Below are 115,343 nucleotides of genomic sequence, written 5' to 3' on the forward strand. Positions count from 1 at the left end.
TCCGGAGTTTTTATTTAAAAACTCAAAATCAAAGGACGGCTTTACCTATTTCGATGAAAAAACATCCCATTCATATCCAAGTTTGTTGGTGGGGTATAAGACTGAAAAATACGGATCTAAATTTGACCTATTGGACATTAACACTGGCAAGGTGCTTAAAAATTGGTCGCCTGATAATGAAACCCTGTTTCAACAGGCGTTTAATGATGATAACCCGAGAAAACCTCCTTCCGAGCAGAGTGATCTCTATTATTTGCATCCCTTGATGTTAAAAGACAGTTCGCTCCTCATTACTGCCCAATTGACCAGTTTACTAGCTAAAATCGATGTGAATAATAAGGTGTTATGGTTAAAAAATGATAGAACCTATCATCATTCCCTCGAATTAGATGAGGATGGTAATGTATTTTCGTGTACAAGGCCCTTTGAATCAGCCCAATATGACTTCTTGCCAACTGATTATGATTTATACAAAAACACTCTTGTAGATGATCATATAACTCAATTGAACCCTGATACAGGAGATATTCTTTTTGATAAATCGGTTATCGCCGTGCTACTAGAGAATGGATATGAAAAAGTATTATTAGGCAAAGGGCAGATTACAAGTGATCTCACCCATTTAAACGATATTCAACCCGCCTTATCATCTTCAGAGTATTGGCAAAAAGGTGATCTTTTAATCTCCTGTAGAAATTTGAGCACCGTATTCCTATATAGGCCTAGCACAAATAAAATTCTTTGGTTAAAAACGTCGCCATGGTATAATCAACATGACGTTGACTTCTATGAGCAAGATAAAATCGTTGTTTTTGGAAATGATGATATCAGGGAAGAGAGCAAAGAAATTGCAAGTGTCGGGAATCAAAATTTGTTCTTTAGCAATAAAAGGAGTCATAACGAAGTTTATGTATATAATTTTGTAACGGATTCTATATCCACTCCTTTTACCCAATTATTAAAGGAGGAAGAAATATCCACATTAACTTCTGGGAGATGTGATATTTTATCCAACGGGGATATTTTTGTAGAAGATACAAATCATGGCAGAATTATTATCGGGGATTCAATCGCAAAAAAAATTGAGTATGTAAAACGGCATGATAAAGACAATATTTCCAGTCTTTATTGGAGTCGAATAGTTAATTAAAATCAAAATAGTATGTTTTTATATTTAGGGCCTGGGCTCGGAGGCGGTATAGTAGCCGTAATCACTGGAATATTTTTAACGTTTTTTGGATTTTTGGTAGCTGTATTTTGGCTACCCTTAAAGCGGTTTATCAATTTTCTCAAAAATAAATTTAATAAAGGATAGTTTGATTTATCTACTGCTAATTATTTTAACGGTTTTATCCTGTATTCTTTTTGAATATTCGAAAGTGCCAAATACCTTAAAAGCATTAAAGGCAGCATATGCACTTCAATTTAAGGTAATGTCTGACAAATCGATATTCGACGAGGTAAAACAAAAAATGTTGCTAAGTCAAATCTCCAAACAGTTAGTACTGTTGGCAAAGCTTATTTTTGGAATTTTCTTGTTTGTGGCTCCTTTTTTATGCCTTTTTATCTTACAGCGATTTTGGCCGTCATTAAACACCGATATTTTAACGACCTGGTATGGTATTTTAATTCCTGTAGTTACGGCAGCACTCTATATCCTCCTTAAACGCAATTATGGCAAGCTATTCGACAAGCGATAAATTTTTACATAAATTTTATCTGTCAAACTATGGTATTTCCAAGGCAACCCTGGAAATGGAGGAAATTTTACATGGAGCCAAGGCAAAACAACTACAAATTAGACAGTATGTGTTTGTGTCAGGCCTGGCGCGATCGGGAACTACAGCGGTTATGAACAAAATATTCGGTACAAGCGAATATGCTTCCCTTCAATATTCCAACATGCCCTTTCTACTTAGCCCTAACCTCTGGAAGCGGAAATCGAAAATAGAATCCCATGAAAGGGCCCATAACGATGGAATTATCATTGATGGGAATTCCCCGGAAGAATTTGATGAATATTTCTGGAAGGCATTTCTAAAGGATTCCTACATTAAAAAAGAGGGGTTAGAACCGCATGAAGTAGAGGATGACGTATTAGATAAATATTTGACCTATGTCTCTTTAATCTGTTTAGCCAAAGGAAAGGAAAAGTACATCTCTAAAAACAATAATAATGTTTTACGATTATCTGCATTAAAAAAGATTGAGCACCATAAGACTATCATCTTGTTCCGTGATCCTTTAACTCATGCGGCTTCATTGATGAAATTGGATAAAAGTTTTTCGAAAAATCAAGAGGAAGACCCCTTTGCCCTGGACTACTTTAATTATTTGGGACATCATGAATTTGGTCTTAACCATAAACCCTTTTTGTTGACACGTGAGTTTGCTAAGTACAGGCAACAATTTGCGAAGGATAGCATCAACTATTGGTTGGCCATCTGGTTGAACTATTATAGCTATATTCTTGCTCAGCCAAATGCAGCTTTACTTTTAGTAAGTTTTGAAGACCTCATTCAATCTCCAGATGTGGTCTATAATTATATTTTTGATGCCCTTGATATTAAAAATGAATTAGTTCAGAGTAAGAAGCACCGGCCCTCTACCTATCCCACTTTAGATTGTGATAAAGGCTTGCTTATCAAATGCCAAGACGTTTATAAACAACTTTCAACTTTGAGAAAATATCAGGTTTAAACCTTCTTAAAATGTCCTAAAGGTTCACCTGGTTTTTTAATGGTATACGATAAACCGATTGGTTTTACTTTGATAAAAGTCGGTGCATATATATAATTACATATACCCTGAACATTAAAATATTGGGGTCGACGGCCAATTTTCTATTGGAAGCGATTCTATTCTTAATCCATTGCGGGGCAAATTTTATAAAAAGTAGTTTCAATTTATCTCTTAAAGACGGTTTGTGGGTATCCCCTTGTGAAATTAAGGCATTCTTTGCCACCATTTCCAGAAACTCGGCCGAAAACAAGGAAATGGCATGCGGTGATTTCATTTCCTTTCTAAGCAAATCGACCATATCATTTGAATTCAAAATGTTCTTTGGCGCAGAGGTCGCACTGCTGGTAGCATATTCGAGCCTTGGTCTAAAATCGTGCACTATTTTTTTGAACAGCAGCTTTTCGGTACGCATCCAATCAGGTAAGGTTCGGACCGCACGTATGATGTTATCGGACAATAGCGGGGTCGATTGTTCCACATAGCCCAATTTCAAATCGGATAGCGCGCTTAGCACGGTCGGTATGCGATACTGATGATAAAGCCGGTCTCGCCATGTGTTCATACTTTCAGAATCCTGCTGCAACATATATTTGGGATATTCTTGTTCCGGAATACCATACTTCCTATAATCCATAAGGTTCGAATAGTCCGTACACAGCGCGCAACCCAAATGGTACCTTACCCGTAATGAGGAGGCCGCTGTTACCCAGCCAAATCCTTCATCCCCCCGAATGATGCCCTCGACCCCATCTTCGAACAGGGTTTTCCAAATGGTAAAACCATCGGCATATCCTGAAATATGATCGATTCTACCTTCACCGTTTTCAATGAATCTTTTAAGAATTACTTCGGGCGTTTCGTTCGAGATATCGGTAGGGTAATATTTATGTTGGATACCAGTTGCTTGGGCCACTCTATATGCCACATATGCGTCGTTTCCTTTTTCATGTAGAGAATCTGCCAGTCCCCAGGTTATCGAACGAATATTGCCGGGATTTTGTACTGTATTTTTGATAAGGTATAAAATGGCCCTACAATCATGCCCGCCCGAAAGGGGTAGAATCCATTTGTGAAAATCAAACGAAACGTTCTTAAATGTCGAGTTTATGGCATTGAGCAACACTTCTTTGTGTTCTTTAAAACTTCTTTTACTTTTTGGAAAAGATATTTCATTTGCCTTTTCCTCTAGCTCCCAAGAATTTTTATCTAATAGCAGAGATGAGCTGGCTTTCAATTTACGTAATCTTTTATCCCAAGAAAAATCAGGCCCTAGCGAGCCTGTCGAGAGCATCCATGGAATTACTTTATCGTTAAATTCAAAAGTGTCTAAAAATAGTACAATGGCTCGCTGCGAGGTGGAAACTATGAAAATATCTTTATTACTATAATACCAAAGCGTCCTAGAACCCACACTATCGGAAACAATTTCCGTCATTTCATTATTGCTGCGGATAAGGGCGTAACTGCCATCTTCGATATTGTTGAGCGGGGTGCTCCATTCATTGCGACATACACATTGCCCCAATAAGATACTTTCATTTTTTGTGATTACGGTCTCTACCGGATTTACGATAGCATACAGAGTTCGGTTTCGTTGATATATTTTAGGATGGTTGGCAACAATGTTATCAGGCTCCAACATTTTGCTAATTTGATAGAGCTTGTCATAAGCCTTTTTTTCTATTTTTGTTCGAAAATTTATGTAAATTATTTTTGACACGATTCAATTATTGTTTTCTTTCAATCGAAACATCATAATCCAAAATAGTTAATAGACGTTTTCAATAGGTAAATGTATAAAAAAAGGGTCAGACCCTTTATAAGGTCTGACCCAATATTAATTATCGACATAGGTGTTTCTTATATTAAGATTATCATTGTCGTCAAATTAGATATGTTTATAATTGATGGAGACATTGACATTTTTACTGGTTTGGTAGCCACCTTTGTAATATAGCGGGTTGTCGCCTGGTTCCTTGACGGTAAAGCTGCCCTTAACATTCTTTACATCGAAGTTGCCACTTTTACTGGGTGCCTGTATCTTCATAAAGGGAATGTCCCTATTGTACTGGATATAAAAATTATCGAATTCAATACCGCCTAAGGTGTTGCGACTGGAATTGGCCTCCATTCTAATTGGGGATATTGAATTGCTAGTAACTACGTTTCTTGCCTCACAATCCTTGAACACAGCTTTGAAACCGTTTGCCGATTTGCGCGTGAAAACGATCCCCCCGCGGCTGCCATTGAATTTGACGCGTTCAAAGCGGATTTCGCCACCTACCACGCTGGTACCGTTTCCACCGCCTACCTCGACTTCCGTAGGGAAGAATCCGCTGGGCGGCGATATCGCGTTGTTGCTGAACTCGGAGTCGACGACCTTGATCGACACGGACCGTGAGCCACCGTTCATTTTGTTAGTTGAAAAATGGATTCCCGCACTTTCGTTGTCGGCGAACTTGCAGTTGGTGAAATTAATGTTGACCAACCTTTCGTTGGCGGTGTCCGACTCCAGCACTACACCCGCTTCCGGTCTTGTACCGCTAGATCCCGAGAATTCCGAATTCCGGACCCAGACATCCTGTGCGCTGGTTATGGTGATTCCGTCCCTACGATTGTTCAGGCTCCTGATGTTTTCCAAGATGATGTTTTGGCAGTAGCCGGAATTGGTGTCTCCCATTAGCTTAATACCGGCACCGCCACTGTCCCTTATGGTCAGCCCACGGACGGTGATACCGTTGCACATATCCATTTCGAAGGCATGGCGTTGTTCGCCACTGGTATACTCGTTCTTGTTCATCTTGAAGGTGGCCCCGGTACCCTCGATGGTGACGTTCCTTGCACCGGACAACTTGAACAGTCTCGCGCCTTCTTTAAACGCCCCCGACTTGGCCCGCAGGGTCACCCCGGGTTCGAAGACGATAGTCATGTTGCTAAGGTTGAAGAACCTTGTCGGCCGAATTACCCAATCGCTACTCTGCTTGTCGATCACCACGTAAGATTTTCCAGAGTTGATGGCGGCCTCGAAAGCGGCCGTGGCATCTCCGGACTTGAAACCAAAAGAGGAGGCCATAACGGCGTTCGATGGGTAATTGCCAGAAGTACGTGCAGTGCTGCTAGTACTCCCACTACTGCCACTTCCGCTGCTACTGGCACTTGTACTGCCCCCGCTACTGCTTCCTGTATTGGTAGTAGAAGTTCCTGTTATTTTTATGTTGCGCGTAGTTGAATGGGTCTCTCCCGCTGCATTTTTTACCGAAAGCTCCACGACAAAATCGCCAGTCTTAGTGAACGTATGGGTCGGATTTTTCTTAGTTGTAGTCGAACCATCATTAAAGTTCCAAAAATAACCCTTTATATCTTTCTGGTTTACGGAATTCCAAGCTTTAAAATCTATCGTTGCTGGCGCTTTTGCGCTGGTAGGAATCGATCCTGAGATGACAGCTGCAACATTGATCTTGGATGAGCCAGATGACGATGACGAACCAGTAATGGTAATCTTGCGTGTGGTGGAGTGGGTCTGGCCCGCTGCATTTTTGACCGTGAGTTGCACGGCATATTCACCGGCCTTTTTAAAGGTATGGGATGCATTTATCGTATTTGCTGTAGAACCGTCCTTAAAGTCCCAAAAATAGCTTTTGATCTGTCCCTGGTTTATGCTTCCATAACCTTTAAACGCTATAGTGGCGGGCGCCTTGGCGCTGGTAGGAATCGATCCTTCGATAACCGCTGCCACATTGATTTTGGATGTGGTTCCAGCAACCGCATTAGTTTTTTTGAGCATAGCGCTCGTTTCAATGGCATCATATGATTCCTCGTCGTCTTTACTACAGCCAAGAATAACTGTAAGGCCGAATAAAATAAAACAAAAGATTCTTAAGACAATTTTAGTAGGTAAAAAGTTCATAGTTATAATAATTAGGGTTTAAAAATTAGGTTCACTTTAATTTAGGGGCATTAATTATGATTGTAATCGATAGTAACATTCTGGTTCTGTGAAGGACTGTAGCCTCCTTTATAAGCTAGGGGGTTGTCGTTAGGTTCCTTGATATTGAAGCTTCCCTTTACATCCTTTACATTGAAGCTGCCTCCTTTGCTTGGGGCCTGTATCTGCATAAAGGGCACGTCCCTGTTGTACTGGATATAAAAATTATCGAATTCGATACCGCCCAGGGTGTTGCGATCGATATGGGCCTCCATCCTTATCGGCGACACCGCATTGGAAGTCACGACATTCCTTGCCTCACAATCCTTGAATACCGCTTTGAAACCGTTTGCCGATTTGCGCGTGAAAACAATCCCCCCGCGGCTGCCATTGAATTTGACGCGTTCGAAGCGAATTTCGCCGCCCACCACGTTGGTACCGCTACCACCGCCGACCTCGACCTCCGTAGGCAGGAACCCACTCGGCGGAGATATCGCGTTGTTGCTGAACTCTGAGTCGACGACCTTAATGGACACGGACCGTGAGCCACCATTCATTTTGTTAGTTGAAAAATGGATTCCCGCACTTTCGTTGTCGGCGAACTTGCAGTTGGTGAAATTAATGTTGACCAACTTTTCGTTGGCGGTGTCCGACTCCAGCACTACACCCGCTTCCGGTCTTGTACCGCTAGATCCCGAGAATTCCGAATTCCGGACCCAGACATCCTGTGCGCTGGTTATGGTGATTCCGTCCCTACGATTGTTCAGGCTCCTGATGTTTTCCAAGATGATGTTTTGGCAGTAGCCGGAATTGGTGTCTCCCATTAGCTTAATACCGGCACCGCCACTGTCCCTTATGGTCAGCCCACGGACGGTGATACCGTTGCACATATCCATTTCGAAGGCATGGCGTTGTTCGCCACTGGTATACTCGTTCTTGTTCATCTTGAAGGTGGCCCCGGTACCCTCGATGGTGACGTTCCTTGCACCGGACAACTTGAACAGTCTCGCGCCTTCTTTAAACGCCCCGGATTTGGCCCGAAGGGTTACCCCGGGTTCGAAGACGATAGTCATGTTCTGCAGGTCGAAGAACCGCGTTGGCCGAATTATCCAGTCGCTGCTCTGCTTGTCGATCACGACATAGGAACTGCCAGAATTGATGGCGGCCTCAAAGGCGGCCGTAGCATCGCCGGACTTGAAACCGAAGGAGGAGGCGAGCACGGCGCCTGAGGGATAGTTACCGGCGCTTTCGCTGGTGCTTCCACCGCTAGTGCTTCCACTTCCGCTGCTGCTTCCTCCGCCACCACTACCACTGGTATCATTTCCACCGTCGTTGGTGTCACCGCCACCAGTATCCACCGGTCGCTGATTGACCGTTACTTTAACAGTTGTGGCATCCGTTAGCCCTTCGGCATCTTTTACCGAGAGTTCTACGTCATATTCACCAGGTTCGGAGAAAGTGTGTGATGGATTTTTATTTGTAGTGGTCGAACCATCCTTAAAATCCCAAAAATAGCTCGTAATTTCAGTATCGTCATTTGAGTCACTAGATTTGAACTGAACCTCTAGGGGTGCGTCACCAGTCAGCGGAGAACCAGAGGCAACGGCTTTTGGCGCCTTATTTTCTTTTTCACTGACTTTAATGGTCACAGTTTCTGTATCCGTAAGTCCCTCATCGTCGGTTACCGATAGTTCGACCTCATAGGTACCGGCCTTCGAAAAGCTATGTGATGGGTTTGCATTTGTAGTTGTTGAACCATCTTTAAAATCCCAAAAGTACTTTTCTATTTTAGTATCGTCGTTGGAATTGCTGCCCTTAAACTGCACCGCTAAAGTAGCTTCGCCTGCTGTAGGGTTTGCCGAGACAAGGGCGTTAGGTTCCTTGTTTTCCTCTTTTTCGTTTATGGTAATGGTAACCGTATCGGTATGGGATGCGCCTTGATTATCGGTAATGGTAAGTCGTACTTGCAAGGTGCCGGTCTTTTCAAAGGTATGGGTAGGGTTCGCTTCGGTAGAGGTCGATCCGTCACGGAAATCCCAAACGTAGTTTTTGATACCAAGATCGTCGCTTGAATTATTGCCTTTAAAGCTTACTTTTAAGGGCGCATCGCCGTTAGTGGGGCTGGCTTCGGCTACTGCAATGGGCGATTCGTTTATTGGAGCATCCGGTTCACTGTTGATTTCTTCATTAGTAGATTCTTCTACGGTAATTCCCTGATCTTTTGTTTCCTCGTCGACCTTGATATCTTCTTCAGTTGTTTTCTCCTTGGTAATTGTTTGATCGGTTATTTCCTCTTTCGTTGCTTCTTCTACTTTGGATTCCTCTTCTTGGGCTTTCTCTTCTGTCTCCTCTGTAGTGTCTTGTTCTGTGGGTGCTTCTTCGAATGCGGTCTCCTCGGTAGCTACCACTTCACTGTTTGCCTCCGCTAAATTCGTAGATTCCTCTTTTTCTGCGCTTTCTTCCGCAATATCTTCTGAGGGCGTTTTGATATCCTCGGTAGCTATATCGGCTTGAAGTTCCTTTTCTACTTCTTCGTCAATAATAATAGCTTCGGCATCTTGAGGTGCGCTATAAGTTACCATTAGAGCTGGTCCTTTTCCGTTGGGATTTTCTTTAGAGGCAAACGCAAGGTCGTTGCCTTGCTCATGGGTCAGTATCAAGGTTAGGATTTCATTGCGAACAAAAGCGGTATCAATAGCGACCTCTTGGGTTTGACCAACTTCGTATTGGGCGGCCAGTTTGCCGACTAAAACTTCGGTCTCAGGGGCTGTCTTGGCGGTTAGTTTATCTTCGGACCAATCGTTCGAAATAGCTTTGTAGACCGAAACGGTCCCATTACCTTCGTCACTATCTACTGTAAATTCAAGGTTGGTAGTGTTCACCGTACCACCGATGGAATCTATGGGACTGAGATCGAACATAAGGTAGCTAGTTCTCCGACCTTCTTCAAGACGTACTGTGTTTTCGTTGAACCCGACGTCCCCTTGTAGGTGGGCATCATTGATTGCCGGAAAAACGGTAGTACGGGTCTCGTAAACTTTCTCGACCAAAACGTCCAAGGCCTCTTCATCTTTAACGATTTCCTCCGTTGTCACATCCGGTTTCTCTTCTTCTTTAACAAGTTCTTTGACTGTAGTCTCCGATTCGTCCAACACCGTCTTTTCGAACTCATCATTATCCTTGCTACAGGATAGAATGATTATAAAAGCGAAAAAAGTAAAGCATAGAAATCGGGGAGCAATAGGGGTGGGGTAAAATTTCATAAGTGGGTCAATATATTATACTGGACAAAAACTTTAAACGTTTCGGGGACTTTTTTAATCGGTCAAATGCAATTTTAATCGGTGAACTACCGCCTTTGGAAGTGCAAAAGTAAAAAGATGATTTACTTTAACAACACCTTTAACGTTTTCTTTTTCAAAAAGTTGTACGATGAAATGCAAATAAAATCGTTGAACTACCTAATCTGTTACGAGAAGAGTGCTTCTAAAAGATTAGGTGCAATGGTTATTTAACTAAAAATTAACAAAAAAGTCGATAAACTACCTAATTTGTTGGGAAGAATAGCAAAACGTATGTTCTTTTAGTAGTGAGGGTGTAAACAAAAAAAGCCGGACTATAAAAGTCCGGCTACGGGAATTATCAAAAAATAGTGCCAAAGGCACTATTAAATGCGCTATAGTTTTCCTTCTACTTTACACTTCAGAACACCTTTTACATCATAAAGCACGCCTTCTTCTTTTAGCAAACTTCTCAAATCTATTTTCAAGAATTGGTTATGTGAAACGGCAAGCACGATTGCGGCGTATTTTTTATTAGGCAGGGTTTTTACAATCTCCAGACCGAACTCTTTTTTCACTTCCTCTTGAGAAGCCCAGGGGTCGAATACAGTTAATTGAGCTCCGTAGGCCTTTAAGTTATTTATAACATCGATAGCTTTTGTATTTCGGACGTCTGGACAATTCTCTTTAAACGTTATGCCCAAAACAAGTATATCTGCCGCCTTGATTTTCATATCACGCTGGACCATCAATTTAATAATTTCTGACGCCACATATTTGCCCATACCGTCGTTCATACGGCGGCCTGCCAGTATAATTTCGGGATGATACCCATAGGCTTGCGCCTTCTGAGCCAAATAGTAGGGGTCTACACCGATACAATGGCCACCGACCAAGCCTGGCTTGAACGGAAGGAAATTCCATTTCGTTCCCGCAGCCTCCAATACTGCACTGGTGTCGATGGACATCAGATTAAAAATTTTGGCCAATTCGTTAACAAAGGCAATATTAATGTCTCGTTGGGAATTTTCTATGACTTTGGCCGCCTCGGCCACCTTGATTGAGGGTGCCAAATGTGTGCCTGCGGTGATGACCGAAGCGTACAGCTGGTCGACCTTTTGGCCGATTTCAGGCGTTGAGCCTGAAGTGACCTTAAGAATTTTTTCTACCGTATGCTCCTTGTCACCCGGATTGATTCGCTCCGGAGAGTATCCTACAAAAAAGTCGGTGTTGAACTCTAGGCCGCTTACCTTTTCAAGAACGGGCACACATTCTTCTTCGGTAACCCCAGGGTACACCGTGGATTCATAAATTACAACGTCTCCTTTTTTCAAGACTTTACCCACCGTTTCACTCGACTTGTAAAGGGGGGTCAATATGGGCCTGTTTGTACTATCAACCGGTGTCGGTACGGTTACGATAAAATAGGTGCAATCGGAAATATCTTCCAATTGATCAGAGCAATATAGGCCCGTTTCCATTTTTGGGGTTTCCGAAAGTACTTTTTTCAATATATCTTCTTCTACTTCTAAAGTGCTATCCGTACCGGATTTCAATTCTGTGATGCGCCGCTCATTAATATCGAAGCCTACTACGGGATATTTTGTGGCGAACAAACGTGCCAATGGTAGACCTACATATCCAAGGCCAATTACAGCTATTTTAATTGTGTTCATAATTCTTGCTTAACTATAAATTTCAATGGTACCCTATTACTTCTTAATCTAGTTTTTAATCTCAAAGCTATCCTCGCTCCAAATTCTCCCAATACCAAGCAACTGCTTCTTTTAATCCGCTATTAATATCATATTCGGGAGAATAACCTAAGAGATTTCTCGCTTTGTCAATAGACGCCAACGAGTGTGGGACATCTCCAACGCGTTCAGGACCATAGATGGCTTTTAAACCTTTAATATCAGCATCGAATTCCGATAAATATTTGGTTAACAATGTTATCAGTTCGTTCAAGGTAGTACGTTCTCCATAAGCTACGTTATAAACGGTATTCACCGACTCAGGGCTTGAAGCCATTAGAGACTTGATATTGGCTTCGATGACGTTATCGATGTATGTAAAATCGCGGGAAAAACTTCCATCCCCATTAATAGTAGGGGATTCATGGTTTACCAATTGAATTACGAATTTGGGAATAACGGCCGCGTAGGCACCATTGGGATCTTGATGCCTTCCAAAGACGTTAAAGTACCTCAATCCGATGGTTTCCAGCCCGTATGTTTTGGCAAATACATCTGCATACAATTCATTGACATATTTGGTGATTGCGTAAGGAGAGAGTGGTTTGCCGATAATACCTTCCACCTTTGGCATAGATATGGAATCACCGTATGTGGATGAGCTTGCCGCGTAAACAAAGCGCTTGACCTCGGCATCGCGAGCCGAAACCAACATATTCAAAAATCCTGTAACATTGACGTCGTTACTGGTAATCGGGTCTTTGATTGAACGGGGCACGGATCCTAAGGCTGCTTGGTGCAGAACATAATCAGCACCTTCGCAGGCTTCTTTACAGATAGAGATGTCTCTAATGTCACCTTCGATAAATGTAAAATTCCCATAGTCAAGTAATGGCTCTATATTGCTTTTTTTTCCTGTGGCGAAATTATCGAGACAACGTACTTTATTCCCATTATCCAATAACCATTGGCAAAGGTTCGAGCCTATAAAGCCGGCACCGCCAGTTACAAGAACTTCTTCTTCAGAGGAAAAATTTAAGTTTTTAAGGGGCATAATTATTATTTTCTATAGTTTGACTACTTTTAGTTGATCTTAAAATACGCCTTATACCACTCCACAAAATTCTTGATTCCCTCGCTGACCTTGGTATCAGGCCGGTAATCATAATCCGCAATCAGATCATCGACATTCGCCCAGGTACGTTCAACATCACCAGGCTGCATGGGTAACATTTCTTTTTCCGCTTTTTTTCCAATATGATGTTCTATGGCCTCTATAAATTCGGAAAGGGGAACAGCATTATTGTTACCAATATTATAAATCCGGTAGCGCTTTCGATTTGTAACAGGCTTTTCCAAAATACGGGCGACGCCTTCTACGATGTCATCCACATATGTGAAGTCCCGTTCCATGTTGCCGTGGTTAAATACTTTAATAGGACGGTCATTTACAATCGCGTCGGTAAATAGAAAAACGGCCATATCGGGTCGGCCCCAAGGGCCATAGACGGTAAAAAACCGAAGCCCGGTTGTAGGGATATCAAAAAGATGGCTATAGGTGTGCGCCATCAGTTCGTTACTTTTCTTACTGGCGGCATACAAACTAATAGGATGATCTACATTGTCTTCGGTCGAAAACGGAATTTTCTCGTTTAGCCCGTAGACACTCGAACTGCTAGCGTAAACCAAGTGTTTGATCTTAAAATTACGGCAACATTCCAAGAGGTTCAGGAAACCGACAATATTACTGTCGATGTAGGTTTCGGGATTTTCAATGCTGTATCGAACCCCGGCTTGCGCCGCTAAATTGCATACCACCTCAATATTTTGTTGTTCGAATAAACGCGGCAACGCCTGACGGTCTTGAAGATTCATCCGTACGAAGGAAAAAGTATCGCCATGCTTGGCACCCGAACAGGTTTCGTCAAAAATTTCGGCGTCCTTTCGGGCAATCCCCAACTGCTTTAAACGGTCGAATTTAAGGTCAACGCTGTAATAGTCGTTTAAATTATCTAGCCCTAAGACCTCGAACCCTCTTTTTATAAGGGCTTCACATAAATGATATCCTATAAATCCGGCTGCCCCGGTTACCAATATTTTCACGATTGTCCGATTTTATAATATTGAAATCCTTTCTTTTCCATAGCTTCCTTGGATAGCATACGTCTACCATCGAACAAAAAGGCCGGTTTTAGCATTTTTTCGTAAACGGTATCCCAATTGTAGGTCTTGAATTCGTCCCATTCGGTCAAGAGGGCTATGGCGTGGGCTTCTTCTGCAGCTTGCATAGGTTCTTTGACTACTTTCAACAGCCGTCGGTTCTCTTCAGGTGACCTTGTTTCAAGATAATCCAGGTCGGCATAGATACGTTCTTCCGAAACTTTTGGATCATAAACGGTAATTTCGGCCCGTTCTTCCAACAAGGCATCGGCTACATAAATAGCGGCCGATTCTCGGGTATCGTTGGTATCCTTTTTAAAGGCCCATCCGTAGAAAGCGATTTTCTTGCCCGATACTGTATTGTACAAGGTTGAGATAATATGATCGGCAAAGCGCTTTTTTTGATAGTCGTTCATGATGATGACCTGCTCCCAATAATCCGCCACTTCGGGAAGGCCAAAACTTCGGGCGATATAGACGAGGTTGAGGATATCCTTTTGGAAACACGAACCCCCAAAACCTACCGAGGCGTTCAGGAATTTCGACCCTATCCGGCTATCGGTACCGATGGCGCGGGAAACTTCCGCAATATTGGCATCCGTTCGTTCACAGAGGGCGGAAATGGCGTTAATGGAAGATACACGCTGTGCTAAAAAGGCATTGGCGACCAATTTTGAAAGCTCCGAAGACCATACGTTGGTCTGTAGAATACGTTCTTTCGGGAGCCAGTGGGCGTAAATGGAACTTAAGGTATCTTTGGCCGCTTTTCCCGATGGGGTATCATCACCACCGATAAGCACCCGGTCAGCGTTTAAAAGGTCATCGACGGCGGTACCTTCGGCCAAAAATTCGGGATTGGACAAAATTTCAAAATTCACCTGGTTCCCCGTATTCTCGAGTATACTTTTTATCGCACTGGCGGTTCGAACGGGGAGCGTTGATTTTTCTACTACAATTTTATCGGTTGTAGCTACTTTAGCAATGTTTCGTGCGCAAAGCTCTACAAATTTAAGATCGGCCGCTTGGCCCTTGCCCTTTCCATAGGTTTTGGTCGGGGTGTTGACGGATATAAATATGATTTCCGCTTCATCGATGGCTTTGTCCACTTCCGTCGAGAAAAATAGGTTTTTACCGCGGTTGGCCCCCACGATTTCTTTTAGGCCGGGCTCATAGATGGGCAGTTTGTCCAGGTCCTCGTCGTTCCAACGGTCGATACGTTCTTGATTGATGTCGACAACGGTAACTTGTATCTCGGGACATTGGTTCGCGATTACCGACATAGTGGGGCCACCGACGTAACCGGCACCGATACAACAGATTTTACTGACTTTTTTCACGGAAATAAGTGTTAGTTATCAAATTTTTTTAAAAATGCAAAGATTGCTAAATAACTTAGTATAATGGCAGGTTTGTCGTTAAAAAGATGGATTTAGGGTTGATAGGTATCAAATATTGCCTTACATGCACTTTATCTTGGTTCTTACACCTTATATAGAATTTTGAAGGTTGCCGCAGTACATTTCCGATGTTTGTTTCTATCTTCGCTGAAACAATCAAACCAAAACCTGGATACTTTGAAAAGAATTCTCATTACAGGAGCGGCCGGATTCTTGGGATCCCACCTCTGTGACCGTTTTATTAAGGAAGACTATCACGTTATCGCTATGGACAACCTGATTACTGGCGATTTGCGAAATCTAGAACATCTTTTTAAACTCGAAAATTTCGAATTTTACCACCATGATGTGACTAACTTTGTACATATACCCGGTAAACTGGATTATATTCTGCACTTTGCCTCCCCCGCCAGCCCCATAGATTATTTAAAAATACCCATTCAGACCTTAAAGGTGGGCGCTTTAGGCACCCACAATCTACTGGGTCTTGCCAAAGAAAAAAAAGCGCGGATATTAATAGCATCTACATCTGAAATTTATGGCGATCCCTTAGTGCATCCGCAGACCGAAGCCTATTATGGGAATGTGAATACCATCGGACCACGGGGTGTTTATGATGAGGCCAAACGCTTTATGGAGTCCATAACCATGGCCTACCATCGTTTTCATGGGGTTGAAACCCGTATTGTCCGTATTTTTAACACGTATGGCCCTAGAATGCGCCTAAACGATGGGCGGGTGATTCCCGCATTTATCGGGCAGGCCCTTAGGGGCGAGGACCTCACGGTTTTTGGTGACGGTAGCCAGACGCGATCTTTCTGTTATGTCGATGACGAGATCGAAGGAATCTACCGCTTGTTGCTCAGCGACTACTCCCTTCCGGTCAATATTGGTAATCCCCATGAGATTACAATAAAAGATTTTGCGGAGGAAATCGTCAAGCTTACCGGTACCGATCAAAAAATTATTTATAAACCCTTGCCCAAAGACGATCCGATGCAACGCCAGCCCGACATCTCAAAGGCCAAAGCGCTTTTGGGTTGGGAACCCAAGGTTTCCCGTGCCGACGGAATGAAAATGACGTACGATTATTTTAAATCCCTTCCTGATGAAGAACTGTATAAAAAGGATCATAAGGACTTTAAATCTTATAACCGAAAATAATCGGGCTTGGATTTCCTTAATCCATTGGAGTTGAGTGATCAGCAAAAAATTTTTATGATTTTTTTAGGATGATTTCCGTATCTTGCCTATGTAAACTGCCGATTGAAGAAAGTCTATGAGCACGATTTAAACGTATCTAAGGGCGAATACAAAAAAGCGTTACGTACAGCTAACCGATTTTTTTGGGCATTTGACCATTTTTGTACGCTTCCGCGACAATTAGCAGTATTTTTATTGTCCCAAATAGCTTAGAACCATAAATAGGTTCGCCGTGATGTACAAATGAACAATCAAAACCAATATGCTTTGAAAACAATGGTGCACGATAAAATCTGGTTATCCTCCCCACATATGGGCGGTTCGGAAGAGACCTATGTTCAAGAGGCCTTCGACACTAACTGGGTCGCTCCCTTGGGCCCGAATGTCGATAATTTTGAAAAAACCATTGCTGAGTATGTAAACGAAAGTGTTTATGTAGCCGCTTTGAGCTCCGGTACCGCCGCCATCCATTTGGCACTTCAATTACTGGGGGTAGGCCCAGGGGATGAGGTCATCTGCCAGAGCTTTACCTTTTCGGCATCGGCAAATCCTATCCTATACTTAGGGGCAACCCCTGTTTTTGTGGATAGTGAAAAGGATACGTGGAACCTTTCCCCTGATCTATTGGAAAAAGCGATCTTAGACCGAATGGCCAACGGAAAAAAACCGAAAGCCATAGTAGCGGTACATTTATATGGTATGCCCTATAAAATCGATTATATCTCAAGAATTGCAGAAAATTACGGTATTCCTATTGTAGAGGATAGTGCCGAGGCCTTGGGAAGTGCTTTTAAAAATCGCAAGTGTGGAAGTTTTGGCGACATCGGAATCTTCTCCTTTAACGGCAACAAAATCATCACCACTTCGGGTGGTGGAGCCCTTCTGGCCAAAAACGAGGAAATAAAAAAGAAGGCGGTCTTTTTGGCCACACAGGCCAGGGACGATGCCCCGCATTACCAGCATTCATCGGTAGGCTATAACTACCGGATGAGCAATATTCTCGCCGGTATCGGGCGTGGTCAAATGGAAGTACTTGACGATCGGGTAGCTGCCCGTAGAGCCAATTTTGAATTCTACAAAGAACACTTGGGGCATCTCGTTACTATTGCATTTTTGGAGGAACCGGAAGGTTTCTTTTGTAACCGCTGGTTGACCTGTGTGCTTACACCCTCGTTCACCTACCGGGAAAAACTACGCTTGGCCTTATTGGATGAAAATATTGAATCAAGGCCCTTGTGGAAACCAATGCATTTACAACCTATTTTTACGCAGTATCCAAATTACAGCGATGGAACATCTGAAAATCTATTCGAACGCGGTCTTTGTTTGCCGAGTGGCTCGAATCTTTCAAAAGATGATTTAAAGAGAACCGTTGCAATTATCCTAAAAAACCGATAAAATGATTAAAGAGTATTTAGTAAGCAATGCCCATAGGTACGCGTCTAAGTGGCTCGTACTTTTAATAGATATATGTGTGATTTCCGTTTCGTTCGTGTTTTCATACCTTATTCGTTTCAGCCTAACCTTAGATTTCGATACCAACAAGTTGTTTATTCAACTCCCTATCGTTGGCTTGATCGCTGCGGCAGCTTTCTTGTTTACGGGTGCACATAAGGGCATCGTTCGGCATACGGGGGTTAGGGACGTATACAACATATTCAATGCCATCTGTCTGTCGAGCATCTTGTTGATAAGCATCGTGCTATTAAATCGGGAGTTGGGTATTCTAAACGATTTTACGGTGCCATTGGGCATCATAATCACGCACAGTCTATTGTCATTTATTGTATTGACGGCTTCGCGATATGTGTTCAAGTCGCTCTACAACAATCTGATGACCCAAGGTTTTAAGACCAATAAAAACGTATTGATTTACGGGGCCGGTGAATCGGGCATCTTGACTCAAAATGCCTTGGCCAATCACAGTAAAAGTAAGGTAAGGGTGCTGGGGTACGTCGATGAAGACGATAAAAAGATGGGAAAGAGTATCAATGGGGTAAAAGTATTCCCTAAAGCAGTGCTTAATCGCGACTTTTTGTTCAAGAATAATATATCGGAGGTCATTTTTTCCATGCAAAACATTGACCCAAAACGTTTAAAGGATTTGGTCGAAGGCTTGGTCGATTTTCCGGTACAGGTCAAAATTGTACCCCCGGTCGAGCAATGGATCAACGGCGAGTTAAAAGTCTCTCAGATCAAACAGATCCAAATCGAAGATCTTTTGGATAGGGCACCCATCAGTATACGGAATTCTAAAATCTCGCAAGAGGTCAAAAACAAGGTTGTTCTGGTTACCGGGGGTGCTGGGTCTATCGGTAGCGAAATCGTACGCCAATTATGTACGTATGATTATAAATCGCTTATCGTCATCGATCAATCCGAATCTGCATTGTATGATCTGCAACAGGAACTGAAACAGAACGGGTACCATAACTTTTTGCCCATCGTCGGTGATGTGCGCGATAAAAATCGTTTAAACCATATTTTTCAGGAACATCGACCGAACATCATATTCCACGCCGCTGCTTACAAACACGTGCCGTTAATGGAATACAATTCGTATGAGGCCATCAAAATAAATATCGCGGGCACCAAGGTGGTCGCCGATCTCGCCATCAGTCACAATACGGATAAGTTTATATTTATTTCTACCGACAAAGCGGTCAACCCGACCAATGTCATGGGAGCGACCAAACGCATTGCCGAAATGTACGTGAGTTGTATGCAACAATTAGGGAAGACCAAGTTTATTACCACCCGTTTCGGCAATGTTTTGGGATCGAATGGCTCGGTAATCCCGTTATTCAAAAAGCAGATCGACAAAGGGGGCCCATTGACGGTTACCCATGAAGAGGTTACCCGATATTTTATGACCATTCCCGAAGCTTCACAGTTGGTGCTGGAAGCCGGAGCCATGGGCGATGGAGGTGAAATCTTTATTTTCGACATGGGCGAATCCGTGAAGATTTACGATTTGGCCAAGAACATGATCAAACTTTCCGGATTGCGTTTTCCGGAAGATATCAATATTACAATTACCGGACTGCGCCCAGGTGAGAAATTATACGAAGAACTATTGGCCAATGGTGAAAACACCATGCCTACCTATCACAAGAAGATAATGATAGGAAAAACCCGCGCATTGGATTATATCGCGGTTCGTTCTAAAATAGATGAACTATGTGTTTCAAATATGTTTTTTAACGGAAGTACGGTCAGTCTAATGAAAGAAATCGTACCCGAATACATTTCCAGTAATTCTGATCTTTGCTCGTTTGACAAAAAGAAGGATAAAAATAAAAGTGATCTTTCTTTAAAGAAAGTACTGTAGGGCACACTAGATTAATGGAGTAATTTTTTAGTAATATTGCACTAAATTTTAAAATATGAACACTAGAAATAATCTTAATTTCAGCCGCGGTATGCGCTCCAAGGCTTGGGCGTTTCCTTTAATTGCGCTAGCCGCACTTATAATGACCTCCTGCGCGTCTCGAAAAGATGTGGTCTATTTTCAAAATACCGGTGATTTTGAGACTTTGGTCGATAAGAATAGCATTACCCCAAAATTCAAGGTCGATGACGTTTTGAGTATTTACGTCTCTACGCTGGACAATGAGGCCAGTGCGCCCTTTAATTTATTTCGTGGTGGATCTGAAGGGGGATTACGTCCAGAACAAGTCGATTATCTTATCGATAAAGATGGGGAAATCGATTTCCCCGTTGTCGGAAAAATCAAGGTGGCGGGGCTTTCTTCGGAAGAGTTGCGGGTGTTGCTTCGGGAGCAACTTTCGGAATACTTAAAAGATCCTATTATAAACATCCGGTTGCGTAATTTTACGATTACCGTCTTGGGGGAAGTGAATCGTCCGGGAACCTACCCTGTTGAAGGCGAGCGTATCACGATTTTAGAAGCATTGGGCCTGGCGAATGATTTGACCATCAAGGGCAAAAGGGAAAACGTGATGGTTATACGTGACTTTGACGGTACCAAAGTGTACCATCGTATCAATCTCAAGCGAAAAGAGGCGATGAGTTCCCCGGTGTATTATTTGACCCAAAATGATGTAGTATATGTCGAGCCGAATCAATCAGCAATTACCTCTTCTTCTCTGGATAATCGGGCTACGATTGCTATATCGATTGCATCCATCTTAATTACTTCTACGGTTATTTTTATTACTAGAAGATAATGACTGGAATTTATTAAACCAAACGAAAGGATGAGTACTACTTCTCAAAATAAACCCGAACATACTTCGGTTGATTTAAAGGAAATAATTTCGAAATATACCTCTCACTGGAAGTGGTTCGTACTCTGTGCGATACTTGCTTTGGCAATGGCCTATATTTACATCAGGTATACTATTCCGGAATATGCGGTTCAAACCCAAATTCAAATCTTGGAGGAAAAATCTTCGGGATCTGAACTCGATGTATTTCAAGATCTCAGTTTTCTTGGCGGTGGCAAAAATAAGGTCGAAGATGAATTGCAGATTATAAATTCCCGCTCGAATTATATTGAGGTCGTTAAGCAACAAAAACTGAATACCAAGATAATGGTACAGGGCAATATTATTGAGACCGAACTTTATAAAAATCCTCCAGTAAATGTGAATTTTATTGCGGCGGATTCAATCGTCAATAAAGCTAAATTTCAATTTTTTATTACGATATCTTCCTCCACCACTTTTGGGTATACCGAAGAGGAGGATCAACCGGTCAAAATCTTTGCTTTCGGTAAAAATATTCCCACCCCTATCGGTGATATTATTATAACCCCCAATGTTCAGGTTTTTGAGAATTATAAGGATAAAAAATTACGGATTGCGGTAAGTCCGATCGAAGATGTGGCCCAAAGTTATAGAACGAAGGTTCAGGTCACGAATCCGGGCGAATTTTCAAACATCGTAAACCTCACGCTCGAAGACCCGATTCAGGAGAAGGCAAGAAACATTTTGAACTCTGTCATCAGTATCTATAACAAAAATGCCGTTCAGGATAAACAGGAAATTGCCGACCGTACCTCCAACTTTATCAATGAACGGATTGCCGATATTTCGACAGATCTTTCAAGTGTCGATCAATCGGCTCAAGATTTTAAGACCGAGGCGGGCGTCTCCGATATTGCAGCAGAGGCCAATGTAAACCTGAACGTCGGCGTGGCCAACCAACAGGAACTGGCCAACGCCAGAAACCAGCTCAATATGGCCTCATCGATGCAAGATCTGGTTGCGAACCAAGATACCTACGAGGTGTTGCCCACCAACATAGGTTTGTCAGATCCTACAATCGCCGGCACGACAGATCGGTACAACCAATTGGTGCAGGAACGACAACGGCTATTGAAAAGTTCAAACGAAAAGAACCCGGTCATCGTGAATTTGGATCAACAGATCGCGGGGCTTAAGCGAAGTATGCAACAGAGTTTGAACAATAGCGTCAATACGTTGGGAATGACGGTAAACTCCCTAAGTGGTCAACAGGCGCGTTTCAATTCAAAGATTTATTCTTCCCCAGCTAAAGAACGGGCATTGAGGGATATCACACGACAGCAACAGACCACGGAATCTTTATACCTATATCTTTTGCAAAAGCGGGAAGAGGCCCAGATATCGGCCGCATCCAGCTCGGCAAAATCAAAAGTTATTGATCCGGCATTCAATGTAAGCAAATACCCGGTCGCCCCAAAAAAATCATTGATATATTTGGCTTCGTTAATTCTTGGTTTATTAGTGCCCTTTTCGATTATCTACGCCAATGACCTGCTAGATAATAAGATACACAACATGCATTCCTTGGAAAAACTGGTGAGCGATATACCGGTGTTGGGCGAACTGCCTAAATTGGGAAAAAAAGACAATAAATTTATTGTTAAGGAAGATCGTTCGATACTGGCAGAATCCCTCCGAATCATACGAACCAACCTCGACTATATCATTAAGACCAAACAGCTGCAAAAAGGCAAGAGCAATATTGTTTACGTGACCTCCAGCGTTCCAGGGGAAGGTAAAACATTTTTGTCGACCAACCTGTCAATGATATTGGCGAGTACGAATAAAAAAGTGTTATTGATAGGCGCCGATATTCGAAACCCGAAGTTATATACTTTTTTTACGGCAAGCGATGTCGATAGGTTGGCCAAACCCAGCCGGAACAAAGATGCCGGCCTTACCGAATATTTATACGATAATACCCTAGAGGTTCGCGATATTGTAAACCCCATGCTGATTCATCACAATACGATCGATGTCATCTACTCGGGTCGAATACCCCCGAACCCCGCCGAACTTCTAATGAGCGGGCGTATGAAGGATCTCTTTGAAAATGTGACCCAAATCTATGACTATGTGATTGTTGACACCGCACCCTTGATGGTGGTAACCGATACCCTGCTTATCAGCGATTATGCGGATCAATTGATCTATGTCACCCGGGCAGGTGTCACCGAGGCCAGAGCGGTAAATTTTCCCATTAAATTACAGGAAGAGGGCAAAATCAAAGGCCTTTCTTTTGTAGTCAACGATGTAGAAGCTTCGAATCTGGGCTACGGGGGAAAATATGGCTATGGATATGGCAAGACCCAGAAAAAATGGTGGAAGTTTTAGCGCGGTCATCTATCGGCCAAGACAATGAATGATATTAAAAACCTTGGGTTACCTCAAGGTTTTTTTGTGATAGGTCCGTTTCATTTCTAATAAAAAGTAGCGATCGTATTATTGATCAAGGGCAGCAGCTGTTCCAGCGTTTTTTTGGATAAGGTCACTTTTTTAAGGGAATCCAGTTGATTGAGGTTATGTACGTCGGAGGCCAAAAAGTCTATAAGGCCTTCCTGTAGCAGTTCGTTGGCCACTTTCGGCACTTCCTTCCCGTAATAGTCACTAAGTGACAATAGGTTCATTTGAAATAGGATGCCATGTGCCTTGTACTCGGAATACTTTTTCATGCGGTGGTGCAAAAATCCGTAGCGTTCGGGATGGGCGAGAATAGGATAAAATCCTTTGGAGGCGGTTTTGATAATGGCTTCCTCAAAATTGATCGGAGGTTGTAGGTATGACATTTCGACCAAAAGATAGGCTTTGCGCATCGCCATTGCAGTTCCCGTTTCCAGAAGATGCTCAAAATTGTCATCGATCATGTGTTCGGCGGCGGCTTCAACGGAGATATGCTTCAAATCATGGCTAATCAAGGCTTGTTGTACCTGTGAAAGCGCTTTAGATATGGTTTCTTTATCATTGGGATAGTAATTGTGCATAATATGCGGCGTAGCAATAAAATGGGTCACCCCAAATTCTTCAAAAGCCTTTATCAGTGCAATGGATTCCTCCGCGGTCTTCGCACCGTCATCGATTCCGGGCAATATATGGTTGTGGATATCAATAAAACCATCGAGGTAATCGATCAAGAATTTTTTTCTACTGAAAAATTGCATCATCTGTTTTGGTTCTGGTCAAGGGTATAACGGACAATTCAGATTTTTATGATTTAAAAACGCGGTAGACTTAGGGCAAAGATACTGCAGAAGCAATAGATTTCAATACGAAGCGAACCTCCGAAGCCTAAACTTGTCGAACAGTGTCTCTGGGTTTTAAAACAACGACAAACAGGTCGGACGTAAAGATCACTTATTGTTATATTTTTATTGAAATTTGGAATTTGGAATTTGGAATTTGGGATTTCACTTTCAAAAGCCCTTGGCTGCTGCTTCCGCGCACCTTTCCCCATCCATGGCCGCCGAAACGATACCCCCGGCATAGCCACCACCCTCCCCACAAGGAAAAAGGCCTTTGATTTCAGGATGCTCCAAATTTTTGTTCCTGGGGATGTTCACCGGGGAGGAGGTGCGGGATTCTACCCCGACGATATTCGCCTCGGCCGTATAATAGCCTTTCATCTTCTTTCCGAATTCCTCAAACCCCTTTCGCAAACGGCTGCCGATCAATCTAGGTAAAAGGGAATGTAACGGGGCACTTTGAAGTCCCGGTTGGTAGGAGGTGGGGTTCAAATCCGTAGAAATCCGTCCTTCGACAAAATCCGTCACCCGTTGTGAGGGGGCTACTTGGGTGCGCCCACCAGAGGTAAAGGCCAAGCGTTCCAGATCTTTCTGATATTCAAGTCCCTTTAAAGCCCCAAAACGTTCGTAGTTGCGGATATCCTCATCCACATTGATTTCCACTACGATTCCCGAATTGGCAAATGGATTATTACGCCGCGAGGGAGACATCCCGTTGACCACCACTTCACCGGGAGCCGTGGCAGCGGGAACGATAAACCCACCGGGACACATACAGAACGAATATACGCCCCTGCCTTTTACCTGTTCTACCAGGCTGTAGGCCGCCGCCGGAAGTAGTTCATGGCGTTGCCCCCCACAATTGTATTGAATGGAATCGATAATGTGCTGCGGATGTTCGATACGGACCCCCATAGCAAAGGACTTCGCGGTTAGGGCAATTTTCTTCCGGTCAAGCAAATAAAAAATATCCCGCGCGGAATGGCCGGTCGCCAATATCACCCTTTCGACCTCCATTTCGTTTTTGTTATTTAATACGATGGATTTTAGTTGATTGTCCCTCACTACAAAATCCGTTATTTTGGTATTGAAATGCACCTCGCCACCGTGCGCTATAATCGTTTCGCGTATATTTTGGACGATTTTTGGCAGTTTGTTGGTGCCAATATGCGGGTGGGCGTCAACCAAGATCTGTTCCGTGGCGCCGTGGTGTACCAAACTCTCGAAGATACGCCGTACATCTCCGCGCTTTAGGCTTCGGGTATACAATTTTCCGTCGGAGTAGGTGCCTGCGCCCCCTTCGCCGAAACAGTAGTTGCTATCTTCGTTGACGCAGTGGTCTTGGTTGATGGCCTTAAGGTCACGGCGGCGGTCTTGAACGTTCTTGCCGCGTTCGAGCACGATGGGTTTGAAGCCGAGTTCGAGACACCGGAGTGCGGCCCACATACCTGCGGGCCCGAAACCGATGATATGAACGGGCCGGGACTTCGAAACATTTTTATAGTCAAAAATGTGGGTATTTGAAGGTACATCTTCACCGATAAAGACTGCCAGTTTGTAATTGAAGATGACGTCCGGTTTTCGCGCGTCGATGGATTTTCGGAGGATTTTCAGCACAAACTCCGCCTCGGAAAGTCCCAAATATTTGGCGGCTCTTTGTTTCAAGCTTCCTTTTTGGGCCTCTTCGACAAGGCTTAGGCGAATTTGTAGGTTTTTGACCATACCGCGAAATTAAGGGAAATTGCACAATCAAATCCACAAAGCGTACAGTTCATATTTTTTAGGTTAATTTTAAATGTCAAAATCAACCCTTAAACTAATAAACTAATAAACACATAAACCTATAAACTTCAAAATTGACATCAACTGCGACGTAGGCGAGGGCGCGGGAAACGAGGCGGAATTATTTCCCTTGATTTCCTCGTGCAATATTGCCTGTGGCGGCCACGCGGGAGACGCTGCTTCAATGCAAAGGATCATCCGTTTGGCGAAGAAATTTAAGGTCAAGGTCGGGGCACATCCATCCTATCCCGATAAAGAAAATTTTGGAAGGTCGCCTATGGATATTCCTTCCGAAGTACTTGTCCAAAGCATTCAAGGACAGATAGCTGACCTTGTTTCCATCCTCCAAAAAGAAAACATCCGATTGCATCATATTAAGGCCCATGGCGCATTGTACAATACAATCGCCAAGGACGCCGAATTGGCCGAACTTTTTTTACGCGCCGTTGCCGAGTATAAAAAGGATAGCCTTATCTATGTTCCCTATGCTTCCGAAATAGCAAAAAAAGCGGTGGAACACGATTTTTTGATAGCCTATGAAGCCTTTGCCGACCGCAATTACCATACGGACCTCAGTCTAGTTTCCCGAAGCCATCCGCAGGCATTGATCACGTCTCCAGAAGCGGTTTTGAAGCATATCGTCCAGATCGTAACCCATCAAAAAGTACGGACCCTTAGTGACTGTACCGTAAAGATTTTGGCCGAAACCTTCTGCATTCATAGCGATACCCCTTCATCATTTGAAATAGTATTGTATCTTTCGGCAGCATTACCGAAACATTCTATACGGATTAAAAAGTGACTACCTACGATATTTCCATACGGCCCTTCGGTATCCATTCTATTTTGGTGGAATGGCCCAACCGCGTCGAAGAGGCCATTCTGGAAAATATACTGCAGTTTATACAGCACCTAAAAAACCATTGTTTTGAGGATGAAAAGTGGGAATTGGTGCCCGCGTACAATTCCCTAACACTTATTCATCGCGAAAAACCGATCGATTTTGAAAATTTCAAGGGACAGCTTTTGGAGTGGTATGCAGCCGATAAAAAGGAGGTTTACCGTGAAAAATTGTTGTGGCGGCTTCCCGTATGTTATGATCTCGAATTCGGGATAGATCTCAAGGAAATTTCAGGGCTTTTGGGACTATCGATGGAAGAAATTATCAAATTGCACACCGAGCATCGCTATACGGTCTACGGTATCGGCTTCTTGCCCGGTTTTATGTATCTCGGGGGTATACCGGAGGTATTGGAGGTGCCGCGAAAACCGACGCCCAGACCCAAAGTGCGCAAAGGGGCCGTGGGCCTGGCCGGCAAGCAAACGGGGATTTATCCGCAAGATTCCCCGGGCGGATGGAACATTATTGGCAACTGCTCGGTACCGATGTTCGATCCCAAAAAGTCAGTTCCCTGTTTTGTAAATGTTGGGGACAAGGTGCAGTTCTATCCCATCGAAAGGGCGGAATACGACCTGCACAAGATCGAGGGCGAAGTGGGTATCTATACCGTTGAAAAAATTATATTGGATGCTTAAGGTATTAAAATCGGGATTGTTCACGACCGTGCAGGATGCCGGTAGGTATGGCTATTTGAACATGGGAGTTCCCGTAGCCGGATATATGGATTCGTTTTCGGCGCAAAAGGTCAACATGCTCTTGGAAAACGATGACGATGCCGCGGTCATCGAAATCACGATGACAGGCCCAACCTTAGAATTTGGGGAAGCGAGTTATATCTGCTTGGGAGGTGCCTTAATATCGGCAACGCTCAACAACGAGCCTATCCAGCCATTTCACGTAATAAAGGTAGAAAAAGGGGATATTCTGTCGTACGGCAAGCTGAAAAAAGGCTTTCGAAGCTATTTGGCGATCAAGGGCGGGTTTAATGTGCCGCTGATTTTGGGAAGCCGTTCTTTTTTCTCTTCCATAACCGATAAAGATCATGTGGTCGACAGGGCCGAAATACCCTATAAAGTTCTAAAGCATTTCACTCCGAAAATATCGGAGATCAAGGTGGACTCCTTTTTGGATGAAAAGGTCTTGGAGGTTTCTAAAGGTCCTGAATATGAAATGCTTACGGATAAACAACTAGAGTCCCTTTTTTATAGGGAATTCCATATTTCCAACGAAAACAACCGGATGGCCTATCAATTGGAAGAGCAGATTACGGGTCATGAGGTGTCGATGCTCACTTCGGCCACCCTGCCCGGCACGGTACAGTTTACCCCTTCGGGAAAATTGATCATTCTCATGAAGGACGGCCAGACTACCGGCGGATATCCCCGCATTCTCCAATTATCCGACAAGGCCATATCGATTTTGGCCCAAAAGAAGTTCCACGATTTGGTTTCCTTTAAATTGGTTTGAATTTTGGAAAAACTTCTCCTATTAGGAAAACTCGTCCTTTTCAATTGAACAAGCTCTTTTCGTATAATCTTGAATAAACGACGTATTTTTTAATTTTCATCCAAAGACATCAATATTTCTTCGTTCCATCTGTTTTCCATTGGTCAGATCATAGAATTGAATATGATAAAAAAAACAATCTATACTATTGGTTATCAATATCTTATAATAATTAAATGAATATTGGCATTCGATAGGTGCCAGCGGTTAAGCGCTAACGAATTCAGAAACCTTTATCTTTGATTTAATACTTAGAAAAGCTACCAAAAGAACGAATTGAATGGAATTGAACAAATACAGTAAAAACGTTACCCAAGACCCAACGCAACCTGCTGCCCAAGCCATGCTACACGCTATCGGGCTTACCGACGACGACCTGAAAAAACCGCTGATCGGTATCGGAAGCACGGGCTATGAGGGCAATCCCTGTAATATGCACCTGAACGATCTCGCGCAAGAGGTCAAGAAAGGCATTAATGAAAGCGGCTCGATAGGCCTTGTTTTCAATACCATCGGGGTCAGTGACGGTATTTCGATGGGCACCTACGGCATGCGGTATTCGTTGCCTTCCCGCGATTTGATTGCCGATTCTATGGAGACTGTGGTACAGGCCATGAATTATGACGGTCTGGTAACGGTGGTAGGCTGCGATAAAAACATGCCCGGCGCGCTGATGGCCATGATTCGACTGGATCGGCCTTCGGTTCTCGTTTATGGCGGAACAATCGCTTCCGGCTGTTTCAAGGATAAAAAATTGGATATCGTTTCTGCATTCGAAGCCTGGGGCGAAAAAGTCGCCGGCACCATGAGCGAAGAGGATTATAAAGGGGTGATACACAATGCCTGTCCCGGTGCCGGTGCCTGCGGTGGTATGTATACCGCCAACACCATGGCCTCGGCCATTGAGGCCTTGGGAATGGCCTTGCCGTACAATTCCTCCAATCCCGCCATCGGAAAGGAAAAGCAGCACGATGCGATAAACTCGGGCAAGGCCCTACGCCATTTGCTCGAAAAGGATATCAAGCCAAGCGATATCATTACCCGAAAATCCTTTGAAAATGCCGTTCGTCTGTTGACGCTTTTAGGCGGTTCTACCAATGCGGTACTCCATTTTATGGCCATCGCAAAGGCTGCGGATGTGGATTTTACTTTGGACGATTTTCAAAAAATAAGCGATACTACGCCCTTTTTGGCGGATTTAAAACCCAGTGGAAAATATTTGATGGAAGATCTTCACCGTGTCGGCGGAACGCCCGCGGTCATGAAGTTCATGCTCGAAAACGGGATGCTACACGGCGATTGCCTTACCATCACCGGCAAGACCATTGCCGAAAATTTGGCGGAACTCCCCGGTTTACACGAAGGTCAGGAAGTTATTAAACCCTTGAACGCCCCGATCAAGCCAACGGGACATTTACGTATTCTCTATGGCAACCTGGCCGAAGCCGGTTCCGTAGCCAAGATAACAGGAAAAGAAGGGCTCCATTTTTCAGGTCCCGCTAAAGTATACGACGACGAATTCAAGGCCAATGCCGGTATCGGTAGGGGCGAGGTCAAAAAAGGCAATGTAGTGGTCATCCGTTACGAAGGACCTAAAGGCGGCCCGGGAATGCCAGAAATGCTAAAGCCTACCGCTGCCATTATGGGCGCGGGACTCGGCAAAGAGGTTGCACTCATCACCGATGGCCGTTTTTCGGGCGGTACGCACGGTTTTGTAGTCGGTCATGTATGCCCCGAAGCCCAAGAAGGCGGCGCAATTGCCCTGCTGAAGGATGGTGATATCATCACCATCGACGCCGAAAAGAACAGCATCTCCGTAGACTTGTCAAACGAAGAGCTGGCCGAACGTCGGAAAAATTGGATACAACCCGCATTAAAAGTAAAACGCGGCAGCCTGTACAAATATGCAAAAACGGTTTCATCAGCCTCACAGGGTTGTGTCACCGATGAATTTTGATTAGATACTTTCAACATGGAAACATTAAAAATAAAAACGGAAGCTCCCAAAAAAAAGCAGTCCAAAATTAGGATCAGCGGTGCCGAAGCCATTATCCACTGTCTTTTGGCAGAGGGGGTCGATTTGCTTTATGGCTATCCCGGCGGTGCGATAATGCCCGTTTACGACGAGCTTTATAAATTTCAGGATAAACTGACCCATATCCTTACCCGTCATGAGCAAGGGGCGACCCATGCCGCACAAGGTTACGCCCGGGTTACGGGAAAAGTAGGGGTTGCCATGGCCACCTCAGGTCCAGGCGCCACCAATTTGGTCACCGGACTAGCGGACGCCCAGATCGACTCGACGCCCTTGGTATGTATCACAGGGCAGGTGCCCCGACATTTACTGGGTTCGGATGCCTTTCAGGAAACCGATATCATCGGTATTTCGACTCCCGTTACCAAATGGAACGTTCAAATCACCAAGGCTTCCGAGATTCCCGAGGCCATCGCCAAGGCGTTTTATATCGCCAGGTCCGGTCGACCCGGTCCCGTTCTAGTGGATATTACCAAGAACGCCCAGTTCGACGAGTTCGACTTCAGTTATGAAAAATGTACGGGGGTCCGGAGCTATAATCCCTATCCCAAGCCGGATATTGGGGCTATAGAAGCGGCCGCTGACCTTATCAACCATGCGAAAAAACCATATATCGTTTGGGGTCAAGGTGTTATATTAGGGCAAGCGGAAGAGCAGTTGAAGGCTTTGGTCGAGAAAGCGGGGATTCCCGCGGCATGGACAATCATGGGAGCTTCCGCCTTAGCTACGAGTCATCCGCTAAATGTCGGCATGGTCGGTATGCACGGTAATTACGGTCCGAATCTATTGACCAACGAATGCGATCTGCTGATTGCCATCGGTATGCGATTCGATGATCGGGTAACCGGAAGCTTGGACACCTATGCCAAGCAGGCCAAGGTCATCCATTTTGAGATCGATCCCGCCGAAATCCATAAAAACGTGCATGCTGATGTCGCCGTTTTGGGAAATTCCAAAGATACCCTTGATCTGCTTCTCCCGCTGATCAATGAGAACCAGCACAAGGCTTGGCACCAAGTTTTTCAGGAAAAATACCAAATCGAATTCGACACGGTTATCAAAAATGATATCCATCCCACCAAAGACGGCTTGACCATGGGCGAAGTCATCGAAGAAATCAATTTGGCTTCCGAAAACAAAGCGGTCATCGTTTCAGATGTGGGGCAACATCAAATGATTGCCTGTCGTTATGCCAAGTTCAACCAGTCGAAAAGTAATATTACCTCTGGCGGCCTCGGCACAATGGGCTTCGCCTTACCTGCGGCCATTGGGGCGAAAATGGGGGCGATGGACCGTGAAGTGGTCGCTATCATCGGCGATGGGGGCTATCAGATGACCATTCAGGAACTGGGCATTATTTTCCAACATCAAGTGCCCGTTAAAATCGTGGTTCTGAACAACGACCATTTGGGCATGGTACGCCAATGGCAAGAGCTGTTTTTCGAAAAGCGGTACGCGTCAACGGTCATGGTCAATCCCGATTTCGTAAAGATTGCGGAAGGCTACCATATTCAGGCCAAAAGAGTAAGCGAACGCAAAGACCTGAAAGCGACAATACAAGAGATGATGGCGTCCGATAAACCGTATTTCTTGGAGGTCAAGGTCGAAAAAGAGGATAACGTATTCCCGATGATTCCCTCGGGGGCTTCGGTTTCCGATATTCGGTTGAAGTAAGTTAATAAGCATCAGACCTTTCCCGTATGGCAGTCGGACTTAAATTTATGGTTTTTTCCTTCCATCGGCGAATACACAAGTGCTTTGGAATCCCAAGGTTTTACAGTTATATTCGCACAAAGGTATGCGGATTATAAAGGACGGATCGTTGTAATTAAGTTTGAGGTGAAACCTAACAGGTTTTCAAAACCCGTGAGGTCTAGCAGGCTTTAACTAATATGAAACTTATAGGAATCCATCCTTCGGCTATAGTTTACGCTCAACGCAGTCAAAGAAGTACTCGTAACAAGTAATTAATAATCAATAGATACCAATGAAAAAAGCTTGGTTCACCATTTCGGTCTATTCCGAAAACAACGTCGGATTGCTGAATAGAATATCAGGGATATTCTTAAAGCGGCACATAAATATAGAGAGCTTAAACGTATCAAAGTCAGAAATCGATGGGGTTTCCAAGTTTACTATCGTGACTTATACTACGGAAGATTGGTCCCGAAAAATCGTTCGCCAGATCGAAAAACAGATCGAGGTGATCAAGGCCTTCTACCATACCGACGAGGAGACCATATTTCAAGAATCGGCGCTGTTCAAGATTGCCTCCAACTTGTTGTTCGACGAACGGCAGATACAGAATATCATCAAAGAAAACCATTCGGAAATCGTTACGGTAGCGCGGGACTTTTTCGTGATTTCAAAAACCGGTAGACGAAGTGAGGTCGATAAAATGTACGATGAGCTAAAACCCTTTGGTATCATGCAGTTCGTACGTTCGGGAAGAATATCGGTCACAAAAGATGTTATGGAGATTACCGCGCTGCTCAATGGGTTTCATGAAGAGGCTTAATCGGTTGCGGTAGGCAGTCAAAGTGGGCAGATGAATACGAGACTAAATAATCACTATTTTATAATCAAAACTATTTTTGCCGGAGGTATGCTGAGCATTTCGATTACGCTCAATATAATCTTCGCCGAAGTGTAGGAATAACAAAAAAAGAGAACATTCATGGTAAATTATTTTAATACATTATCGTTACGAGATCAATTGACCCAACTGGGAAAATGCCGGTTTATGGAAGCCAGCGAATTCGCCGATGGTGTATCCGCTTTAAAAGGAAAGAAAATCGTTATCGTAGGCTGTGGCGCCCAAGGTTTGAACCAAGGCCTAAATATGAGGGATTCGGGATTAGATATCTCCTATACCCTGAGGGAAGGCGCAATTAAGGAAAAAAGACAATCCTATCAAAACGCTACCGAAAACGGATTTAAGGTCGGTACCTATGAAGAATTGGTGCCCTCGGCCGATTTGGTCATCAACCTGACCCCTGATAAACAACACACCAACGTAGTGAGCACCATAATGCCGCTAATGAAAAAGGGAGCGACATTATCCTATTCCCATGGATTCAACATTGTTGAAGAAGGCATGCAGATCCGCGAAGATTTGACCGTTATCATGGTGGCGCCCAAATGTCCCGGTTCGGAAGTACGGGAAGAGTACAAACGTGGATTTGGAGTGCCTACATTGATTGCCGTACATCCGCAGAACGACCCGGAAGGTAAAGGCTTGGAACAGGCAAAAGCCTATGCTGTGGGAACGGGCGGACATAGAGCAGGTGTGTTGGAATCGTCTTTTGTAGCGGAAGTGAAATCCGACCTTATGGGCGAACAGACTATTCTTTGTGGCCTTTTGCAGACGGGAAGTATCTTATGTTTTGACAAAATGATCGAAAAGGGCATCGACGCCGGTTACGCCTCCAAACTCATCCAATACGGATGGGAAACCGTAACCGAAGGCATGAAATATGGCGGCATCACCCATATGATGGACCGGTTGTCTAATCCTGCTAAAATAAAAGCCTTTGAGCTATCCGAAGAAATGAAGGATATAATGCGTCCGCTTTTCCATAAGCACATGGACGATATTATGACCGGCCATTTTTCCAAGACCATGATGGAAGATTGGGCCAATGACGATAAAAATCTATTGAAATGGCGTGCCGAGACCGGGGAGACCGCTTTCGAGAAGACTCCGGCCGGAAACGACAGCATTTCCGAACAGGAATTTTACGACAACGGCGTGTTGATGGTCGCCATGGTCAGGGCAGGCGTGGAGCTGGCCTATGAATCCATGACCCAATCGGGAATCATCGGTGAATCGGCCTATTATGAATCTTTGCACGAAACACCTTTAATCGCCAATACCATCGCAAGGAAGAAACTTTTTGAAATGAACCGGGTGATTTCCGATACTGCCGAATACGGTTGCTACTTGTTCGATCATGCCTGTAAGCCCCTGTTGGCTGATTTCATGAAAAAAATAGATACCGATGTCATCGGTAAGCATTACGGAGAAGGAAAAAGCGCCCAAATTGATAATGCCAAGCTGATCGCCGTGAACAAAGCGTTACGCGAGCATCCCGTCGAAAAAGTGGGCGCAAGGTTGCGGGCGTCGATGACGGCTATGAAGCCCATTGTATAAGGTAATTGCGAGGCGATCAACGACAGTTGAAGTAAGCATAAAGGGGAAAGCGACGTGGCAATTTGTAAATATACTATACAGTAGGTTCAACAGATTGCCGCGTCGCCATTCTTAACTGCACTACGAATGGCTCCTCGCAATTTCTCTATTAATTAACATTTTAAACCAATTTTCATGTCCAAAACAACGATACCCGAAGAATTCCAGATCAAAAAACCCCTCCACCAAAAAAAATACTTGGTCAACGGCGAATTAAAAACCTGGGACGGGAACACCGCCAAGGTTTTTTCTACTATTTCATCGACCGACGAGTACAAACAAACCCTTTTGGGCAGTATTCCCGATATGGGCGAAACGGAGGCTATGGATGCTTTGAACGCCGCCGTAACGGCTTTTGACCGGGGAAAGGGTATTTGGCCGACTATGCACGTGAAGGATCGGATCGAATGTATGGAGAAATTCGTGGGCCAAATGGAAACCAAGCGCGACGAAATCGTAAAATTGCTCATGTGGGAAATCGGTAAATCGCTGCCCGATTCCCAAAAGGAATTTGACCGCACGGTGGAGTATGTTCATAATACTATTGAAGAATATAAGGACTTGGACCGAAATTCTGCCAAGTTTCAAAAACACGATGGTGTTTATGCCCATATAAAAAGAGGACCTTTAGGTGTCGTTCTTTGTTTGGGACCTTATAACTATCCGTTGAACGAAACCTTTGCTTTGTTGATTCCCGCCATCATTATGGGCAACACCACTGTTTTTAAACCGGCGAAACACGGTGTTTTATTGATTACTCCTTTATTGGAGGCTTTTCAGAATAGTTTTCCCAAGGGTGTAGTGAATGTCATCTTCGGCCGGGGTAGGGTCTTGGCGACCCCGATTATGCAGAGTGGTAAAGTAGATGTATTGGCTTTGATCGGCAACAGTAAATCCGCAAATGCCATTCAAGAGCAGCATCCAAAGAGCAGCCGATTGCGATTGGTTTTAGGCTTGGAAGCCAAAAACCCCGCTATTATCCTGCCGGATGCCGACCTTGATCTGACCATTGATGAATGTATTTCGGGTACCTTGTCCTTCAACGGGCAACGCTGTACCGCTTTGAAGGTGATCTATGTGCATGAGGATATCAAGGAAAAATTCCTAAAACGATTTGCCAAACGTGTCGACGGATTGAAATTCGGAAATCCATGGGAAGAGGGTGTCAACCTGACGCCACTGCCCGAGCCCGAAAAACCGGCCTATATCCAAGAATTGATCGATGATGCCGTTGAAAAAGGTGCAGAAATACTTAACGAAAAAGGAGGACAACATTCTGACAACTATATCTGGCCTGCCGTTCTGTATCCGGTGACCAAAGATATGCGGGTGTACCAAGAAGAGCAGTTCGGCCCGGTGATTCCCGTACTTTCATTTTCCGATATCGAAGAACCCTTAGACGATATGGCCGAAAGTAACTACGGCCAACAGGTAAGCCTATTTGGGAAGGACGTTTACGCACTTTCACCGCTGATCGATACGCTGGTCAATCTCGTATGTCGTGTCAACCTAAACAGTTCATGCCAACGAGGTCCCGATGTGTATCCGTTTACGGGAAGAAAAGATTCCGCACAGGCAACGCTAAGTGTTCACGATGCCTTGCGTTCATTCTCCATACGAACCTTTGTGGCCTTTAAGGACAACGACCTGAACAACGAAACGATTCAGCGGTTGTTGGAAGCGAAACTATCCAACTTTGTAAGTACGGATTATATCTTATGATCCTTTTAGGGCCTGTTAACACTAAGCCTGAAACCGGCTTTTTCGGCCTATTTTCGTATTTCTTCGTTGTTTTTTGCCAACGTAGCTCGCTATGTTCGGCAGAAACCGTCTAAAAATCCGAAAAGATCATCAAAAAATCCGTGATTTCCGTTTAGTGTTAACAGGCCCTAGTTCTTGCCGAGCTTCGGCGAAGTTTATAATGAGCGTATTCGAGATGCTCAGCATAAACTCCGTCGGTAGCGGCTACTCTTTTGTCAAAGTAAATGTTGATCCTGATTAGATATTTTTCGCCAGCCAGTCCCCAACTTCGCTGGTTCTGTACGATTTTCCGTCTTCGGCCAGGTCTTCGGTGACGATACCTTCCGCAAGCGATTTGTTCACCACACGGCGAATATCCTCGGCTTCCAGTTTCAGGTCGAAATCCTCAAAAAGCATCGCGGCGGATAGTACGGTGGCCAACGGATTTGCGATATCTTTCCCGGCAGCTTGCGGATAGGAACCATGGATCGGCTCGTAAAGAGACACTTTGCTTCCTACCGAAGCAGAGGGCATCAAACCCATAGATCCCGAAATTACGGAGGCTTCATCTGTCAAAATATCCCCAAAAAGGTTTTCGGTAATAATGACATCATAGCCTTTGGGCCATTGCACCAAGCGCATGGCCGTGGCATCGACAAATTCATAGGACACTTCGACTTCGGGATACTCCTTCTCCATCGCCTGCACGGTTTCACGCCAAAGTCGGGAAGACTCCAAAACATTGGCCTTATCGACACAACACAATCTCTTGGACCGTGTCATCGCCATTTCAAATCCCTTTTTCGCCAAACGCTGGATTTCGCCTCGCGTATAGGTCATGGTGTCAAAGGCCGTATTACCATCGTCTTTGCGACCGCGCTCGCCAAAATATATCCCTCCCGTCAATTCGCGTAGGATAATCAAGTCGGTACCTTCGATACGCTCCCGCTTTAAAGGGGATTTGTCGATTAGGGATGGAAATGTAAAAGTCGGACGCACATTGGCGAACAATCCCAATTTCTGGCGCATCTTTAGCAAGCCCTGTTCCGGCCGTACTTTGGCGGAAGGGTCATTGTCGAACCTTGGATGTCCGATAGCTCCGAAAAGCACCGCATCTGCATTTGCACAAATTTCATGGGTTTCATCGGGGTAGGGTTCACCCACCGCATCGATGGCAGCGGCACCGGTCAAGGCGGGCTTCCATGTAATTTCGTGTTTGTATTTATTGGCGATGGCATCACAAACTTTTACAGCTTGATCGATTACTTCCGGGCCGATACCGTCTCCGGCGAGTAGGGCAATGTTTAGTTTCATAAGGGTTTTATTAATGTACAATTGCGAGCGTAGCGCGGCAATCTTTATAACTTTTTCTGTGTTTTATTACGGGCACATCATTTGATTAGTGTTCTCAGCAAATTTCAACGGATTGCCGCGTCGATGATTTTCACGGAAAATCATCTCCTCGCAATTCTTGTTCCTAAATAATATTCAACATTTTCTCCGTCGCTTTGATCGCCGAAACGGTCTGGTCAGAATCTAGTCCTCTGGAAGTAAATTCTCTGCCATCGGTTTCCCAAGTGATGATGGTTTCGCAAAGGGCATCGGAATTACTGCCGGGGGGAATGCGCACGGCATAATCGACAAGATTGGGCAGCTTCTTTTTTCTGGACTGATATATTTTCCGCAAGGCATTCATAACAGCGTCGTACTGGCCGTCGCCGGAGGCAATCTCTTCAAAGATTTTTCCGTCGATTTCCAATGAAAGGGTAGCGGAAGGGCGCAGTCCTTTGGAATGGGTAAGTACATACGATTTCACGAAAACCTTTTGTAGATAATCGGTATTGAGAACGTCAGAGATGATATAGGGTAGGTCATCTTTGGTGACCCGCTCTTTTTTATCGCCGAGTTCGATGATACGTGCGGTTACTTTTTTAAGTTCCTCGTCGTTCAGCGTCAGGCCAAGTTCTTGAAGATTTTTTTGGATGTTGGCTTTTCCCGACATTTTACCTAGCGCATATTTGCGTTTCCGGCCAAAACGTTCGGGCATTAAATCGCTAAAATAAAGATTGTTTTTGTTATCCCCATCCGCATGTATTCCAGCGGTTTGGGTGAATACGCTATCACCAACAATAGGTTTGTTGGATGGGATGCCGATACCAGAAAACGCGGAGACCAATTTGCTCACTTTGAATAAAGCGGATTCGTTGACGCCAATCTCGACCTCGGGCAGAAAATCGTTGATGACCGCAATCGCACTGGCCATGGGCGCGTTCCCCGCCCGTTCGCCCATACCGTTAACGGTCAAATGCAGACCGTGGCAACCAGCCTTCACGGCTTCCATAACATTGGCTACGCCCAGATCATAATCGTTATGCCCATGAAAATCGAAATGGATATCGGGATAACGTTCAATGATTTCAGCAAGAAAGTCATAGGTTTCCGTATGCGTGAGTATGCCCAGGGTATCGGGAAGTAAAATACGCTTTACGGGCTGGGTGGACAGGAAATCTAAAAATTGAAAAACATAGTCCTTGGAGTTTCGCATGCCGTTGCTCCAATCCTCTAAATAAATATTATTGTTGAACCCCTTTTTTTCTGCGGATGCGAAAACTTCGGCAATTTCACTGAAATGCTGCTCCGGGCTCTTTTTGAGCTGGTATTTTAAATGGTTGAGAGAGCCTTTTGTTAAGAGGTTTTGGGTCTTTGCACCCGCTTGCTCCATCCATTTTAAGGACACACCGCCATCGACGAAGGTCAAGACTTCGACCTTATCCAAATAGTTTTTGGATGCCGCCCATTGCGTAATCTGTTTTACCGATTCCAGTTCTCCGTCGGAAACCCGCGCGGAGGCTACTTCGATACGATCTACCTTCAGTTCGTCAAGCAAAAGCTTGGCCAAGGTCAATTTCTCCGAAACGGAAAAGGATACTCCCGAGGTCTGTTCGCCGTCGCGGAGCGTGGTATCCATGATTTCTATCCTTCTCTTCATCTTACAATGGCCTATCTCCAGCAAATTCCCGGATCTGTTCTTTGATATTCAACAGATAGTCGATATCGTCAAACCCATTGAGCATATTCGCTTTTTTGTAGGCGTTGATGTCAAAACTTTCTTGGTCTTGGGTAGCCTTGATGGAAATGGTCTGCTCAGGAAGGTTGACCTCTAAAAGCGTATTCGGATCCGCTTCGATGGCCCTGAAAATCTTGTCAAGAAATTCGGGACTCACCTGTACCGGCAGCACGCCGATATTCAGGCAATTGTTGCGAAAGATATCCGCAAAAAAGCTGGATACCACACATCGGAATCCGTAGTCATAGACCGCCCAAGCCGCATGTTCGCGAGAAGATCCGGAACCAAAATTCTTACCGCCGACCAAAATCCGGCCGCTATACATGGGATTGTTCAGTACAAAATCTTTTTTCTCGGAGTGATCGTTATTGTACCGCCAATCGCGAAAAAGATTATCGCCGAAGCCCTTCCGCTCCGTTGCCTTCAAAAAGCGTGCGGGTATGATTTGATCCGTGTCCACATTCTCTATCGGAAGCGGTACTGCGGATGATGTTAGTATGTTGAATTTATCGTATGCCATTTTTTTGAGCTTTGCGCATCGCGCTTATCGCAATACGCTGATTACTTATTATTTATAATTTTCGAATTAGGTTATTCAAGCTGCGTTTGACCCTATTGACATCATTTTTTAGCAAAATGAAATCTGGCTCTGCCAAGTATCTCAAATCTTTGGCAAGAATAGTAAAATATTCAAGTTCGCTTGCTGACCCCTGTGAAATGATTAAGAAACGCTTGAATTCTGCATCCGAATCTCTTCCGCAACCTTCTGCAATGTTGGAAGGTATGGAGTACGCCGCCCGACGCATTTGACTTGTAATACCGTATAACTCTTATTTAGGAAATTTCTTAGATAATTTATACATATCAAGGGAAACTTGATGATCAAGTTCCCAAACTTTGTATTTTTTGAAATCTCGCATGACTTTAATTTTAAGCTTTTTAGAGCGTATGGCGTAAAGCGTTTAGCGCTAAGCGGTTTCCGCCTCCATCAGCTCCCGAGGATCTGTCACCTTACCGGTAACCGCAGCCGCAGCCGCAACCAGCGGACTCGCCAAAAGCGTCCGTGACCCAGGTCCTTGTCTTCCCTCAAAGTTTCGGTTCGAGGTACTGACCGCATATTTGCCGGCGGGCACTTTGTCATCGTTCATGGCCAAGCAGGCGGAGCATCCAGGTTCTCGGAGTTCAAAACCGGCTTCCTCGAGAATAGCCAACAAACCTTCCTCTTTTATGGCTTTTTCGACTTTATGGGAACCGGGTACCAGCCATGCGGTCACGTTGTCCGCTTTTTTTCTTCCTTTTACCAACGAGGTAAACAGTCTAAAATCTTCGATACGCCCATTGGTACAGCTTCCGAGGAAAACAAAATCGATAGGTTTTCCCATCATGGGATCGCCCTCGCTGAAATTCATATATTTCAAGGACTTGTGATACGTGGCCGCCCCACTATCCTTGGCATCCGCTAGGGGAATACCATGGGAAATTCCGATGCCCATCCCCGGGTTGGTACCGTAAGTAATCATCGGTTCGATATTCGCGGCGTCGAAAGTGATTTCTTTGTCAAATTGCGCATCGGCATCCGTGGAGAGCGTTTTCCAATAGTCCATCGCAGTATCCCAAGCGGCTCCGGTAGGCGTGAATTCCCTTCCTTTTACATATTCGAAGGTTTTTTCATCGGGCGCGATCATGCCGCCACGGGCACCCATTTCAATACTGAGGTTACAGACGGTCATACGCCCTTCCATTGTCATATCGCGGAAAACTTGTCCCGCATATTCCACAAAATAACCGGTGGCTCCGGAAGTGGACAATTGTGAAATGATATACAGGGCGACATCCTTGGAGGTCACCCCGAAATTTAGTTTGCCTTCAACGTTGATACGCATGCTCTTGGGCTTGGTCTGCATAATACATTGCGTGGCCAGCACCATTTCGACTTCTGAAGTGCCGATGCCAAAGGCAATCGCACCGAAAGCCCCATGGGTAGAGGTGTGGGAATCACCGCAAACAATGGTGGCCCCAGGTTGCGTAATACCGTATTCCGGCCCTACCACGTGAACGATACCGTTCTTTTCATGGCCAAGACCCCAATAGGATATTCCAAATTCATTGGAGTTTTCCTCCAACATCCGCAACTGATTGGCCGAAAGCGGATCTTCGACCGGTAGATGTTGATTGATCGTCGGGGTATTGTGATCGGCGGTGGCAAATGTTTTTTCAGGGTACATGACCTCGATATCCCGGTTCTTAATGCCCAAAAAGGCAACGGGACTGGTCACTTCATGCACCATATGGCGGTCGATAAAAAGTACGTCGGGACCGTTTTCGATGTGTTGCACCACATGCGAATCCCATACTTTATCGAACAATGTTTTTTTGTCGTTCATAGTATTTGCTTTCTAAGCATGCAAATTTAACGAAAGTAAGTCTTTCAGGAAATTATTGGGGATGGAAATTACGACGTTCAAGATACCTGGGTGCTACCCAAAACTCCTAAAGCCAAATGTATTTGCTTCCTTTGCCACTAGTGTAAACCGTATGGGTATTGGCCTTTTTAAGATATAGATGGCTCAAGGCAGCGATAGAACACCCGAAACGGCAATACATTGGCCGACCGCACCCGCAGACTGATCAACAGTTCTTTTTTGAGATGCTCCCAATCCGCTTCCATATAATCGATTTCGGCATTTTTGGTGATATGGATGTCCGTAGTGGGGGTGTAGCCAACGCCTTGTTCCTGAGAAACCATCACCCCTTTTTCGATGCTTACTTTGGTGATGCTGCTTTTGTAAATGCTGAAGCAGAGTTGTATGATGTCCTGACGGGTAACGACCCTGCCTTTGGTTAATACATGCTCACGGTAGGCGTAAATTTTATCACTGGGGGAAGGCTCGTCCCGACCGCCCAAGGTGCCGGTGACCAAGGTGAGCGAATCCGGCTGAAAGGCAGTTCCTGTTTTTGCGTTCAATTTTACATACGGATTGATTTTATTGGCCTTTTCACCTGCAGTCGTCCAATATTCCGTATAAATATTCTGGTCCCTGTTCTTTTGAATACTGTTCCGTTTAATGATCAAATAGGGAATTTTATATTTGTTATAATTACGCTGCTCGATTTTTTGTTCGATACGCGATACTATTTTTTTAAGACTTCTCAGATGGTCATCGATATATTGATCGCCCATGGTCGTAAAGGCCACACTATCTTCTTTTAAAAGGTCTAGCGTGTAGTTCAAAAGTTCAGAAGCATCGCGCTCGTCGAATCGAGAAACGCCCCCAAACCGCAGATACGCATTGGGGTGTTCATGATCTTTAGGTCCCCGGTTCTGCATAAAATAGGTGTTGCCGGTATCGCCGCTAATTTCTTGGATGTCAAAAAAGAAATCCCCGTTCACTGCCAAGGGTAGAATATTAAAAAAGGGTTGTAAGCGTTTGTTCACCGATTGTGACTTTTTATTAAGTACCGGAAAACAGTTGATATGACACCGCAGATTTTCGAGCATGGATGTGGAAACCACAGTAGAAAATTCAATTTTTATCCATAAAAGGGGCTCGTCGAATTCCTGCAAATGTGGGTTAGAAATAAATTCTGAAAATGCATCCGGATAATTTCTCAGGTTTTTCTTGATTTCCAAAGAATCATCCACGGTATAAAAATGATCTTCGTAAAATTCCTTTACATAAGTTTCGTAAAATCGGATTTTGCTTTGGATGGATTCGTTGATATAGCCGCTAAAGTCGTCCTTGACCTCCATCTGTTCGTTATAGCCTTTTACCATATCCAAGGCTTCGCCGTTCAGCGACCAATGGGCCATACCGATATGGTGTGCCAACAGTTCTTTTTGGGAAAAATTAAGGAGGTCGAAATAGCAAAGCAGTTGTTCGATGCTGTTAACGTCCTCGCCCGGGCGAATGCCCAAATACATACAGTTGGCCTCCGGGTTGGCCTTAAAATCTCCTTTGGCTAAAAAAGGAAGGTTTCTTTGGTGCTGATGTCTCAATAATTTATCCGGATACGCGATATACCGAAGTTCACAATTATTCAGGGTGAACTCGCCAGCGGGACAGAAAGCGTAATCCTCAAAAGCATCCTTTCCGTCGTCGGTAAAAATAGGCTTGCGTTTTCGGTGGTAGAACTGACTACGGGCGCTAATTTTTATATGCGATTCCATGGGAAGCGCATGCATCACCGCATGGGCCGGTTTTGCCGTTACCGAAATTTCCGGAGTCAACAGATCGACCAAGCGTTCCGTTATCTTCGTACGGCTGGTTTTGACCGTATCCGAAATGCGTTCGAACTCGTGCGCACAGGCATCAAAAAGGATGCCTACGATGGGGTCGAACGAAAACTCGATTTCCATCTCGTCAACGCCCCACACCTCCGCTGCCCGGCGTATCAATCTGTCTTTTATTTCGTCTTTGGTGAGGCTATCGTTCATGGTCGGGGATGTTATGTTTGAGGCAATTCGTTCAGTAGATCGGTATAGGTGTGGTCTAGTATTATTTATAGGATAAGGGTGCCAAATAGTAATCCCCTGTAAATCGGAAACTTTCGTCAGTTTTGATGATGATACCGGTTACGCTAATAAGCAGGTATTTTTTCAACCGTACTTTGTTGGAATTTTCTATTAGACTTTCCTTGAGTTCTATATTTAGCTCAATGTTCGTTAACCGTTTTTCATAGCGCTCAATTTGATCGGTAAGCGAATATTTGATGTGCTCTTTAAGTACGTTGGCATTTACGAGCAGGTCGAAATCGGTTTCCCAGATGGCACTGCCGAATTCGTCATCGAACGTATATTCCTCGAAATAGGTGGTGATGATAATGCTGATGAACTGGAATATGGAATCGCGCAAAGACATCTTCACCAGCGGTTTTTTTTCAAAGAAACGCTTAAAATTGAACGGGGCTTCGTAGTAGGGTTTTGCCATGGGGGTTAAAATTTAAGCGCAAGTTCAAAAAGGGAGTTTATGAGTTTATTGGTTTATGAGTTTAGAAAAGGATTGTTCGGTCATCGGTCATCGGTCATCGCCCATGGTCCAGCATCTAAAATGTAACGTCATATATCTAAAATTTATTTCATCACTGTAAAAACGATTTCTTTATCCCTCAACGCAATTTTTACTTTCTGCGGCGCTTTTATTTGTCCGGATATGATCATTTTCGATAAGGGTCTTTTCAGCTTATTACGGATAACCGCTTTTAACGGGCGTACGCCATAGGTGGATGAAAACCCGTCTAGCGATAAATGATTCTTTGTCTTTGTATCGATTTCCAAAGTGATACCCAATTTTTCTGTCAGCGCCAACAATTCTTTTTTAAGATGCAGGTCGAAGATGTACGGGACGTCGTTTTTCGAGATAGGGGCGAAGGGTACGATTTCGGTGATACGGCCCAAAAATTCCGGACGGAAATAGGGAGCCATGATGTCCATTAGCTCTTCCGAAGTGGGCGTGGTTCCACCCTCAATGGATTTCGTAATAAATTCCGACCCGATATTCGACGTAAACAGGATGACGGCATTCGAAAAATCACCTTCCTTGCCCAAACGGTCGCTGAGCTTGCCTTCGTCCAATATTTGCAAAAAGACATCGAAAACGGATTGGTGTGCTTTTTCGATTTCGTCAAAAAGGACGATGGAATACGGTTTTTGGCGGATTTTGTTCACTAGAACGCCACCTTCTTCGTAGCCGACATATCCGGGAGGTGCCCCGTATAAAAGGGCGGCGGAGTGCTCTTCCTTAAACTCCGACATATCAAAACGGATGATGGCGGATTCGTCGTTAAAAAGAAACTCGGCCAGCGATTTGGCCAACTCGGTCTTTCCCGTTCCGGTAGGGCCGGAAAAAAAGAACGATCCGATGGGCTGTCCCGCTTTTGAGAGTCCCGAGCGCGATTCGATAATGGCTTCGGCTACGGTCTGCACGGCATTGTCCTGGCCGATGACGCGTTTCTTGAGGGTGTCTTCCATATCCATCAGTCGCTCACGCTCTTGGGTCTGTACCTTGCCAGCGGGGATGCCGGTGATGTTGGAAACCATGGCCGCCAAGTCCGCCCCGTCGATATCGGTACGCTCTTTTTTGGCGTGGTCTTCAACGGACTTCAACAGACCTTTGATGTATTTTATTTTTTCGGTATATCCGGGAAAGCGGAAGGCATTTTCGGTATCGAATTTTCCTAGGACAAGGGGACTTAACAGGTTCTTTAGCATCATATAGATCCAATCGATTTCCTTGTTTTTTTCTTCCTCCGAAAGCTTTTTCGCTTTTTTTTCAATAGCATCGATTTCAGATTTTAAGGTTTTTAGATCGCCAGGAAGGGATTGTTTGGAAACATTGGCAGCGGCCATGGTTCGATCCACCAAGTCCAATGCCGAATCCGGAAGGCTTTTTTCCTTAAGGTAGCGTTGGGCAAGGCGTATGGATTCCCGCAAGGTTTCCGCTTCGATCTCAAGACCGTGATGTTCCATGTAGGTCTGGCCGACACTTTTCAGAATCCTGAAAGCGGTCTCATTATCCGGCTCCTGCAAGGTGACGGACTCGAAACGACGGCCGAGCGTATTGTCGGCAGCAATATGTTTGCGATAGCTATCTGGAGTGGTCGCCCCAATAAGAATGACCTCGCCTTTGTTCAGTTCCGATTTGATGACGTTCAAGATGCCTTGGCTTGCAGAGGAATCCTGTAAAAGCGAATGGAAATCATCAATAAAGAGGATAGGCTTTGGAAGTGCCTTGGCCTCATTGAAAATATGTTGTAAGCGATCTTCGACCTCCCCTTTGTAGGAAGCTCCGGAGAGGAGGGCAGCCGTGTCGACTTCCAAAAGACTAGCATCCTTTAGGATAGCTACAATTTTTCTATGGTAAATTTCAGAGGCCAAATTATGGATCAAGACCGTCTTGCCCACGCCAGTTTCCCCCTGAACGATAACGTTGGGTTTGGACTTTCGGCTGAGGATTTCAGCAATCATTTTCAATTCCTTGTCCCGATTGATAATAGGGGCGTAATACCCTTTCTCGGCTTCCGATAATAGGTCTTTCGTATATTTTTTAAGGATGTCGCTCGATCCCGTATTTACTGCCAATGCGTTATCTCCCGTGCTTACCTCGGTTTTTGATGTACCTTTTAGATGGTTCATCAGACCATCCAGCAATTCGGTGCTGCTGATCGGTAAGGATTTCAACTGGTCGAAACTGAAACCGACACCGGGAGTTATGGCGGAAACGAAAAGGCAAATAAGATCTGCGTCCTCTTTATTGAGTTTAACTTGGATATCCTCTGCCTCGATAAAGACCATTTTAGCCGCTGAGCTTGCCCTGACCTCCAGGGAACGTCTGGATTTTTTGGGATAGCTTTCCAAATTTACGTCTGCCCACTCCTCAATGAAATACACATCTACTCCCAAAACATGTAAGCTGCGCAAAAGGGACAGATCACGGTTTAAGACGGCCTTTACCAAATGGGGTGGACCGAAACTTTCGTGCTGGTGTTCTTCGGCAATCTGCGTCGCGATGTGTATGGCTTTTTCTAACTCTGGGTGCATGGCTGGGGGCGCGGGTTAAAAGCTGAAAGGTTGCGGGTTAAAAGTCTGACGTCTAGTATCTATGCTCTAATAGCGAAGCAGTCTTATGTCTGTTTCTAATTTCTCAGACGTTGGGAAAGCTCCAACGCCTTTTCAAGCTGACCGATTTCTTTCTCCGATGCGCTGAGCTGCTCATTCAGATCCGCAATCTCGTTTTTGGCGTTTTCGACCTGTTTGAGATCGCGTTTGGCGTCCATCAGTTTTTTATAGGTCAAAATCAGATTTTCGTACATGCTCTTATCGTCCAGCGAATCTTTGGGTATCTCGCTTTTGATATCGATAAGGTCGGCGTTGATGCTCTGTTCGAGAAAGAAATAGCCTTCCCGGGTATTTTCTAGGGAATCGATAAGCGTATCGATGTTTTCGAGATCCTTGATGAATTTCTTCTGGTAGAGAAACTCGTACCTGATTTTTTGATTCTCGGTACGCAGCACCCTATTCTCTTTCCAAGGCAATTTATAGCTGAAGAAAAATGCTGAAAAAAGAATGCCGACGGTAACGACGAACATCAGTAAAAAGAGGAGGAACGAATTTCTTCTTTCCTTTTTGTTCAATATTTCCATAATCTTAGTATTTATTCGGCCAAGAATGACGGTCCGCCGGATTTACTTGATTTTTCATTAACTATATTTTCATGTACAAAAATGCCCATATCACGTCGTTTTCCGATATAATCTACCTGGGTGAGTACGGTAAGTAACCTATCCATGATTTTCATAAAAGCGGATACCGTTTTTATATTTTCATTGACATCGAGGTGGTTGTAGTTCAGGTTGATGATATCGGTGAAAGTTTTTTCATAAGCACCGCCTTTGAGGTCCGTCCATTCCCCAAAATAATTGAACAACTGTTCTTTGTTTTCGGGGGATGATACATCGACCGAACCTTTGAAAATACGCGCAAAACTCACCAAAATCTTCAACAGGTCTTTCGGATGCATATCGTATTGCTCCCATTTTACCGTGGTCATCTGTTGGGCGAGGTATGCATAAATTTTATCGACCGCAATGAACATCGCATCAGAAATGGTATTTTCGTTCTGCTTCGACTTGATTTTTTGAACTATGGTGATGGCATTGCGTTCCGACATCTTCAAGAAACTGGCTGCCTGGTCGTAGAAATCCATCAATTGGTCATGAGCGCCCAAACTGGTGCAGGGCGGAATATAATCGGTAGTCGCGGATAGGCCTTTACCGTCTTTTACGATTTTGGCGACGGGCAGCTGATTGCCCGATAATCCGGTTTTTTTAAGTTCCTCGGCATCGATAAAGGTGAAAAAATGGCCGTTGGTGAGAAACGGGTACCGTGGCGGCACCTCTTTGGGATCCTGCTCACCGAAGGCAACGGAATTTTGGGTGTCTAGGTTGATGATCAAGAAACCTTCCTCGCTTTTTGTATCCAGAAAATCAGAGACTATAATGTCGTCTTCAACACTGGGCGTCTCTTTGGTGATTTCTATACGGTTGCCATTCGGTGTTATCGCCCGTAACTCTTTGATGGAAATTTTTAAACTTTTATGGATATCAAGATGGATGGCAGAGTGATTTTTACTACCCGTATGAGAGGCTAAATAGCCATAAGTATGGCGTCCCTTTCGGGTTACAAAAGCATCCTTCACACTATTTTCGGCGAAATTCTGAAGACTCTGAAAATGGGTTTTAGAGATTTTCATCCCATCGATCCAATTGATTTTAAAATTTCTGATATCCTCGGTCATGCTATTGTATTTTATTACTGGTTGATTTTATTTTGTCTAGTTTTAACCTGCGACCTGCGACCTGCGACCTGCGACCTGCGACCTGCGACCTGCGACCTGCGACCTGCGACCTGCGACCTGCGACCTGCGACCTGCTGCGACCTGCTGCAACCTGGGACCTGCTGCGACCTGCTGCGACCTGCTGGGACCTGCTGCAACCTGGGACCTGCAATCATCATATCCTCTGGCAAACCACCACATCCCCATCTTCAAGATTGTTTTTTTCAACGCTCAGCCCGGAATCTATATGTTTCGACGAACCGTACCATTTGGGTTTGAGATAAAAATACCATCCATGAGGATTGCCTGAATCTTCGGTCAACTCAATTTTTGAGGTCGCTTTTTTTCCGTTGTAATCATTGATAAATAAAAAGAAAAGACGTCCGAAATCCATATCCTTGGGCGCTTTCGCCTTAAAACGGGTCATGTGTTCTTCCCTTGCATTCTTATGGAACATAAAGTTGAGAACGATCATATTGTTGAGTTCGTAATGTTTCGGGGAGTCATATTTTTTTTCCAATGGATAATACCATTTTGAATAGAGCTTTACGGGAATGGAAACCGAATAATTGAATAAAACGTAAAAACAGGTGGGAATCACGAAAGCAGCGGCCATTACAAAATAGTAGGGCAAAAACTCCAAATCATCATAATAGGAACCGATCATGATGATTGGAATAAACAACGCTAATGACGTTATAAAAGCGAATTGCAATTCCTGAAAGCTATTGTTGGTATCGAACTTCGTAAATGCGATACGATAAAAATAGACGTGAATTGCCCCCAAGATAAAAGCGCAGCCCAACAGTGTTAGATAGCGAAGCATTACCGTAGATTGGCGTAGGTTATAAACTATAGCGGCAATAACGACCATTACCACAAGATGGATGAGCAGATAATAGTAGAACTTCTTCTGTTGCTTTCTGAACCCTGGCGTTTTCGATTTTATAAGATGTAGCCCGATGAACGCCAATAAAAGTATGACCATAAAGGGAATCAGGGCATCAAGGCTGATGAATCTTGAAAAATAACTTGTAACCATAGTGCTCTAAATTGTTGTCGATATACCGAGCCTACCTGCGTAGACCGTCTCGCTAAGTACAAATTTTGTTTTTGGTCCCGCGATGGTAAAATTGATTTCAAAATCACTTTCAAAGGGCAATGTATGTTCTAGAAAAAATGTTACTACCGAGATTATTTTTCCGTTCGGCAGATAGTCTTCGATAGCTTCAGGCCGTTCAATATCCTTTATTGTAAACGTATATTTCGGAAGAAAGGTCTTGGACTGCCCAGAGGTGGCCATGTTTACGCCCAATTGCCAAGACGTATCCTCAGATTGATACTCGAGGGGTACAAAACCTTGTTCAATGGTCACCCTTTCTTCGATGATTTTTTCCAATATCCTTTGTAACAACGGTAAATTTCCGGCAATCTTGTACATTAAGGGTATCGACTTTAAGATTTTGGCTGCCATTTTTTCGGGAATGCCGGCATCGATGTGCCATAAATCCGTGAGAAAGTCTACCAAATTAGCACTTCCGAGGGATTGAAATATCTTGTCCTCGTCTTTTTCGATGGCTACCCGCTGCATAAAAAATTCGGTTTCCAAGGGCTTGAAAAATTTACGCACCTGTTCTTCCTCTAATTTTCGATTTTTGTAATCGGCCACCATGATGGATACAAAAGGGGTGCTGCTGTAAGCCGTATGAAAAAATCGTTCGGGAAATATGTTGTAGAAACTACGCCGACTTAAGTGCACCTCAAGTTTCCCCCCGTTTGTGTCATTTTCTACGATTCGGGTGATGTCCTTACTAAAACGTCGTTTAAAATAATCGGATAGGTTCATGTCCAAAGCTACGTCGCCTTCCAAAAGATGGGCAGCAAAGGTTTCAGCCTTTAGGTCAAAATCAAGGTCGAAAACCTGTTGTTGAATAGACTGATTTGGATTCGTTTCTTTCATCCCTAATTCATTTTAATAATGGAATAACCTGAGATTCTGTCTCGTATTGTGTTTTTAACCGCCAAGGGTTTAATTTCCCGTTACTTTCCACCTTTTTCCTATTTTGGAATTTGGGATTTGATTTTTGGAATTTGATATCGGTATGTTTCCATCGAGGTAGTTCATTGGGTCAGCAAACGGGCACTGGCCACATATTTATCCTGCCAATAGTGGGTGTCTAAATCGGTAATTTCCACACCTCGCGGAGCGTTAGACCCCAAAAACTTTCCGTTTTGAAGGTAAATGCCCACGTGTGATACGATTTCGTCTTGGTAGCGTAATCTGAAAAATACCAGATCCCCTTCCTTTAAATACTTTTGGCTTTTAAATTGGGCGCGGGTGTCAAAATAGAATTGTTGCACAGCGGTTCGTGGAATCTCTTTACCATAAACCTCGGCGTATATCTGTTGTGTTAAAGAAGAACAATCTATACCCTCATAGGAACTACCGCCCCATTGATAGGGAGTATCCATCCATTTCGTGATTGCCGCATATAATTTTTCGTTACCTAGGGAATCGGTAGAAACATTCAGCAATGCGGCGTACCGCTCTTTCTCTTTAGGGGTTAGATACTTGGATGTTTTAGAGGTAGTGGTGATCGGTTTAGATTGTATTTCTTCTTTTTCGGCTCCATTTTCTTTGGATTTGTTAAGCTTGGTGATTTCTCGCTTGTAGTACGAATAATCCGTCGTTTCATACGTTTTTTTTCCACATGAACCTGATAGCACAATAACTAGGAGAAACATCAGTTTTAATTTCATGGCAAAATTGATTTTCGTATTGATTTTTTTATGCGTAGCCAATAAATAGGAATTTTCTCATGAGGAATAAAGGAATAAAAACCCACTTTGACCGAAACGTATTTATTACCTTTTTAGTATTCTTTTTGGTCGGTTTTGCGCTATTATCCTTCAAGATGAACTCGACCGTCGATTGTGCCGATGTAGGTTTTGAAATCATTTCAAATTCCTATACTACCGAAGATCTTATTGAGTTCAAGAGCACCGATACCTCGGGTGTGGAATGGATTTGGGAATTTGACGACGAAAGTTCACCGGTATACCGCTCTGACGTAGTGCATCAATTTACAGCACCCGGAAAATATACCGTATCCCTTCGAATGAACGGCCAATGTATGGCAACCCAGGATATTACCATTATAAAGCGTAAAAACTTAATCGATCCCGATTTAATACCCAATATTATTTTGCCCAAGTACGTAAGGGTAGGTGAGGAGGTGGAATTTGTTAACGATTCGAAATTTGCAAAAAGCTGGCAATGGAGCTTTGGGGAAACTACGGGCGTTGATGGTAGAGGTAAAAGAGAGAAATACACCTATAAGCAACCGGGCGAGAAAACGATTTTATTGGTGGTCAATGAAGATCGCAGACACGAGGCCAAGCAGCGTATTACGGTGCTACCCGTTCTAAGGCAGCGTAAAAAAAGAAATACCTCACAAAGAACAGATCCGATAGAAAACGTCTTGCGCCAGCAAATTATCGACAAGCCGATTGCGGAAACTAAAAGTGAGGAAGAGGAGGAAAGGAAGAAGGAGGAGGAAAACATAAACCGTATTGAGGTTTCGGAAAACGAGTTGCAACAACTATTTGTAAGCTATTCAAACCGGAAGATAGACGATACCGCCATTCGAAATTACTTTTGCTACAGCAATATCCCTGTTTTTAATAAGACTGGCGATAGATTTACGGTAAGTCAGTTCTTTAACGAGATCAGGGACGTCAAACTAGAGCTGAACGGTATCAAAATGGTGCGTGATAAAAAGACGGGTTGTGTCAAGAGTATGACCGTCGATATGCGTACCAAAAAAGGTTTGTTTTGGAAGAAGTTTTAGATCCAGTATTGGGTCCATTGGTTGAACTCATTTCGAGGTATTGACTGGAGCGGGGAATATGGACCTTTGAGATTAGACGAAACCATTCTGTAACAGTATAGCGGTGGCTACGATTTTGAAAAATGATGAAATAGGGCCTCCAATTGTGATATTCGGAGGTAAAAGTGAAAGTCAAAATGTGTTCATTTAGGGTGATATCTCTGAAATGGTATTACAGTTTTTCTGTAGTAAAAAGTAGGTGAAATGTAAATTTTGTTTTTTAAAAGGGAACACCCTATTAAAATATCGGGGAACGGCAGCGGGCTATGTCATTCATCGAAAAAAGGGTTCCTATAAAGTAGCTCATCGAAAAAAACCTATTTGTCTTATACCTTTTTATAATTTAACTCTGTCTTTTATGACGTTATATAATTCTTAATTAGGCAATTATTGCCACAAAAACCATTTTTATGTCTTTTAAAGCCAAATTGAATTTAGGAGGAAAAGAGTACAAAGTGCTGCATTGCTCCTACGATCTGAACCAAGAAGTAGATCCTACAGGAAGACCATCTTCTGTAACTAGAGGCGGTAGGGTAGCCCTTACTGTGGAGTCTACCGGTGACACCGCTCTCTTTGAATTGATGACCGATAATTTCGGTAAAAAAGACGGTAGCATTATATTTACTAAAAGAGATACTGACGCAACCTTGAAAGAACTTAAGTTGACCGAGGCCTATATGGTCAAATATAAAGAGCATTTTGACTCGACAGGTCAAAATCCTTTAACGGAGTCCTTTACACTTTCTGCCAAAGAAATCTCTTGTGGTGGAGGTCAGCACAAAAACGATTGGGTAATCTGATTTATTCGTTACTATAATTTGAAAAGGACCGATTTGAAAAAGTCCGTCCTTTTTAATTTTTTATTCAGAAATTTTCATTAAAGTCTTTAGACTTTTTCTTTTAACTGCCATATTCCCATTTTTCAACCTAATTTCGTCTTTTTTCAGTTCCGTAGCTAAGGCTATGCAACTGAAAAATGACATCATTAGGGCAAAAAAGCCGAATATCTCGGTTCCAAACATAAAGTCTAATGGACTTCATTTTAGACTTCCTACCATTTCCTCTGGCTTCACCCATTCATCATATTCTTCGGCGGTAACATAGCCAAGGTTGATGGCTTCCTCCTTTAATGTCGTACCATTCTTATGTGCTGTATTGGCTATTTCCGCAGCTTTGTAATACCCGATTTTGGTATTCAGCGCGGTAACGAGCATCAGGGAATTGTTCAGCATTTGTTCGATAACCTTATAATTAGGTTCGATTCCTTCAGCACAATTTTCCTCAAAACTGACACAGGCATCACCTATCAACTGGGCGGATTGCAGCATATTGGCCGCCATCAAGGGCTTAAATACATTAAGCTCGTACTGCCCTTGGGTACCGCCTACAGATATGGCAACATCATTGCCCATCACCTGTGCACAGACCATGGTTAAGGCTTCGCATTGGGTAGGGTTCACTTTACCGGGCATGATGGAACTGCCCGGTTCATTGGCGGGTATGTTTATCTCCCCGATTCCCGATCGCGGTCCGGATGCCAACATTCGTATATCGTTGGCAATTTTGTTCAACGAAACTGCCAGTTGTTTCAAGGCTCCGTGACTTTCGACAATAGCGTCATGGGCTGCCAAGGCCTCGAATTTATTATCGGCAGTTCGAAAGGGGAGTTCTGTAAAATCTGAAATGTACTTCGCTACGAGCACGTCGTAACCGGCAGGTGTATTAAGTCCCGTTCCGACGGCCGTTCCGCCCAACGCCAATTCACTTAGATGGTCTAATGTGTTTTTCAAGGCTTTTAGGCCGTGATCGAGCTGGGAGACGTAGCCTGAAAATTCCTGTCCCAATGTCAAGGGCGTAGCATCCATCAAATGGGTACGCCCGATTTTCACCACCTTGGCAAAGTCTTTTGATTTTTTACGGAGTGTATCCCGTAACTGTTCCACACCGGGGATGGTGGTTTCTACGATTTTTTTATAGGCCGCGATGTGCATTCCCGTTGGAAAGGTGTCGTTGGAGGATTGGGATTTATTCACATCGTCGTTGGGCTGAATGGTCTTTTCACCTGCCCCGATTATTTTTCCTGCCATCTCGTGTGCGCGGTTGGCAATGACCTCATTGACGTTCATATTGCTTTGCGTACCCGAACCCGTCTGCCAGATGACCAAAGGAAATTGGTCGTCGTGTTTGCCCTGGACTATTTCGTCACAGACCTGGGCGATCATATCTCTTTTTTCTTCGGATAATACCTCCAATTCGCAGTTGGCATAGGCGGCGGCCTTTTTGAGATAGGCGAAGCCGTAGACAATATCCAACGGCATGGAAGCCGCAGGGCCTATCTTGAAATTGTTTCGGGAGCGTTCGGTCTGTGCGCCCCAATATTTATCGGCGGGTACCTGTACCTCGCCCATGGTGTCTTTTTCAATTCTATATTCCATCTCCCCTGTATTTTGGTTTCTAACAAAGATAGGGGTTGGCCCGTTTATTTTCAATAGGTCGTTCACTGAATTCAACATATTTTGGATTTCCAACCCCTAACTTCATAATTTTTTAATTTCCATTTGCAATTCTACCCGTTTTACAAGTATCTTTGTGGAAGCAAATAGAAATGTATGTTCGAATTCGACCAATATTTAGGGTTTTTAGCTTTTTTGACTATTTTGACCATCGGCTTTTGGCTTATGATTTTTTTACTGATGTTCGTCGTACCGTATTGGTTGGGCGGAAATCTTTTGGAACGTTATAAAGAATGGAAAGCGGAGAAAAGGGCCAAACGCGAGGCATTGTAATTCGAAATGAACTGTTAAAAAAGCCGGGGAAGTCAATTTTGACTTCCCCGGCTTTTTTAATGATATTAGTTATCGTAGGGTTGCAATATATTGCAATTCCTACTGTGTGGGTTTCCTCCATCGCAATTATCCCTCAAATTCCCCATCGCCCTCACCGCCACCGTCTCCACCACCACGGCCGTTTTCACGTTTCTTGGCCTGGTTGAAACGATAGGTGAACGTGAAGGTAAATGATCGTTGCCGCCATTGGAACTCGCTGCGGGAGGTAAAGAAATCCGTTTGGGTCACCGACCTGCGTTTGAAGGAGTTCAAAAGGTCGTTCACGTTCATCGACATTGTGCCATTGTCGTTCAAGATATCTTTGCTAAAGGCGAGATTGATGCCGAAAAGTCCTTCGGTCTCAGTTTGGGCGGTCGATCGAGGGCCCCTGTAAAAGGCATTGGTCTGCCATTCCACTTTCGCCGGTAAGGAAACTTTAGAGCTAAAGCGGGCGAACCAGCTTGAATTGTCGGTTCCGTAGTCTACGCCATTAAAGACACCTTCTGAAGCGAACTTAAAAATATTGAAACTGCCGTTCAGCCGCAACCATTTGGTAGGGTTGTACATCAGGCCGGCTTCGGCGCCATAGCGGTTTTCGGTGGCCAGGTTTATCGGTATGGACCGAATTATTTGTATACTGTCAGTTGTAACTTGCCCCGTCGGTTCCTGAACCCTTTCAAAGGCGTTCGTTTCCCTTTGGTAATAGATGGATGAGGTCAAGGTCAGTTTGTCCCATCTTTTTAGATATCCGAGATCAAAAGCGTTGGAAAACGCGGGGTCTAAATCGGGATTTCCTTGAAAAATATTCGTTCGGCTCGATCGGGAAGGGAAGGGGTTGATGTACCAACCTCCAGGCCGGTTGATACGGCGGTTGTAGCCCAACGAAATATTTTCCCTGCCTTCTTCGTCGAACTCGTAAATTAAGTTGAGCGTTGGAAAAAGGCCCAAATATTTTTTATCGAAATTCGCTTGGATATCCACGCCCAGACTTTCTTCGAAATCATTATTGTCGAATGCCGAATTCAATTGGCCTTTCAATTGGGTATGTTCCAGACGCAATCCGAGAAGAAAGGAAAACGGTCCGAATTTGTTTCCGTATTGGGTATAGAGGGCGTTTACATTTTCGTCGTAGGTAAATTTGTTGGTCAAATTTTGGTTCTGTACGAATTGCCCGCTGGCTTGATCCAACGAATCCAAACGGTAATCGGTAATGTCTTGCTCAAAATTGCCGCGATAGCCTGCTTCAAACTGGGCATCTCCCATCGGTAGCACATAATCGGCCTGGATCAGATATTCGTTCTGCTTTTCGTTTTCGAACACATCTTCAAGCACTATGAGGTTATCGTCGGGCAAGGTTGTGCGTTCCTCAATGGTTGAGTTTTTGATTTCGTCGTCTTTGGAGTATTGAAAATCCGCTGTTAGCTTCTGCCCATCTTCATCGAGCTTGTTGACGTAGTTCAGTGAAATCTGATAGCTATCTTGGTCTTGGTTTTCCCCTTCTTCGCGAAAGGTTCTGCTATTCAATTGATCTGCAATAAACCGTCGGTTGGTGTTTTCGGTCAGATCTTCGTCTTTTGAGGTCCGATAAAAAATACTACCGGTAAGCGAGGAGTTGTCGGTAAGGAAATATTCGGCGCCTAGGTTGGTGTTAAAGCCTTTATCACGCCTGTTGTAGATTCTGTCTTCAATAACCCGATCGAATCTCCCGGAACTATATGTATTGTCAAAAAACGCATTGCCCGGTGCGTCGCGGTACCGATAGCTGGTCGTATTAAAAATATTGAACTTATCGGTTCGCAGGTTCACATTGGCGGTAATACCGCTGCTGGACGGGTACCCAATATTGGCACTGACCGAACCGTTGAAGCCCAATGTTTTTTCTTTTTTTAGGATGATGTTCAAGATACCAGCGGTTCCCTCGGCATCGTATCGGGCCGAAGGACTGGTAATGACTTCTACCTTTTCGATGGCATCGGCGGGCAGCTGTTTCAAAGCTTCGGTTGAGCCAAAACCGGCCATGGCGGATGGTTTTCCATTAATCAAGATGCGTACGTTTTCATTGCCTCGAAGGCTAATGGCACCTTCTACATCGACGTTCACGGAGGGAACATTGTTAAGTGCATCGCTAATGGTAGCCCCGCTTGTCGTCAAATCTTTACCGATATTATAGATTTTTTTATCGAGCCGTACTTCGACCGTCGTCTTTTCACCGACGACCTCGACCCCTGCAAGTTCAGAAGCAGCTATACTTAAAGAAATCGTGCCTAAATCGATAGACTCCTTAAAGCTTTTTTGGGGTACCTTGTAGGTCTTATAGCCGATATATTCAATGCTGGCGTTGTATTCACCAGGTGCAGTTTCCACTTCGAACCTCCCATTGCCATCGGTTATACCGCCGTTGACCTTACCAGGGTTCGCAATACTCTGCAAAACCAAGGTGGCATACTCTAAAATTTGTCCGGTTTCTTTGTCAATGACCGTTCCGCTGATTTTAATCGATTTCTCTTCAATGTCCGGTGTACTTTGGGCAGTATTGGTTTGAGTGTCCGATGGTTTTTGAGGAGTATTTGTTCTATCGTCCGGCGGACTTTGGGCAAAAACTGTAAATGAAATAAATAGTGATAGGAATAGTGGGAAACATTTTTTCATAGCAATGATTACGATTTATCTTTCTTTTTCTTTTTACGCTTTTTTTCCTTTTTCTTTTCTTTTTTGGTCTTTTGAATGCCTTTTTCCTGCATCTCTACAAAGGCATCGTACTTTTCAATAGGCAGGCCGGCCTTTAATTCCTCATCTTGAGCCTTGGTGATTTTCTCCATACCCTCCCGCATTTGCTCGGGCGAAAGTTCAAGAATCTGCATTTCGATACGTTTCTGTAAATACTTTTTTAGCGTGGAGCTCAATACCGCTTCTTCGAATGGATTCAGTTCCAGGGCTTCGGAGATGCCCGGCATTTCACCATCTACGATTTGCTCTGCCGTTTTAGGCTCTGGCTCTTTTGGGGTTTCTTGAACTTGGGGGATAGCACTACGCTGTCTGCCATACCCATAGCCGCTGCCATAGCCTCCGCCGCCATATCCATAACCGCCGCCACCGTATCCGCGGCCGTATTGGGCCTGTAGTTCTCCGCCAGTGAACAATAAAATAAAAAGAATAATAAGGTGTGTGACTTTGATTTTCATGAGTAACGTTTTAGTGTGATAGTGAATTTAGAGGAAGGTTTAATGGATGTTGGTTAAAGGTTTGTTAAAAGGATGGGGCCTATTCCTCCTCCTGGCCCATCATCATCAAAAAGGCTTTTAGGAAGGCATCGATATCCCCGTCCATTACCGCATCTACGTTTCCGGTTTCGTGGGAAGTGCGTACATCCTTTACCAATTTATAGGGATGCATCACGTAGTTCCGGATCTGGGAACCCCATTCGATTTTCATTTTTGAGGATTCGATTTCCTCACGTGCCTCCATCTTTTTTCGTAGCTCGATCTCGTACAATTGCGATTTCAGCATCTTCATAGCTGTCGCGCGGTTATCGTGCTGGCTTCGGGAGTCGGAACAGGAAATCTGGATGCCGGTCGGATGGTGCGTTAATTGCACCTTGGTTTCCACTTTGTTTACGTTCTGCCCCCCTGCACCGCTCGACCTTGCCGTGGTAATCGTATAATCCGCGGGATTGATATCGATTTCAATGCTATCATCCACTAACGGATAGACATACACGGAAACAAAGGAAGTATGCCGTTTGGCATTGCTGTCGAAAGGGGAGATACGCACTAAACGATGCACCCCGTTTTCCCCTTTTAACCAGCCGAAGCCATAATCGCCATCGATTTCCAGGGTTACGGTCTTGATACCCGCCACGTCTCCTTCCTGATAGTTGAGTTCTTTGACTTTATAGCCGTTCTTTTCCGCCCACATCATATACATACGCATGAGCATCGACGCCCAATCACAGCTTTCCGTGCCTCCGGCACCCGCTGTAATCTGCAAAACGGCAGACAATTCGTCACCTTCTTCTGAAAGCATGTTCTTGAATTCCAGCTTTTCGATTTGTTTCAGGGCCTTTTCATACTGGCCTTCGACTTCCTCTTCCTTGATTTCGCCTTCCTCCTGAAATTCGAGCAGTACTTCGAGATCGCCCACAGCGGCGTCGGCTCTATTATAATCATCGACCCATTGTTTCTTGGACTGAATGAATTTCATGTGTGCCTGCGCTTCTTGGGGATTGTCCCAAAAATCGGGAGCGAGCGTTTTCTCTTGCTCGTTCTCTATTTCGATACGTTTCGCATCGACGTCAAAGATACCGTCTTAGCGAACCAAGGCGGTCCTGTAGACCTTTGAACAGGTCTGTTGTGATTGTCATATTCTTCTAATTTTGGGCAAAAGTACGCTTTAGACTTGAGATTTTAGCACCTCGACTGCGCTCGTTGCGTCAAATTTTGGATCGGAATTTTTCTTTACTGTTGCTGACTGGAAACTTGCACGGTATGGCTAGTCTCATTACGTCCGGTAGTGTAGACGACGCCTTTGAGCGGAGAACAATCGGTGTAGTCCTTGCCGTGGGCAATCTTGATGTGGTTAGTATTGGCCAGCAGGTTATTGGTGGGGTCGAAGCCGATCCATCCTATTTTTGGAATATAAGCTTCCGCCCAGGCGTGCATTTGTGAATCACCGAACAAACTGTTGCCTTGGTGTAGGTATCCGGATACATATCTAGTAGGAATTCCGTTTTGACGGGCCAAAGCGCAGAACAGATGGGTAAAATCTTGGCAGACCCCGTGCCGATTTTCGATAACTTCGTCTAGAACGGTATTGACATCGGTTACATCGGTCTTAAAATAAATATGGGTATACGTCCATTCATTCAGGGCCTGTAGGTTTTCAAATAGAGATATGTTTTTGTCTAAGAGGAAAGCATCCCTGTTTTTTTCCGGAAGGGTAGTAAAACGGGTATTTCTCAAAAAAGCCTCAAAATCTACCTTAAAATTCAGTTCTTCAATGTGGGCATAGGCTTGGGATATATCTTCCTCCTCTATAAAATCAAACGGATTCACCTCCCTTTTGATCAGCTTAAAATGGGCTTCGAACGAAATCTGTTTGAACTTTTTCTTGGGATGCACCCGGATGGTTCGAAACCCATATCCGTTGACGGAAAATTGATTGATGGTATTGAGCGAGTTGTTGAACTGAACATCAATAAATTCCTGATTGTCATTTTTTTGAGGAATGATCAAAAACTGCCAATGGGCGTCGTTTACCCAGTTTTCATAGGTGTTTTCTGCGGTATAGGTAATGGAATATTCTAGGGACATGTTTATCTGATAGCTAAGAGACTGTTATGAATTATATCGATTATTTTTTTTATGTCCCTTTTTGCGACCTTTGTCGTTAAATTTTATACCGTAGCTACGGTTATGTTAGATAATCTTGCCTAAAACGCCACAAAAATAACCTGTAAAAATTCTAATCACATAATTCAAAACAGTCTCTGAGGCAAACATACCATTTCTGGAGCAAAGAATTCGATTTATACTGCTAAACGTCTACGGATTACCGCTTACCGATTTTCGTTCTAACCATATTATTGAGGATGCAATACGCGTATTGCGTTTCGCGAACCGCGTTTGGCGAACCGCGCTCGGGAGACTGTGTTTGGCGCACTGCTTTTTGGCGCGAAGTGGACGGCTCAATAGTTGAAAAATTCCTTCTCCATTTTCTGGCCTATTTCCGAAAGGCTTTCCAAAATATTTTCGATAAATGATTGGATATCCTCCTCGATTTCCTCGATGTACTTGTACGCGAATTCAGACCGTACCCTGCCCACCAAAAAGGCCGTAGATGTTTTATTGTAGTTCTTGCTGGGATCCAGGACTTTAATATGATCGTAAACCTGATTAAGGCTGTTCATGACCGAGCGGGGACAATTGGGGTTGAGAATCAAAAACTCTAATGTAGTAATGCTGGTCGGGGTCTTCTTATAAAAACGCCGCATCATATCGTATGATTCCGCACACTTTAACAAGGTGGTCCATTCAAAACTATTGCCGAAAGTATCCCCGTAACTCCCTCTCGATTTCTCGGCGTCGTGGTATTTGGCATTGATCATGCGAATGATCTGTGTTGACCTTTCAATGTTCACGCCCATCATTATGATGGAGTAAATATCATCGTGCAATAAAGTACCCCGCATCTTGCCGCGTAAAATTGCGGTCATTTCGGCCACGTTCACGGTAAAATCGTGCAGTCCGTTTTTAACAAAACTATCCGCATCGTAGTTCAACACGAAATGGTAGAACTTATTGATGGCTTCGTAGAGTTCGGTAGAGATAAGGTCACGGGCACTGTTGGCGTTTTCCCGGGCATATTTTACATTGTTGATAATGGAAAAGGGGAAGTCCGGATCCAAGCCGATTTTATACAGCACTTTTTCTTCGTCCAACTCAACGGACTCGTCTTCTTCGGGATCTCCGACCATAAAAAGCATCGAACGCAATACGAATTGCCGGGACTGTGATAATTGGTTGGGCGCATCTAGCGACGAAAAATAGTTCACGTTTAAATAGCGTGCTATATGTTCGGATCGTTCGATGTAACGACCCATCCAGAAAAGGTTATTGGCAACTCTTGATAGCATAGGGTTATTTTAGGTTCAAGTTAAAGTTCAAAAAAAGTTTAGGAGCCCGCCTGCCTTACGGGCAATTCGATCAATTTAAAAAAAAATGATTTTGACTACTGACTACTGACTACTGACTACTGACTACTGACTACTGACTACTGACTACTGACTACTGACTACTGACTACTGACTACTGACTGCCGTTTGCCGACTAATAGCTATTGACTACTAGCTGACTACTGCTAATAATCCTCACTCCTTCAGCACCCAAGTATCCTTAGATCCGCCACCTTGCGATGAATTCACGATGAGGTTTCCTTTTTTCAGGGCGACGCGAGTCAATCCGCCTTTGAGTACGAATTCCCGATCCTTGCCCAACACGGTGAATGTTCTTAAATCGACGTGTCGTTGCTCGAACGATTCGGTTTCGTCGATATAGGTCGGATGTACGGAAAGGGATAATATGGGCTGGGCCACATATTTTCTGGGACTTTCCTTTACCTGTTTTTTGACCGTTTCGATTTCTTCCTTGGTCAGCTTATTTCCTATCGATATACCGTATCCCCCGGCCTCGTCTACCGGTTTGATGACCAGTTCGTGTACATGCTCCAAAACATACTTTAGTTCATCGGGGCGGCTACAATGATAGGTGTGTACATTATTGAGGATGGGTTCCTCATCCAAATAATACTTAATGATTTCCGGCATATAGGTATACACGGCCTTATCATCTGCAACTCCGGTTCCCGGGGCATTGGCTAAGGTGACGTTTCCTTTTTTGTAGGCGGCGAAGAGTCCCGGTACCCCGATTGCGGAATCCGGTTTGAATTCCAGCGGGTCGATAAAGGCATCGTCTATCCTACGATAGATAACATCGACTTTCTCCGGTCCGCGGATAGTTTTCATATACACAAAATCATTTTCTACGAACAGGTCGCGGCCTTCCACCAGCTCCACACCCATGGTCTTGGCGAGATAGGAGTGTTCATAAAAGGCAGAATTGAACATACCGGGCGTAATGACCACAACGTTCGGTATGTCGACACCTTTGGGTTTCACGGTTTCCAGCAAATCAAGAAGATTCTCGGCATAATTGGTAACGGAGTAGGTCTTATAACGATTAAAGACACCAAATAACGCCCGTTTTAAGGCCGTACGGTTACAGATGACATAGCTGACCCCGGAAGGGCAGCGAATATTATCCTCCAGAACATAATATTGTCCGTCGTTATGCTTTATGACATCGGTGCCCGAAATATGATTGTAGATTCCTCCCGGAGGGTCGATACCCACCATTTGATCCAAATAATTCGCGGAAGAACCGATCAGATCCATCGGCACAATCCCTTGTTTGATTATTTTTTTATCATGATAAACATCCCACAGAAATAAATTGAGGGCTTTGCTGCGCTGTATGGCGCCTCGCTCGATAATATCCCATTCTTTGGGATCGATGATACGTGGAAATAGATCGAAAGGAAATATTTTTTCCTTGGTCTCATTTTTGTCATATACCTGAAACGTAATACCCTGATTGAAGAACGAAGCCTTGGCCTTGTCATTCAGTTTAACGTAGTCTTTGATGGAATGTTCCCCGTAGAGATCGAAGAGTTCCGAGTAAATGGACATGATCGTACCATCCTTATCGTATATTTCATCAAATAATAAGGGATTTCTTTGATAGGAAGAGAACAATTGGTTTTCAGCTGTGGTCATAGGCGAATAAATTTGTTATAAGATACTAGTTTACAATGAATTTCTAAAGGGGAATACCATAATATTTAGAGGTGATTTTTGGGGATTCGCAAAAATCACAGGCTATTTTTTAGGGAATAGAACTTTTTCCTGCGGATGGAATGAATTAAATTTAGAGTTAACTTTAACTTGACATGAGAATAAACCTAATAAGCGATACCGTAACCAAGCCCACTCAGGCCATGCTCGACGCCATGATGTCCGCCGAGGTGGGCGATGATGTCTTTAAGGCCGACCCGACGGTAAATGCCCTGGAACAAAAGGTGGCGGAAATGTTCGGAAAGGAAGCTGCACTTTTTTTTCCCAGTGGAACGATGACCAATCAAACGGCCATCAAGTTGCACACCAATCCCGGAGATCAATTGATCTGCGATAAATACGCGCACGTCTACAACTACGAGGGTGGGGGAGTGAGCTTTAATAGTGGCGTATCCTGTAGACTAGTTGACGGCCATCGGGGGATGATGACCGCAGAACAGGTCGAAGCGGCGATAAATCCCCCGGACTTTTATCACAGTCCCCTGACATCTTTGGTCTGTATCGAAAATACAACGAACAAAGGTGGCGGTGCCTGTTGGGATTTCGGAGAGCTCGAACGCATCAGGGCCGTTTGCAAAAAGCATGGACTCGCCTATCACCTCGACGGCGCCCGCTTGTGGAATGCCATGGTCGCAAAAGGTGAAAGTCCGAAAAAATACGGCGAACTGTTCGATACCATAAGTATCTGTTTGAGCAAGGGGCTCGGCTGTCCGGTAGGCTCAGTGCTGGTCGGAAGTAACGAACTAGTCCATAAAGCACTGCGCATACGAAAAGTTTTAGGCGGCGGCATGCGGCAAGCTGGCTATTTAGCAGCGGCAGGCATTTATGCGTTGGACAACCATCTCGAAAGGCTGGCCCAAGACCATAAAAAAGCCCAAGAAATCGGAGATGTGCTTCAAAAGGTAACCTACATCAAAAAAGTGGAGCCGATCGAAACCAACATCATCATTTTCGAAATTGACGAGAACTATATGGGCGGAGATGATTTTGTAGAGAAGCTTAAGGCAAATGACATCCATATAATAGGCATGGGGCAGGGCAAACAACGAATCGTAACGCACTTGGATTATACGGAGGACATGCACGAGGTATTTTTATCGGTACTGGAAAAATTACAGGGATGCCAAAACTTGGGTTATGTTAAAGCTAGACTTTAGTTTATTTTGAACCTAGTCGAAATGCTCGAACCAACATCCATAGCTAATTTTCAGAAATACCGACTACCCTAGAAATTGGATCTGTTCTCTCAAATTTTTTATTCCGTTCTCCATACCTGCCTCCGAATCATAAGGTTCGCTATGGCCTATTGTACCGCCGGTATCATCCTTTAAACTGAACAGAAATTTTCCTTCGGTATTTGTATTTCGTTCGAAATGATTGCGGTTCATGGTTGCTGCTCCCAGGCTTTTAATGGTCTCATCCATTTCGGTTTTATCGGGGAACGCTACACTGGTCAATAGGGTGTTGCCATTTTCGGTTTTCACACTGAAGCGGTGAGTATTGTCAGAATCGGTATGTATGTTTATCACGTGCGATTTTTTTCAGAAGGTACGAAATTTAAGGCTTACATGATTTATCCAACGTAAAACGAAAAGATTTGATTTTGCCGTAATTCTATTCCAAAAACTTCCGGTCAAACGAAAATGGATTCCTTAGATCGGGGTCCACCGTAACCTGCACGGCGTTTGCACCGCCTTCGATTTGAACTCGTAAAATGTTCTCCTCGGGCCAAGGTCTGTTTTCGAACCAAACATGTCCGTCACCCTGTATATAGAGAACAGGTTTGTCGAAGGCTTTTGCCGATGCCCTAAATCGGTCGGTAAACGTCTCGAACTTTTCGGGACCGACCTCCGTCATATTGGCATGCCCGAACAAAACGGCGGCTTCGATGTCATCCTTTTGAAGTTCAAATTGTTGCTCCACCCAGTCCGCATCATCGGCCAACCGCTTGTCCCATTCCGCCTGGTCGTGAACGGAGCTTCCCACTAGGTTCAAGCCTAAAAAAAGTACGCCATTCTCGACCCAGGCAAAGTTTTCGGGCCGCACCTCTTGATACTCGACGGTATGCGAAAATTCCCAGTTATCATTGAAATGTAAGAAGTATTCGATCCAAAGTGCCAGTGCGTCTTGAGGGTTGTCGCAATCATTGTATTCATTGTCTCCTAGAACCATAAAAGTTGGAGTCTTGAATTTTTTCAGCAGTCCGCTGATATCATCGTAGACAAGTTCATCGCAAGGGTCGGCTCCCGGTTTGATATCGCCGATGTGTACCACGAATTCTGAAGCCGCCTTCGTGTTATGGGCATCGATCATGGCAATTAATCCGCTCCTTTGATCGTCATTGTAGGGTACGTCGCCGATTACGGTAAAAAGGGTTGTGGGGAATGTCTGCGCTGGATTTACTTCTCCAACGGGGTTATCGTCTTCCCCAACGGGATTATCGTCGTCGGACTGCGCTTTTTTATCATCCGAGGAACTGGAGCAGCAGATAGCCAGGCCGGCACATAAAAATAGACACATTAACTTTACGGTAAGGGATTTCCAGGGTATTCCCAATCCAATTTTGGCTTGTATTTTCATATTTGGAAGTATCTCTACATTACTAATTACCTTCTTGGGAGGCCTTTGGTTGTTATCTTGAGTTGATCGATTCACGCATAAGCTTACCTTTACCGTCTTTCTTTCATCATTTTCGCAATACCGGAACTACCGGCATCCTTCCTTTTTTCCAGTTCCCGAATAATCTCCGGATGATCATGCTCCCTGTTCTGCGAAAGTTTGTATTTAGCCTGAATATTGGTAATCTCGATTTGAAATCCAACAATACCTTTTACCTGTTTTAAAGTCTGTTGTGACATATTATTCAAGGAAATCGGATGTTCGGAATCTTGCTCGTACCGATCCACTAAACGATGTAAAGATGCCATAACGGCTTCCTCATCCAAAATCGTCAATTTGCCATAGACATGAACGGCTACATAGTTCCACGTCGGCACTTCCTCTTCTTGGTACCACGATGAAGATACATAGGCATGCGGACCGTTGAAAATACAGAGCACCGCTTCGTTCCGCTCAAAAGCCTTCCATTGCGGATTGGCCTTCGCGATATGGCCCGTGAGTACATCATTTCCGCTCTCATCCGATTCCAGCTCCAAGGGAATATGGGTTGCCCATGGTTTTGCGTTCAATTGACTGACCAAAATTCCAAAACTATACTTGCGAATGAACGCCATTATTTCAGAAGTATCCTCGTTTATTTGATGATGTGGGATGTACATAAAATCATACTATATGTGGAACAAAGAACGGGTAATTGCCCTAATGTAGCATAAATCTTCATTACGGGCAATTTTATATCTGTTTGTGTTAAGGTGAAAACAGCCAGCCGTTTATCTTTCAATTTATAGAAAGAACAAGACCCTTTCATTTCACATTCTATTCACGAACAGGTGCCGAGCGTATTAAAATTCTCGGTATACCATCTAAAATTTACAAATATGCCTTTTATAACAAACAAAAATTCAAAGCAACCTGTAGACCTATTTTATGAAGATTATGGAACAGGGCAACCGGTCATTTTAATTCACGGCTGGCCGCTGAGCCGTAAATCGTGGGAGCAACAAGTTTGGAAAATAGTGGATGAAGGTTTCCGATGTATCTCCTATGATCGAAGAGGGTTCGGAATTTCTTCACAACCTTGGGGCGAATACGACTATTCCGCTTTAGCCAGTGATTTGAATACCATAATCGATGGCCTTGATTTGAGGGATGCCGTTATTGTCGGATTCTCAATGGGCGGGGGCGAGGTAGTCCGTTATTTCACGGACTATGGTGCGGATAAAATTGCCAAAGCTGCTTTGATCAGTTCCATTATTCCGTTGGTTAAAAAGAAAGACGACAATCCCGATGGCGTTCCTGAGGAAGCATTGAACGGAATCAAGAATGCCCTTCAAAAAGATCGGGTCGGATTTCTAAAGGAGTTCGGAAAAGGTTTCTATAATTATAAGGATAATAAAGAAAAAGTCAGCGAGGCCCAACTGGATTATGATTTCATCATTGCTTCCCAAGCTTCGCCAAGGGCTACCATACAGACCGCACTGGCCTGGATGAACACGGATTTCCGGTCCGAACTTAAGAATGTGAGCGTTCCTACCTTGATCGTGCACGGCGATGCCGATGAAACTGTACCAAAGGCTACTTCGGCAGATCAAGCGGCCAAGGGAATCGCCAACAACACTTATGAAGTAATCAAAGGCGCACCGCATGGTCTCAATATTACCCATGCCGAAGAGCTAAACGAAATTTTGATTTCTTTTTTAAAAAAGTAAAAGTGTCAGAAATATTTTGATGGTAAAAAACCGGACTCTCTTGGAATCCGGTTTTTTTTTACTTTATCACCGTGGCTAAAACCGGAAAATGGTCGGAGATATATTTCAAATTCTCCAAACGGTCGTCAATATGGGTGTAGTTTTCGACCTTGAGGTTTTTTACGAAAATATAGTCGATGCGATGGTCCAAAATCCTATCCGGTTCAAAACCGTTGAAAGTGCCTGAAGTTCCGTAAAAGGGAGAGCTGGTGATTTCTTGGCCATCTTGCATGTACTTTTTAATGAGGTGGATGGGCTTTTCGTCGGGGGTCAGGTTGAAATCTCCCGTCAAGACGACGGGCAGATTGTCCGTATTGATTTCCTTGATTTTATTTACGATCAGTTCAGCGGATTTTTCCCGTGCCGTTTCCCCCTTATGGTCAAAATGGGTGTTGAAGACCCATAGCTTTTCGCCGGACTGGCGGTTTTCAAAGAGGCCATACGTACAGATACGCTCCAAAGCGGCATCCCAACCGACCGATACTTTATCCGGAGTATCGGATAACCAAAATGTATGATGTTCCAAAACTTTATATCGGGTAGAATCATAGTGGATTGGAGAATATTCCCCCTTTTGTTTGCCATCCTCTCTACCTACGCCGATATAGGCAAAGTCGGTTAGGCTACTGTCGATGTAAGTGACTTGTCGGTGAAGTGCTTCTTGCATGCCGATAAACGATGGCGCGTAATGTTTGATGAGATCGACCAGTTTTTCTTTCCTGTCGTTCCAATTATTGATCGTATCGTTTACATTGTCGTATTTGATATTGTAGGTCATCACCTTGATTTCTTGGCCATATACTGCGGATGAACCAATGAACATCAGCAAAACAAAAAGTCGTTTTAATAGCATTTTTACGTGTTTTAAAATGGATTTAAATGTAAGGATTTACGATTCATTAGTCGAAATCAAGATTGTTTTTTTTAATATCAATTTATCCTTAAAAAGAAACGATATAAATCTTGCACAACAATCGAATTGGATATACTTTTCCTATATCTATTTAAACCCTTTATTTCAAAGTCAACACCTTGTTTATGAGATCAATAGATCAAAATATTATCCGTCAGATATTTGTCCTGCTCCTTATTTTATTGATCGGGGGATTAATTTTTTGGGAAATGGTGCCTTATCTCTCGGGGGTGTTGGGCGCCATTACCATTTATGTGCTATTTAGAAATTGGATGGCAAAATTGATTACAAAAGGATGGAATCCCAATTTGGCGGCTTCCCTTATTATGTTCATTTCGTTTGTGCTGATATTGGTGCCCGTAGGTGGGCTGGTGCTTATGCTGGGCAACAAGGTTAGCAGTGCGGTAGACAAATCGGAAAGCGTTATCGAAGCAATTAAGAATCAAATGTACAATCTTGAGAAAACGTTGGATTATGACCTGACCTCTCAAATGGATTTTTCGGGCGCTTCGAGCTGGCTGTCCAATAGTCTTCAAGGTTTGGCCGGGGGTACCTTCAATATCTTTATTTCCATCGCTATTATGTACTTTTTGCTGTTCTATATGCTTACCAACCGCAAAGAACTGCGCGATTCGTTGTTCGAATACCTTCCCATTAGCAAGAAAAATATAAAGCTTATAGGCGACGAGGTGCAGAGTATGGTTAGATCAAACGCCTTAGGAATTCCTATGGTGGCCGTAGCACAAGGCATCGTGGCCTTGATCGGATTTTTTATTTTTGGTGTACCCAATCCCTTTTTCTGGTTCGTGATTGTGGCGGTGGGCTCCATGATTCCCTTTATTGGTACCCTGATTGGGATAATCCCCGTTTTTATACTGGCCATGTCCAACGGAAACGAATTTCAAGCCTGGGGCATTCTGATCTACGGATTTGTTGTTGTCGGATCAACGGACAATCTGATACGCCTCTACGTGTTGCGAAAATTGGATAATGTACACCCATTGATTACCTTGATCGGGGTCATTATCGGTGTTCCGCTGTTCGGGTTTATCGGGCTGATTTTTGGGCCGTTGCTAATTAGCCTATTTTTGATCGTCGTACGAATCTATAAAAAGGAGTATGGGGGGAAAGGGAATGTAGGGGCTGAACAGCTGTAGGTGGATAGGGCTTTTTGTTTACTAGGGTTCGTACAGTACAATCAGTGTTACCATGATTTTTGTTTTAATTGAACCAAGCACTTACATATTAGTGTTGTTAGCCTTTCGTTATTTTTTATTATATAATTCCCCATTCTTGATTATCAAAAAGGTATCATCTATATGATCAATGTTTTCTATGGGATTGGCAGTTAAAAGGAGCAAATTCGCTTTTTTACCTACTTCTATTGTGCCTTCCCTTTCAAGGATGCCAGTAGCCATTGCAGAATATTTAGTTGCCGCTTTTATTGCATCTATTGGAGTAAAACCGCATTCATTAACCAATAACTTCATTTCGTGCTGAACAAACGTGCTTTGGTCAGAATCACTACCAGCATCAATGAGAACTCCTGTTTTATGTGCTTGTTGAATTATTCTTTTCCCAATTTCGTATCGCCAAATCATTTTTGGATGGTTTTTGAATATTAATAGTACTGACATTGTTGCATCTAAAACGACGTTGTTTTTAATCATTAATTTATATAATTCGGAAAAGTCTAATTTTTCAAATTCTTTATCCCAAAACTCTTTTTCCTCTTCACTAGATTCATGACTAATCCAAGTATTTATTAAGGATTCATTATCCTCATTTTCATAAACCAACATATTAGCCTGAGAAATTGATATGACACCACTTGCTATTATTTCAGAAGGTTTAGCGATTTGCAATGCTGCGTGTGACCAAACAGGAATATTTTGCCTTTTGGCTTCTTTAACAATTTTCACAACCTCATTATTTGTTAAATCTGCATACATTTTAATACCGGAAGCGCCTGTGCCTTTAGCTTGAGCGACCTCTAATACTACATTAGAAGTATCATCAATTGCTTTCATATAGGGCATTTGTCCGCTAATTCCGCCTTGAGCGGATGCAATGGTTCTTGGGTCAGCAAAAAACGTTGTACCCGCCATTAATGAGGAATAGTAAATGTTTGGCGCTACGATATCGCCCACTAATGCATCTCTTGATAGACTGGATAAGGCTCTTGCATCTCCAGCCATATCTCTAACCGAAGTGATACCTGTTAAAAGCATTTCTTTAAGTACTTTTTCTGCATTATTCCTTCTTTCTTCGGTTGGGTCTGTCGCAAAATGTACGTGAGCATCAATTAGACCGGGAACTACGAATTTCCCCTTCAAAATAATGGCTTGAACGGTATCGTTGGATATATAATTTTTGGACGGTAAGATGTCCGAAATTTTATCATTATGGATTACAATGGTATAATCATAAAGTTTATCATTGGAATCATTTTTTTCCTGCACCAGATGCTGCAAGCCATTCCAAGTATTTTTGTTTTAGAAATTGGGTGCCGTCTTTTTCATAATCAGGTGTCCAAACCGTAAAGTGATCGCCTGGATAATAGCCAAATTTGAAGGTTGAGTTTACGGCCTTCATCTGTTTTTCTAAGGACATTACGGCGTAGTTTAAAAGAAAATTATCCTGATTACCAATAGAGATACGGACTTTGCCACTCAATTCAGACTTTAAAATATTCCAATTATTTTTAAGATTTAGGGCGATGTCATATTTTTTCCAATGCGATACAACGGCAGCATCTATTTTTCCAGTTTCTGCATTACAAATACGTTTGGGCACACCATCAACTCCTTTTTGGCTAAACACGGCATCAAAAGAATTCATTTGTTCTCCTCGATAAACAGCATTTTCCATTTGATAAGCCATCTTCGCAGAGGCCCAAGGAATACGCCCGGCTATTGTGGCGACCAAGAATTGTTGACCATCTTCATCGTAATACGCGTTTTTATCTTCGTAAATATTTATTTGCTGAAAAGCTCTAAAATCAACTGGATCGGGCGCACTGGACCAACAGGCATCAAATACTTTTGGGTATTGGGTTTGAAGCCACAACACCGTCCATCCACCGCTGCTATGCCCTGTTATCAGGCGAGCACCATTGGCTCTATAGTTTTTTTCGAGTAAGGGAATAAACTCTTTAGTCAAAGCATCGCCCCAAGGTCCATTATTATCGCTATTTGCGTAAACGGAATGTCCTAAAGAACAATTGCCATCAAGAAATACTTGAATAACCGCTACGCTATCCATTTCTATACTTGGCTTTTCACTACCCGAATAGCCATGATAATCGCCACCATAACCTGACACGGTAAACAGTACAGGAAATTTTCGCTTGGGTTCTGTGTAATATTTCTTCGGAAGAATAACTGCCGCATCAACTGTCATTGGGATACCATGAAATTTGCTAAGTAATTCAGAAGGTGCTTTTAATTCTTTTACAAATTCAGTTTCCTTGAAATGGGGAAGCTCTGGAATAATCTGCGTCGCATTGATATTAAAAACTTTTTTGGTGTCTTTTGTAATTGTAATCTTTTCAGAAGGATTGAATAAGTTTCCGGAACTTTCAGCAATGGAACGACCGCCAAGTTTTCTGTCCCATACAATTTGAACATAATACTCCCCTCGTTCAATGTCAGACAATACCGTAGGGTAAGAATTCGCTTTGTCATCGATAGTTATAGCTTCACCAGCTTTTATATTTTCTACAGCTACCGAAAAAACTGGAAAGCTCTCTAGGCCAACCATACCGTTTTTCGGTTCTTTATTTTCTTTAGACATATAGACCACAACATGTCCCGTAAATGGTTTATTAAAAACGGATGACGCATAACTTGCTTTAAATTGTTGGCCGTAGCTAGTTAAGGCGAACAGAAAAATAAGTAACAGGCTAAAACATATCTTTTTCATTTTTTTAATTTATTAGTATTCGATTTATAGTTTCTATAACAGCTCCATTTGAAGCACAGCCAGAAGGTACAACGTTTTTTCTCAATCAAAATTCAGACTTATTCTTCCCTCGGCAAAAGCGAATCCAGTTCGGCAATTTGATACACAAGAGCTGCAAATTTCCCTGGTTGCCAAACTGAAAAACGCGGGTCATTCGATCCACCACTACAAATAAAGGCTGCATGCGTTACTTATACCCCGCGGCAACCGCTACCATTATTGCCATTGCCCCGACCAATAGCATCAAAAGGGTCGGCCTCCAAGCAAACTTGAACCATTTGTTGTACGGGATGCCGCTAACTGCCATGATGGCCATCAACGCGCCATTGGTAGGTACGATCAGATCCCCCATTATGGCGCCGTACTGGTAGGCCATAACACAGGTTTGTCTAGAAAGCCCGATCAAATCCGACAGCGGTACCAAAACCGGCATGGTCATTATCGCCTGCCCGGAATAACTTGGAATAGGGAAATGCAGAACAGTATGGAAAAACATCATAAGTACCCCTGAAATGGACGGCGGAAGCTCTTTTAAAGGACCAAAAAGCGCTCCCCACGACCGTGGATCCGTAAGTCATGCAAAGTATTGTGAATACGTCAAAACCCAGACTCCGCCCGAACAGTAACAATACAGGTGTCAGGGCGATTACCTCTTCTTGCATTCCGATGGTAACCCCAGCCATGGTAAAAATCGCTGAAATACTAATCAATGCTAATTTTTTTGCCTTTTAAAAGGGTAACAAGCTTTTGTAAACCTTGCGTTAAAGCCCGTGTTTTTTCTATGACGTAAAAACATCCGCCAAGTAAAAGAATCAATACGATAATATTCGCTTTGCCGACAATTTTCTTAGGGATTGCCAAAAGTAGGTCGAAGGCCGAGTGGTGTTCAGCACTAATTTGCCCATAGGAATCGTTTATGACCTCAGTTATGTCAGATTCAGGATCCGTGATTCCTTGATATGCTCCCTGCGGAATCAAATAGGTAAGAATCCAAGACAGTATAATCACCGAGATAATGATCACAAAAGCATTCGGAAATTTTTTCATTCGGGATTAATAAATGATATTATCCAATATCCGGCTGAGGTTGCGCTCTCTAATATGGAATTTCCCGTCCGCGGAAAATACTTCCCTAGTTTCCTTTTTAAGTTCGGCAAGCTCCATCTGTGAATATTCCAGTCTTGAAATCGTATTTTGGATTTTTGTGAAGCTTTTGTCTTCATCATCAAGGCTAATTTCGTTGTAAAGACGATCAAAGTTTTCCGGTGCAGTTCTGGATCGGATAAGATTCAGCTCTTCTGGGTCTTCTATGGAATCGGCTTTCGCACAAAGCAATAGGATATATACTTTTAATTCAGCTTTTGACCAATGTGTTGCGATTTCTTTCATTTTTTGGATGTATTTATCAGGTTGCTACAAGTAAGGTATAATAGGCCGCGATGGCCAATAAAAGGAAAAGCTCAAAGGCCAAAAACCGAATGGACCGGTTTACGTTTCGGAATTTGTAATCGGCAGTTTTTGAAATAATAAAAATCTGTTGGCCCAATTGAAGATACAGTTTTTCTTAGTTCGGACTGATGGATTGACGGGTATATCGGAACGGACTGTAGATTTGTGTTCATCGTGTTTCGTAGATTCGTTAAGGAATTAATTTGAGGTATTTGTACCCAAGGCTGTTCTAGCATTAAGACCAAAGGCGCTTTCAACGGACTCGTACCAATCATCATCGCTGGCCGCGTTCCAGTCCACATATTCCTCATCGGTCAGTGATGCCCTCCACTGTAAAAAAGGTTCGGCATCCGGCCCAACGGGATGGCGCAGTTTCCAAGTATCGCTTTCGGCGATTTCAAAAATTTTGCTGGCTACCAAAGATGGAGGTGTAGGAATTTCAAGGGAAGCGGCAAACAGACCTCCAAAACGCTTCGAATTTGGATATATCGAACTGCCGTCTAAGCTGATATCATTGGCCATTTGGGTACTAATAATACCGGGCTCTACTATAGCGACCCTAACGTTAAAAGGTTTTACTTCTTGTGCCAAAGCCTCACTAACAGCTTCAAGAGCATGTTTGCTTGCGGAATAAGCACCCAACGGACTATTGGAAATATGGCCTGATACCGAAGCGACATTAATTATGCGCCCTTTTTTGTTTTTGCGCATGTGTGGTAGCAATGCTTTTGTGCAGCGAAGTACTCCAAAATAATTCGTGTTCATAACGGATTGGAAATCGTTCATTGACATTTCTTCAATGGAGCCATGACGTTCGATCCCGGCATTATTGACGAGAATATCTATGGATCCATTTTTTTTAATGATATCATCCATACAATGCTTTACGGAGGCATCTATATCAACGTCCATTTTAGATATCGTGATGTCGAGTGCTTCGGAAGTGATCTGTTGTTTAAAAAAGGACGCTTTTTCAGGATTGCGCATGGTGGCAAACACTTTATAACCTGCACGACCAAAAGCTAGCGCTGTTTCAAGACCGATGCCTTTGCTTGTTCCTGTAATGAGAACTGTTTTCATTTTAGTTGGTTTTTTAACCTCTTTGGGTTTAATTCAATATTTTTTTCCAACGGAGGCCTGCCCCGTTGTTTTTTTGAAATTTTAATGTCTTAGCCAGAGGCAATGCAAAAATCGCATTGTTGCTTGTTCATTTTATGGCGATTGCGGCACTCGAAGGCCCGGCCAAGGGCATAATGCTAGTCTTGACGAACCCGGCTTCTTTGGTCAGCTCCTCAAAATCCGATGTTGAAAAATCGTAACCTGCTGGCGTTTCTATCAGCATGTTAAGAGACATCAGCAGACCAAAGACATTTTTGCTTCGATCTGCGTCAATGACATTTTCAATGACAACGAACGCACCTCCTTTGGGCAAGGCATCATAAGCTTTTGCAATTAGCATTTTTTTATCCGCAGCGCCCCAATCGTGTAATATCTGCCCCATTGAGATTACATCGGCTTTGGGAAAATTATCAGTAAAAAAGTCTCCGGTAACCACATGTATCTTATCGCCCAGCCCCATGGCGTCTATATTTTCTTGGGCAATGGGAGATACAGGGGGTAGGTCGAAGCTGGTGCATTCCATATTTCTATTGTTAAGGACCACTTGCGCCGAAAGGGCACCGCCCGAGCCACCAATATCACAAAGTGTTTTATAGGTTGAAAAATCGAATTGGTTGGCAAAAGCAATAAAATTGCCCATTTGTACGCCCGTCATGGCTCTAATAAATTCACGCAGCCGGTCGGGATCAGCATATATGGCTTCAAATGGAGAGGCACCATTATTTTTGGCCTCATTTTGTGGCAGGCCTGTTTTTAGGCCTGTTTCCAAATCGTTCCAAAAAGGATACAGGCGGTTGTTCGCCATTTCTAAGATTCCGCCCATATAGCTGGGTTTGTTTTTGTCTAGGAATAGGTCCGTGTCCGCCGCATTGCTATAGACCGAGGTTTCCTTGATCCCCGTTCGGTTTAAAAAACCCAGTGCTACCAAGGCGTCCAAAAAGTCGTAAAGACTTCTAGAATGGAGTCCTAGTTCTTTTTTGATTTCTTCTCCGGATCTCGGGCTTTTTCCTAAAAGTGTGAACAGGCCCATATTAGTGGCCGTTAATAATGTTTTTGAGGCAAAGAACCCCGTACCGACTTGCATTATTTTTGAAGGGTCTACTTGTATTTGAAGTGTTTTTGTTTCCATTATTGGTTTGATTTAAAGAAGTGAATTCATTTACTTCAGGTTTCCATTATTCCTCGACCTCACCAACCAAAAAGGTTGCACTGCCCGTTGCATAATTGGCCAGATCAGCCGCCACAGCCTGACCTTCGGGCGAACCCATGGTTGTCTGCATGGCCTCCGGACTGGAAAACCATAATTCCGCCATACGGTAATAGACGGGTTTGCCTCCATTGGTATCACCGGTGAATTTGGTAGTTTCAAATCTTGCATAGCCTTTTATTTTTGCCGCTATGGGCATATGGGTTTTGGTATAGTACTCTTCAAATGCAACTGAATCCGTTGGATGTCCGTACAATATTGTCATTTTAATCATGATTTTTGTTTAATGTTAGCAGCAGAACTAGTCACTGTTCAGTGTTCGTATTTATGATTCCTTGATAAATATTTCGGTGGGACTGACATATGTACCATAAGCCTCTGCCATTGTTAATTGCACCGCTCCTGTGGCCAATATTTCGAACTGAAGGGAGGAATAGCTGCCAGGAGGCATTCCAGGATATTCAAATTTATTATGGCCAACATATTCGTACATTTCCCCGAACACTTCGTTTTTAAGCCATAAATGATTGTCCTTTATAAAAAATTCTTTCTTGTCTTTTGGCTCTTTTGTGCTGGTGTAACTACCTGTCAACTTTTTTAATGCCACAGCCTCCACCGCCAAACTCAAGGCCATACTAACATCGTAGTTCACTTTTTTGGAGCCATTGTTTAAATTTTCAACATTTAAAATCCTTCTTTCCGCTGTAGGCGAAGCGGCGGCCGGGTCATTTGCAATATTTTTGTCTCCGGTAAAGTACAATTGGGTTACAAAAGGCTGATAGCCTTCGGCGGTGATTATCAAATGAAAATGGGCAGGCCGTATCATTCCTCCACCTGCATCATAGGGAACCGGAAGAATGCTATTAAACGAATAACTGCCCTTGTCGTCCGTATGAGTAGTACCTCTATAACGGAACTGATTTGAAGTATTGTCATAAACGCCATCCTTGTCACAATGCCATAATTCTACTTTGGCATTTTTATAGGGAGAACTACAATCATTGTGTCTGATGGTGCCATACAGTTCAATGGGTACTCCTTCTTCCCCTTTTACCAAAAGGGTATTTCGTACCGGGCTTCCCGGTCTATAAAATGGGCCGAGAATATCGGTAGTGGTTTCACAATCCCCCGCGAAATTTTGGCCATTGAAACGGATAAAGCCCGAAGTACTTACGGCAACGGCGGCCAAAGCCGTACTGTTTAGAAAATCCCTACGTTTCATAATGGTTGTTTTAATTTCTTAAAATGATTCTAAGATATGTCGAATCAACCCGTCATAATGACCCCCGTTAACCATCCTTAATTTTTGGAGTCCTTTCCTATAATTTAAGATCTATGATTTTTTTATAAAAAAAACCCAACAGGAACCCATCTTGTTTTTCCCCCGAAACGTTAGATGGATTGGCCTGTCAGGTTTGGTTTGAAACCTTATTCTTTTGGCGTAGGCATTGAATACCCCAACTGTTGATACACTACAAGATTGTCATAAAAGGCATCTTCCCGACTGGCCTTACCTTCGGGACCAAATTTCCAAATGCTAAAACCATGGGTCTCTATTTTTTTATCGGTCGGCGCATTTCCCATGAATTCCCCTTTATTTGTACCGGTGCAAGTCCAGTTTAGGTATGCCGTATTACCATCTATTTTCATATTATCCAAGGTTACTTTAAAATCTGGGAAGGCACCATGGTAGATATCCATAAAATCACCATATTCAGATTGTTTCTTGGCAATGACAGCGCCATTTGCAGTTCTGATGATATTGCCAATCATATTCGCATACATCAAATCTTTATCATTCGTGTTCCAAGCATTCGTAACATTATCAATAGTGGTTTGAATTGCTTTTTCATCTGCGGACCTATTATTCTTGGCCTCTATTTCCTGAAGGGCCAATACTACCTCGGTGGGATCCCATAAACCAACCTCCCTAACTATTTTGCCATCGACAAACTGGTAGGTCAGGTGAACGGGGAAGGTTATTTCCTTGTTGTTCGTGGCCAGGGTTCCTTTCCAGTCCAACCAACAATTTACCCAGGTTTCCCCGTCATCGGTGACCACCATCTCGTATTCTTGGTCCTCTGGTAAAAATCCCCTACTGGCATAATTGGCGTCATTCGCTTTATGGTAGTCAACGGCCTTGCTGGAAAGTATAGGATTGTCTTTAGTGTTAAAATAGGTTTTTGAAGTATCGGCAAATACCGAAGTCTCATATACCTTGTTGTTATAGTTTTTGATTAAATTCTTTACCGTTTCAATTTCCGGGGATTGCTGCGTGTAGCGCGTTGCTGCCTTTTCTTGGCAAGCCGTAAAAAGAACTGTTGCCAGTGCCAATAGAATACCTTTTTTCATGATTTCTGTGTTCATGTTATGAATCAATGTTACTGCTCCCGTGGGCTTACCACTTTTATGCGTCTATAGACAAAGCTGGTCCGCTGGTCCGTTTCCAGTGCCCCAATTTCGGTTAGGCCGTCTTGAGGAAATACCGTACTCTGGTCCCATGTGGGATCTAATGCTTCTTTTAAGCTAGCATAGACATCCAAAGAAATCGTGTTGGCGTTCATTTCAGGCCCGGAAGGGGACAGTATGATCGCATTTCCCCAGGCCTTCTGTTTGGTTTTACCACTATCCATTGCCGATTGGATAAAGGGGGTCCAGTATTGGTCTTCGAGCGCGATCAAATTATTTGGATTAGAGGTGATATGGTAAATAATTTTAATAAATTTAAAATCGTTTTCCGGTACCGCATTCTTTGCTTCTACCCAGACTGCCGGTTTTACGAAGAGGGTATGCATTACCTCACCCATCGAAAAGGTATCCATTTTATCCATAGACACATCAGGCCAAACTTCGGAGGGATCCCAGATGCTCTCGCCTGCGTCGATGTCATTATAGGTATTGATGAACAAGATATTGGGAGAGTTAGGCTCGTCAAACCCACCCACTTTCTGGAACAATCCCCAAAATGTCAGGTTGCCTTTGGTTATCGCATTTTCTGCAACTTTGCTCCAATACTTGGTTTCCCTAGAAATGAATTCCTCCATCTGATCGGACGGTACATGTCTGTACTGATACATACTTATGCCCTTGTTTTCTTCATCTTGGGCATTTAATTTGAAACTAAGAATAAAAACAAAAAGCAGCATTGTTTTCATAAATTGCCCCCGCAATCAATTGTTGTTTTCATAATAATAGGATTAGGTTATACACGATTTAAAAATTTTCGGCCTATATAATTTGATAATACAATTGTTGATACCGCTTTCAAAATTCCGTTCTGTTGTTCGCCCAATAGATTATCATAATATCCCTATATCAAATTGAACTTTTATTGCCGGTCGGCAACTTTTACATCTCCGCTAATGCCGCTCAAATCGGCACGGTACATCCATAGTTCGGATTCACCACCTTCGGTAACGGCATACCAGTCTTTGAGAAATTGTTCAAAACCTCCCGTTCCGTGAACCTCATCGTATTTCGCCGGAAATCCGTTGTCCTGACCGATCCAGGCCAATTTGTCAAAAAAGGAGATGACTGCAAGGTCTCGTCCTTCTTTGGTGCTGCCCAACTCATTCGAATAGACACCAAACGTTTCATCGGGCATTTTTTCGGCGTATACCTTTTTTACTTTCTCCACCAAAGCCATTGCTTCTTTGCCTTTGCCCCTTGTAATGTCATAATAGTCGACCAGCATTTTATTGATAGTGAAATCCTTGGAAAAGCGGCTTAGGTCCGTTTCATTTTTCCAATAGCTTGTAGCACCGCTTTCAGGAGTAACGTATGCCAGTACATTGGTGTCCCAATCGGCGTCATGGCCATTTTCTTTTCCGGGGCGGCCATCTAGGGCACTCCACGGAAGTGGTCCCATGCTCCAATGATAACTACCGGTGTTTGGTCCGCTGCTTATCCAATAAATCCTAGCGCCGTAAGGCCCGTCCCCATGGAATTTTTTGTTGTGCTCCATCAAACCTTTCTCAAACTGGGCTATTTGGGTCGGGTTGGGTGTTAGCCTTGCGGTTTCAAAAATCATGTACTCGTTATCGCTTTGTGATACTGCCATTAATGGCAGTAAAAGCAGTAAAAAAATTACTTTTTTCATTATGATTTAAATTGTATCTCCCGCCCAAGGCGGTTGATTGGTTAGTATTTAATACTTACTTGCTGGCTACTGTTGCTGGCTGCTCTAACAGTTTCTCGTTATAATAAGCGGCCTCACGGACAATCTTTCCTTCTTCATTAAAATCATTGATATAAAAAACGGGGAGTTCGATGGCCATTTTATCCGATTTGCGGATCAAGTGCAAATTCCACCACGATTGTACAACACGTCCGTTATCCATCTCATATTCCAGATAATCGGGATAGCCCGACATCTCGATATTTTCGATTTCAAATTGTTCGAACATTTTTTTGTCGAGCTCTTTTTGGTCGGTCAAAGAAATTCCTCGAGTCTTAAACGAGTTCAGGTCGCCAAAACGGGCTTTATCATCATAAAAGCTGTAGGCTTTCTCCAAATCGCCGTTTTCAAAGGCATAGATCATTTTTCTAACGGTGTTGATGTTCTCGTGGTGGTTGTAGATGCTGCCATTGGTGCGGTCCGAAAAGCTGTTACCGATTTCATCCAGAACACGGCCATTGCTGTAGCTAATAATCCTAAAGATTTTATTGTCCTTGTTCAATTCATATTGACGGTGCGCCGCTGCATCAATCTTTACCCCCGTGGTTTTATGGACTCCTTTAATCTGGTTCCAAGTCAAGACGGTGGTGCCGTCATTCTGTTGATCGTCCTTGTACTCGAGCGCATCGGGATAGGAGCCTGGAAGCGGCTCGATGGAAAAGTAATCTAGCTGATCGTGATAGAGCATCACAGAATTAAAAAATGCCGCTCGGTCGCTACTTTGCCCCATAGGGTCGTCCGACGTTCCGTTATATGCTTTAAAATCCTCCGCCATGTAACTCGCCAATTTAGTCGTGTCGCCTGCTACGGAAGCTTTGACGAAGTCTTCCACGACGTTTATGGCCGGGTGTTCCATATAGATTTTTCCGTTGGTTTTCTTTTGGCCGAAAACGGCCGTAATACAGATAAAAGCGAGAGCGAAAAGGGTGTTCTTAGTTTTCATTTTAATTTGGTTTTAGTGTTAATAATTTTAGTGTTAATCATAGTGTATTGAATGACAACAAGTGAATGGATACTCCGTTGCAATTGTATTCATATGCTGTCGTATTCAATTTGAACTATTTTTAAAACAGGCAGGTCCGATAATGGCGTTGATCAGATTGATTTTGGTCTATAAAATGCTAATTCAAATAAACCTAAATTTAAGTTCTACCATTCAGTTTCCCCCAAAACTGCTGGCCTGCCTGTTTGTTATTTATACCATTCAAAAATTACTTTCAAGTTGAATAGCCCATCGAAGGCTATCAACCTCTTCTTTTCCCAAAAGACGTTATTCTTTAGGCGCCGGAATAGGATACCCTTGGGTTTTCAACACATTAAGCACATCATAGAAATAGCGTATCATGATTACTTTGCCATTTTGTATCAGGTTGGCAGTGTGATAAGGGATTGTTGTGGTCTTTCCGGTCTTTTTATTGGTAATGGTATTGGTGCCCCACGCTAAGACCCATTCCCCTTCGTTCCAATTCTTGGTCACCTTTACGGGCAAATAAAGATCTTGGGTTATTACATGGTTATAGTTGGAAGTACTATTGAGGTAATATGCTTTATGTTCTACAACATTTAGTGAGTCCATACCGCCTCCCAGGCCATATACCATGGCGTTATCGGCCAGTTGGGCGTTCATGGTATTCACATCTCCCTCTTGCAGGGCTTTTACATAATTTTGAACAAGTTCGAGGGCGGATGCTGCATTGTCGAATTCCAGAGTAACACCAACGTCTGAAGTTTGAGCATTGGCCAACATCGGAAATAATAAAAGTGTACTGAAAAGAAACAGGGTCATTTTTAGAGTTCTCATTTCTATTTGTATTTAGCAGTTGGTATTCAAGTTCAAGTTGAAAAAAGGTTTATAAGTTTTTCGAATGCCAAAGAACCTTTTTTTGGTAACTACTGGTTACTCCCGAAATTTCGGGCTGTTCACTGAAAGCCGCCTACTCCATAACCGGCGGCGTCACCGTAAAGCCCCATTCTTGCAATATGCCCAATAGGTCATAATAGGCGCTTTCGCTCAAAAGCCTTCCCTGATCGTCAAAAGTTAGGATGCTAAAGCCCTCTGTACTACTTTTTTTACCGGTCGGTGGAACAGTGCCCAACATTCCTGTAAGGGTTCCTGTGCAGGTCCAGCTGATATAACTTTTGTTCCCTAATATTGTTATTTCGCGGGCGCTTACCTTGAAATCGGGAATGGCCGTGTTTAGGTATTTTAAGGTCTCCGCGAGTCCCGATGGATTGCTCGAGACCATCTTTCCGTTGACGTTCCGAACCATATTCGGCACCGCCATCGCCTCTATCAAAACTGTATCCTTCTCGCTCCACGCCCTCAAATAGGTTTCACTGGCCGTTTTTAGGCGATTTTCGGTCGTCGTGGCATGGGCTTCGTCGGTTTTTTTTCGCTTAGGGTCTGCACAACAGACCATTAAAAGCAAAAAGACCACGATGGATAATAAAATCGATTTCTTCATGGCACCCGATTTAAATCGCATCGGATTCGTACGACAATCTGAATGCACAGCTAATAAAATGAATCTTTACCGATTTGGAATACGCGGGAGGATGAACGCATCTATTTCTTGTCCGAACACCTATTTTCATTTATCGAACCATTTGTAGCGATAAATATGTATATTTAACCAGCCCTATTTTCCCCCAGGTTAACGACCAAACCAAGAAATGGGAAGTTTTTTTATAAAATCTCTTAGTGTTGTTGTCTTTTCTCTTCTGAACAGCTACCCCACCTTTGCCCAATTTATCGACCTCAACAGCGAAAACCCCTACAAAAAGGTGTTTGTGAAGACCGATAATTTTGGGCCTTCGTACTTGGATCAGCTTGAAAAAGCCTATCCCAATGCAAAACCAGATTCCATTCAATTTTCCATGCTTAACGACCTGGCGTACTACTGGCACACCCGTAATTTAAAGGTGGCAATGGATTTTACAGAAAAGGGATTGCAGTTGACCGGCCGCAAAAAAAATACGCTTTGGGAAGGAAGGTTTCAGATTACCCAAGGCGCGATTCTGCTTCGGATGGAAAAACTGGACAGCGCCCAGACCGTTCTTCAGGAAGCCTATAATAAAGTCTGTGAAAACGACCTTGCCTTTTTGAATACCCAGCTTGGCTATGTGTACGAACGCAGGGGCCAGTTGGGCAAAGCGACGGATTATGCGTTGGAATCCCTTGAAATAGGAAAAAAATTAGGCGATATGAAAGCCATTGCGATGGCCTATAGTGATTTAAGTAATTTATTCTGGAAGCAGTCTAAATTCGATACGGGACTTAAATATGGACTCAAATCGTTGGCCATTTTTGAGGAAAGGGGCATTACCGACCTCGATTACGATTTTACACTCTACGTCGTCGGAAACAATTATTTGGCTTTAAAGGACTATCAAAACGCACAGAAATATTACGAACTCGCGATGGTCATCGGTGAGCGCTATGGGTTTTATAACAACTTGAGCGATGTCTATATTTCGTTGGTCGACCTTTACGCTTTTCTGGGCGAGTTCAACAAAGCGGACGAGGCAGGCCTCAACGCCATCAAATATGCCGAACTTCTGGAAAACAATTTTATGGTCATGCGTTCATGGCTGTCTATCGGAAAATTAAGGAACTTACAGGGGCTATACGACTCCGGAATTGAAAGTTTACTGAAATGCATCCATATCGCCACCACTGATTTTGGTGATGAATATTATCTAAGTCAGGCTTACGACGCTTTGGGAAAAGCCTATGCCGGCAATCACGAGTACCAAAAGGCCTATCAGGCCTTCGCAGAATACGATACCTTGAAAACCCGCATTTTTACCGCGGAAGCAGATCAGCGCACCTCATTGCTCCGCACCGAGTTTGAGGTGGCCGATAAAGAGGGTACCATATCCCTTCAGGAAGACTTGATAAAAAAGCAAAAGGCAAGAGAGACACTGATTGTCATTATTGCCGTGCTGTTGTTTCTGTTGCTACTTTTGGCCTACAAGGCTATTTCGAATAACAGAAAAAAGAACAGGATGCTCCAAAAACAGAATGAAGAAAAGGAGTTCCTATTGAAGGAGATACACCATCGGGTCAAGAATAACCTCGAAATCGTTTCAAGCCTGTTGTCGCTGCAGTCCGCACAGATCAAGGATACCAACGTGCTGAACGCAATGACCGAAAGCCAGCACCGGGTACAAAGTATGGGCATGATCCATCAAAAATTATATATGGGCAAGAATTTGGCGGCCATCGAGATGAAGGATTATTTTCAGAACTTGGCCGATTATATTGTCGATGCCTATGGGATGGAAAATCGTATTTCCATCGCTATTGCCATGGACGCGTGCGAAGTTGATGTGGATATGGCCATCCCCATTGGTCTTATTGTCAATGAATTATTGACGAACTCGTTAAAATATGCTTTTCCAAATAAAAGGAAAGGGAAGGTCAGCATCCGTCTTAAAAAATCTGCAAGCAGACTGCAGTTAGAGGTTATCGATGATGGTGTGGGAATGGTCTTGAAAAACGAAGGACAGCCTAGCGGTTTCGGGATTCAGCTCATTGAACTATTGACCAAACAGTTAGACGGAAAAATGGTGCTCAATACCCATCAAGGTACCTCGGTATCCATTCAATTTCAATCCAAAAAAGCGGCATAATCATGGAGCGTACCGCACGTATATTGATAGTTGAAGACGATATGATCATCGGGGCTAACCTGTCATTGCAACTGAGCCAATTGGGCTATGAGGTAACAGGTATTGAATCGCGGGGTGAGGAAGCTTTGTCCCATGCCCTATCCACTATACCGGATATTATCTTGATGGACATCAACCTGAAAGGTGAATTGAACGGCATTGCCACCGTTGCGGCCATCCAAGAAAAAATGGATATTCCCATAATCTATTTGACGGCCAACAGCGACGATGCCACCTTTTCTGCGGCAAAGAAGACCCATCCGAAGGCTTTTATCACCAAACCCTTCAACAAATTGAATCTGCAGCGCACCATTGCTTTGGTTGTAGAACAGCTAAAGGGAAACAGCGTTGCCCAACATCCCGTTCTCGAGATGGAAGTCATGAACGATCGTATTTTCGTCAGACATAACGGAAAGATGGAGAAACTATTACTTGCCGATATCTTGTACATCGAAGCGGACCGAAATTACTGTACCTTAATTACTGATTCGGGCAACTACTTGTTGTCCAGTACATTGAAGACCATGGAGGAGAAACTGCCAAAAACGGTCTTTATACGTGTACACCGTTCTTTTATGGTCAACATCTCAAAACTTGATGTGGTGGCCGAGCACCATTTAGAGATCAAACGAAAGGTAATTCCCTTGAGCAAGTCGCAAAAAGAACTTTTGATGGCCCGTATTCAGACCATCTAGAATACAATCTATTCCATACTTCCTCCGGTAACTTAAAGCTCAACTTAGGACAATAAAAGCAGGTATTCGTCCTACTTCACTTTGTTTATAGGAATGAAATTTTTAAAATCGAAAATGATTTGGGGAAACCCCCGTTTATTTTAACCGATAAAACAAATTAACATGAAAAAATTAGTGATTATTACCGTATTGATGGTGCTTGGTTTTACGGCCCATGCACAAGAAAAATTATATCTGGTTTTTGAATTTATGAAAGTGGATAATGAACAAGAAGCAGCGTATAGCGAGACGGAATCGTTTTGGGAAAAAATTCAGGAACAACGTGTTAAAGCGGGAGACATCTTAGGATGGGATTTGTGGTCGTTGCAGCCAGGCGGTGAAATGCAAGATTTTCAATACGTAACGGTGTCACTGTACAACGATCCGGTAAAAATGATGGACGGCAGTAGCTGGAGCTCTTTGGAGGACAGGGTGAAAGCGGCCTATCCAAATATGACTGAAGCCGACCTTCTGGCCAAAATTAACGGTTCATCAAAGACCAGGGATTTGGCGGTGAGGATTTATGCCCAAGAAATCGCAACGACTACGGGATCCTCGGCGGCCGAAATGGTTTTAGGAACAGTAGCTGAGATAGATATGATGAAAGTATCGCTTGAGAACTATGGAGCCTATGAAAAAGCAGAGGTAGAAGTCTTTCAGCCTTTGCATCAAAAAGCAGTCGATGCTGGTGAAAAGATGAACTGGGGATTGATTCGGTTTATGAACCCTATAGGAAGTGACACGTATGCCTCCCACATGACGATTAGTATGTTCAAGGACTATACGCAGGCCCTAAATCAAAACATTGATTTCAGCGAGGGTGCAACTCCCGCTAAAACCAAGTTGATGCAGGAGGGCATAGCGAATAGGGATTTGAAATATGTCTATATCGCCCAATTGATTAGAATGGTACGTTGATACACACCGGCCCTATTTGGTCAACATCTCAAAACTGGATGTGGTCGCGGATGCCCCTTTGGAGATCGACCGAAAAATCAGTCCATTAAGTAGATTGATCGTACAAAGAACTCCTATACAGGCGTATTCCGATAGTCTGAAACATTTCTATGTTATCGCATTAGTCCCTGCCCCGTGACCTATTACTGGTGTTTCCGCTGCGGTTTTTGTTGGCCCCGCCACGATATTTAGAACTGCCCGAACGGTTCCGGTTTCTGGATCGGTTACGGTCGGGATTCGGTTTTCGTCGTGGTTGTTCCGTATGGGTTTCCGAGTCGTCATCCGCATCAACGAACTGATGTTCGGGCATACGGGGCACCTCTTGTTTTATCAGTTTTTCGATATCCCTAAGGTATGGCCTTTCCTCTTTATCGCAAAAAGATAGTGCGATTCCACTGGCGTCCGCACGACCCGTTCGCCCAATTCGGTGTACGTAAGTTTCGGAAACGTTCGGCAGGTCATAATTTATGACTAGGTTCAACTCTTCCACATCGATGCCACGCGCGGCGATATCGGTGGCTATCAATATCCTCAGCTTGCCTTCTTTAAAAGCACCCAACGCTTTTTGACGAGCGGCTTGGGACTTGTTACCGTGAATGGCGGCGGAACGGATATCGGCCTGTGCCAATTTTTTGACGATTTTGTTGGCGCCGTGCTTGGTTCGGGAAAATACCAAAACGGAATCGTCTGGCTTTTCCTTTACAATATGCGCCAATAGTTTTGGCTTGTTCTGTTTGCTGACGAAATAAACGCCTTGTTCCACTTTTTCCGCTGTGGCCTGTTCGGGCTTGATGGTCACCTGCTCAAAATCGCCCAATATTTTTCGGGATAGGTCTACGATGGATTTCGGCATGGTGGCCGAAAAGAAAAGGGACTGCCGTTTGGGCGGCAGTTTGGCAATGATTTTTTTGATGTCATGTATAAAGCCCATGTCCAACATCTGATCGGCCTCATCCAGTACGGCGAATTCTAAGTCCCGAAACGAAATAAAGCCCTGATTCATAAGGTCAAGTAGCCTTCCGGGGGTGGCGACCAAAATATCTACACCACTTTGCAGGGCCCGTGTCTGGCTGCCTTGCTTTACGCCACCGAAAATGACGGTGGTTTTGAGGCCCGTGAAACGGCCATATGCGTTAAAACTTTCTCCGATTTGTATAGCGAGTTCACGGGTAGGGGTGACTACCAATGCTTTTATCCGTCGTTTACCGGGCTGTCCATTTTGTGCATTGTACAGATGATGGAGAATAGGAATACCGAAAGCGGCAGTTTTCCCCGTGCCCGTCTGCGCTACACCTAGAAGGTCTTTTCTTTTTAGTAAAATGGGAATTGCCTTTTCTTGTATCGGGGTCGGGTTAGTGTATCCTTCTTGTTCGACCGCTTTTAAAATGGGCTCGGCCAACCCTAGATCTTTAAATGTCATAGTTGCAAATAAGCGGCAAAGGTAGTTTAAAAAGATGTAAGACTAAAGGATGTAAGGTTACAAGACCTAATACAAAATAAAGCAGGACACCCAAGTACTTGGATATCCTGCCTCACTACTTAAAATTCGAAACGCTTAAAATGTCACTGATAGCTTCCCTCGTAAATAGAAAGGGGAACCGGGTGTAAAATGGATTTCTTCCACCGATTGTGGCTCGTTGAACAAACGGCTTTCCGTTGCAAACTGGGTCTCGTTCCACTCGGTGTCGAAGAGGTTTTCGACGATAAGGCCCAAGGTCCAATTTTTGATGGAATAGTTGAGGTTTAGGTCGGTTACGAAATAGCCCTCCGCAACGATCGAATTATCTTCGTTGGCTGGCCGGTCATCGACATAACGGTAGCTGATACCGCCCGAAAAATTATGGATGTCACGGAAAGATAGTCCCGCGGAGGAAGTCAGATCGGGCGCAAGGGGAATATAGTTTTCTCCTGCAGGATTTTCTGTGCTTCTGGCATGGGTGTAGTTGATGTCCGCGTTAGCATACAGTCCATCGGCCAGTTGATAGCGCAAGCCAAAGTCTACACCATAGCGTTGCGTTTTTCCGCTGGGTTCAACAATGCCCGCATCACCCACGTAGACAAATTCCTGTTGCAAAAAGAGCGTCCACAATGCCGCATTGATTGCCAATCTGTCCATAGGTTTCAGTAGCGTACCCAAATCCGCACCAAAAGCAAGCGGTAAAATATCTTCACCGGTGTCCGCAATGACGACTCTTGTATCGTTGGAATGGAAACCAATGCCTGATTTGGCGTATAGCTGAACGTTAGGACCAGGCGCGTAGATCACGTTTAGTTTGGGTCCCAGAAATAGTTTGTCCTGACTTTTATCGTCATAGGTTTCCGATAGCAGATTGACGTAATCGAACTTGAAATAGTCAAGTCGCAGTCCAGGGTTGATGGTCCATTTGTCCTTTTTATAGGTCAGGTCGAAAAAGCCATACCCGTTAACCTCGTCAACGTTTCCATAGGCCAAGCGTTCCAATAAGGTCTGACGGTTGGCGGTGCGGGAAAGTTGTACATCATTCACATCGTCATACCTGAAACCAATACCGGCCTCGTATTTGAATTGGGAGTCGTGGTCGCCTACATGGATCGAATGTTCATAGACTGTTTCCGCACCGATGATGGTACGATCTTCATATTGGCGTATTTGATCGCCGTTTACGGGATCTTCCAAAAAGAAAGTAAAGTTCGAGAACAGTTCGAAATCGTATTTTGATATGTAGGCCTTCGATTTGACACTTGAATGCGCGTTGAGTTGTTTGGTATGGTTGACCAAAAAGTTCGACCGGCTCGTCTTACCGCCCTCCGTGTCGTCTATGGCACCGAACCTAGTTATCAGTCCCTGATCAATGGCTCGCTGGGGAATCTGTCCCGATGCGTCCCACTTACTTTGAAAATGTGACATGGTAAGGGTGAGGTCTTGGTCGATGCGATCGCTGTAATTGTAGCGCCCCATCAGATTAATACGGTTGAAATTCTGGGATGCTTCGAACGGCCCGTCCGAAAGTACAAGCTCGGAAGCAATATAGGCATTGCTATAATCGCTCTCGGCTATCTTGAACATACCCGTGGTACGCAGACTATTGAACTGCCCCACCTCCAATGATATGGAGTTTTTATCAATTTGTTTCCGTAGTCTAAGATCGATATATCCCGCGGTATTGAAATTTCCTTTATGTGCGTAATACGGACCTTTTCCAAAATCGATATTGTCGATGGTTTCGGGAATGATAAAATGCATATCCGAATAGCCCTGTCCGTGGGCGTGGGATACCATGTTTACAGGTAATCCGTCAACATTGATGGCGATATCGGTACCATGGTCGATATCAAATCCGCGCAAAAATATCTGTTCGGCCTTTCCGCCACCGGCATGTTGGCCAATGATCAATCCCGGGACTTTCCGCAAAATTTCCTGTGATGATTTTACGGGACTGGTCTTGATGTCGACGTTTACAAAATTGCTCAAGGCGTTTACTTTGGAAACCAAGACGACCTGATCCAGCGATACTGCCGATTCTACCATCGTGATATTGGCGGTGCCGTCCAATTGGACCTCTGTAATCGTCAACTCTTGCGTTTTGTATCCGAGGCTATAGAATCGAATGATATCTCCGGCGGAAATATCATCGAGCTCAAAATAGCCGGATACATTGGTATAGGTATATCCACCTGTCGTTTTATTGAAAACGCCGACCCCTTCAAGCGCTTTAGTGTCTTCCGAGGTCACCGTTCCGTTAAGCTCGTGTGCGTAGAGACTGCTACAGGCGATAATTGTGAATACTGTGAGTATATATTTTTTCATATTAGTTATTATTTCAAGGGTATCCATGCCGAAGTTTCCGTTCAGAAAAGCGTATTTCTGAAAGGCTTCGTTGGATGTTTATTTTTTTGGGATGTACTTTCTTCTAAGCGGAAACGCGCTGTGGTGGTTCTTCGGGATGGACCAAAAAGCCTTTTTTGACTTTTTGTTCTACCGCATTGGTGCCTTGGGAAGTGGTAAGGGAAAATAATTTTGGTAGGATGACCTGTGACGAGCTGATATGCTTATCACATTTTATAAGGAGGAGTGCCGTATCGTCTTCGGAATTTTGCTCATCGGATGCATCGAAAATGGAATCCATCAAATTGAGCAAAGTGTGCTGGTGATCAGCGGAGACCATACTATGTTCATCCTTTTCATGGGCATAATGATCATGGCCTGTAGTATGTAAATGGTGGGAAATGACGGTTTCGGGGGCTTCCAAAAGATGTGAAATTTCATGAAAAACCGTACGGATCTGATGGTGAATGGGGTTTGCCAAATAGCAGATGCCCATGAGCAGTGCCATGTATTTTAACGCGAACGGCTTCAAGCCTTTTTTTAGTCGTTTGTTCATATTTTTATGGTAAGCGCTGCGCCAGCGCCAAGAGCCTTGCGCTCCACAAAGAAAGCGTAGGACGATTTGCGATCACCGTTTAGCTATTTTCCATCAGTTCGGTCAAAGTTTCTTCGATAAAAGTAGCATATTCGGCTATGGTGGGCCGTTCGAATATCTTGTTCAGGGGAAAATCGACCTCGATTTCCTCATTGATGCGTGCCGTGACCCTGATGGCGGCCAGCGAATGCCCTCCCAAGGCGATAAAATCATCGTGTACGCCCACTTTTTTAAGTTGCAATACTTCTTTCCAAACCCTTTCAAGCAGTGCTTCGATCTCGTTTCTCGGAGCGGTGTAGGGGGTGTCCATCGACAATTGTGCGCTACTCAGGTTCTCCAGCGCATTTTTATCGACCTTGCCGTTTTTGGTCAAGGGCATTTCATCCATATGCTTGAAAAGGGTGGGCACCATGTAAGCGGGTAATTTGCCGGAAAGATACTGCTGTAGATCTTTCACTGCAGTCTCTGGATTTCCCGTAAAGTATGCTACCAATTTTTCCGTCGGTTGTCGGTCGGCCTCCGATCTCTCATAGCCTATCTCTTCCATAATACGCATGACCTCGGTTTCGTCGATAACTTCGTTGATTTCCGCCAAACTTTCATTTCGGGTCTTATGGCCCAACCGAACATCCCAACTATAGGGAAAAGCATAATTGCTATAGCCATCTTCCTTTTTATGTACATAGATGCCGACCTGATTGATCAGGCAATTCGTGGAACGCCCGGTATCGGTCGGCCGTACCCATCCTATTTTATCCTTTAGATAATTCAATAGCTCTTCAAGGCTAACATCGCTGTAGCGGTAAAAATCTACGAATTGTACTTTTTCAAAAACAGCATCATCCTCGAACGCGGATACATCCAAAAGTCTTTGTACGGCGTCGGATTCGCGGTGATAGATTTTTCGTGCCTCCAGAATGGTATCGTCTATTTTGGTGGTATCCAAAGTATCCTCCCAAAAAAGCTCTTCGGTCAACCGGGTCTCGAAGAATTGGCCCCTTGAAAGTCCCGTGACGATAAAGGGAATCTCTTTTTTCAGCGCGATTTGGGTGCTTAGGGTATAAATGGTCTTAAAACAGCCGTTGCAGACGTTGTGATGTCGGTGCAGGCTATCGACAAAAATTTCGTTCATATGCGGGGTTTCGCCGTACACATGGTCGACGCCCAGTTGAGTTACGATACGGTCGACATTGGCCTTGGCCTGTTCGGAGATGTAGCCATTGTCCATCGTAAAGGCCAAAACGTTCAGTCCCATATCGATAAGCCGCCCCAAAACGTAGGTACTGTCCTTACCGCCGCTCAAAAGAGAGATACAGTCGTACTTCGGACTTTCGCCCCGCTTCGAGGTTAATATCCGTACCAGTTCGTCATCGTTCTTGAAATAGCGCTTTACTTTATCCTCGTAGTTGGAGAACGAGGTGCAGAGTTGGCAGACGCCCTGTTCGTTAAACTCGATTTCCGGATAGTTGGAAGGGAGTCCGCATTGGATACAGTTGACCACCTCGTTTTCAGGAACGGTTTTTCTATCGGATACCACGACCACGGTACAATTTTCTATTTCGGGATGTGCCGCCAAATTGGCCTCGATATCTGATAGTTCGATACGGTGTCCCCGGAGTTTGACCTGGTCGTCGATCCGACCCAGATATTCAAAATCCCCCGCGGCATTTATTCGGGCCAGATCGCCAGTTCGGTACATTTTGGATTCTTTGGTAAAAGGATGGTCCACGAATTTAGAAGCGGTCATTTCATCAGCATTGGCATAGCCTTTTGCCAGCCCTCTACCACTTAGGTAAAGTTCGCCGATGACCCCTTTGGGAACAGCGTTTAAGTGGTTATCCAAAACAAAGGCTTGCATATGGGCAATGGGTTTTCCGATGGGTACGGAAATGTCGGTGTGTTGCTCGACATCGAACTCGCTGACGATACAGCCCACAGTCGCCTCGGTGGGACCATATTCGTTATAGATTTTTAAATTTTTGGGTAAGTTGGATGCTATCGATTTTGCGAGCTGCACCCTAAAATCTTCCCCGCCGACTATCATTGTTTGTATAGGGGATGCACTTAAATTACGACCTTGGAGCAAGGCCAAATGGGATGGCGTCAGCTTAATGACATTTACCAAATTATCTTCTACCACTTCCAGAAGACTCATATCGGGCCCTGTTGGGTTTTCTTGATAAACAATGATCCGTCCACCATTTAGCAACGGCAGCAAGGTCGAAGTCAATGTGAGGTCAAAACCTATGGAAGTGAATAACGGAAATACCGAGGTTTTGTCGATCTGATACCGTTTTCCGGCCCAATACAAATAATTCGAAATGGCCGCATGGGGTATCAAAACTCCTTTTGGGCGGCCCGTACTACCCGAAGTATACAGTACATAGGCGAGGGCGTCAGGATTCGCCGCGACCCCTAAATTCGTGGTTGGTTCTTCGGACAGTCTATTTTTTTGTTCGGATAGTGTCAGTATGGAAATACCATCCAAATTAAGCCTTTTCCGCAAACCTTCTTCGGTTATAAGCAGGGTGCATCTGGAATCGGATAGCATATAGGCAATACGATCGGCAGCTTGGTCGGATGCGATGGGAATAAAAGCGGCGCCCGTTTTTAACACCGCCAAAACGCTGATGATATATTCGGAATTTCTGTGGAAATAAAGGGCTACCTTATCCTCTTCGCCTATACCTTTTTTTTGTAGATAATGGGCCAGTTGATTGGCTTTTTTGTTCAGGCCGGCGTAGGTGAAAGTTTCTTTGTTGTATTGCAAAGCCACCGCGTTCGGATGCTCGGCCGTATTTTTTTCAAAACTCGCAACGATGCTATTTGGTGTTTCACTTAACGCGCTGTCCGCTTTGAAAAAAAGTGGCCTTTCTTTCGATGGTAGCAAACTTGGTTTATCGATAGCCATATCCACATCGGCCAACATGGCGTCCAATAGATTGAGAAAGTGATAGGGTACTTTATGTATCAGTTCAGGACTGAATGTACCGTGGTTCAGATCAAAAAAGAGTTGGATTTCCGTATCGGGATCGTAATCCAGAACGTGACATCGTATCTGATGGTTGCTGTCTATGTGCCCGGTATAAATCCATTCCGAAGTGGTCTTAAAGCCGTTAAAATCGGGAAAACTGGTATGGATAAAATTCAAGACCGCATTGAAACCGCTTTTAGTCTCTTTGTCCGCCGAATCGTGTAGCGCATGTTTCAGGCTCTCGTTGTTTTCAAGCCTAACGTGTTGCAAAAGCGTGCGAAATGTATCTTTTTCCCCGATTTCCATGGCCAAGGGATAGATTTCCAAAAAATAGCCTACCGTATCGCGAAATTTACGGGATACCCGATTGTGTAATAGCGCGCCCAAGGTCAGGTTTTTTTGGCCACTGACCCGGTACATATAAATGAAAAGCAGACCGGACAACATAGTAAACAAGGTTTGCTGCTCGGTAAAACCTTTTATATCTGGATGTTTGAATAGGCGTTTTAATTTTTCGGAGCGTTCGGGCCCTAGAGGTATGGGAACCCTAGTGGCCTCTGTAGTCCTTGTCTTGGGTTTGACCCCGTAAAAAACTGGTAATTCTCTCGAGGAAGTACGTATAGGGGACTCATGATATGTTTTTTCGTTTTGGGCAGTTGTCCGTTCCAATTCAGAGTTGACATACGCCACATAGGTCGGACTTTCGATAGTAGGTTCTGCCGATGCATCCGCCAAAAGAGCGGTATAAAGGCCGGCCATTCTCTTGAATACAATTTTTCTTGAAACGCCATCGGTGACCAGGTGATGCATGTTAAGATACCAGATATATCTATTTTCCGAGATTTTAAGCAGTACGGTGTCAAAAACCTGATGGGAGAGGTCCAATTTCTGTTGGCTGCGCTGCAGTAACCACCCCGAAATGGACACATTTTCGGAATTTTCTGAAAAATCGAGAATCTCTAGCTCAAAATCAGGAATAGCCTCTACAAACTGGTACGGAATGCCATTTTCCTCCGAAAATCGCATTTGAAAGGCATCCGTAGTGTCCAAGAGCTGTTGAAAAGCTTTTTTGAATAGGCTTGTATTGATCGGCCCAAAGATATCGTATGAACAGGCCGTGTTGTACAGCGGTACATGGGGATTCATTTTCTGCCCCGTCCATAATGACAATTGCCCGGATGTTAGCTTTAATTTCATCAATTTTTTTTAGTTCAGTTTGGTCGATAGATACTCTGAAATACTTGAAACCGTGTTGAAATTCTCGACGGTCATATCCTCAGGTGCTATTTTTACTTTAAATTCCTTTTCAAGAAATACGACGAGCTGCATCATTCCCAGTGAATCGACAATGCCGTTTCCCAGTAGATCTTCCTCCAAATCAATATCATCCACGGGTTCCATGGAAATTTCGGTTTTAATATAACTAATAATTTTATCGGTCATCAGGTAGGGGTTTCGAGTGATTTGATGATTTGTTTACGGTCTATTTTTCCTGTGGCCGTTCTAGGGAAATCGGTTAGAATAGCAATCTTTTGTGGCACGGAATAGGGGGGGAGCCCGTTTTTACAAAAGCGTATGAGATCATCGGTAGTATACTCCGTCAGTTCCTCGAGCTTTACAACGGCTTCAAGGCTCCGGTTGTTCGAATCCTTTTGTACTATCACCACTGCAGCTTCTTTTACGGCATCGTTTTTTAAGAGCACCGCCTCAATTTCATCGAGCTCGATCCGGTACCCCCGCAGTTTTATTTGCCGGTCTTTTCTACCGAGAAAGAATAGTTCTTTTTTAGCATTTTCTTGCACCAGATCTCCGGTTCTATAGTAGATATGGTCATAACCCGCTGCTTTTGCTATCCTATAAAAGGCATTTTCGGTACGTTCGGTATCGTTCCAGTATCCTATCATAAGGGTAGTCGTTCTTACGACAAGTTCGCCCGATTCTCCCCTTTCTACTTCCCGGTCGTTTGCATCCAAAATTTTATATTCCGTATTTCCCCAAACGGTTCCCAAAGGTATAGGGTCGTCCGTTTTCGGCGGTTCGTCCAGCACATAATAGGTACACCTAAAAAGCTCCGAAGGGCCATACGAATTAATGAATTTGACATGGGGCCATTTAAGCATCAATGCCCGCAATTGCTTTACGGGAAACACTTCGCCTCCGAACCGCACCCATCGCAGGGCACTGAAATCTTGCTTTTCAATAGCGCCATGTACTAAAACCTGGATTAGCAGTAACGGTACCGAAAACCAAAGCGTAATTTTTTCCTTGGCCACCAAAGCGGAAAGGCTTGCGGGCAATTTTACATAGGAATCAGGAAAAATAACGGTTGTCGCCCCGACCAGAGGTCCTGAAAAATAGCCGAAAAGGGACTGGTCGAAATGTAACGGGGCAAAATTGCCGATTCTATCCTGTTCATCTGAATCGTGCAGCTCGGCCTCGAGTCTGGCCAAAGCCAAAATATTATGGTGCGAATGCATTATTCCCTTTGGTGTTCCCGTAGAACCCGACGTATAAAGAATGGACGCCAAATCATCTTCCAGGATACGGGGAGAAACGAATTTCTCTAAAGACCTTGAAAAAACCGAAGGCCAAGAAACAGTCTTTGTATCCTGTTCATCGGATAGTCCAATAATGGAAATAAGAAACGGGGCCGCATCAGAAATCACCTTTATCTTTTTTGATTGCGAGGGTGTGGTCAAAAGCTGTTCGATACCGCAATCCTTCATAATTAGAAGAATTCTGTTCAGGGGCAGAAAAGGATCAATGGCCACAAATGCCCCCCCTGATTTAAGCACACCGTAAACGGCCACCGCAGTATCCAAACAACGGTTCATGAAGATGCCCACACGGTCCCCTTTTTCCAATCCGTTTTGGATAAGACAGGACGCTAATTGGTTCGCCTTCCGATCGAGTTCGGCATATGAAATGGAATCGTTTAAACAGGTGAAAGCCTCCTTTTCTGGAAAGCGCCCGGCTGTTCGCTCCATCAATTGTGCCAGATTATAGATCATTCATCGGGTTTGAAATTACGGTTTACATCGGTTTTATTTTCCACTATCGAGACCGAACTTTAGCTTAAATTTTTCAAGGTATAAAGGTAATTCGAGATTTCTCTTTTCTCAAATTGTTCGAAGGTTTGTTGACCCATAATTGTTCCGTACATCGAAAATATGATAATTACGCACTATTATTTCTAATTTTGTACCATATTTATAACATAAAATAGTTTTTGTTGAAGCCTTTGAAAATAGGGAAATTCAAGAAAATTTCGTAACAAACGGGTTCCGAACCCATTTTAAGCGTTTCAAAATTTATAAAAAAGATTAAACAGAATTATGGACAAATACCGGATTGACGGATTCTGCTACCTTGTAATTTTAATTGACCACTTATGAAAAGAACCACCCTTCAGCTTTTTTTTATCCTTTTTTTGCTAGTGCCGCTCTCGATCTATTCGCACCAACCCGACCGCAGTCTTATTTATTTAAGGGTTTATGAAACTGCAGGCATCGAAGGCCGTTTCGAGATCATGGCTACTGAACTGGACAAGTATTTGGGTCTTGATCTTGGAAGACATCCATCGGTAGAAGAGGTGGCCGTTTACAGGGAAAAGATTCAGGCCTATCTCTTTGAACATAGCGCGTTTTCCTCGGTTTACGGCAATCATAAAATTATTTTTACGGATGAGATCAGCATCCTATATATTGATTTTGGGTCGTTCGTAGCCATACACTTCCGGTTGGACAATACAGAAAAAATTCCCGATAAACTTGAGGTGACGTATGCGGTATTTTTCGATGAAAACCCCATGCAGACCAATAGGTTGGGCATGGAATACAACTGGAAAGCGGGACTTATCAATAATGAAAAGATCATGGCCTTGGATTTTACCCCGAGCCAAAAGACCAAAACCTTAGACCTTACCGATACTTCCGTTTGGAAAGGGTTTCTGGCCATGATCAAACAAGGCACATGGCACATTTGGATCGGCGCTGATCATATTTTATTTTTGCTGGCCTTAATTCTGCCGTCCGTAGTGTTGCGAAAAAGAGAAACCTTGCAGCCAATTACGAGCGAGGGAATAGCCTCCAAACCCTCACGCTGGAAATGGGTGCCGGTGCCGCAATTCAAGCCCGCATTTTGGTATATTCTAAAGATAGTCACCTTTTTCACCATTGCCCATACCATCACCCTGAGCTTGGCCTCTTTGGGTATTGTCAATCTGCCTTCAAGGTGGGTGGAGTCGATTATCGCCTTTTCGATCGGTCTGGCGGCCTATCATAATATTAAACCTATTTTTATCGGCAGAGAATGGGTGATAGCTTTTGTATTCGGCTTGTTCCACGGTTTTGGCTTCGCCAGCGTACTTTCGGAACTGGGCTTTAAGGGCGAAAACCTTTCGCTATCATTATTGGGCTTTAATATCGGTGTCGAACTGGGGCAGGTGGTCATTATTCTTTTGATATTTCCCGTGCTGTACGTTATCAGAAAATCAAAAATTTACCCGAAATTGTTGGTTTGGCTTTCGGCCCTACTTATCGTCATCTCGTTGTACTGGTTGGTCGAACGCGCTTTTGATATCGACATGCCGATCGATGAGTATTTAAACGGAAAAATATATCCCATTGTCAGGTACTTAGGACTGATATAAAAAGGTTGAAAAAAAAGAAACATTGCTTTTGAAAAACGAAACTAAAAATAGTTCCCTTTTAGATACATGGAAAAATAGGGAAAAGAAGACAATTACCCGTACACGCATTTCCAAAGCACCCGATGGTGCCACTATTCCCTTGTCTAGCGGGCAGCAAAGGCTATGGTTTTTACAGCGTTTACTGCCTGAAAATCCGGTCTATAATTATGCCGAAAGCTTTATTTTTAAAGGAGAGTTGAACGAAGATGCACTCGAACATAGTTTGCGAAGTGTCTTTGAGGAAAATCATATTTTAAGAGCTTTTTATCCTTATGAAGACGGCGGTCCCGTTCAGGTGATTAACGAAGGATCCGATGTGGAATTGAAGCGATTCGATTTAAGCGGTATTCCCAAGGTGGATCTGGAAAAGCAAAAGTTGTCCATTCTCATGTCAGATGCCATACGACATTTTGAGTTGGAGGAATTTCCGCTCGTTCGTACCACCTTGATTAAGTTAAATAATGAGGAGCATGTCTTTTTGCTGACCATGCACCACATCATTTTTGACAAATGGTCTATGGACCTCTTCTTAAAAGAGCTCGCCGCCCACTATGTGGCATATAGTAACGGTCGGGAGGTTGAAAAAAAGGACGCAAATAACCTTCAATTTACCGATTATGCCTTTTGGCGAAAAAATAGGGAATTGGATGCTTCCCAAATGGCCTATTGGAAAAAAAAATTGGGAGGTGAAATTCCATTATTGGCCTTGCCTACCGATTACCCTTTACCGGCAAGTCCCTCTTACAAAGGTACTTCTTATAGAACGAAATTTTCCGGTGATCTATCAAAACGGGTATTGGATCTTTCAAAAAAGATGGAAACCACGCCCTATGTATTTTTATTGTCGGTGTATTACGTATTGCTTCATAAATACAGCGGTCAAAAGGATATCTTGGTCGGTTCCCCCATTTCACTTAGAAACGATACCGCCCTTGAAAATATCATAGGATTTTTCGATGAAACCGCCGTTTTAAGGACTTCGGTACCCACCGAAATAGCTTTTTCAAACTTTGTCAAACAAGTAAGAACGACAGTATTGGATGCCTTTTCAAATACCGACGTCCCTTTTGAGACCTTGGTCAAGGCACTGAGTCCAAAGCGTTCTTTAAGCGTAAATCCCTTTTTTCGCGTGATGTTCATCTATCATTCCGTCACGGAAGTCCCTTCGTTCGGTCCGGAATTGCAACTGTCCCATTCGTTTTTTAATCCGGGCGTTTCCAAGTTTGATCTTACCTTATATGTCGCCAATGAAAATGGGCTGCTTTCTACGGGATTTGAATATGCTACCGATATTTTTGAGAAATCGACCATCATCCAATTTCAGGAGCACTTAAGACTGTTACTCGAAACCATAACCGCCGAGCCGAACCAGAAAATAGGTGACATCGCCATGCTGACGGAAAGGGAGAAAGCAATATTTCTTGAAAAACCCAATGTGGTCGATAGCAATATATCATCCTATACGGGCATACACCATGTCATTGAGCATGTGGCCAAAACCCAACCGGACAAAACCGCGGTAACTTTTGACGGGGTCTCAATATCCTATGAAACCTTGGACCGGAAGGCCGGACGGGTAGCGAACGCCCTCCTCGAAAAGACCAAAAAGAGTAATGAAACCGTAGTATTGTGTGTGGATAGATCTATCGATATGATTGTGGGGATGCTCGGCATATTGAAAGCGGGATGTGCGTATTTGCCCATCGACCCTAACTATCCTTCAGAGCGTTTGGATTTTATTCTAGCAAATGCCCAAGCCGATATTATAGTAACACAGTCTTCGTTGACCTCTATTTTTGATGATTTGGGCAAAGAACTAGTATTGCTCGATACCGTCCAAGAAACGAATTCCCCGACATTAGTAACCCTGCCCAAAGTTAACGGGGATGCAAACGCTTATATTATCTATACTTCCGGTAGTTCGGGGCAACCCAAAGGGGTTCCCATTACACATAACAGCATTATAAATTCTACGGCCGGGAGATTGGACTTTTATCCCAATGATCCGGATGCCTTTTTATTGCTATCCTCTATTGCTTTCGACAGCTCAAAAGCGGGAATTTTTTGGACCCTGTGCACAGGGGGTAATTTAATCATTACCGAGAATCGTATCGAGCAGGATATTTCAAAAATCGGAGATTTCATCCAAGCACATTCCGTGACCCACACCTTAATGCTTCCTTCTTTGTACAAATTAATTTTGGAACATGGTGATGTTTCGAATTTAGGGAGTTTGAATACCGTAATGGTTGCCGGTGAGGCTTTTGCGCCAGGTATAGTCGATTTGCATTTCAAAAAGCTTCCCGATACCGGTCTTTACAACGAATATGGCCCAACGGAAGCCTGCGTTTGGTGTACGGCACATCGGGTCGAACAGGAGGATGCTTCAAAAGGCGTTCCCATAGGAAAACCCGTAGCCGGTTCTGAAATCTACCTGTTGAACGAAACCATGAACCTAGTGCCGTATGGGGCTATCGGGGAGATTTTTATTGGAGGACCGGGTATTTCGAGGGGGTATATCAATAAACCCGAACTCTCGGAAACCTCGTTCGTACCGCATCCTTTTCATAAAAATGGGGTTGATAGAGTATACAAAACTGGCGATTTAGGCCGTTATCGAAAAGACGGGGCCATTGAATTTCTGGGAAGGGCCGATCACCAGGTAAAAATTCGAGGGTATCGTATTGAATTGGAAGAATTGGAAAAAGTATTGTTGAACGATTCTTCCATAACCGATGCGGTAGCCCTAGTGCATGAATCCGATTCGGAAAGTAGCCGGCGCTTAGTGGCCTATATAGTGGTGAATGAAGCTTATGATGCCGATGTGGTGAAACGCAGCCTCAAATCAAAGATTCCAGATTACATGATACCATCTCGGTTAATAGTGGTCGATTCCTTTCCGGTCTTGCCGAATGCTAAGATTGATATAAAGGCTTTACGGGACCTGGGCAAATCTAAAGATCAAAAAGAACCCGATAAAGATGCCTTACCCACCAACGCGATAGAAAAAAAACTGGTGGGAATTTGGGAAGATGTCCTGAATTTCGCCCCAATCGGAATCCACGATAATTTCTTTGAGATAGGTGGAGATTCCATATTAAGCATACAGGTCATCGCAAAGGCCCGAGCATCGGGAATGCTGTTGTCTCCCAATCAATTTTTTGAATATCAGACCATAGCCGAACTCGCCGATTATACGAAGTCAAAAAACCGGGAATCCAAAAAAGGGGAAAAGACCGATGTATTTAAACATTTGGTACTTATCAGGGCAACGGGTTCAAAACCTGCGCTCTTTTGTCTTCATTCCGGCGGAAGTCATTTCTTTTTTTACAATCTATTTGCCGAATACCTTCCTTCCGATAGACCGGTATATGCCGTGCAAGCATCCGGCCACGAAGGAGAGCCCACCTTGCATAAAAGTGTCGCCGAAATGGCTACAGATTTTATTGGCGAAATCAAAAAAGTACAGCCTAATGGTCCCTACCATTTACTTTCGTATTGTTTCAATACGGCGGTAGGTTTAGAAATTGTTAGGATACTAGAGCGGGAGTCCGAATCTGCCAACCTTATCGTTGCCGATACCATGGCCGACTATCTTAGTATGTTCGCCCCTTCAAAAACAGGAATAAGGACTTTGGCTCTGTTGGAAAGACTGAAGGTAAATCCTATATCAACGGTGCTGGGCTTTATGAAAAGTAAGGTGGTTGTACCACTTAGTAAAAAATTAAAGGACATTAGTAGCAGCGGTAACCAAAGAACCATACGAAGGTTGCATAACAACCATATCAAAATTTATTCGAGGTATACTTGGAGGCCGGTTGAAAGTAGGGTTCAATTATTACTAACCCAAAAAACTGATATCGAATTCAACACCATGCTCATTGCCTCGTGGGAGAAACTTGCGAAAAAAGGGGTCGATGTTGTACCCGTAAAAGGGAATCACGGCAGTCTTTTTTTGGCGCCGACCGCTGAAACAACGGCACAGAGCACATCGTTGTGCATGCAAAAGTTCGAGATGGCCTGAATGGTCTTTCAAAAAACATAATTATGACCCTACTGCCCGAAAACGAAGTGCAGCTCTGGTATTTTAAGGTAGACGAATTTTTAAAAGATGTCGAATCGTATGCAAATCTTCTTTCCTTAAAAGAAACGGCCAGGGCCGATAGCTTTAAATTCGACAAAGACAGAACGGTCTATATTCTTGCCAGGGGACTGCTACGGATTTTGTCAGGTCGTTATCTGAACAAAATTCCAAAAAAAATAAAATTCGACTATGGGGAATATGGTAAGCCCGGTTATAAATTCCAGAACCCTATAGCATTTAATATTTCGCATTCAGGGAACATGATCGTTATGGCCTTTGCGAGAAACTGTGAGATCGGAGTCGATATCGAAAAAATCAAAGATGATTTCGATGTCATCGATATCGCCCATCATTTTTTCTCCCCCGATGAAATCCAGACTTTGAAAGCATTACCGGAGCAAGAACAGGTTTATGGATTCTATCGCTGTTGGACTCGAAAGGAATCTTTTATAAAAGCTAAGGGTAGTGGACTTTCTTTTCCCTTAACCTCGTTTTCGGTTTCCTTGGATGTTGATTACGCCGAACTTTTGCGCACGGATTGGGATAGTACCGAAAAAAAAGAGTGGCAGCTGTTTACATTTACAACGACAAAAGATTATTTGGGTGCGTTATCGGTAAAGGGAAATGTGGAATCCATACGACAAATGAAATGGCATGGGTCATAAATTTTGAGCGTTTACAAAATGAAAAAGTTCAAGCGTGTTCTAAATTAGAATTTCTTATTTTTGTTTCACCGAAGCAATTAGAACCATATGGGTCAAAGAGTATTGTTATCCGAAAAGGAAATCAACATCATACTTCACCGTTTGGCCTGCCAATTGCTTGAAAACCACCTTGATTTTAAAGATACCGTACTCATCGGCATACAGCCGAGGGGATCTTTTGTGGCGAACAGGTTGACGCAGATCTTAAAAGAGGAATACGGGGTAAACCATATCCATACCGGTTTTTTGGATATCACCTTCTATCGCGACGATTTCCGTAGGGGCGATAAGGTATTGGAAGCGAATAAAACGGACATCGATTTCTTGGTAGAGGATAAAAAAGTGGTCTTGATCGACGACGTGCTATACACCGGTCGCAGTATACGTGCGGCCTTGACCGCCATACAATCTTTTGGAAGGCCAAAAGAAATCGAATTGCTCACCCTTATCGATCGACGTTTTAGCCGGCACCTGCCCATACAGCCCAATTATAGGGGTCGGCAGGTCGATGCCATCAATGATGAAAAGGTAAAGGTCTTATGGAAGGAAAACGAAGGCAAGGATGTCGTTTATTTGGTCAAAGGGTAAAGTTCTTGGATCGAAGATGGCAAGTTGAAAAAATTTGCATCTTGAACCGGTCACAAGCCCGCGGACAGGCTTGAATTGTTGAAGCAGGTTTACAATCAAATGGCTTCAACCCTGAATCAGTAGTAATCAATAATTAATAATTTCCGCGAATGAGCGAGTTAAGTGTCAAACACTTATTGGGAATAAAATATCTAAACGAGGCGGATATTCAGCTCATTTTTGAGACTGCCGATCAGTTCAAGGAGGTCATTAACCGCTCGATCAAAAAAGTCCCCTCTTTGCGTGATATCACGATTGCCAATATCTTTTTCGAGAACAGTACCCGAACCAAACTCTCCTTTGAACTGGCCGAAAAACGCCTTTCCGCCGATGTTATCAATTTTTCGGCAGCGCAATCATCCGTAAAGAAAGGGGAGACCCTAATCGATACGGTGAATAACATTCTTTCGATGAAAGTGGATATGGTGGTGATGCGGCACCCCAACCCAGGAGCTGGAATCTTTTTATCGAAACACGTTAAGGCTTCTATTGTCAATGCGGGTGACGGCGCGCACGAGCATCCGACACAGGCCCTGCTCGATTCCTACTCGATTCGCGAAAAACTGGGCGACGTGACCGGTAAAAAGGTGGTCATTGTTGGCGATATCCTGCATTCCCGCGTCGCCCTGTCGAATATTTTTGCCTTGAAGCTTCAAGGGGCCACGGTCAAGGTGTGCGGTCCTAAAACCTTGCTACCCAAACATGTGGAATCGCTCGGTGTAAAGGTGGAAACGGATCTGAGAAAAGCTTTGAACTGGTGCGATGTGGCCAATATGCTACGCATCCAAAACGAACGATTGGATATCAGCTATTTTCCCACGACCAGGGAATACACACAGCAGTTCGGGGTCAACAAAAAATTATTGGACAGCTTGGACAAGGAAATCGTCATCATGCATCCCGGTCCGATAAATAGGGGTGTAGAGATAACGAGTGATGTTGCCGATTCCAAGCAATCCATCATCTTGAACCAAGTTGAAAACGGCGTTGCGATCCGAATGGCAGTGCTGTATTTGTTGGCTTCCAAGATTAAGTAACGTGTTTCTTTTTCGCGAATCTTTGATCCCAAGATGGTTGAAAGCGGTCAAGGGACTTCGTTCAAACGCAGCCGAGATAGTAGCCCGAAAACTGCATGGTTGGCTAGTGAATTCAAAAACGAAAGAAGCGGAAAGTTAAGGCTTGCTCCCAAATCAAAAAGTTCCTCTCAAAAAAAGTAGAACCTAAAACAGTAAAACTATGATTTTCGATTCCGATGGCACCACGACCGTAGTATTTCAAGAGAATATTTCCTTACCAAAATTCCTAAAAAACTTAAATGACGGGTATCCCAAAATTAAGAATGACCATATTATTGTCAACCTTTTTTCCTTTTCGAAGTTGACCTCTGACGATGTGATGGAATTTTTTCAGCTTTCGGATACGCACCGAAAGGCAGACAAGTCCTTCGTTTTGGTGACCGATAAGGTGTCCTACGATGAGGTGCCCGACGCGATTACGGTTGTACCGACCCTGCAAGAAGCCCACGACATTATCGAAATGGAAGAAATCGAAAGGGATTTGGACCTATGAAATTAACCATCCTCGGTTGCTACGCCGCCACCCCGAGAACGATGACCAATCCTACTTCACAGGTGCTGGAAATCAAAAATCACATGTTTCTCATCGACTGTGGCGAGGGTACCCAAGTGCAACTGCGAAAGAACAGGATTAAATTTTCCCGAATAAACCATATTTTTATCTCCCACCTGCACGGCGACCATTTTTTTGGATTGCCCGGACTGGTATCTACCTTTAGATTGTTGGGAAGGGATAAAGACCTGCATATTTACGGCCCCAAAGGCATCAAAGAAGCCATTACCTTGCTCATGAAATTGGGCGATTCATGGACGAACTATCAATTGACCTTCCATGAATTGACATCAAAGAATTCGGAAATTGTTTTTGAGGATGACAAGGTGTCCGTAGCGACCATCCCCCTAAAACATCGGGTGTACACCAACGGATTCCTGTTTCGCGAAAAGCTCGGTGAACGTAAACTCAACATAGAAGCGGTCGCCAAATATCAGATTGGTAAAGCCCATTTTCGAAATATCAAGCAGGGAACGGATGTTCTTCTTGAGGATGGTACAATGGTTTCGAACAAGAAACTGACCTTCGACCCTCCCAAACCGAAAAGTTATGCCTATTGCAGCGATACCGGCTACAAACCGGATATCGTCGATCAAATAAAAAATGTGGATGTGCTCTATCACGAATCCACTTTCTTGGAATCCGAAGCACTTTTGGCACCGAAAACCAAGCATTGCACGGCCAAAGAAGCTGCTGCTATTGCCAATGCCGCCGATGTAGGAACCCTGATCTTAGGGCATTATTCTACCCGCTATAAATCGATAGCACCGTTCAAAGGGGAGGCACAAGACATTTTTGCCAATGTGGAATTAGCTGATGATGGAAAGGTTTTTGAGTTTTAATCGGAAATATGAATTTGGGCCCCCTTTAAAAATCCAATCTGCTTCTCTTTCTCCAATCTTTTGCGGAACTTTGTTTATCTTATTTTAACAAAAGAGCGAAATGCAAAAGGATCTTGCCTATTACCGAAAATCCTACAAAAAAAGTGTCTTGAAGGAGGATGCCCTTCCCGAAAACGCGATGACACTTTTCCAAACATGGTTCGATGAGCTGGAGGCTTCAAAAGGCGTTGAGGAGCCCAATGCCATGACCGTTTCGACCATTGGTTTAGACGGGTTTCCCAAGAGTAGGGTAGTGCTACTTAAAAAATTCAGCGAAAGGGGATTTGTCTTTTATTCCAACTACGAAAGCGAAAAAGGGAAGGCTATTGCCAACAATCCACATATTTGTATTTCATTCTTTTGGCCAAATCTCGAACGACAGGTTATCATAAAAGGACTGGCGGAAAAGCTTCCCGCTCAAGAATCCGATGACTATTTCAATTCCCGCCCTGAAGGTAGCCAATTGGGCGCGCTGGTTTCCGACCAAAGTAGCGTTATCCCATCAAGGGATTTTCTCGAAGACAAATTGTTGGAATTGAAGGAGGAATACAAAGACAAAGAAATCGAACGTCCGAACCATTGGGGCGGCTACCTCGTAAAACCGGAATCCATCGAATTTTGGCAAGGCAGACCGAATCGGCTTCATGATCGCATCCGGTATACCATCCAAGAGAATTTGAATTGGAAAAAAGAGCGATTGGCCCCTTGAAAGAGGAAGCTGTGGCAGTAGCAGTTAGCAGTATTAAGAGGATAGCAAATAGTTAAAAGTAGTCAGTAAACAGTGAAAAGTTAACAGTTTTAATGAAAAGGGGTCAGTATCCTGAAAATCATACTTTTCTTAAACCCATAAACCCATAAACCCATAAACCCATAAACCCATAAACTTATAATCTCATAAACTTTTTTCCCAATGAAAACACTGATTCTAGTACGCCACGGCAAATCATCATGGGACTATTCCGTAGACGATAAAGACCGACCGCTTCAAGAAAGGGGAATCAATGACGGGCATTTGGTTTCCAAAAAGTTTGCATCGCAAGATATTGCGATAGATGCGGTTTTTTCCAGTCCCGCAAACAGGGCCTTACACACCTGCATGATTTTTTTGCGGCAACTGAACTTCCCTTTCGTAAAGTTCCAGGTCACCAATGACTTATATGATTTTTCCGGGGAAAGTGTGCTGAAATTTGTGAAAAAGCTGGACGACCGTTTCGATACTGTCCTAATTTTTGGCCACAACGATGCCTTTACGAACGTTGCCAATTCCTTGGGAAATTCCTATATTGACAGCGTATCCACTACGGGCCTGGTACAGCTCGATTTCGAAGTGAAAAATTGGGCGTCGGTGACAAAGGGAATAACAACTCGAACCATTTTCCCAAAAGACTTAAAGTAAATGATCAAATCAAAAAATTTATACGTCAACCGAGAGATCAGTTGGCTGCAATTCAATGCGAGAGTACTTCAGGAATGCACTGATAAAAACGTTCCGTTGATAGAACGACTTCGTTTTTTGGGAATATTCTCCAACAACCTCGATGAGTTTTTCAAGGTACGCTATGCCACGGTAAAGCGTATCGTCGATGCCGGTAAAACAGGAAAAAGCGTGCTAGGCGGGGAAAAGGCCAAAGATCTGCTGGAAGAAATCACTAAAATTGCGATACAACAACAGAGCAAAAGTGTCGAGGTACTTAAAAAGGTCGAAAAAGAGCTGGAAGAACAGAATATATTTCTGTTGAACGAAACCGAACTCTCCGAACGACAAGGGGAATTCGTCAAGGATTATTTTATACAAAAAGTGAGCCCCCAGCTCATGACCATCATCTTGAACGACTTGGCGGAATTCCCTATGTTAAAGGATACGGCCGCCTACCTAGCCATTAAAATGGTCTTGAAGAGCGATGACCGCACCCGACAGACCTATGAAAAACGGGAGAAACGGTATGCGCTCATCGAAATCCCTAAGGGTATAGACCGTTTTGTCGAATTACCCAAGGAAGGCGATAAAAGTTTTATTATTATTTTGGATGATGTTATCCGTTATTGCTTGGATAGTGTCTTCCCTATGTTCGACTACAAGTCCATTTCCGCCCACATGATCAAGATTACCCGTGATGCGGAACTGGATATCGACAATGACCTGAGCAAAAGTTTTATCGAAAAAATCCATTCGAGCGTCGAACATCGGAAAATAAGTGATCCGGTACGTTTTGTCTATGACAAGGCCATCGAAAAGGATACTTTGGAATTTCTCAAGGGAAAGATGAAGGTCGAGGATACCGATAGCATCATCCCGGGGGGAAGGTACCATAATAAAAGAGACTACATGGGCTTCCCCAGTCTGGGCAGAACCGATTTGATGTACGATAAAATTACGCCGTTAGGTGTAAAGGGTCTTAGCTTGGAAGGAAGCCTCCTCGAAAAAATCGCCGAAAAGGATTACCTGCAATATACGCCATACCATACCTTTTCGTATGTCATTAAATTTTTAAGGGAAGCTGCACTTGACCCTAAAGTAAAAGCCATCAAGATAACCGTTTATCGTTTGGCGAATGATTCACAAGTCGCGGCTTGCCTTTCCAATGCCGTAAAGAACGGAAAACAGGTCACCTTGCAGATTGAGTTGCGTGCAAGGTTTGACGAACAGGCCAATATCCGGTATGCAGAAGAGCTACAGGCAGAAGGGGTAAAGTTGATATTTGGCGTCCCGGGCTTGAAAGTACATAGCAAAATATGCCTTATAGAACGCGAGGAAAACGATGAAATTAAGCGCTACGGATTTATCAGTACGGGTAATTTTAACGAATCAACTGCACGAATATATACCGATTATACCCTATTTACCGCCCATGAACCGATTTTAAAAGAACTCAACAAAGTATTCGATTTCTTCGAGACCACCTACAAAATCAACAAGTATAAACATTTGGTGGTCTCTCCGCACTACACCCAAAAATTCTTCAAAAAACTGATAGCTACCGAAATCGAAAACGCCAAAGCGGGCAAGGAGGCTTATATAAAGATTAAGATGAATAGTCTTACCTCGTATAAAATGATAGATAAGCTCTATGACGCCAGTAATGCCGGAGTCAAGATTCAGTTGATGATCAGGGGAATCTGTTGTTTAGTGCCCGGTGTGAAGGGCATGAGCCAAAATATAGAGGCCTTAAGCGTCGTGGATAAATTTTTGGAACATCCACGGGTGTTTATTTTTTGCAACGGTGGTGATACAAAGGTTTTTATTTCCTCTGCCGATTTTATGACACGTAATCTAGTCAATAGGGTCGAAGTGGGCTGTCCCATTTATGATGAGGATGTCAAGCAAGAACTTCTAGACACCTTCGAAATTTCCTGGAGCGATAATGTCAAGGCCCGCGTGCTCAACAAGTCTCGAAACAACGCCTATCGAAAAAACGACAAACCGAAACTACGATCCCAATTCGCTATGTATGATTATTATTTAGATAAGCTTGATAGTTAGGGGCAGCCTCAAAAAGGGTATACCTTAATTTTTATCCGTGAATGGTTTCTTTCGTGCCAAGATCTTTCATAATCGAGGCTTCATTTTCAAGAAGAGCTTCCCATTTCCGATCCACTTCTTGCCGGTCACCATACTGTCTGGCAAATTTCAGGAACATGGTGTAATGACCGGCCTCGCTGATCATCAGTTTATGGTAGAAGTCGGCCAGTTCTTTGTCTTTTAATTCTTCGGAAAGCAACCGAAAGCGTTCACAGCTACGTGCTTCTATTAGGGCAGCGTACAAAAGCCGATGCACCAATTGTGTAGATCGGCTACCCCCTTTCGGAAAGAATTTCAGCAGTTCAACAACATACAAATCCTTTCTATCCCTTCCTAAAGTTTGACCCCGTGCGATGATTCGGTCGTGCACCATTTTAAAATGCCCCATTTCCTCACGGGCCAGTGCCGTCATTTCGCTCACCAACTCCGTGTACTCCGGAAAACCCACGATCAAAGAGATTGCCGTACTCGCCGCTTTCTGCTCACAATAGGCATGATCCGTTAAGATTTCATCAATATTCTTTTCTACGATATTCACCCATCGCGGATCGGTCGGGAGTTTTAGGCCTAGCATTTAATTTTTGTTTTTGTAAAAATAAGGATTGAATTTGACATTTGATTTTGAACTTGTATTTGAGCCCCGATATTTAGGGTTTGTCCGGAAATAAACGGCACAGCTTCTACCGGTTTCTTACCTCACCAACTGGGTTGAGAATGTTCAGCGTAGCTACTGCGATGCATTGCCTTCGACCCAACTCGCCCACGATTTTCGTTGTGTCGTGCCATGTCGGTAACCCAAATACCGGTCTATAAAACAAGCACTTTATTTTAGGACAGACCCTTAACAAGAATTTGTAAAGCCAAAATAACCCGTTTCCCTTTATAATAATTAAATTTGTTAAAAGATACCATAAAAAGACCGTCATAATTTTCATTTGTAGGCCTCTGCCACAGAAATGAATGGTAAAAAAAACACCTATGAGATTTACCGAGACTAAGGAATTGAGATCGATAGTGTACGAAACTTTGGATCATTCTATAACTGATTGGATCGAAGAGAAATTGAATACCATTATCTCCAACGAATCGGCCAAAGATCTATACTTGGCTTATAGCCTTTTAGCTCATAAAATTAATTCAGATAAGTTACTGGTTGTAAAAAATTTAGAAAATCTTAAATTAAGTAAATATTTAAGTATTCAAAATACGAGCACCTTACAATTGGTTCGAATATATCTACTTTCGAAAGTGCTAGAAGAAAACGGTGGATATTTTCAGTCCAAAGTAGCTAATCTGATTCAAGTAGCGGACAAGGCAGAAATGGAAACTTTTCTCAAATTCTTGATTTTGTTGCCCAATCCTGAGAACTACAAGCAGGCGGCCGTAGAAGCCTTGCGAACGAACATTGCAACGGTCTTCAATGCGATAAGTGCCAATAATCCCTATCCTTCGGCATATTTTAATGACCAGGAATGGAATCAGATGTATTTGAAAGCCGCTTTTATGCAACAGGACCTCTCCCGTATTTTGGACATCGATAAACGGGCAAATGCGGAATTGACCCGTATCATTTCCGATTACGCACATGAGCGGTGGGCGGCATCCCGTGATGTGGATCCTTATTTTTGGAGACCGGTCGGCGGTTTTTTGGATGAGGGCCTCCTGAAAGACATGAAGCGCTTGCTGCAAAGTGATAATCCTGTCGAAAATCGGGCAGGAGCATTGTGCTGTTTTAAATCGGACGCATCCAACGCAAAGGCCTTACTCGATGAATACCCCAATTTACGGGAAGCAGTGGCCCAAGGAAAATTCAATTGGGCGAATATAAAACAGTAATAATGGCAAGGCTAAAAACCAATAACCATACAAATTAGACCTGGCTGGCTATTTGACGTCAGTATATAGTTATGGGTATTGATTGACTAGTAATAAGTTATCCATTTATTTTTAAATAAATACTTTAGATAAAATTCGAATTGTAAAATACTACTATGGAAGATAAAATGATGTTTATAGACCCTCATGTACATATGACCTCACGGACTACCGATGATTACGAGGCCATGGCGGCTGCAGGTATTGTAGCGCTGATAGAACCTTCTTTTTGGTTGGGCCAACCGCGTACCCAGGTCGGATCTTTTCAAGATTACTATAGTAGCTTGGTCGGTTGGGAACCTTTTCGAGCGAGTCAGTTTGGCATTCATCACTATTGCACTATTGGACTGAATTCCAAAGAGGCCAATAATGAAGCCTTGGCGGAACAGGTAATCGAGTTGTTGCCGCTATACTTGCACAAAGAAAATGTGGTCGCCGTGGGGGAAATAGGTTATGATGACCAAACCCCGGCGGAGGATAAATATTTTCGGATGCAACTCGATATGGCGAAGGAACTTGACATGGTGGTGCAAGTACACACGCCCCATCGCGATAAAAGGGCAGGCACGTTAAAAAGTATGGAAGTCTGTCTTGAACACGGACTGGATCCTTCAAAGGTGGTCATCGACCATAATAACGAAGAAACGGTAAAAGATGTACTGGATAGAGGATTTATTGCTGCCTTTACCATTTATCCTAAAACCAAGATGGGAAACGAACGTATGGTGGCCGTAGTAGAAAAATACGGTAGTACCAATATCATCGTCGATAGCTCGGCAGATTGGGGCGTAAGTGACCCTTTGGCCGTTCCAAAAACAGCTTCTTTGATGTTGAAAAGAGGTATTGCCAAAGCTGATGTCATAAAGACTTGCTATCAAAATGCCCTCGATATTTTCGGCAACAACGGGAAGATGAAAGAATCGGATTGGCTGAATCCTACAGGCATCAACCAAGCCCAATTGTTCAATGACAATAGTGTACTTCGCGGTCAAAAGCCTAGGGTCGATACTGATCAGATCAAGTAAATGGTGCAAAAACTCCTTGGCTATGCCCGATTGGCACGCCCGGCCAACCTGCCCACCGCCGCAGCCGATATTTTGACGGGGGTGGCGGTGGTTGGCATTTTTTCGAGCTCCGATAAATATGTTTCCATGACGGTGCCTGGCATTGACATCCTATCCCTTGTGTTTGCCTCTGTTTTTCTTTATGCGGGAGGCGTCATTTTGAACGATGTTTTCGATTATAGAATCGATGCCGTCGAACGGCCCGAACGTCCAATTCCGAGTGGACTCATTCCTTTAAAATGGGCGGCGATTTACGGTATTGTAGTTTTGTTAATGGGAATCGTGCTGGCGTTTTTGGTAAATAACTGGTCAGGTCAGTTGGCGATTGCTTTGGCCGCATGCATCGTTCTTTACGATGCCGTAGCCAAGAAATATGATTTTTTCGGTCCCTTGACTATGGGTATTTGCCGGGGGTTCAATTTAATGCTGGGGATGTCTATTTTGGGTGCATTAGGATATTGGTGGATGGCCGCAATTCCTATCGTTTACATTTTTGCTATCACCTTGATCAGTAGGGGCGAGGTGCATGGTGACAATAAAAACCATATCGTTTTGGCGGGCGTTCTCTATGCCACCGTTATCTCTGCCGTGCTAATTTTGGCCTTTTTGTATACGGAAAGCATAGTATTCCCAATATTGTTTTTGGTGCTCTTCTCGATATTGGTTTTTCGGCCATTGATAAAGGCCCATTCGGAGAATTCTCCGCAAAATATTAAAAAAGCGGTGATGGCTGGCGTACTGTCGTTGGTCGTGCTCGATGCGTCGATAGCCGTTTCCTTTTCGACGTGGTGGTACGGATTGCTTATCTTGGCACTGCTACCAATTTCCAAGGCTTTGTCGAAACTATTTGCCGTGACTTAAAAAAACAAGAGATGTTCAAACCTATAGAACAAGAATTTCAAGTATCCTATCGCTATACACTACACTCCACGAAAGGGCTGTTCGATTTGGGAAATGATTTGTTTAAAAGCATTATCGAAGAATACAAGCAAAACAGTCGTGTAAAGCTGCTTTTCGTCATTGACGATGGGGTGGCGAATGCCCATACCGATTTGCTTAAAAATATAGTTTCCTATTGCGAAAAATACAGCTACATCCTTTCACATACCCAAAGTATCGTGGTCAAGGGAGGTGAGCAAAGCAAGAATAGCGATGGCAACGTTGGCGAAATCCTTAAGGCAATCAACGAAAATGCCATCTGCAGGCATTCCTTTGTGGTGGTTATTGGCGGTGGCGCCGTGATCGATATGGCGGGTTATGCCGCGGCGATTGCGCATCGGGGCGTAAAGTTGATCCGTATACCCACCACGGTACTTTCGCAGAACGACTCCGCCGTAGGGGTCAAGAACAGTATCAACGCCTTTGGGAAAAAGAACTTTTTGGGGACCTTCGCGCCTCCTTACTCCATTATCAATGATAGTGAATTCTTGAGCACCCTTGAGCAACGGGATTGGATTGCCGGTATCGCCGAGGCGCTTAAAGTGGCGCTTATCAAAGATGTGGGATTTTTCGAGTATCTGGAAAAACATGCTGAAAAATTAAGGGAAAGAGACCATGAGGCCATGCAGTACACCATCTACAAATGTGCCGAAATACACATGCAACATATCTCGCAAGGCGGTGACCCTTTTGAAAGTGGTTCCTCGCGACCTTTGGATTTCGGACATTGGTCCGCCCATAAGCTAGAACACATGACCGGTTATAGCCTACGCCATGGTGAGGCAGTGGCAAAGGGTATCGTCTTGG

Annotated in this window: 94 protein-coding genes (2 of these 94 only partly in view); 38 read left to right on the top strand and 56 right to left on the bottom strand. The window is 43.7% G+C overall.

Going from position 1 to position 115,343, the window contains the following annotated elements:
- Both BLT07_RS14765 and BLT07_RS14775 read left to right on the top strand, forming a co-directional pair.
- Nucleotides 1-1,150, top strand: partial view of an arylsulfotransferase family protein gene (locus BLT07_RS14765; RefSeq protein ID WP_091870490.1) — the 3' portion only. Its footprint begins 185 nt before the window's first position; only the last 1,150 of its 1,335 coding nucleotides appear in the window; the start codon falls outside the window, past its left edge; its stop codon occupies nt 1,148-1,150.
- Between the two features lie 524 nt (nt 1,151-1,674).
- Nucleotides 1,675-2,700, top strand: coding sequence for a sulfotransferase domain-containing protein (locus tag BLT07_RS14775; protein ID WP_091870498.1), 1,026 nt, complete (start codon nt 1,675-1,677; stop codon nt 2,698-2,700).
- Nucleotides 2,701-2,764: 64 nt separating this feature from the next.
- On the opposite strand, the gene BLT07_RS14780 is transcribed toward BLT07_RS14775, so the two are convergent.
- From BLT07_RS14780 to BLT07_RS14810, 7 genes are all read right to left on the bottom strand, one after another.
- Nucleotides 2,765-4,384, bottom strand: coding sequence for an asparagine synthetase B family protein (locus tag BLT07_RS14780; RefSeq protein WP_139205152.1), 1,620 nt, complete (start codon nt 4,382-4,384; stop codon nt 2,765-2,767).
- A 246-nt stretch (nt 4,385-4,630) separates the two neighbouring features.
- Nucleotides 4,631-6,526, bottom strand: a complete 1,896-nt coding sequence (locus BLT07_RS14785; protein ID WP_175455342.1) for a PKD domain-containing protein — start codon at nt 6,524-6,526, stop codon at nt 4,631-4,633.
- 173 nt (nt 6,527-6,699) lie between these two features.
- Nucleotides 6,700-9,930: a PKD domain-containing protein gene (locus BLT07_RS14790; RefSeq protein ID WP_091870513.1), complete on the bottom strand. Its 3,231-nt coding sequence runs from the start codon at nt 9,928-9,930 to the stop codon at nt 6,700-6,702.
- 413 nt (nt 9,931-10,343) lie between these two features.
- On the bottom strand, nt 10,344-11,624 hold the full coding sequence (locus BLT07_RS14795) for a nucleotide sugar dehydrogenase (RefSeq protein WP_091870518.1): 1,281 nt from the start codon (nt 11,622-11,624) through the stop codon (nt 10,344-10,346).
- Between the two features lie 67 nt (nt 11,625-11,691).
- Complete coding sequence (locus BLT07_RS14800) at nt 11,692-12,696, bottom strand: SDR family oxidoreductase (protein ID WP_091870521.1); 1,005 nt, start codon at nt 12,694-12,696, stop codon at nt 11,692-11,694.
- A 29-nt stretch (nt 12,697-12,725) separates the two neighbouring features.
- Nucleotides 12,726-13,745 (bottom strand): NAD-dependent epimerase, encoded by a 1,020-nt coding sequence (locus tag BLT07_RS14805; protein ID WP_091870525.1) that lies wholly within the window; start codon nt 13,743-13,745, stop codon nt 12,726-12,728.
- Complete coding sequence (locus BLT07_RS14810; RefSeq protein WP_091870530.1) at nt 13,742-15,139, bottom strand: nucleotide sugar dehydrogenase; 1,398 nt, start codon at nt 15,137-15,139, stop codon at nt 13,742-13,744. Before BLT07_RS14810 ends, BLT07_RS14805 begins: the two co-directional genes overlap by 4 nt.
- 237 nt (nt 15,140-15,376) lie before the next feature.
- On the opposite strand from BLT07_RS14810, the gene BLT07_RS14815 reads away from it, so the two are divergent.
- The 5 genes from BLT07_RS14815 (at nt 15,377) to BLT07_RS14835 (ending at nt 23,007) form a co-directional block, all read left to right on the top strand.
- The gene (locus BLT07_RS14815) at nt 15,377-16,363 is read left to right on the top strand and encodes a UDP-glucuronic acid decarboxylase family protein (RefSeq protein WP_091871056.1); all 987 of its coding nucleotides are present in this window, start codon (nt 15,377-15,379) and stop codon (nt 16,361-16,363) included.
- A 315-nt stretch (nt 16,364-16,678) separates the two neighbouring features.
- Complete coding sequence (locus BLT07_RS14820) at nt 16,679-17,800, top strand: DegT/DnrJ/EryC1/StrS family aminotransferase (RefSeq protein WP_317040772.1); 1,122 nt, start codon at nt 16,679-16,681, stop codon at nt 17,798-17,800.
- A 1-nt stretch (nt 17,801) separates the two neighbouring features.
- Entirely contained in the window at nt 17,802-19,733 is a 1,932-nt protein-coding gene (locus BLT07_RS14825; protein WP_091870534.1) for a polysaccharide biosynthesis protein, read from the top strand.
- A gap of 91 nt (nt 19,734-19,824) precedes the next feature.
- Nucleotides 19,825-20,592 (top strand): polysaccharide biosynthesis/export family protein, encoded by a 768-nt coding sequence (locus BLT07_RS14830; RefSeq protein ID WP_091871064.1) that lies wholly within the window; start codon nt 19,825-19,827, stop codon nt 20,590-20,592.
- 30 nt (nt 20,593-20,622) lie between these two features.
- Nucleotides 20,623-23,007, top strand: coding sequence for a GumC family protein (locus BLT07_RS14835; protein WP_091870538.1), 2,385 nt, complete (start codon nt 20,623-20,625; stop codon nt 23,005-23,007).
- An 86-nt stretch (nt 23,008-23,093) separates the two neighbouring features.
- Here BLT07_RS14835 and BLT07_RS14840 read toward each other — a convergent pair whose 3' ends face one another.
- The gene (locus BLT07_RS14840; protein WP_091870543.1) at nt 23,094-23,834 is read right to left on the bottom strand and encodes a tyrosine-protein phosphatase; all 741 of its coding nucleotides are present in this window, start codon (nt 23,832-23,834) and stop codon (nt 23,094-23,096) included.
- A 249-nt stretch (nt 23,835-24,083) separates the two neighbouring features.
- Complete coding sequence (locus BLT07_RS14845) at nt 24,084-25,634, bottom strand: NAD(P)/FAD-dependent oxidoreductase (protein ID WP_091870547.1); 1,551 nt, start codon at nt 25,632-25,634, stop codon at nt 24,084-24,086.
- A 139-nt stretch (nt 25,635-25,773) separates the two neighbouring features.
- Between BLT07_RS14845 and pxpA the strand changes: the two genes are divergently transcribed.
- From pxpA to BLT07_RS14885, 8 genes are all read left to right on the top strand, one after another.
- Nucleotides 25,774-26,496, top strand: coding sequence for a 5-oxoprolinase subunit PxpA (gene pxpA, locus BLT07_RS14850; protein ID WP_317040773.1), 723 nt, complete (start codon nt 25,774-25,776; stop codon nt 26,494-26,496).
- Nucleotides 26,493-27,230: a 5-oxoprolinase subunit PxpB gene (gene pxpB, locus BLT07_RS14855; protein ID WP_091870557.1), complete on the top strand. Its 738-nt coding sequence runs from the start codon at nt 26,493-26,495 to the stop codon at nt 27,228-27,230. Before pxpA ends, pxpB begins: the two co-directional genes overlap by 4 nt.
- Nucleotides 27,223-28,062 (top strand): 5-oxoprolinase subunit C family protein, encoded by an 840-nt coding sequence (locus BLT07_RS14860; protein WP_091870560.1) that lies wholly within the window; start codon nt 27,223-27,225, stop codon nt 28,060-28,062. Before pxpB ends, BLT07_RS14860 begins: the two co-directional genes overlap by 8 nt.
- Nucleotides 28,063-28,381: 319 nt before the next feature.
- Nucleotides 28,382-30,058: a dihydroxy-acid dehydratase gene (ilvD, locus tag BLT07_RS14865; protein ID WP_091870564.1), complete on the top strand. Its 1,677-nt coding sequence runs from the start codon at nt 28,382-28,384 to the stop codon at nt 30,056-30,058.
- A gap of 15 nt (nt 30,059-30,073) precedes the next feature.
- On the top strand, nt 30,074-31,810 hold the full coding sequence (ilvB, locus tag BLT07_RS14870) for a biosynthetic-type acetolactate synthase large subunit (protein ID WP_091870567.1): 1,737 nt from the start codon (nt 30,074-30,076) through the stop codon (nt 31,808-31,810).
- A 313-nt stretch (nt 31,811-32,123) separates the two neighbouring features.
- On the top strand, nt 32,124-32,654 hold the full coding sequence (gene ilvN / locus BLT07_RS14875; RefSeq protein ID WP_091870571.1) for an acetolactate synthase small subunit: 531 nt from the start codon (nt 32,124-32,126) through the stop codon (nt 32,652-32,654).
- Nucleotides 32,655-32,813: 159 nt separating this feature from the next.
- Nucleotides 32,814-34,289, top strand: a complete 1,476-nt coding sequence (gene ilvC / locus BLT07_RS14880) for a ketol-acid reductoisomerase (RefSeq protein WP_091870576.1) — start codon at nt 32,814-32,816, stop codon at nt 34,287-34,289.
- Nucleotides 34,290-34,463: 174 nt separating this feature from the next.
- Nucleotides 34,464-36,050, top strand: a complete 1,587-nt coding sequence (locus BLT07_RS14885) for an NADP-dependent glyceraldehyde-3-phosphate dehydrogenase (RefSeq protein ID WP_091870581.1) — start codon at nt 34,464-34,466, stop codon at nt 36,048-36,050.
- A 276-nt stretch (nt 36,051-36,326) separates the two neighbouring features.
- Here the strand turns inward: BLT07_RS14885 and leuB are convergent, their stop codons facing one another.
- The 13 genes from leuB to BLT07_RS14955 all read right to left on the bottom strand — a co-directional run bounded on the left by leuB (nt 36,327) and on the right by BLT07_RS14955 (nt 51,227).
- Nucleotides 36,327-37,382: a 3-isopropylmalate dehydrogenase gene (gene leuB, locus BLT07_RS14890; protein WP_091870586.1), complete on the bottom strand. Its 1,056-nt coding sequence runs from the start codon at nt 37,380-37,382 to the stop codon at nt 36,327-36,329.
- Between the two features lie 163 nt (nt 37,383-37,545).
- Nucleotides 37,546-39,057 carry an alpha-isopropylmalate synthase regulatory domain-containing protein gene (locus tag BLT07_RS14895; RefSeq protein ID WP_091870591.1) on the bottom strand — a complete coding sequence of 504 codons (1,512 nt, stop codon included), beginning with the start codon at nt 39,055-39,057 and terminating at the stop codon, nt 37,546-37,548.
- A 1-nt stretch (nt 39,058) separates the two neighbouring features.
- Entirely contained in the window at nt 39,059-39,655 is a 597-nt protein-coding gene (gene leuD, locus BLT07_RS14900) for a 3-isopropylmalate dehydratase small subunit (RefSeq protein ID WP_091870595.1), read from the bottom strand.
- Nucleotides 39,656-39,707: 52 nt separating this feature from the next.
- A complete protein-coding gene (locus BLT07_RS14905; RefSeq protein ID WP_317040774.1) occupies nt 39,708-39,953 on the bottom strand; it encodes a four helix bundle protein in 246 nt (81 codons plus the stop codon).
- A 150-nt stretch (nt 39,954-40,103) separates the two neighbouring features.
- A complete protein-coding gene (gene leuC, locus BLT07_RS14910) occupies nt 40,104-41,519 on the bottom strand; it encodes a 3-isopropylmalate dehydratase large subunit (RefSeq protein WP_091870599.1) in 1,416 nt (471 codons plus the stop codon).
- A gap of 167 nt (nt 41,520-41,686) precedes the next feature.
- Complete coding sequence (locus BLT07_RS14915) at nt 41,687-43,570, bottom strand: type VI secretion system baseplate subunit TssF (protein WP_091870602.1); 1,884 nt, start codon at nt 43,568-43,570, stop codon at nt 41,687-41,689.
- Nucleotides 43,571-43,631: 61 nt separating this feature from the next.
- Nucleotides 43,632-44,063, bottom strand: coding sequence for a GPW/gp25 family protein (locus BLT07_RS14920; RefSeq protein ID WP_091870606.1), 432 nt, complete (start codon nt 44,061-44,063; stop codon nt 43,632-43,634).
- Between the two features lie 143 nt (nt 44,064-44,206).
- A complete protein-coding gene (locus BLT07_RS14925; protein WP_091870610.1) occupies nt 44,207-46,672 on the bottom strand; it encodes an AAA family ATPase in 2,466 nt (821 codons plus the stop codon).
- Between the two features lie 95 nt (nt 46,673-46,767).
- The gene (gene tssO / locus BLT07_RS14930) at nt 46,768-47,274 is read right to left on the bottom strand and encodes a type VI secretion system TssO (protein WP_091870615.1); all 507 of its coding nucleotides are present in this window, start codon (nt 47,272-47,274) and stop codon (nt 46,768-46,770) included.
- An 11-nt stretch (nt 47,275-47,285) separates the two neighbouring features.
- Nucleotides 47,286-48,428 carry a type VI secretion system baseplate subunit TssK gene (gene tssK / locus BLT07_RS14935; RefSeq protein ID WP_091870620.1) on the bottom strand — a complete coding sequence of 381 codons (1,143 nt, stop codon included), beginning with the start codon at nt 48,426-48,428 and terminating at the stop codon, nt 47,286-47,288.
- Between the two features lie 214 nt (nt 48,429-48,642).
- A complete protein-coding gene (locus BLT07_RS14945; RefSeq protein WP_091870625.1) occupies nt 48,643-49,509 on the bottom strand; it encodes a TssN family type VI secretion system protein in 867 nt (288 codons plus the stop codon).
- A 6-nt stretch (nt 49,510-49,515) separates the two neighbouring features.
- Nucleotides 49,516-50,427, bottom strand: coding sequence for a hypothetical protein (locus BLT07_RS14950; protein ID WP_091870629.1), 912 nt, complete (start codon nt 50,425-50,427; stop codon nt 49,516-49,518).
- A gap of 161 nt (nt 50,428-50,588) precedes the next feature.
- Complete coding sequence (locus BLT07_RS14955) at nt 50,589-51,227, bottom strand: C40 family peptidase (RefSeq protein ID WP_139205153.1); 639 nt, start codon at nt 51,225-51,227, stop codon at nt 50,589-50,591.
- Between the two features lie 59 nt (nt 51,228-51,286).
- Between BLT07_RS14955 and BLT07_RS14960 the strand changes: the two genes are divergently transcribed.
- Both BLT07_RS14960 and tssD read left to right on the top strand, forming a co-directional pair.
- On the top strand, nt 51,287-52,318 hold the full coding sequence (locus tag BLT07_RS14960; RefSeq protein ID WP_091870637.1) for a PKD domain-containing protein: 1,032 nt from the start codon (nt 51,287-51,289) through the stop codon (nt 52,316-52,318).
- Between the two features lie 449 nt (nt 52,319-52,767).
- Entirely contained in the window at nt 52,768-53,157 is a 390-nt protein-coding gene (tssD, locus tag BLT07_RS14965; protein ID WP_091870640.1) for a type VI secretion system tube protein TssD, read from the top strand.
- 237 nt (nt 53,158-53,394) lie between these two features.
- Here tssD and fumC read toward each other — a convergent pair whose 3' ends face one another.
- Nucleotides 53,395-54,792 (bottom strand): class II fumarate hydratase, encoded by a 1,398-nt coding sequence (gene fumC / locus BLT07_RS14970; RefSeq protein WP_091871069.1) that lies wholly within the window; start codon nt 54,790-54,792, stop codon nt 53,395-53,397.
- Nucleotides 54,793-54,966: 174 nt separating this feature from the next.
- Between fumC and BLT07_RS21050 the strand changes: the two genes are divergently transcribed.
- Nucleotides 54,967-55,143 carry a hypothetical protein gene (locus BLT07_RS21050; RefSeq protein WP_175455343.1) on the top strand — a complete coding sequence of 59 codons (177 nt, stop codon included), beginning with the start codon at nt 54,967-54,969 and terminating at the stop codon, nt 55,141-55,143.
- A gap of 126 nt (nt 55,144-55,269) precedes the next feature.
- Here BLT07_RS21050 and BLT07_RS14975 read toward each other — a convergent pair whose 3' ends face one another.
- The 6 genes from BLT07_RS14975 to BLT07_RS15000 form a co-directional block, all read right to left on the bottom strand.
- On the bottom strand, nt 55,270-57,831 hold the full coding sequence (locus BLT07_RS14975; RefSeq protein WP_091870644.1) for a TonB-dependent receptor: 2,562 nt from the start codon (nt 57,829-57,831) through the stop codon (nt 55,270-55,272).
- A gap of 8 nt (nt 57,832-57,839) precedes the next feature.
- Complete coding sequence (locus tag BLT07_RS14980; RefSeq protein WP_091870648.1) at nt 57,840-58,364, bottom strand: hypothetical protein; 525 nt, start codon at nt 58,362-58,364, stop codon at nt 57,840-57,842.
- Between the two features lie 79 nt (nt 58,365-58,443).
- Nucleotides 58,444-59,542, bottom strand: a protein-coding gene (gene prfB, locus BLT07_RS14985; RefSeq protein ID WP_139205154.1) for a peptide chain release factor 2 whose coding sequence is annotated in 2 segments (ribosomal slippage) — nt 58,444-59,475 and nt 59,477-59,542 — 1,098 coding nt in all. Because the reading frame shifts where the segments join, the coding sequence is not laid out codon by codon here.
- A 94-nt stretch (nt 59,543-59,636) separates the two neighbouring features.
- Nucleotides 59,637-60,491 (bottom strand): transglutaminase-like domain-containing protein, encoded by an 855-nt coding sequence (locus tag BLT07_RS14990; protein ID WP_091870657.1) that lies wholly within the window; start codon nt 60,489-60,491, stop codon nt 59,637-59,639.
- A 374-nt stretch (nt 60,492-60,865) separates the two neighbouring features.
- Nucleotides 60,866-61,813, bottom strand: a complete 948-nt coding sequence (locus BLT07_RS14995) for an alpha-E domain-containing protein (RefSeq protein ID WP_091870661.1) — start codon at nt 61,811-61,813, stop codon at nt 60,866-60,868.
- A gap of 234 nt (nt 61,814-62,047) precedes the next feature.
- A complete protein-coding gene (locus tag BLT07_RS15000) occupies nt 62,048-63,511 on the bottom strand; it encodes a circularly permuted type 2 ATP-grasp protein (RefSeq protein WP_091870666.1) in 1,464 nt (487 codons plus the stop codon).
- A gap of 173 nt (nt 63,512-63,684) precedes the next feature.
- Between BLT07_RS15000 and BLT07_RS15005 the strand changes: the two genes are divergently transcribed.
- Nucleotides 63,685-64,746: a threonine aldolase family protein gene (locus BLT07_RS15005; RefSeq protein WP_091870670.1), complete on the top strand. Its 1,062-nt coding sequence runs from the start codon at nt 63,685-63,687 to the stop codon at nt 64,744-64,746.
- Between the two features lie 63 nt (nt 64,747-64,809).
- Here the strand turns inward: BLT07_RS15005 and BLT07_RS15010 are convergent, their stop codons facing one another.
- The 3 genes from BLT07_RS15010 to BLT07_RS15020 all read right to left on the bottom strand — a co-directional run bounded on the left by BLT07_RS15010 (nt 64,810) and on the right by BLT07_RS15020 (nt 66,867).
- Entirely contained in the window at nt 64,810-65,118 is a 309-nt protein-coding gene (locus BLT07_RS15010) for a YegP family protein (protein ID WP_091870675.1), read from the bottom strand.
- Nucleotides 65,119-65,203: 85 nt separating this feature from the next.
- A complete protein-coding gene (locus BLT07_RS15015; RefSeq protein ID WP_091870678.1) occupies nt 65,204-66,169 on the bottom strand; it encodes a metallophosphoesterase in 966 nt (321 codons plus the stop codon).
- Nucleotides 66,170-66,258: 89 nt separating this feature from the next.
- Nucleotides 66,259-66,867 (bottom strand): FMN-binding negative transcriptional regulator, encoded by a 609-nt coding sequence (locus tag BLT07_RS15020; RefSeq protein ID WP_091870682.1) that lies wholly within the window; start codon nt 66,865-66,867, stop codon nt 66,259-66,261.
- A 219-nt stretch (nt 66,868-67,086) separates the two neighbouring features.
- Between BLT07_RS15020 and BLT07_RS15025 the strand changes: the two genes are divergently transcribed.
- Entirely contained in the window at nt 67,087-67,917 is an 831-nt protein-coding gene (locus BLT07_RS15025; protein WP_091870686.1) for an alpha/beta fold hydrolase, read from the top strand.
- 58 nt (nt 67,918-67,975) lie between these two features.
- Here the strand turns inward: BLT07_RS15025 and BLT07_RS15030 are convergent, their stop codons facing one another.
- Nucleotides 67,976-68,809, bottom strand: a complete 834-nt coding sequence (locus tag BLT07_RS15030; protein ID WP_245726567.1) for an endonuclease/exonuclease/phosphatase family protein — start codon at nt 68,807-68,809, stop codon at nt 67,976-67,978.
- A 185-nt stretch (nt 68,810-68,994) separates the two neighbouring features.
- Here BLT07_RS15030 and BLT07_RS15035 point away from each other — a divergent pair, with 185 nt between their 5' ends.
- Nucleotides 68,995-70,026: an AI-2E family transporter gene (locus tag BLT07_RS15035; RefSeq protein ID WP_091870689.1), complete on the top strand. Its 1,032-nt coding sequence runs from the start codon at nt 68,995-68,997 to the stop codon at nt 70,024-70,026.
- A 108-nt stretch (nt 70,027-70,134) separates the two neighbouring features.
- Here the strand turns inward: BLT07_RS15035 and BLT07_RS15040 are convergent, their stop codons facing one another.
- From BLT07_RS15040 to BLT07_RS15105, 16 genes are all read right to left on the bottom strand, one after another.
- Nucleotides 70,135-71,343 carry an amidohydrolase family protein gene (locus BLT07_RS15040; RefSeq protein WP_091870694.1) on the bottom strand — a complete coding sequence of 403 codons (1,209 nt, stop codon included), beginning with the start codon at nt 71,341-71,343 and terminating at the stop codon, nt 70,135-70,137.
- Nucleotides 71,315-72,793: an alpha/beta hydrolase-fold protein gene (locus BLT07_RS15045; RefSeq protein ID WP_091870698.1), complete on the bottom strand. Its 1,479-nt coding sequence runs from the start codon at nt 72,791-72,793 to the stop codon at nt 71,315-71,317. The genes BLT07_RS15040 and BLT07_RS15045 overlap by 29 nt, the downstream gene beginning before the upstream one ends.
- A gap of 226 nt (nt 72,794-73,019) precedes the next feature.
- Nucleotides 73,020-73,331, bottom strand: coding sequence for a hypothetical protein (locus BLT07_RS21410; protein WP_317040770.1), 312 nt, complete (start codon nt 73,329-73,331; stop codon nt 73,020-73,022).
- Nucleotides 73,222-73,542, bottom strand: coding sequence for a hypothetical protein (locus tag BLT07_RS21415; protein ID WP_245726575.1), 321 nt, complete (start codon nt 73,540-73,542; stop codon nt 73,222-73,224). Before BLT07_RS21415 ends, BLT07_RS21410 begins: the two co-directional genes overlap by 110 nt.
- Complete coding sequence (locus tag BLT07_RS21420) at nt 73,535-73,879, bottom strand: hypothetical protein (protein ID WP_245726568.1); 345 nt, start codon at nt 73,877-73,879, stop codon at nt 73,535-73,537. Before BLT07_RS21420 ends, BLT07_RS21415 begins: the two co-directional genes overlap by 8 nt.
- A 6-nt stretch (nt 73,880-73,885) precedes the next feature.
- The gene (locus tag BLT07_RS15055) at nt 73,886-74,221 is read right to left on the bottom strand and encodes a hypothetical protein (RefSeq protein ID WP_091870703.1); all 336 of its coding nucleotides are present in this window, start codon (nt 74,219-74,221) and stop codon (nt 73,886-73,888) included.
- A gap of 258 nt (nt 74,222-74,479) precedes the next feature.
- Nucleotides 74,480-75,361 carry an SDR family oxidoreductase gene (locus tag BLT07_RS15060; protein ID WP_091870707.1) on the bottom strand — a complete coding sequence of 294 codons (882 nt, stop codon included), beginning with the start codon at nt 75,359-75,361 and terminating at the stop codon, nt 74,480-74,482.
- Between the two features lie 127 nt (nt 75,362-75,488).
- Entirely contained in the window at nt 75,489-76,529 is a 1,041-nt protein-coding gene (locus BLT07_RS15065) for a methyltransferase (RefSeq protein ID WP_091870713.1), read from the bottom strand.
- A 46-nt stretch (nt 76,530-76,575) separates the two neighbouring features.
- Entirely contained in the window at nt 76,576-76,881 is a 306-nt protein-coding gene (locus tag BLT07_RS15070) for an EthD family reductase (RefSeq protein WP_091870717.1), read from the bottom strand.
- Between the two features lie 51 nt (nt 76,882-76,932).
- Nucleotides 76,933-77,829 carry a dioxygenase family protein gene (locus tag BLT07_RS15075; protein ID WP_091870720.1) on the bottom strand — a complete coding sequence of 299 codons (897 nt, stop codon included), beginning with the start codon at nt 77,827-77,829 and terminating at the stop codon, nt 76,933-76,935.
- Nucleotides 77,830-78,035: 206 nt separating this feature from the next.
- Nucleotides 78,036-78,974: an ester cyclase gene (locus BLT07_RS15080; RefSeq protein WP_091870723.1), complete on the bottom strand. Its 939-nt coding sequence runs from the start codon at nt 78,972-78,974 to the stop codon at nt 78,036-78,038.
- A 14-nt stretch (nt 78,975-78,988) separates the two neighbouring features.
- On the bottom strand, nt 78,989-79,762 hold the full coding sequence (locus BLT07_RS15085) for a hypothetical protein (protein ID WP_091870728.1): 774 nt from the start codon (nt 79,760-79,762) through the stop codon (nt 78,989-78,991).
- A 173-nt stretch (nt 79,763-79,935) separates the two neighbouring features.
- Nucleotides 79,936-80,706 (bottom strand): hypothetical protein, encoded by a 771-nt coding sequence (locus BLT07_RS15090; protein WP_245726569.1) that lies wholly within the window; start codon nt 80,704-80,706, stop codon nt 79,936-79,938.
- A 55-nt stretch (nt 80,707-80,761) separates the two neighbouring features.
- On the bottom strand, nt 80,762-81,727 hold the full coding sequence (locus tag BLT07_RS15095; protein ID WP_091870733.1) for a nuclear transport factor 2-like protein: 966 nt from the start codon (nt 81,725-81,727) through the stop codon (nt 80,762-80,764).
- Nucleotides 81,728-82,054: 327 nt separating this feature from the next.
- Nucleotides 82,055-82,585, bottom strand: a complete 531-nt coding sequence (locus tag BLT07_RS15100; RefSeq protein ID WP_091870738.1) for a hypothetical protein — start codon at nt 82,583-82,585, stop codon at nt 82,055-82,057.
- A gap of 133 nt (nt 82,586-82,718) precedes the next feature.
- Nucleotides 82,719-83,249, bottom strand: a complete 531-nt coding sequence (locus tag BLT07_RS15105; protein WP_175455344.1) for an ester cyclase — start codon at nt 83,247-83,249, stop codon at nt 82,719-82,721.
- 208 nt (nt 83,250-83,457) lie between these two features.
- Here BLT07_RS15105 and BLT07_RS15110 point away from each other — a divergent pair, with 208 nt between their 5' ends.
- The 3 genes from BLT07_RS15110 to BLT07_RS15120 all read left to right on the top strand — a co-directional run bounded on the left by BLT07_RS15110 (nt 83,458) and on the right by BLT07_RS15120 (nt 87,110).
- Entirely contained in the window at nt 83,458-85,419 is a 1,962-nt protein-coding gene (locus BLT07_RS15110; RefSeq protein WP_091870745.1) for a histidine kinase dimerization/phosphoacceptor domain -containing protein, read from the top strand.
- Nucleotides 85,420-85,421: 2 nt separating this feature from the next.
- Nucleotides 85,422-86,153, top strand: a complete 732-nt coding sequence (locus BLT07_RS15115) for a LytR/AlgR family response regulator transcription factor (RefSeq protein WP_091870749.1) — start codon at nt 85,422-85,424, stop codon at nt 86,151-86,153.
- A gap of 162 nt (nt 86,154-86,315) precedes the next feature.
- A complete protein-coding gene (locus BLT07_RS15120) occupies nt 86,316-87,110 on the top strand; it encodes a hypothetical protein (protein WP_091870753.1) in 795 nt (264 codons plus the stop codon).
- A 160-nt stretch (nt 87,111-87,270) separates the two neighbouring features.
- Here BLT07_RS15120 and BLT07_RS15125 read toward each other — a convergent pair whose 3' ends face one another.
- From BLT07_RS15125 to BLT07_RS15150, 6 genes are all read right to left on the bottom strand, one after another.
- Nucleotides 87,271-88,569 (bottom strand): DEAD/DEAH box helicase, encoded by a 1,299-nt coding sequence (locus BLT07_RS15125; RefSeq protein ID WP_091870758.1) that lies wholly within the window; start codon nt 88,567-88,569, stop codon nt 87,271-87,273.
- A 135-nt stretch (nt 88,570-88,704) separates the two neighbouring features.
- Nucleotides 88,705-90,936 carry a TonB-dependent receptor gene (locus BLT07_RS15130; RefSeq protein WP_091870763.1) on the bottom strand — a complete coding sequence of 744 codons (2,232 nt, stop codon included), beginning with the start codon at nt 90,934-90,936 and terminating at the stop codon, nt 88,705-88,707.
- Between the two features lie 103 nt (nt 90,937-91,039).
- Nucleotides 91,040-91,510 (bottom strand): hypothetical protein, encoded by a 471-nt coding sequence (locus tag BLT07_RS15135; RefSeq protein ID WP_091870766.1) that lies wholly within the window; start codon nt 91,508-91,510, stop codon nt 91,040-91,042.
- 79 nt (nt 91,511-91,589) lie between these two features.
- Nucleotides 91,590-95,720 (bottom strand): non-ribosomal peptide synthetase, encoded by a 4,131-nt coding sequence (locus tag BLT07_RS15140; RefSeq protein ID WP_091870771.1) that lies wholly within the window; start codon nt 95,718-95,720, stop codon nt 91,590-91,592.
- 9 nt (nt 95,721-95,729) lie between these two features.
- Nucleotides 95,730-95,966, bottom strand: coding sequence for an acyl carrier protein (locus tag BLT07_RS15145; protein WP_091870774.1), 237 nt, complete (start codon nt 95,964-95,966; stop codon nt 95,730-95,732).
- Nucleotides 95,966-97,534 (bottom strand): amino acid adenylation domain-containing protein, encoded by a 1,569-nt coding sequence (locus BLT07_RS15150; RefSeq protein ID WP_091870777.1) that lies wholly within the window; start codon nt 97,532-97,534, stop codon nt 95,966-95,968. Before BLT07_RS15150 ends, BLT07_RS15145 begins: the two co-directional genes overlap by 1 nt.
- Before the next feature lie 380 nt (nt 97,535-97,914).
- Between BLT07_RS15150 and BLT07_RS15155 the strand changes: the two genes are divergently transcribed.
- The 10 genes from BLT07_RS15155 to ppk1 all read left to right on the top strand — a co-directional run bounded on the left by BLT07_RS15155 (nt 97,915) and on the right by ppk1 (nt 110,619).
- Nucleotides 97,915-99,174 (top strand): HupE/UreJ family protein, encoded by a 1,260-nt coding sequence (locus BLT07_RS15155; RefSeq protein ID WP_091870781.1) that lies wholly within the window; start codon nt 97,915-97,917, stop codon nt 99,172-99,174.
- A 28-nt stretch (nt 99,175-99,202) separates the two neighbouring features.
- On the top strand, nt 99,203-103,237 hold the full coding sequence (locus BLT07_RS15160) for a non-ribosomal peptide synthetase (protein WP_175455345.1): 4,035 nt from the start codon (nt 99,203-99,205) through the stop codon (nt 103,235-103,237).
- Nucleotides 103,238-103,260: 23 nt separating this feature from the next.
- On the top strand, nt 103,261-103,962 hold the full coding sequence (locus BLT07_RS15165; protein ID WP_091870788.1) for a 4'-phosphopantetheinyl transferase family protein: 702 nt from the start codon (nt 103,261-103,263) through the stop codon (nt 103,960-103,962).
- 87 nt (nt 103,963-104,049) lie between these two features.
- Complete coding sequence (gene pyrR / locus BLT07_RS15170) at nt 104,050-104,589, top strand: bifunctional pyr operon transcriptional regulator/uracil phosphoribosyltransferase PyrR (protein WP_091870794.1); 540 nt, start codon at nt 104,050-104,052, stop codon at nt 104,587-104,589.
- A gap of 149 nt (nt 104,590-104,738) precedes the next feature.
- Nucleotides 104,739-105,665, top strand: coding sequence for an aspartate carbamoyltransferase catalytic subunit (locus BLT07_RS15175; RefSeq protein WP_091870798.1), 927 nt, complete (start codon nt 104,739-104,741; stop codon nt 105,663-105,665).
- Between the two features lie 199 nt (nt 105,666-105,864).
- The gene (locus BLT07_RS15180) at nt 105,865-106,197 is read left to right on the top strand and encodes a ribonuclease Z (protein WP_091870802.1); all 333 of its coding nucleotides are present in this window, start codon (nt 105,865-105,867) and stop codon (nt 106,195-106,197) included.
- A complete protein-coding gene (locus BLT07_RS15185) occupies nt 106,194-107,099 on the top strand; it encodes a ribonuclease Z (protein ID WP_091870807.1) in 906 nt (301 codons plus the stop codon). Before BLT07_RS15180 ends, BLT07_RS15185 begins: the two co-directional genes overlap by 4 nt.
- Before the next feature lie 100 nt (nt 107,100-107,199).
- The gene (pdxH, locus tag BLT07_RS15190) at nt 107,200-107,847 is read left to right on the top strand and encodes a pyridoxamine 5'-phosphate oxidase (RefSeq protein ID WP_091870811.1); all 648 of its coding nucleotides are present in this window, start codon (nt 107,200-107,202) and stop codon (nt 107,845-107,847) included.
- 201 nt (nt 107,848-108,048) lie between these two features.
- The gene (locus tag BLT07_RS15195) at nt 108,049-108,534 is read left to right on the top strand and encodes a SixA phosphatase family protein (protein ID WP_091870814.1); all 486 of its coding nucleotides are present in this window, start codon (nt 108,049-108,051) and stop codon (nt 108,532-108,534) included.
- Nucleotides 108,535-110,619, top strand: a complete 2,085-nt coding sequence (ppk1, locus tag BLT07_RS15200; protein ID WP_091870818.1) for a polyphosphate kinase 1 — start codon at nt 108,535-108,537, stop codon at nt 110,617-110,619.
- Nucleotides 110,620-110,650: 31 nt separating this feature from the next.
- Here ppk1 and miaE read toward each other — a convergent pair whose 3' ends face one another.
- On the bottom strand, nt 110,651-111,232 hold the full coding sequence (gene miaE / locus BLT07_RS15205) for a MiaE family protein (RefSeq protein ID WP_091870823.1): 582 nt from the start codon (nt 111,230-111,232) through the stop codon (nt 110,651-110,653).
- Nucleotides 111,233-111,636: 404 nt separating this feature from the next.
- On the opposite strand from miaE, the gene BLT07_RS15210 reads away from it, so the two are divergent.
- The 4 genes from BLT07_RS15210 to BLT07_RS15225 form a co-directional block, all read left to right on the top strand.
- On the top strand, nt 111,637-112,494 hold the full coding sequence (locus tag BLT07_RS15210) for an EboA domain-containing protein (protein WP_139205155.1): 858 nt from the start codon (nt 111,637-111,639) through the stop codon (nt 112,492-112,494).
- A gap of 155 nt (nt 112,495-112,649) precedes the next feature.
- Nucleotides 112,650-113,558, top strand: a complete 909-nt coding sequence (locus BLT07_RS15215) for a TatD family hydrolase (RefSeq protein WP_091870832.1) — start codon at nt 112,650-112,652, stop codon at nt 113,556-113,558.
- Complete coding sequence (gene eboC / locus BLT07_RS15220) at nt 113,559-114,458, top strand: UbiA-like protein EboC (RefSeq protein ID WP_091870836.1); 900 nt, start codon at nt 113,559-113,561, stop codon at nt 114,456-114,458.
- Between the two features lie 11 nt (nt 114,459-114,469).
- Nucleotides 114,470-115,343, top strand: the 5' portion of a protein-coding gene (locus tag BLT07_RS15225; RefSeq protein ID WP_217633326.1) for a 3-dehydroquinate synthase. Its footprint extends 290 nt past the window's final position; only the first 874 of its 1,164 coding nucleotides appear in the window; it begins with the start codon at nt 114,470-114,472; its stop codon lies off the right edge, out of view.

This window comes from Pricia antarctica (assembly GCF_900101815.1).
Taxonomy (GTDB): domain Bacteria; phylum Bacteroidota; class Bacteroidia; order Flavobacteriales; family Flavobacteriaceae; genus Pricia; species Pricia antarctica.

Bases quoted from the DNA above. Each gene is read 5' to 3' on its own strand.
- BLT07_RS14835 (WP_091870538.1), top strand. From the start codon at position 20,623: ATGAGTACTACTTCTCAAAATAAACCCGAACATACTTCGGTTGATTTA.
- BLT07_RS15175 (WP_091870798.1), top strand. From the start codon at position 104,739: ATGAGCGAGTTAAGTGTCAAACACTTATTGGGAATAAAATATCTAAAC.
- BLT07_RS21050 (WP_175455343.1), top strand. From the start codon at position 54,967: ATGTTCGAATTCGACCAATATTTAGGGTTTTTAGCTTTTTTGACTATT.
- BLT07_RS14995 (WP_091870661.1), bottom strand. From the start codon at position 61,813: ATGCTATCAAGAGTTGCCAATAACCTTTTCTGGATGGGTCGTTACATC.
- pdxH (WP_091870811.1), top strand. From the start codon at position 107,200: ATGCAAAAGGATCTTGCCTATTACCGAAAATCCTACAAAAAAAGTGTC.
- BLT07_RS21410 (WP_317040770.1), bottom strand. From the start codon at position 73,331: ATGATGTTTTTCCATACTGTTCTGCATTTCCCTATTCCAAGTTATTCC.
- leuD (WP_091870595.1), bottom strand. From the start codon at position 39,655: ATGGCATACGATAAATTCAACATACTAACATCATCCGCAGTACCGCTT.
- BLT07_RS14895 (WP_091870591.1), bottom strand. From the start codon at position 39,057: ATGAAGAGAAGGATAGAAATCATGGATACCACGCTCCGCGACGGCGAA.
- ilvC (WP_091870576.1), top strand. From the start codon at position 32,814: ATGGTAAATTATTTTAATACATTATCGTTACGAGATCAATTGACCCAA.
- BLT07_RS15140 (WP_091870771.1), bottom strand. From the start codon at position 95,720: ATGAAATTAAAGCTAACATCCGGGCAATTGTCATTATGGACGGGGCAG.
- BLT07_RS14820 (WP_317040772.1), top strand. From the start codon at position 16,679: ATGGTGCACGATAAAATCTGGTTATCCTCCCCACATATGGGCGGTTCG.
- BLT07_RS15120 (WP_091870753.1), top strand. From the start codon at position 86,316: ATGAAAAAATTAGTGATTATTACCGTATTGATGGTGCTTGGTTTTACG.
- BLT07_RS15150 (WP_091870777.1), bottom strand. From the start codon at position 97,534: ATGATCTATAATCTGGCACAATTGATGGAGCGAACAGCCGGGCGCTTT.
- BLT07_RS14830 (WP_091871064.1), top strand. From the start codon at position 19,825: ATGCGCTCCAAGGCTTGGGCGTTTCCTTTAATTGCGCTAGCCGCACTT.
- BLT07_RS14925 (WP_091870610.1), bottom strand. From the start codon at position 46,672: ATGCACCCAGAGTTAGAAAAAGCCATACACATCGCGACGCAGATTGCC.
- ilvB (WP_091870567.1), top strand. From the start codon at position 30,074: ATGGAAACATTAAAAATAAAAACGGAAGCTCCCAAAAAAAAGCAGTCC.
- fumC (WP_091871069.1), bottom strand. From the start codon at position 54,792: ATGGAATATAGAATTGAAAAAGACACCATGGGCGAGGTACAGGTACCC.
- BLT07_RS14915 (WP_091870602.1), bottom strand. From the start codon at position 43,570: ATGAACGATAGCCTCACCAAAGACGAAATAAAAGACAGATTGATACGC.
- BLT07_RS15060 (WP_091870707.1), bottom strand. From the start codon at position 75,361: ATGAAAACAGTTCTCATTACAGGAACAAGCAAAGGCATCGGTCTTGAA.
- BLT07_RS15115 (WP_091870749.1), top strand. From the start codon at position 85,422: ATGGAGCGTACCGCACGTATATTGATAGTTGAAGACGATATGATCATC.
- BLT07_RS14960 (WP_091870637.1), top strand. From the start codon at position 51,287: ATGAGGAATAAAGGAATAAAAACCCACTTTGACCGAAACGTATTTATT.
- tssK (WP_091870620.1), bottom strand. From the start codon at position 48,428: ATGACCGAGGATATCAGAAATTTTAAAATCAATTGGATCGATGGGATG.
- BLT07_RS15145 (WP_091870774.1), bottom strand. From the start codon at position 95,966: ATGACCGATAAAATTATTAGTTATATTAAAACCGAAATTTCCATGGAA.
- BLT07_RS15125 (WP_091870758.1), bottom strand. From the start codon at position 88,569: ATGACATTTAAAGATCTAGGGTTGGCCGAGCCCATTTTAAAAGCGGTC.
- ilvN (WP_091870571.1), top strand. From the start codon at position 32,124: ATGAAAAAAGCTTGGTTCACCATTTCGGTCTATTCCGAAAACAACGTC.
- BLT07_RS15195 (WP_091870814.1), top strand. From the start codon at position 108,049: ATGAAAACACTGATTCTAGTACGCCACGGCAAATCATCATGGGACTAT.
- tssO (WP_091870615.1), bottom strand. From the start codon at position 47,274: ATGGAAATATTGAACAAAAAGGAAAGAAGAAATTCGTTCCTCCTCTTT.
- tssD (WP_091870640.1), top strand. From the start codon at position 52,768: ATGTCTTTTAAAGCCAAATTGAATTTAGGAGGAAAAGAGTACAAAGTG.
- BLT07_RS14885 (WP_091870581.1), top strand. From the start codon at position 34,464: ATGTCCAAAACAACGATACCCGAAGAATTCCAGATCAAAAAACCCCTC.
- BLT07_RS15020 (WP_091870682.1), bottom strand. From the start codon at position 66,867: ATGTACATCCCACATCATCAAATAAACGAGGATACTTCTGAAATAATG.
- BLT07_RS14980 (WP_091870648.1), bottom strand. From the start codon at position 58,364: ATGAAAATCAAAGTCACACACCTTATTATTCTTTTTATTTTATTGTTC.
- BLT07_RS15085 (WP_091870728.1), bottom strand. From the start codon at position 79,762: ATGAAAACAATGCTGCTTTTTGTTTTTATTCTTAGTTTCAAATTAAAT.
- BLT07_RS15210 (WP_139205155.1), top strand. From the start codon at position 111,637: ATGAGATTTACCGAGACTAAGGAATTGAGATCGATAGTGTACGAAACT.
- BLT07_RS15135 (WP_091870766.1), bottom strand. From the start codon at position 91,510: ATGAACAAACGACTAAAAAAAGGCTTGAAGCCGTTCGCGTTAAAATAC.
- ppk1 (WP_091870818.1), top strand. From the start codon at position 108,535: ATGATCAAATCAAAAAATTTATACGTCAACCGAGAGATCAGTTGGCTG.
- BLT07_RS15005 (WP_091870670.1), top strand. From the start codon at position 63,685: ATGAGAATAAACCTAATAAGCGATACCGTAACCAAGCCCACTCAGGCC.
- BLT07_RS15080 (WP_091870723.1), bottom strand. From the start codon at position 78,974: ATGAACACAGAAATCATGAAAAAAGGTATTCTATTGGCACTGGCAACA.
- BLT07_RS14775 (WP_091870498.1), top strand. From the start codon at position 1,675: ATGGCAAGCTATTCGACAAGCGATAAATTTTTACATAAATTTTATCTG.
- leuB (WP_091870586.1), bottom strand. From the start codon at position 37,382: ATGAAACTAAACATTGCCCTACTCGCCGGAGACGGTATCGGCCCGGAA.
- BLT07_RS14780 (WP_139205152.1), bottom strand. From the start codon at position 4,384: ATGTTGGAGCCTGATAACATTGTTGCCAACCATCCTAAAATATATCAA.
- BLT07_RS15070 (WP_091870717.1), bottom strand. From the start codon at position 76,881: ATGATTAAAATGACAATATTGTACGGACATCCAACGGATTCAGTTGCA.
- pyrR (WP_091870794.1), top strand. From the start codon at position 104,050: ATGGGTCAAAGAGTATTGTTATCCGAAAAGGAAATCAACATCATACTT.
- BLT07_RS15095 (WP_091870733.1), bottom strand. From the start codon at position 81,727: ATGAAAACTAAGAACACCCTTTTCGCTCTCGCTTTTATCTGTATTACG.
- BLT07_RS14990 (WP_091870657.1), bottom strand. From the start codon at position 60,491: ATGTCCCTAGAATATTCCATTACCTATACCGCAGAAAACACCTATGAA.
- BLT07_RS15155 (WP_091870781.1), top strand. From the start codon at position 97,915: ATGAAAAGAACCACCCTTCAGCTTTTTTTTATCCTTTTTTTGCTAGTG.
- BLT07_RS15110 (WP_091870745.1), top strand. From the start codon at position 83,458: ATGGGAAGTTTTTTTATAAAATCTCTTAGTGTTGTTGTCTTTTCTCTT.
- BLT07_RS14840 (WP_091870543.1), bottom strand. From the start codon at position 23,834: ATGATGCAATTTTTCAGTAGAAAAAAATTCTTGATCGATTACCTCGAT.
- BLT07_RS15055 (WP_091870703.1), bottom strand. From the start codon at position 74,221: ATGAAAGAAATCGCAACACATTGGTCAAAAGCTGAATTAAAAGTATAT.
- BLT07_RS15090 (WP_245726569.1), bottom strand. From the start codon at position 80,706: ATGAAAAAAGTAATTTTTTTACTGCTTTTACTGCCATTAATGGCAGTA.
- BLT07_RS14955 (WP_139205153.1), bottom strand. From the start codon at position 51,227: ATGAAATTAAAACTGATGTTTCTCCTAGTTATTGTGCTATCAGGTTCA.
- BLT07_RS14845 (WP_091870547.1), bottom strand. From the start codon at position 25,634: ATGGTCAAAAACCTACAAATTCGCCTAAGCCTTGTCGAAGAGGCCCAA.
- BLT07_RS14975 (WP_091870644.1), bottom strand. From the start codon at position 57,831: ATGAAAAAATGTTTCCCACTATTCCTATCACTATTTATTTCATTTACA.
- BLT07_RS14825 (WP_091870534.1), top strand. From the start codon at position 17,802: ATGATTAAAGAGTATTTAGTAAGCAATGCCCATAGGTACGCGTCTAAG.
- BLT07_RS14800 (WP_091870521.1), bottom strand. From the start codon at position 12,696: ATGCCCCTTAAAAACTTAAATTTTTCCTCTGAAGAAGAAGTTCTTGTA.
- BLT07_RS14790 (WP_091870513.1), bottom strand. From the start codon at position 9,930: ATGAAATTTTACCCCACCCCTATTGCTCCCCGATTTCTATGCTTTACT.
- BLT07_RS15015 (WP_091870678.1), bottom strand. From the start codon at position 66,169: ATGAAAATACAAGCCAAAATTGGATTGGGAATACCCTGGAAATCCCTT.
- BLT07_RS15030 (WP_245726567.1), bottom strand. From the start codon at position 68,809: ATGCTATTAAAACGACTTTTTGTTTTGCTGATGTTCATTGGTTCATCC.
- BLT07_RS15100 (WP_091870738.1), bottom strand. From the start codon at position 82,585: ATGAGAACTCTAAAAATGACCCTGTTTCTTTTCAGTACACTTTTATTA.
- BLT07_RS14785 (WP_175455342.1), bottom strand. From the start codon at position 6,526: ATGCTCAAAAAAACTAATGCGGTTGCTGGAACCACATCCAAAATCAAT.
- BLT07_RS14950 (WP_091870629.1), bottom strand. From the start codon at position 50,427: ATGAAAGAAACGAATCCAAATCAGTCTATTCAACAACAGGTTTTCGAC.
- BLT07_RS15185 (WP_091870807.1), top strand. From the start codon at position 106,194: ATGAAATTAACCATCCTCGGTTGCTACGCCGCCACCCCGAGAACGATG.
- BLT07_RS14795 (WP_091870518.1), bottom strand. From the start codon at position 11,624: ATGAACACAATTAAAATAGCTGTAATTGGCCTTGGATATGTAGGTCTA.
- ilvD (WP_091870564.1), top strand. From the start codon at position 28,382: ATGGAATTGAACAAATACAGTAAAAACGTTACCCAAGACCCAACGCAA.
- BLT07_RS15075 (WP_091870720.1), bottom strand. From the start codon at position 77,829: ATGAAACGTAGGGATTTTCTAAACAGTACGGCTTTGGCCGCCGTTGCC.
- BLT07_RS15035 (WP_091870689.1), top strand. From the start codon at position 68,995: ATGAGATCAATAGATCAAAATATTATCCGTCAGATATTTGTCCTGCTC.
- BLT07_RS14860 (WP_091870560.1), top strand. From the start codon at position 27,223: ATGCTTAAGGTATTAAAATCGGGATTGTTCACGACCGTGCAGGATGCC.
- BLT07_RS15045 (WP_091870698.1), bottom strand. From the start codon at position 72,793: ATGAAAAAGATATGTTTTAGCCTGTTACTTATTTTTCTGTTCGCCTTA.
- BLT07_RS15065 (WP_091870713.1), bottom strand. From the start codon at position 76,529: ATGGAAACAAAAACACTTCAAATACAAGTAGACCCTTCAAAAATAATG.
- BLT07_RS15215 (WP_091870832.1), top strand. From the start codon at position 112,650: ATGGAAGATAAAATGATGTTTATAGACCCTCATGTACATATGACCTCA.
- BLT07_RS15180 (WP_091870802.1), top strand. From the start codon at position 105,865: ATGATTTTCGATTCCGATGGCACCACGACCGTAGTATTTCAAGAGAAT.
- miaE (WP_091870823.1), bottom strand. From the start codon at position 111,232: ATGCTAGGCCTAAAACTCCCGACCGATCCGCGATGGGTGAATATCGTA.
- BLT07_RS21420 (WP_245726568.1), bottom strand. From the start codon at position 73,879: ATGAAAAAATTTCCGAATGCTTTTGTGATCATTATCTCGGTGATTATA.
- BLT07_RS15000 (WP_091870666.1), bottom strand. From the start codon at position 63,511: ATGACCACAGCTGAAAACCAATTGTTCTCTTCCTATCAAAGAAATCCC.
- eboC (WP_091870836.1), top strand. From the start codon at position 113,559: ATGGTGCAAAAACTCCTTGGCTATGCCCGATTGGCACGCCCGGCCAAC.
- BLT07_RS15130 (WP_091870763.1), bottom strand. From the start codon at position 90,936: ATGAAAAAATATATACTCACAGTATTCACAATTATCGCCTGTAGCAGT.
- leuC (WP_091870599.1), bottom strand. From the start codon at position 41,519: ATGAACGACAAAAAAACATTGTTCGATAAAGTATGGGATTCGCATGTG.
- BLT07_RS14920 (WP_091870606.1), bottom strand. From the start codon at position 44,063: ATGGCAAAACCCTACTACGAAGCCCCGTTCAATTTTAAGCGTTTCTTT.
- BLT07_RS15165 (WP_091870788.1), top strand. From the start codon at position 103,261: ATGACCCTACTGCCCGAAAACGAAGTGCAGCTCTGGTATTTTAAGGTA.
- BLT07_RS15025 (WP_091870686.1), top strand. From the start codon at position 67,087: ATGCCTTTTATAACAAACAAAAATTCAAAGCAACCTGTAGACCTATTT.
- BLT07_RS14945 (WP_091870625.1), bottom strand. From the start codon at position 49,509: ATGGTTACAAGTTATTTTTCAAGATTCATCAGCCTTGATGCCCTGATT.
- BLT07_RS15105 (WP_175455344.1), bottom strand. From the start codon at position 83,249: ATGAAGAAATCGATTTTATTATCCATCGTGGTCTTTTTGCTTTTAATG.